103 protein-coding genes, 2 pseudogenes and 1 riboswitch (1 of these 106 running past the window's edge) are annotated in these 115,343 nt (G+C 46.6%); of the genes and pseudogenes, 24 read left to right on the forward strand and 81 right to left on the reverse strand.

Features of this window, described 5'->3' with window-relative positions; translation table 11 throughout:
• Nucleotides 1-156 precede the first annotated feature (156 nt).
• The 3 genes and pseudogenes from AC1TPC_RS18420 to AC1TPC_RS18430 all read right to left on the reverse strand — a co-directional run bounded on the left by AC1TPC_RS18420 (nt 157) and on the right by AC1TPC_RS18430 (nt 3,270).
• Nucleotides 157-1,186: pseudogene (locus AC1TPC_RS18420) on the reverse strand (IS630 family transposase).
• 378 nt (nt 1,187-1,564) lie between these two features.
• Nucleotides 1,565-1,948, reverse strand: a complete 384-nt coding sequence (locus tag AC1TPC_RS18425) for a hypothetical protein (protein ID WP_482068258.1) — start codon at nt 1,946-1,948, stop codon at nt 1,565-1,567.
• Between the two features lie 14 nt (nt 1,949-1,962).
• Complete coding sequence (locus AC1TPC_RS18430) at nt 1,963-3,270, reverse strand: polymorphic toxin-type HINT domain-containing protein (protein ID WP_482068259.1); 1,308 nt, start codon at nt 3,268-3,270, stop codon at nt 1,963-1,965.
• A gap of 384 nt (nt 3,271-3,654) precedes the next feature.
• Here AC1TPC_RS18430 and AC1TPC_RS18435 point away from each other — a divergent pair, with 384 nt between their 5' ends.
• A complete protein-coding gene (locus AC1TPC_RS18435; protein ID WP_482068260.1) occupies nt 3,655-4,605 on the forward strand; it encodes a DUF4358 domain-containing protein in 951 nt (316 codons plus the stop codon).
• A gap of 322 nt (nt 4,606-4,927) precedes the next feature.
• On the opposite strand, the gene AC1TPC_RS18440 is transcribed toward AC1TPC_RS18435, so the two are convergent.
• The 5 genes from AC1TPC_RS18440 to AC1TPC_RS18460 form a co-directional block, all read right to left on the reverse strand.
• Complete coding sequence (locus tag AC1TPC_RS18440; RefSeq protein WP_482068261.1) at nt 4,928-5,803, reverse strand: hypothetical protein; 876 nt, start codon at nt 5,801-5,803, stop codon at nt 4,928-4,930.
• Nucleotides 5,804-5,969: 166 nt separating this feature from the next.
• Nucleotides 5,970-6,404: an L-fucose mutarotase gene (gene fucU, locus AC1TPC_RS18445; protein WP_482068262.1), complete on the reverse strand. Its 435-nt coding sequence runs from the start codon at nt 6,402-6,404 to the stop codon at nt 5,970-5,972.
• Between the two features lie 42 nt (nt 6,405-6,446).
• The gene (locus tag AC1TPC_RS18450; RefSeq protein WP_482068263.1) at nt 6,447-7,952 is read right to left on the reverse strand and encodes a rhamnulokinase; all 1,506 of its coding nucleotides are present in this window, start codon (nt 7,950-7,952) and stop codon (nt 6,447-6,449) included.
• A gap of 50 nt (nt 7,953-8,002) precedes the next feature.
• Nucleotides 8,003-8,662 (reverse strand): class II aldolase/adducin family protein, encoded by a 660-nt coding sequence (locus tag AC1TPC_RS18455; protein ID WP_076266723.1) that lies wholly within the window; start codon nt 8,660-8,662, stop codon nt 8,003-8,005.
• Between the two features lie 15 nt (nt 8,663-8,677).
• On the reverse strand, nt 8,678-10,468 hold the full coding sequence (locus tag AC1TPC_RS18460) for an L-fucose isomerase (RefSeq protein ID WP_482068264.1): 1,791 nt from the start codon (nt 10,466-10,468) through the stop codon (nt 8,678-8,680).
• A 127-nt stretch (nt 10,469-10,595) separates the two neighbouring features.
• On the opposite strand from AC1TPC_RS18460, the gene AC1TPC_RS18465 reads away from it, so the two are divergent.
• Together AC1TPC_RS18465 and AC1TPC_RS18470 are read left to right on the forward strand one after the other, a co-directional pair.
• Complete coding sequence (locus tag AC1TPC_RS18465) at nt 10,596-11,615, forward strand: LacI family DNA-binding transcriptional regulator (protein ID WP_482068265.1); 1,020 nt, start codon at nt 10,596-10,598, stop codon at nt 11,613-11,615.
• Between the two features lie 411 nt (nt 11,616-12,026).
• Nucleotides 12,027-12,176 carry a hypothetical protein gene (locus AC1TPC_RS18470; protein WP_482068266.1) on the forward strand — a complete coding sequence of 50 codons (150 nt, stop codon included), beginning with the start codon at nt 12,027-12,029 and terminating at the stop codon, nt 12,174-12,176.
• Nucleotides 12,177-12,246: 70 nt separating this feature from the next.
• Here AC1TPC_RS18470 and AC1TPC_RS18475 read toward each other — a convergent pair whose 3' ends face one another.
• Nucleotides 12,247-13,185: an NADP-dependent oxidoreductase gene (locus AC1TPC_RS18475; RefSeq protein WP_482068267.1), complete on the reverse strand. Its 939-nt coding sequence runs from the start codon at nt 13,183-13,185 to the stop codon at nt 12,247-12,249.
• Nucleotides 13,186-13,190: 5 nt separating this feature from the next.
• Entirely contained in the window at nt 13,191-13,688 is a 498-nt protein-coding gene (locus tag AC1TPC_RS18480) for a MarR family winged helix-turn-helix transcriptional regulator (RefSeq protein ID WP_482068268.1), read from the reverse strand.
• A gap of 380 nt (nt 13,689-14,068) precedes the next feature.
• Between AC1TPC_RS18480 and AC1TPC_RS18485 the strand changes: the two genes are divergently transcribed.
• Nucleotides 14,069-14,209, forward strand: a complete 141-nt coding sequence (locus tag AC1TPC_RS18485; protein ID WP_482068269.1) for a VOC family protein — start codon at nt 14,069-14,071, stop codon at nt 14,207-14,209.
• Between the two features lie 245 nt (nt 14,210-14,454).
• Here AC1TPC_RS18485 and AC1TPC_RS18490 read toward each other — a convergent pair whose 3' ends face one another.
• The 3 genes from AC1TPC_RS18490 to AC1TPC_RS18500 all read right to left on the reverse strand — a co-directional run bounded on the left by AC1TPC_RS18490 (nt 14,455) and on the right by AC1TPC_RS18500 (nt 17,281).
• The gene (locus tag AC1TPC_RS18490) at nt 14,455-15,063 is read right to left on the reverse strand and encodes a hypothetical protein (RefSeq protein ID WP_482068270.1); all 609 of its coding nucleotides are present in this window, start codon (nt 15,061-15,063) and stop codon (nt 14,455-14,457) included.
• 154 nt (nt 15,064-15,217) lie between these two features.
• Nucleotides 15,218-16,306 carry a tetratricopeptide repeat-containing glycosyltransferase family 2 protein gene (locus tag AC1TPC_RS18495; protein ID WP_482068271.1) on the reverse strand — a complete coding sequence of 363 codons (1,089 nt, stop codon included), beginning with the start codon at nt 16,304-16,306 and terminating at the stop codon, nt 15,218-15,220.
• A 120-nt stretch (nt 16,307-16,426) separates the two neighbouring features.
• Nucleotides 16,427-17,281, reverse strand: coding sequence for an AraC family transcriptional regulator (locus AC1TPC_RS18500; protein WP_482068272.1), 855 nt, complete (start codon nt 17,279-17,281; stop codon nt 16,427-16,429).
• 149 nt (nt 17,282-17,430) lie between these two features.
• Between AC1TPC_RS18500 and melA the strand changes: the two genes are divergently transcribed.
• Nucleotides 17,431-18,729: an alpha-galactosidase gene (gene melA / locus AC1TPC_RS18505; RefSeq protein ID WP_482068273.1), complete on the forward strand. Its 1,299-nt coding sequence runs from the start codon at nt 17,431-17,433 to the stop codon at nt 18,727-18,729.
• A 152-nt stretch (nt 18,730-18,881) separates the two neighbouring features.
• Here the strand turns inward: melA and AC1TPC_RS18510 are convergent, their stop codons facing one another.
• The 3 genes from AC1TPC_RS18510 to AC1TPC_RS18520 form a co-directional block, all read right to left on the reverse strand.
• Nucleotides 18,882-19,157: a DUF6171 family protein gene (locus AC1TPC_RS18510; RefSeq protein ID WP_482068274.1), complete on the reverse strand. Its 276-nt coding sequence runs from the start codon at nt 19,155-19,157 to the stop codon at nt 18,882-18,884.
• Nucleotides 19,158-19,167: 10 nt separating this feature from the next.
• Complete coding sequence (locus AC1TPC_RS18515) at nt 19,168-20,661, reverse strand: alpha-N-arabinofuranosidase (RefSeq protein WP_482068275.1); 1,494 nt, start codon at nt 20,659-20,661, stop codon at nt 19,168-19,170.
• A 225-nt stretch (nt 20,662-20,886) separates the two neighbouring features.
• Nucleotides 20,887-21,663 carry an alpha/beta hydrolase gene (locus tag AC1TPC_RS18520; protein WP_482068276.1) on the reverse strand — a complete coding sequence of 259 codons (777 nt, stop codon included), beginning with the start codon at nt 21,661-21,663 and terminating at the stop codon, nt 20,887-20,889.
• A 263-nt stretch (nt 21,664-21,926) separates the two neighbouring features.
• Here AC1TPC_RS18520 and AC1TPC_RS18525 point away from each other — a divergent pair, with 263 nt between their 5' ends.
• Together AC1TPC_RS18525 and AC1TPC_RS18530 are read left to right on the forward strand one after the other, a co-directional pair.
• Nucleotides 21,927-22,907: an aldo/keto reductase gene (locus AC1TPC_RS18525; protein WP_482068277.1), complete on the forward strand. Its 981-nt coding sequence runs from the start codon at nt 21,927-21,929 to the stop codon at nt 22,905-22,907.
• 170 nt (nt 22,908-23,077) lie between these two features.
• Nucleotides 23,078-23,563 carry a C40 family peptidase gene (locus AC1TPC_RS18530; RefSeq protein WP_482068278.1) on the forward strand — a complete coding sequence of 162 codons (486 nt, stop codon included), beginning with the start codon at nt 23,078-23,080 and terminating at the stop codon, nt 23,561-23,563.
• A gap of 314 nt (nt 23,564-23,877) precedes the next feature.
• Here the strand turns inward: AC1TPC_RS18530 and AC1TPC_RS18535 are convergent, their stop codons facing one another.
• Nucleotides 23,878-24,537 (reverse strand): ATP-dependent DNA ligase, encoded by a 660-nt coding sequence (locus tag AC1TPC_RS18535; RefSeq protein WP_482068279.1) that lies wholly within the window; start codon nt 24,535-24,537, stop codon nt 23,878-23,880.
• A gap of 132 nt (nt 24,538-24,669) precedes the next feature.
• Here AC1TPC_RS18535 and AC1TPC_RS18540 point away from each other — a divergent pair, with 132 nt between their 5' ends.
• Together AC1TPC_RS18540 and fabV are read left to right on the forward strand one after the other, a co-directional pair.
• Nucleotides 24,670-24,879: an alpha/beta-type small acid-soluble spore protein gene (locus tag AC1TPC_RS18540; RefSeq protein WP_482068280.1), complete on the forward strand. Its 210-nt coding sequence runs from the start codon at nt 24,670-24,672 to the stop codon at nt 24,877-24,879.
• 211 nt (nt 24,880-25,090) lie between these two features.
• Nucleotides 25,091-26,281 carry an enoyl-ACP reductase FabV gene (gene fabV / locus AC1TPC_RS18545; protein ID WP_482068281.1) on the forward strand — a complete coding sequence of 397 codons (1,191 nt, stop codon included), beginning with the start codon at nt 25,091-25,093 and terminating at the stop codon, nt 26,279-26,281.
• A gap of 124 nt (nt 26,282-26,405) precedes the next feature.
• Here the strand turns inward: fabV and AC1TPC_RS18550 are convergent, their stop codons facing one another.
• On the reverse strand, nt 26,406-26,606 hold the full coding sequence (locus AC1TPC_RS18550; RefSeq protein WP_053377054.1) for a cold-shock protein: 201 nt from the start codon (nt 26,604-26,606) through the stop codon (nt 26,406-26,408).
• Between the two features lie 291 nt (nt 26,607-26,897).
• Here AC1TPC_RS18550 and AC1TPC_RS18555 point away from each other — a divergent pair, with 291 nt between their 5' ends.
• Complete coding sequence (locus AC1TPC_RS18555) at nt 26,898-27,533, forward strand: CAP domain-containing protein (RefSeq protein ID WP_482068282.1); 636 nt, start codon at nt 26,898-26,900, stop codon at nt 27,531-27,533.
• Between the two features lie 89 nt (nt 27,534-27,622).
• On the opposite strand, the gene hisC is transcribed toward AC1TPC_RS18555, so the two are convergent.
• The 15 genes and pseudogenes from hisC to AC1TPC_RS18630 form a co-directional block, all read right to left on the reverse strand.
• Complete coding sequence (gene hisC / locus AC1TPC_RS18560; RefSeq protein WP_482068283.1) at nt 27,623-28,735, reverse strand: histidinol-phosphate transaminase; 1,113 nt, start codon at nt 28,733-28,735, stop codon at nt 27,623-27,625.
• A gap of 160 nt (nt 28,736-28,895) precedes the next feature.
• The gene (locus AC1TPC_RS18565) at nt 28,896-29,570 is read right to left on the reverse strand and encodes an S-layer homology domain-containing protein (RefSeq protein ID WP_482068284.1); all 675 of its coding nucleotides are present in this window, start codon (nt 29,568-29,570) and stop codon (nt 28,896-28,898) included.
• Nucleotides 29,571-29,756: 186 nt separating this feature from the next.
• Complete coding sequence (locus AC1TPC_RS18570; RefSeq protein WP_482068285.1) at nt 29,757-32,318, reverse strand: beta-mannosidase; 2,562 nt, start codon at nt 32,316-32,318, stop codon at nt 29,757-29,759.
• Nucleotides 32,319-32,396: 78 nt separating this feature from the next.
• Nucleotides 32,397-32,942: pseudogene (locus AC1TPC_RS18575) on the reverse strand (glycosyl hydrolase); the annotation flags it as partial.
• Between the two features lie 138 nt (nt 32,943-33,080).
• Nucleotides 33,081-34,175: an SGNH/GDSL hydrolase family protein gene (locus AC1TPC_RS18580; protein WP_482068286.1), complete on the reverse strand. Its 1,095-nt coding sequence runs from the start codon at nt 34,173-34,175 to the stop codon at nt 33,081-33,083.
• 50 nt (nt 34,176-34,225) lie between these two features.
• Nucleotides 34,226-35,260, reverse strand: coding sequence for a glycosyl hydrolase (locus AC1TPC_RS18585; RefSeq protein WP_482068287.1), 1,035 nt, complete (start codon nt 35,258-35,260; stop codon nt 34,226-34,228).
• A 67-nt stretch (nt 35,261-35,327) separates the two neighbouring features.
• Nucleotides 35,328-36,329 (reverse strand): carbohydrate ABC transporter permease, encoded by a 1,002-nt coding sequence (locus AC1TPC_RS18590; RefSeq protein WP_482068288.1) that lies wholly within the window; start codon nt 36,327-36,329, stop codon nt 35,328-35,330.
• A gap of 26 nt (nt 36,330-36,355) precedes the next feature.
• A complete protein-coding gene (locus tag AC1TPC_RS18595; protein ID WP_482068289.1) occupies nt 36,356-37,255 on the reverse strand; it encodes a carbohydrate ABC transporter permease in 900 nt (299 codons plus the stop codon).
• Entirely contained in the window at nt 37,252-39,828 is a 2,577-nt protein-coding gene (locus AC1TPC_RS18600; protein ID WP_482068290.1) for a DUF5696 domain-containing protein, read from the reverse strand. The genes AC1TPC_RS18595 and AC1TPC_RS18600 overlap by 4 nt, the downstream gene beginning before the upstream one ends.
• A 14-nt stretch (nt 39,829-39,842) precedes the next feature.
• Nucleotides 39,843-40,463, reverse strand: a complete 621-nt coding sequence (locus AC1TPC_RS18605; protein WP_482068291.1) for a Yip1 family protein — start codon at nt 40,461-40,463, stop codon at nt 39,843-39,845.
• Complete coding sequence (locus AC1TPC_RS18610; protein ID WP_482068292.1) at nt 40,460-41,953, reverse strand: gluconolactonase; 1,494 nt, start codon at nt 41,951-41,953, stop codon at nt 40,460-40,462. Before AC1TPC_RS18610 ends, AC1TPC_RS18605 begins: the two co-directional genes overlap by 4 nt.
• Nucleotides 41,954-41,966: 13 nt before the next feature.
• The gene (locus tag AC1TPC_RS18615) at nt 41,967-42,833 is read right to left on the reverse strand and encodes a carbohydrate ABC transporter permease (protein ID WP_169085441.1); all 867 of its coding nucleotides are present in this window, start codon (nt 42,831-42,833) and stop codon (nt 41,967-41,969) included.
• A gap of 4 nt (nt 42,834-42,837) precedes the next feature.
• Nucleotides 42,838-43,743 carry a carbohydrate ABC transporter permease gene (locus AC1TPC_RS18620; protein ID WP_482068293.1) on the reverse strand — a complete coding sequence of 302 codons (906 nt, stop codon included), beginning with the start codon at nt 43,741-43,743 and terminating at the stop codon, nt 42,838-42,840.
• Between the two features lie 16 nt (nt 43,744-43,759).
• Entirely contained in the window at nt 43,760-46,648 is a 2,889-nt protein-coding gene (locus tag AC1TPC_RS18625) for an extracellular solute-binding protein (protein ID WP_482068372.1), read from the reverse strand.
• 177 nt (nt 46,649-46,825) lie between these two features.
• Complete coding sequence (locus tag AC1TPC_RS18630) at nt 46,826-48,187, reverse strand: ABC transporter substrate-binding protein (protein WP_482068294.1); 1,362 nt, start codon at nt 48,185-48,187, stop codon at nt 46,826-46,828.
• A gap of 346 nt (nt 48,188-48,533) precedes the next feature.
• Between AC1TPC_RS18630 and AC1TPC_RS18635 the strand changes: the two genes are divergently transcribed.
• Nucleotides 48,534-49,547, forward strand: coding sequence for a substrate-binding domain-containing protein (locus tag AC1TPC_RS18635; protein ID WP_482068295.1), 1,014 nt, complete (start codon nt 48,534-48,536; stop codon nt 49,545-49,547).
• A 508-nt stretch (nt 49,548-50,055) separates the two neighbouring features.
• Here the strand turns inward: AC1TPC_RS18635 and AC1TPC_RS18640 are convergent.
• The 13 genes from AC1TPC_RS18640 to AC1TPC_RS18700 all read right to left on the reverse strand — a co-directional run bounded on the left by AC1TPC_RS18640 (nt 50,056) and on the right by AC1TPC_RS18700 (nt 63,586).
• The gene (locus AC1TPC_RS18640; RefSeq protein WP_482068296.1) at nt 50,056-50,721 is read right to left on the reverse strand and encodes an HNH endonuclease; all 666 of its coding nucleotides are present in this window, start codon (nt 50,719-50,721) and stop codon (nt 50,056-50,058) included.
• 128 nt (nt 50,722-50,849) lie between these two features.
• A complete protein-coding gene (locus AC1TPC_RS18645; protein WP_169084850.1) occupies nt 50,850-50,990 on the reverse strand; it encodes a hypothetical protein in 141 nt (46 codons plus the stop codon).
• A 24-nt stretch (nt 50,991-51,014) separates the two neighbouring features.
• The gene (locus AC1TPC_RS18650; protein WP_482068297.1) at nt 51,015-51,962 is read right to left on the reverse strand and encodes a carbon-nitrogen hydrolase family protein; all 948 of its coding nucleotides are present in this window, start codon (nt 51,960-51,962) and stop codon (nt 51,015-51,017) included.
• Nucleotides 51,963-52,139: 177 nt separating this feature from the next.
• The gene (locus AC1TPC_RS18655) at nt 52,140-52,826 is read right to left on the reverse strand and encodes an ECF transporter S component (RefSeq protein ID WP_482068298.1); all 687 of its coding nucleotides are present in this window, start codon (nt 52,824-52,826) and stop codon (nt 52,140-52,142) included.
• Nucleotides 52,814-54,466, reverse strand: a complete 1,653-nt coding sequence (locus tag AC1TPC_RS18660) for an ABC transporter ATP-binding protein (RefSeq protein WP_482068299.1) — start codon at nt 54,464-54,466, stop codon at nt 52,814-52,816. Before AC1TPC_RS18660 ends, AC1TPC_RS18655 begins: the two co-directional genes overlap by 13 nt.
• Nucleotides 54,439-55,326 carry an energy-coupling factor transporter transmembrane component T gene (locus tag AC1TPC_RS18665; RefSeq protein WP_482068300.1) on the reverse strand — a complete coding sequence of 296 codons (888 nt, stop codon included), beginning with the start codon at nt 55,324-55,326 and terminating at the stop codon, nt 54,439-54,441. The genes AC1TPC_RS18660 and AC1TPC_RS18665 overlap by 28 nt, the downstream gene beginning before the upstream one ends.
• Complete coding sequence (locus AC1TPC_RS18670) at nt 55,323-56,102, reverse strand: DUF4430 domain-containing protein (protein ID WP_482068301.1); 780 nt, start codon at nt 56,100-56,102, stop codon at nt 55,323-55,325. Before AC1TPC_RS18670 ends, AC1TPC_RS18665 begins: the two co-directional genes overlap by 4 nt.
• Before the next feature lie 183 nt (nt 56,103-56,285).
• Nucleotides 56,286-56,484: riboswitch (cobalamin riboswitch) on the reverse strand.
• A gap of 118 nt (nt 56,485-56,602) precedes the next feature.
• Nucleotides 56,603-58,051, reverse strand: a complete 1,449-nt coding sequence (gene lmr(B) / locus AC1TPC_RS18675) for a lincomycin efflux MFS transporter Lmr(B) (protein WP_482068373.1) — start codon at nt 58,049-58,051, stop codon at nt 56,603-56,605.
• Between the two features lie 57 nt (nt 58,052-58,108).
• The gene (locus tag AC1TPC_RS18680; protein ID WP_482068302.1) at nt 58,109-58,696 is read right to left on the reverse strand and encodes a TetR/AcrR family transcriptional regulator; all 588 of its coding nucleotides are present in this window, start codon (nt 58,694-58,696) and stop codon (nt 58,109-58,111) included.
• A gap of 437 nt (nt 58,697-59,133) precedes the next feature.
• On the reverse strand, nt 59,134-59,760 hold the full coding sequence (locus AC1TPC_RS18685; RefSeq protein WP_482068303.1) for an FMN-dependent NADH-azoreductase: 627 nt from the start codon (nt 59,758-59,760) through the stop codon (nt 59,134-59,136).
• 163 nt (nt 59,761-59,923) lie between these two features.
• Nucleotides 59,924-60,583, reverse strand: coding sequence for a response regulator (locus AC1TPC_RS18690; RefSeq protein WP_482068304.1), 660 nt, complete (start codon nt 60,581-60,583; stop codon nt 59,924-59,926).
• 9 nt (nt 60,584-60,592) lie between these two features.
• Nucleotides 60,593-62,245 carry a sensor histidine kinase gene (locus AC1TPC_RS18695; protein ID WP_482068305.1) on the reverse strand — a complete coding sequence of 551 codons (1,653 nt, stop codon included), beginning with the start codon at nt 62,243-62,245 and terminating at the stop codon, nt 60,593-60,595.
• A gap of 108 nt (nt 62,246-62,353) precedes the next feature.
• On the reverse strand, nt 62,354-63,586 hold the full coding sequence (locus AC1TPC_RS18700) for a multidrug effflux MFS transporter (RefSeq protein ID WP_482068306.1): 1,233 nt from the start codon (nt 63,584-63,586) through the stop codon (nt 62,354-62,356).
• Between the two features lie 164 nt (nt 63,587-63,750).
• Between AC1TPC_RS18700 and AC1TPC_RS18705 the strand changes: the two genes are divergently transcribed.
• On the forward strand, nt 63,751-64,692 hold the full coding sequence (locus AC1TPC_RS18705) for a ribose-phosphate diphosphokinase (RefSeq protein WP_482068307.1): 942 nt from the start codon (nt 63,751-63,753) through the stop codon (nt 64,690-64,692).
• Between the two features lie 511 nt (nt 64,693-65,203).
• Here AC1TPC_RS18705 and AC1TPC_RS18710 read toward each other — a convergent pair.
• From AC1TPC_RS18710 to AC1TPC_RS18720, 3 genes are all read right to left on the reverse strand, one after another.
• Nucleotides 65,204-65,974: a DUF3891 family protein gene (locus tag AC1TPC_RS18710; protein WP_482068308.1), complete on the reverse strand. Its 771-nt coding sequence runs from the start codon at nt 65,972-65,974 to the stop codon at nt 65,204-65,206.
• Between the two features lie 251 nt (nt 65,975-66,225).
• A complete protein-coding gene (locus tag AC1TPC_RS18715; RefSeq protein ID WP_482068309.1) occupies nt 66,226-66,420 on the reverse strand; it encodes a phytanoyl-CoA dioxygenase family protein in 195 nt (64 codons plus the stop codon).
• 25 nt (nt 66,421-66,445) lie between these two features.
• The gene (locus AC1TPC_RS18720) at nt 66,446-66,760 is read right to left on the reverse strand and encodes a hypothetical protein (protein ID WP_482068310.1); all 315 of its coding nucleotides are present in this window, start codon (nt 66,758-66,760) and stop codon (nt 66,446-66,448) included.
• A gap of 193 nt (nt 66,761-66,953) precedes the next feature.
• Here AC1TPC_RS18720 and AC1TPC_RS18725 point away from each other — a divergent pair, with 193 nt between their 5' ends.
• Nucleotides 66,954-67,409 (forward strand): helix-turn-helix transcriptional regulator, encoded by a 456-nt coding sequence (locus tag AC1TPC_RS18725; RefSeq protein WP_482068311.1) that lies wholly within the window; start codon nt 66,954-66,956, stop codon nt 67,407-67,409.
• A 39-nt stretch (nt 67,410-67,448) separates the two neighbouring features.
• Here AC1TPC_RS18725 and AC1TPC_RS18730 read toward each other — a convergent pair whose 3' ends face one another.
• Together AC1TPC_RS18730 and AC1TPC_RS18735 are read right to left on the reverse strand one after the other, a co-directional pair.
• Nucleotides 67,449-68,387: an aldo/keto reductase gene (locus AC1TPC_RS18730; protein ID WP_482068312.1), complete on the reverse strand. Its 939-nt coding sequence runs from the start codon at nt 68,385-68,387 to the stop codon at nt 67,449-67,451.
• A gap of 30 nt (nt 68,388-68,417) precedes the next feature.
• Entirely contained in the window at nt 68,418-69,419 is a 1,002-nt protein-coding gene (locus AC1TPC_RS18735) for a Gfo/Idh/MocA family protein (RefSeq protein ID WP_482068313.1), read from the reverse strand.
• A gap of 218 nt (nt 69,420-69,637) precedes the next feature.
• Here AC1TPC_RS18735 and AC1TPC_RS18740 point away from each other — a divergent pair, with 218 nt between their 5' ends.
• Nucleotides 69,638-70,474, forward strand: coding sequence for a helix-turn-helix transcriptional regulator (locus tag AC1TPC_RS18740; protein ID WP_482068314.1), 837 nt, complete (start codon nt 69,638-69,640; stop codon nt 70,472-70,474).
• Nucleotides 70,475-70,506: 32 nt separating this feature from the next.
• On the opposite strand, the gene AC1TPC_RS18745 is transcribed toward AC1TPC_RS18740, so the two are convergent.
• Nucleotides 70,507-71,517 carry a Gfo/Idh/MocA family protein gene (locus AC1TPC_RS18745; RefSeq protein ID WP_482068315.1) on the reverse strand — a complete coding sequence of 337 codons (1,011 nt, stop codon included), beginning with the start codon at nt 71,515-71,517 and terminating at the stop codon, nt 70,507-70,509.
• A 27-nt stretch (nt 71,518-71,544) separates the two neighbouring features.
• Nucleotides 71,545-72,393: a sugar phosphate isomerase/epimerase family protein gene (locus AC1TPC_RS18750; RefSeq protein ID WP_482068316.1), complete on the reverse strand. Its 849-nt coding sequence runs from the start codon at nt 72,391-72,393 to the stop codon at nt 71,545-71,547.
• Nucleotides 72,394-72,565: 172 nt separating this feature from the next.
• On the opposite strand from AC1TPC_RS18750, the gene AC1TPC_RS18755 reads away from it, so the two are divergent.
• The 3 genes from AC1TPC_RS18755 (at nt 72,566) to AC1TPC_RS18765 (ending at nt 75,556) form a co-directional block, all read left to right on the forward strand.
• Complete coding sequence (locus tag AC1TPC_RS18755; protein ID WP_482068317.1) at nt 72,566-73,471, forward strand: AraC family transcriptional regulator; 906 nt, start codon at nt 72,566-72,568, stop codon at nt 73,469-73,471.
• Between the two features lie 172 nt (nt 73,472-73,643).
• Complete coding sequence (locus tag AC1TPC_RS18760; protein WP_482068318.1) at nt 73,644-74,723, forward strand: Gfo/Idh/MocA family protein; 1,080 nt, start codon at nt 73,644-73,646, stop codon at nt 74,721-74,723.
• Between the two features lie 167 nt (nt 74,724-74,890).
• The gene (locus AC1TPC_RS18765; RefSeq protein ID WP_482068319.1) at nt 74,891-75,556 is read left to right on the forward strand and encodes an SIMPL domain-containing protein; all 666 of its coding nucleotides are present in this window, start codon (nt 74,891-74,893) and stop codon (nt 75,554-75,556) included.
• Nucleotides 75,557-75,623: 67 nt separating this feature from the next.
• Here the strand turns inward: AC1TPC_RS18765 and AC1TPC_RS18770 are convergent, their stop codons facing one another.
• The 4 genes from AC1TPC_RS18770 to AC1TPC_RS18785 all read right to left on the reverse strand — a co-directional run bounded on the left by AC1TPC_RS18770 (nt 75,624) and on the right by AC1TPC_RS18785 (nt 77,709).
• Nucleotides 75,624-75,800: a hypothetical protein gene (locus AC1TPC_RS18770; protein ID WP_482068320.1), complete on the reverse strand. Its 177-nt coding sequence runs from the start codon at nt 75,798-75,800 to the stop codon at nt 75,624-75,626.
• A 145-nt stretch (nt 75,801-75,945) separates the two neighbouring features.
• A complete protein-coding gene (locus AC1TPC_RS18775; protein ID WP_482068321.1) occupies nt 75,946-76,425 on the reverse strand; it encodes a hypothetical protein in 480 nt (159 codons plus the stop codon).
• Between the two features lie 92 nt (nt 76,426-76,517).
• Nucleotides 76,518-77,264: a GTP pyrophosphokinase gene (locus AC1TPC_RS18780; RefSeq protein ID WP_482068322.1), complete on the reverse strand. Its 747-nt coding sequence runs from the start codon at nt 77,262-77,264 to the stop codon at nt 76,518-76,520.
• Nucleotides 77,265-77,292: 28 nt separating this feature from the next.
• Nucleotides 77,293-77,709 (reverse strand): MarR family winged helix-turn-helix transcriptional regulator, encoded by a 417-nt coding sequence (locus AC1TPC_RS18785; RefSeq protein WP_482068323.1) that lies wholly within the window; start codon nt 77,707-77,709, stop codon nt 77,293-77,295.
• 105 nt (nt 77,710-77,814) lie between these two features.
• Here AC1TPC_RS18785 and AC1TPC_RS18790 point away from each other — a divergent pair, with 105 nt between their 5' ends.
• The gene (locus AC1TPC_RS18790; RefSeq protein WP_482068324.1) at nt 77,815-78,276 is read left to right on the forward strand and encodes a MarR family winged helix-turn-helix transcriptional regulator; all 462 of its coding nucleotides are present in this window, start codon (nt 77,815-77,817) and stop codon (nt 78,274-78,276) included.
• Nucleotides 78,277-78,350: 74 nt separating this feature from the next.
• Here AC1TPC_RS18790 and AC1TPC_RS18795 read toward each other — a convergent pair whose 3' ends face one another.
• From AC1TPC_RS18795 to AC1TPC_RS18805, 3 genes are all read right to left on the reverse strand, one after another.
• Nucleotides 78,351-79,973: an MDR family MFS transporter gene (locus AC1TPC_RS18795; protein WP_482068325.1), complete on the reverse strand. Its 1,623-nt coding sequence runs from the start codon at nt 79,971-79,973 to the stop codon at nt 78,351-78,353.
• A 203-nt stretch (nt 79,974-80,176) separates the two neighbouring features.
• Nucleotides 80,177-81,298, reverse strand: a complete 1,122-nt coding sequence (locus AC1TPC_RS18800; RefSeq protein WP_482068326.1) for an NADH-dependent flavin oxidoreductase — start codon at nt 81,296-81,298, stop codon at nt 80,177-80,179.
• Between the two features lie 273 nt (nt 81,299-81,571).
• Entirely contained in the window at nt 81,572-83,842 is a 2,271-nt protein-coding gene (locus tag AC1TPC_RS18805) for a chondroitinase-B domain-containing protein (protein WP_482068327.1), read from the reverse strand.
• Nucleotides 83,843-84,272: 430 nt separating this feature from the next.
• On the opposite strand from AC1TPC_RS18805, the gene AC1TPC_RS18810 reads away from it, so the two are divergent.
• On the forward strand, nt 84,273-85,175 hold the full coding sequence (locus AC1TPC_RS18810; RefSeq protein WP_482068328.1) for a hypothetical protein: 903 nt from the start codon (nt 84,273-84,275) through the stop codon (nt 85,173-85,175).
• Between the two features lie 80 nt (nt 85,176-85,255).
• Here AC1TPC_RS18810 and AC1TPC_RS18815 read toward each other — a convergent pair whose 3' ends face one another.
• Nucleotides 85,256-86,035 carry a squalene/phytoene synthase family protein gene (locus AC1TPC_RS18815; protein WP_482068374.1) on the reverse strand — a complete coding sequence of 260 codons (780 nt, stop codon included), beginning with the start codon at nt 86,033-86,035 and terminating at the stop codon, nt 85,256-85,258.
• 331 nt (nt 86,036-86,366) lie between these two features.
• Entirely contained in the window at nt 86,367-86,831 is a 465-nt protein-coding gene (locus tag AC1TPC_RS18820; protein WP_482068329.1) for an immunity protein YezG family protein, read from the reverse strand.
• A 276-nt stretch (nt 86,832-87,107) separates the two neighbouring features.
• On the opposite strand from AC1TPC_RS18820, the gene AC1TPC_RS18825 reads away from it, so the two are divergent.
• A complete protein-coding gene (locus tag AC1TPC_RS18825; protein WP_482068330.1) occupies nt 87,108-87,710 on the forward strand; it encodes a hypothetical protein in 603 nt (200 codons plus the stop codon).
• A gap of 93 nt (nt 87,711-87,803) precedes the next feature.
• Here AC1TPC_RS18825 and AC1TPC_RS18830 read toward each other — a convergent pair whose 3' ends face one another.
• The 3 genes from AC1TPC_RS18830 to AC1TPC_RS18840 all read right to left on the reverse strand — a co-directional run bounded on the left by AC1TPC_RS18830 (nt 87,804) and on the right by AC1TPC_RS18840 (nt 93,019).
• The gene (locus tag AC1TPC_RS18830; protein WP_482068331.1) at nt 87,804-89,492 is read right to left on the reverse strand and encodes a type 2 periplasmic-binding domain-containing protein; all 1,689 of its coding nucleotides are present in this window, start codon (nt 89,490-89,492) and stop codon (nt 87,804-87,806) included.
• Nucleotides 89,493-89,571: 79 nt separating this feature from the next.
• Nucleotides 89,572-91,206, reverse strand: coding sequence for a response regulator transcription factor (locus AC1TPC_RS18835; protein ID WP_482068332.1), 1,635 nt, complete (start codon nt 91,204-91,206; stop codon nt 89,572-89,574).
• Nucleotide 91,207: 1 nt separating this feature from the next.
• Nucleotides 91,208-93,019, reverse strand: a complete 1,812-nt coding sequence (locus AC1TPC_RS18840) for a sensor histidine kinase (protein ID WP_482068333.1) — start codon at nt 93,017-93,019, stop codon at nt 91,208-91,210.
• 144 nt (nt 93,020-93,163) lie between these two features.
• Here AC1TPC_RS18840 and AC1TPC_RS18845 point away from each other — a divergent pair, with 144 nt between their 5' ends.
• Together AC1TPC_RS18845 and AC1TPC_RS18850 are read left to right on the forward strand one after the other, a co-directional pair.
• On the forward strand, nt 93,164-94,114 hold the full coding sequence (locus AC1TPC_RS18845; protein WP_482068334.1) for an ABC transporter permease: 951 nt from the start codon (nt 93,164-93,166) through the stop codon (nt 94,112-94,114).
• A 15-nt stretch (nt 94,115-94,129) separates the two neighbouring features.
• On the forward strand, nt 94,130-95,002 hold the full coding sequence (locus AC1TPC_RS18850) for a carbohydrate ABC transporter permease (RefSeq protein ID WP_482068335.1): 873 nt from the start codon (nt 94,130-94,132) through the stop codon (nt 95,000-95,002).
• Between the two features lie 64 nt (nt 95,003-95,066).
• On the opposite strand, the gene AC1TPC_RS18855 is transcribed toward AC1TPC_RS18850, so the two are convergent.
• The 13 genes from AC1TPC_RS18855 to AC1TPC_RS18915 all read right to left on the reverse strand — a co-directional run bounded on the left by AC1TPC_RS18855 (nt 95,067) and on the right by AC1TPC_RS18915 (nt 108,792).
• Complete coding sequence (locus AC1TPC_RS18855; RefSeq protein ID WP_482068336.1) at nt 95,067-95,483, reverse strand: VOC family protein; 417 nt, start codon at nt 95,481-95,483, stop codon at nt 95,067-95,069.
• Between the two features lie 12 nt (nt 95,484-95,495).
• Nucleotides 95,496-96,065: a hypothetical protein gene (locus AC1TPC_RS18860; protein WP_482068337.1), complete on the reverse strand. Its 570-nt coding sequence runs from the start codon at nt 96,063-96,065 to the stop codon at nt 95,496-95,498.
• 80 nt (nt 96,066-96,145) lie between these two features.
• Nucleotides 96,146-96,499 (reverse strand): YhfM domain-containing protein, encoded by a 354-nt coding sequence (locus AC1TPC_RS18865; protein ID WP_482068338.1) that lies wholly within the window; start codon nt 96,497-96,499, stop codon nt 96,146-96,148.
• A gap of 139 nt (nt 96,500-96,638) precedes the next feature.
• On the reverse strand, nt 96,639-97,121 hold the full coding sequence (locus AC1TPC_RS18870; protein ID WP_482068339.1) for a tetratricopeptide repeat protein: 483 nt from the start codon (nt 97,119-97,121) through the stop codon (nt 96,639-96,641).
• A gap of 1 nt (nt 97,122) precedes the next feature.
• Nucleotides 97,123-98,436 (reverse strand): ABC transporter substrate-binding protein, encoded by a 1,314-nt coding sequence (locus tag AC1TPC_RS18875; protein WP_482068340.1) that lies wholly within the window; start codon nt 98,434-98,436, stop codon nt 97,123-97,125.
• A 240-nt stretch (nt 98,437-98,676) separates the two neighbouring features.
• A complete protein-coding gene (locus AC1TPC_RS18880) occupies nt 98,677-100,149 on the reverse strand; it encodes a response regulator (protein ID WP_482068341.1) in 1,473 nt (490 codons plus the stop codon).
• Nucleotides 100,127-101,812, reverse strand: a complete 1,686-nt coding sequence (locus AC1TPC_RS18885) for a cache domain-containing sensor histidine kinase (RefSeq protein ID WP_482068375.1) — start codon at nt 101,810-101,812, stop codon at nt 100,127-100,129. Before AC1TPC_RS18885 ends, AC1TPC_RS18880 begins: the two co-directional genes overlap by 23 nt.
• A 268-nt stretch (nt 101,813-102,080) precedes the next feature.
• A complete protein-coding gene (locus tag AC1TPC_RS18890; protein WP_482068342.1) occupies nt 102,081-102,914 on the reverse strand; it encodes a carbohydrate ABC transporter permease in 834 nt (277 codons plus the stop codon).
• 19 nt (nt 102,915-102,933) lie between these two features.
• Complete coding sequence (locus AC1TPC_RS18895; protein ID WP_482068343.1) at nt 102,934-103,824, reverse strand: carbohydrate ABC transporter permease; 891 nt, start codon at nt 103,822-103,824, stop codon at nt 102,934-102,936.
• A gap of 98 nt (nt 103,825-103,922) precedes the next feature.
• Nucleotides 103,923-105,332, reverse strand: coding sequence for an ABC transporter substrate-binding protein (locus AC1TPC_RS18900; RefSeq protein ID WP_482068344.1), 1,410 nt, complete (start codon nt 105,330-105,332; stop codon nt 103,923-103,925).
• A gap of 249 nt (nt 105,333-105,581) precedes the next feature.
• Nucleotides 105,582-106,391 (reverse strand): carbohydrate ABC transporter permease, encoded by an 810-nt coding sequence (locus AC1TPC_RS18905; protein WP_482068345.1) that lies wholly within the window; start codon nt 106,389-106,391, stop codon nt 105,582-105,584.
• Nucleotides 106,388-107,341, reverse strand: coding sequence for a carbohydrate ABC transporter permease (locus AC1TPC_RS18910; RefSeq protein ID WP_482068346.1), 954 nt, complete (start codon nt 107,339-107,341; stop codon nt 106,388-106,390). The genes AC1TPC_RS18905 and AC1TPC_RS18910 overlap by 4 nt, the downstream gene beginning before the upstream one ends.
• A gap of 143 nt (nt 107,342-107,484) precedes the next feature.
• A complete protein-coding gene (locus AC1TPC_RS18915; RefSeq protein WP_482068347.1) occupies nt 107,485-108,792 on the reverse strand; it encodes an ABC transporter substrate-binding protein in 1,308 nt (435 codons plus the stop codon).
• 221 nt (nt 108,793-109,013) lie between these two features.
• Here AC1TPC_RS18915 and AC1TPC_RS18920 point away from each other — a divergent pair, with 221 nt between their 5' ends.
• Nucleotides 109,014-110,756, forward strand: coding sequence for a cache domain-containing sensor histidine kinase (locus tag AC1TPC_RS18920; protein ID WP_482068348.1), 1,743 nt, complete (start codon nt 109,014-109,016; stop codon nt 110,754-110,756).
• Nucleotides 110,753-112,246 (forward strand): response regulator transcription factor, encoded by a 1,494-nt coding sequence (locus AC1TPC_RS18925; RefSeq protein WP_482068349.1) that lies wholly within the window; start codon nt 110,753-110,755, stop codon nt 112,244-112,246. The genes AC1TPC_RS18920 and AC1TPC_RS18925 overlap by 4 nt, the downstream gene beginning before the upstream one ends.
• A gap of 87 nt (nt 112,247-112,333) precedes the next feature.
• Here AC1TPC_RS18925 and AC1TPC_RS18930 read toward each other — a convergent pair whose 3' ends face one another.
• The 3 genes from AC1TPC_RS18930 to AC1TPC_RS18940 all read right to left on the reverse strand — a co-directional run.
• The gene (locus AC1TPC_RS18930; protein WP_482068350.1) at nt 112,334-113,209 is read right to left on the reverse strand and encodes a carbohydrate ABC transporter permease; all 876 of its coding nucleotides are present in this window, start codon (nt 113,207-113,209) and stop codon (nt 112,334-112,336) included.
• A 20-nt stretch (nt 113,210-113,229) separates the two neighbouring features.
• Nucleotides 113,230-113,991: a carbohydrate ABC transporter permease gene (locus AC1TPC_RS18935; protein ID WP_482068351.1), complete on the reverse strand. Its 762-nt coding sequence runs from the start codon at nt 113,989-113,991 to the stop codon at nt 113,230-113,232.
• Between the two features lie 201 nt (nt 113,992-114,192).
• Nucleotides 114,193-115,343, reverse strand: partial view of an ABC transporter substrate-binding protein gene (locus AC1TPC_RS18940; protein ID WP_482068352.1) — the 3' portion only. Its footprint extends 184 nt past the window's final position; only the last 1,151 of its 1,335 coding nucleotides appear in the window; the start codon falls outside the window, past its right edge — the gene reads right to left on this strand; its stop codon occupies nt 114,193-114,195.

Consider the following 115,343-nt stretch of genomic DNA (forward strand, 5'->3'; position numbering starts at 1 on the left):
ATGCTAAAATCTAGCAATACCTGTCGATTCATCATTTCCACTTACATTTTTGGAAGTAGTCCCCTATGACATCGTGTATTAAGGCTCATTACTATGGACTTTCGAAATTCAGGATAAACTTTAACTCTATATAAGTTGAACTATTGAATATCCTGATTAAAACCTAACACAAAGACGGTCGATGATGGTCAAAAGGGTTTTCATTATCTCATCCATGAATTGTTGCACGTTGGCGAATCTCTTCGACTGTGTGGTAAAAAACGTTGTTAATGACATCTGATTTGAGCCATTTCCACAAACCTTCGACAATATTGAGTTTCGGGCTGTATGGAGGCAAGAATACAAGTTCAAGTCGATCTTTCATCTCGTCCGGAATGGTGCGAGTAGCTTTGCATGATGAATTCTAGCATTGTCTAATACGATCACGATTTTGTCTTTGGGATAGGCGGTGATGACTTTAAATCTAAAAAGGTCTCGGCTGTATACTGTTCATCTTCCTGCCACACCAGCTTGCCTGTTGCGTAATCGACGGTTGCAAGAAGCTTTACACCGCGATGTTTGCCTGTGGTTTGGATGATACGCTGCTTGCCGCGGAGAAACCACGTTTTTTGAATCGTTTGGTAATCGCGGATCATGGACTCGTCTTCAAATAGCAAATGGTCGATTTCGTCATTCATGTATCTTTTTTTAAATGCGGAAACGTAGCTTCTGAAAATACCCTTTGTTTTTCTTCATCAGCCGCTGCCAAGGTATAGGTTGGTTTGGTGTAGCTTAGTCCCTGACGGTGCATCATTTTGGAGATGCCACGAAGCGAATACGACTGGCCAAATTCCTGTTTGATATAGGCAGCAATGATCTCCAGTGTCCAATTGTGCCGTGCAGTAAAACCCACATCATGCGGAATGGAGCCCACAATGATCTGCTTCAACTTTTCCTGCTGTTCTTGGGTTAGTCGGACAGGTGCGCCTGGAGAATGGTTCAATTGCAGACCAGGAAGTCCTCCTGTTTTATAAGCCTAGATGTAACCCTTTACCGTTTTTGCATTTCGGTTGATGATAAGGTCAATCTGCTCCACTTCGGTTCCTTGCAGAAACAAATAAAGTGTCTGGTACAGTTCGTACATCCGATGATCCTTTGCTTTTTTCATCGCGGTTTCGATTTCTTGAAATGCAACTGTGTTTTCCATTCTGATTTCCTGCCTGTCTCTTCGACATGCATAAGCCAAATCCTTACCATAGTTTTCCAATATTTAGTTCATCTTATATAGTTCTTCTATGGTAAGGGGATGAATGTTCGTTTGTTTTTCCATACGCTATTTATTCGCATTACGAGCTCTGTATCCTGCTGCCAGAGATGGCCAAATGGCGAACATTTGCTTTAAATGACCGTGTTTGCCTTGACTTGCGGGTGCGCTTGACGCTTGCACACAGGCATGTTAGAGGAATATCATACGGGGGTGATGAGGGTTAAGTTCTTTCAGGCCGTGCCGCCCTATTCTATCGGCACTGGTGGAGTAAAAGAAAGACCTTGAGAATTTGCCGCCTCAAGGTCATTCAAGCAAATATTATTTTGTCAGCTCTAGAAACTTAACCTCCAAACTTCTTGCACCAACTAAACAACCAAAATCTTCCGGATAATCCTCAGGAACAAACTTAAAAATATGATAACCCTGTTCAACTTGAAATTTTCTATTTACTTTGTATACTTCCTCTCCTTCAAGAATAAATAATACATTATTCGATGTATCCGTACGCCATTCTACGGGTGCTGAAACGAAAAACACATCCTTAAAGTGAATTTCTAATTCATGAGGGTACGATAAACTTTTCCCCCCACCAACTAAAAGTTCATTTTGTCCATATTCAATTATTTCAAAATCGAACCACAGTTCTTTTCGAATATGATTATTTATTTTGTCAATTATTAATGAAATTCCATTTTCACTCATAGAATTCACGTCCTTTAAGGTAGTTGAATATGTGTATCAGCCGCTGCTTGTGCATTATAGTTAGGACTCGATGGTTTTAATGTATTAGTATGATGCCATACTCCGTTTTGGTCAATATATTCCCATCCATAACCTTGATCATTTGCATCAGTCCCCTGTTGCCTTCGTGCAATCCTATAAATATTCCCGGTTTTCCCGTAACTAGGGTCTGCCGCATGAACCCTAGCTTCAAAATCATACCCATCTTGAGACCACTTTTGCTTCCATTTCCCTGCAGCTGCAGGTACACTTGATAAATTTTGTTGTTTCAGCGCTTGGTTGAGGTAATACTTGCTATCCAAGCAGTCAATATTATGAACCCAAATTCCCAAGTCACTTACAAAGTAGGTATGGAAATCAGCAACAGTAAAATTGTAAACCTTAACTTTCTCATCGTGTTTAATAATGTTAATTTTATCAATCGTCAAGGTATTTCCATTGCTCTGCTGTAGTTTATCCCCCACCTGCAAGTCTGCCGCTAGTACCCAACCCTTACCTTCAACCCAAAACGGATGATTATCGGTTGTTTCAATAATTTGATCTCCTACTGTAAGTTTATAGGTGATCTTTTTATCATTTCGATACAAATGCGTGACTTCCTTGTAAGCCTGCTCGCCAGTCTCTTCATTCTTGGAAAGAACCTTATCTCCGACTTCAATGTCTTCGATATTTTTCTCCCCTTCGTCTGTTAGCACTTTGGTCCCTGATGTAAAGCAATTACAAGCTGCCGTCTCTTTACCCTTCTCTTTATTATGAAATTTACTCAAAGCTTGGCCGAGCTTAGGGAGCGCCTTCGTCAGAATCTTGATCGCAGCGCTGCTTCCCATTATCATCTGAAGCACATTCCCTAGCTGTTTGCCATATTCGAAGACCCCAGCATCACTAGGTTTGCCAGAAAACACTTCCTTCGAATTCCGTGCCAAATATTCGAATGGACTAACCAATGACGATCCGACAGCGTATGCCAAGTCTCCGAAGTTTACATCTCCGCTTACTATGCCGCGTATCAGCTGGTACAACGCATTTGGTGTCTGCAGGATATCCAGTACCGCATCAACGCCGGATTGTGCAATCACACTCAGCAAATTATCAATTTGCCATAATGCCATATGCCCTGATGGATCAATATACATTACAGGGTTATTGTAAGCATATGTGTACGGATTTAATGACATCGGATTCGTTATTATTCCTTCGAATGTATCCTTACTAATGAAGCGGCCCGAAACTGGATCATAGTATCGAGATTTCAAAAAGTAAAGTCCCGTTTCATCGTCGTGCATCTCTCCCGTATATTTAAACGGGTTCGAAATCTCCTGGAATTAATGTAGGTTGTTCTATCCCAATCCTCTCCTTAATAAAACAATGTATTTATTGAGAATATTGGTAATTCTACTAATGTGGTTATTAGTTTGTTTAAATTTGCTCATCTTGAAACAGCCACCCTTTACCTTCAACCCAGAACTGATGATTATCGGTCGTCTCGATGATTTCTCAACGTACAACTTAATCACGTTGATTACGGAATAAATCTGTTAATTCTTTGTACGCTGTTTACCCATTTGATTCGTTCTCATCCTTGGCAAGAACCATAAGAATATGAATCTAGCAACTTTCCAAACTAAACTAACGTCTAATATACAACGATGATTAAAGGGGCTAACTAGATGTTTCCGATTAAAAATTCCGTGGCGATATTTGCGATCATGATTACCGTCATGGCAGCTGGCTGCAGCAATGGTGCCAATGAAGAGAAAAATAGCGTTAACCAAACCCATACGACGAGCGCAGCCGATGAGCTTACAGCGACAGATCCGGCGGATGAGTCAGCAGCGACAAAAGAGCCTGCTTCGACGATAACGCCAACTGCAACGGAAGAGCCGGCGGCTACGGCAGCTCCTGCGGAGGACGCTTCAACCGAGAAGCCTGCAAGCACATTAGCACCGACGAAGGATGCTTCAACCGAGAAGCCTGCGGAGACAAAAAGACCGATCAAGGACTCGGAATCGAAAAAAACAGAAGTGGCTATGCCGACCAAGAAGCCAGCTTCAACACCAAAGCCGGCACCGACAGAGAAGCCAACTAAACAGCCAGGCGCAGTTATTCCAACACAGAAACCAAGTGTGAAGCCTTCGGCAACGCCAACGCCTTCCACCATTACAATGGCGACGCCATCGCCTACACCTAAGCCAACAACGAAGCCAGATCCGGAAAATCCGTTCGGTGAGGTTACTGTTGCCGACATTGCAGCCAAAATAACAGCAGATGCCGGACTCGGACCGCTAACGGCTGTTGAGGACGATCAAGTGAAGGACGTCTATGGCATAGACATGGAAGCTCAGCTGGTTGACGGCATTTTCTATCAGCCTAAGATGATGATTCAAGCTGGTGAATTCTCCGTCGTCCACCTCAAATCGGAAAAAGACTATGCAGATATCGAGGCAGCATTCGAGAAGCGAGCTGAAGCGATACAAAAAGCGTTCGAAACGTATTTGCCTGACCAGTACGAGCAAGCGCTAAACTACCAAATAATAAGCAACGGGAATTTTGTCCTATTCTCCATTTCTCCGGACCAGGAAAAGACAGCAGAAATCTTTAGCGGCTTTTTCAAAAAATAATCGATAGTTATCATAAATATAAGCTGGGGCAGCTCTTTTAGGTGAAAGCACCTAAGGGCTGCCCCAGCTTATTTGTTATTCCCTAAAGTATTGCTGAATTCGTCCAATCAGCCTTCGCTGAACGATCCAAATAAATCTGCTTAAAACGCTTGTAACTTCCAATAAGGCACCTTCCGGCAGCATTTTCACAAATGGGATCAGTACGAGGACGTCGTTTATTACGGGATTTTGCGCGAGGATTATTTGAAGATAGGCTCTGTCGAATAATAGTTTGTTGAATCATAGACAAACAAAGGGACTTCAAATGTTGAAGTCCTGATCTCTAGTCCCTATAATCATAGCCTACGACCGTTTCGGCTTCTGCATCGATATAAATGCCGATTGGTCCAAGTAATGGATCTAGTTTTGTTTTGAAAATAACCCGAACGATTTGGTTGTCATTCTTTGCTTTTCCATCTCGATTGGAAGGTATATATTCCCATCTAGACGGCGAGACTTCAGCATAATACCAATTCTCAATAACCGTATCTTTCTGTTCCTCCAATAAAGACTTCCAAGCGATTTCGCGCATTTCCATTGCCACATAAGTTGCATTTTCCGGGGCTGGAGTCGTTAGTTCAAATTCCACTTTTTCACTATATCCTGAAAAGCCGCTGCCATTTTTTTGCGTGCCAACAAATTCAGTCCTCAAATTAACCGTTTTGTGGGGAGAGATAGAAATGACTTTAGCATCAAAAACTACTTCAGCAGGTGGTTCGTTGATCAGAGGTCTTATAGACACGCTTTCCGCTTTGCCGTAATTATATACGGTAACCGAGCAACTCGCTAATACAACATTCTCTTCCCCGGTGAATGTACACTTATTATCTTTTAAAGAATAATCCATCTTCTCTACCGAGGATGTATGATATAGAAGTAGAAAGAGGCTTTTCTCCGAAGCAAACGGGAACAACCATACGAGCAAGATGCAGCCGATAATCATTTGATTACGGAATTCTTTACCTTTAGAATGATAGGCTCTGCGCGTTAAAATTACAGCGACGAAAAACAGAGTAATGCCAATGATCCCTGGGAGATAAAAACCGGTATGATCAATGTATGTCCATGGAGATAAACCAAATGTGTTTAACATGTGATCGCCTAGTGATGTCCCCGTATGGTCTTTAAGGATAATGAGTAATGCAACAAAAATGAGCACTGGATACAATCTCTTTTTTTTCAGAGCAAATACCTCCTATTAGTCAACGATAACAAGTATATGTCTCTTATAACGCAAACCAACACCAATATGTTACATATGTGGAAAAAGACTGCCCCGGTTTCATCCGCGAAGCAGTCTTTATCATCATCAGTTTCCTTATTATCTAACTATCCGCAATAACGCCCTTCTTCAAAATAAGATTGGCGTACAGTGCACTCTCACCTGTAGCGATAACAGCGTAAGCCTTCTTTGCCCGCTCGTAGAACGCGAAGCGCTCCACCTGCTCGAAAGGCTCCGAAAGCCCCGTCCGCTGCTCGATGATTGAACGATATTGCTCCCAAATTGGCGTTTCCACCGTATCTCCGGCAACAACCTGCATAAGCGCAGCTGGCTTCTCGACGTATTGGTCGAGCGGGAACAGCCGCAAAATCGCGTCAAGCAGCTCAGGCACATTATGCCCGTCGGCGCGGATAAGGCGCTGCGCATGGCTCGCCCCCGGAAAGTTGCCGTCAGCGAGGACGATTTCGTCGCTATGACCCATTTCACTGAGCACCTTAAGCAGCTCAGGGGAAATAAATTTCGATATGCCAATCAGCATGCTTGCCCCGTCCTTTCTAAATGCTATCGTAATAAATAATCGCTATTTCATTACCTCGGTTAACCGCTCAAACGACTCAAACGCCGTATTCCATTCCATCGTTTGCTCAGGGGCATATTCATCGATAGGAAATGACGCTGCGACAAGCTGGCGCGCGTCCTGCAAATTGGCGCATTCGCCCATTGCTACGAGCTGCATCAACATGTTGCCAATCGCACTCGCTTCCACTGGCCCCGTCCAGACAGGACGGCCAATCGCGTTTGCCGTTAGCCTGCACAGCAGCTCATTTTGAATGCCGCCGCCAACCATATGCAAGCCGCTGAACGACTGCTCCGTTAAAGCTTCCATCTGTGCTAACGCCTGACGGTATCTGAGCGCAAGGCTTTCTAGTATACATCTTGCGATTTCACCTACCGTCTGTGGAACCGGCTGCGACGTTTGGCGGCAATAGGCTTGAATGCGGCCAATCATGCCGGACGGCGCATAGAAGGACGGATCGTCGGGATGAATGAAGCTGCGGAACGGCTCGGCGCGTTCCGCTTGAACTACGATGTCAGCAAACGACCAATCGTTGCCCTGCTCCTCCCATTCCCGCTTGCATTCCTGCAATATCCATAAGCCCATAATGTTCTTGAGCAGTTGGTACGTCCCCCCTACTCCGCCTTCGTTAGAGAAATCGAGCGCCTGTGCCTCAGGCGTAACGAGCGGTTCTGGAAGCTCCGTGCCTAGCAGCGACCAAGTGCCGCAGACGAGATATGCAAACGCGGATTCGCCAGCAGCTGGAACGGCTGCTACTGCTGATTCCGTATCATGCGTGCCAACCGCTACTGCCATAATCGGCGGGACATCAAGCTCAGCGCAAACATCTGGCGTTAACATCCCCACTTTCGTGCCCGGATGAATCGGCTCTATAAATAGATGGCTCGGAATGCCGAGCTCACCCATAACCTCCCTGTTCCACTGCTGCTCCTTTGGCTGATAGAGCTGCGTCGTAGTCGCCATCGTAAACTCGCATACTTTCTCGCCAGTCAGAAAATAAGCAAGCAAATCCGGCGTGAGCAGCAGCGTGCTTGCCGCCGCAAGCTTGGGCGACGCCGCCTTTTTCATCGCATACAGCTGGTTGATCGTATTGAAGGGCATAAACTGCAAGCCGCCTTGCTCATACATGCGGTCTTTGCCAATCAGCTCGTTCAGCTCTTCAATGATTCCCTCTGTTTGCGGATCGCGGTAATGGTAAGGGTTGCCGAGAAGCTCCCCATTGGCATCCAATAAGCCAAAATCGACGCCCCATGTGTCAATGCCGAACGTTTGCGGCGCATAGCCTTCTTGGAAGGCTTTGCGAATAGCAATCTTCAGCTCCTGCAAGAGGCGCAATATATCCCAGTGCAAATGGCCGCCAACGGCGATCGGCTGATTCGGAAAACGATGAATTTCGGTCACCTTCAGCTTCTTTTGCCCGCTTGCCTCATCAGGCAGCAGCTCGCCGATTAACGCCCTGCCGCTGCTTGCGCCTAAATCAAACGCGAGCACGGTCGCAAGCTTCGTCATGCTTAAGAGCCCCCTTTACGTAAAGCCAGCGCCATGATGGCGCCAGCCGCTTACTTCATCTTTTGCAGCAATTCGATGCGGTACGCTTCGCTCTCAAGCGATGCGATCTCTTCAAATTCTTCCTTCGTAAGCACCTTCGGCTCGCGGATCGCTTTGGCAATCAAATAAATTTTTGTGCTTTCCTCCACGACTTCGGTACGGTAATACGCCTCGCGCAAATTGCGTCCCGATGTCACAAGCCCATGGTTGCCGAGCAATACGGAGCTTGCTTCATTCACTTTCGCTACATAAGCGTCAGCGAGCTTATCCGTCGTTGGAAGAACATACGGTACGTAAACGGTTTTGCCGACGAGCGCCGCTTGGTCCGGGAACATGATCGGCAGCTCCTGCTCAACTAATGTAAAAGCAATGCAATATGGCGGATGAGTATGAACGATTGCCCCGATATCTGGGTTTGCGCGATACGCATAAAGATGCATGAGCACCTCAGAGGACGGACGCAGACCGATATCCGTAATTTCTCCCGTCTCGATATCCACCTCGACCCATTGATGCGGTTCTACTTCATCAAGGGCGAAGCCGCTTGGCGAAAGGTACATTTTACCCTCGAATTTAGCGCTGATGTTGCCGCCTGGTCCTACGACCAGCTTGTTCGTTACCGTCTTGCGCGCATATTTGCATAGCTCATTGCGAATATCTGTGCTGCTCATTGTAAAACCTCCAATTTATTTATAAATAGGCCCGAAATTTTGACAAGCACGGTAATCTGCGCTCTCCGCATTGGCTGTTCCGAACAAGCCCCATGCTCTAGGACGGAAAATACGTTCTTCTGGAACATTATGCATATTGACCGGAATCCGAAGCATGGAAGCGAGCGTAATTAAATCAGCGCCGATATGCCCGTAGCTGATCGAGCCGTGATTCGCACCCCAATTGTCCATTACCTCATATACGGAGTGGAAAGCGCCCTCTCCCGTAATGATTGGAGCAAACCAAGTCGTAGGCCAAGTTGGATCTGTACGGTTGTCCAGCGTGTTATGCACATCCTCCGGCAAATCGACCGAATAGCCTTCCGCAATTTGGAGCACAGGACCGATGCCTTTAACCAAGTTGATCCGAGACATCGTCATCGGCATGCCGCCGCGTGTTAAGTAATCAGAAGAGTAGCCGCCGCCGCGGAAATATTCTACGGAAGCTGGGCGCCATGATGTAGCGTTTAAACATTTTTGCGCCTCGTCCTCGGAAATTTCCCAGAAAGGCTTCATAGCCGGTTGGCCGTCTCTTGTCTGTTCGCCAGTACCATCCATCGTTGCCGAGCCCGAGTTGATCAAGTGAAGGAGACCGTTCGCTGCCGCTCCCTCGAGCTTATGTCCAGTTACGCGCTCAACCGATTCAGGGCTCCAGTACGTACGAACATCCGCGAAAATTTGAGCAGTATTCGTAAGCAGGTTGCCAAACAGCATCGCCACGCCGTTCAAGCTGTCATTTTCCGTTGCCACCATATAGGGAGCACGAATTCCGTTCCAATCGTACGAGGAATTAAGCAGCGTTTCCATGAAATCGCCGTTTGGAAAATGATCCGTCCACTGCCGCTGGCCTTGGAAACCTGCTACGATCGCGTTGTGGCCGCCTGCCTCCTCGCCGAAGCCAAGCTCTGCAAGCCTTGGATTGCCGACCATGAGGTCACGGGCAATTTGCGTCATTTTGACAACGGTTTCCCAGTCTGCATCCTTCTGTTCTCTCGAAGTTTGAAGATGGGAGGGATTGTTGTCCTTGCCTTCAATACAGTTTCCCTTCACCCACGTAAGCGCTTTCTCGAATTCCACGCCATCATAAATATTTTCTTCCATGCGGCGTACAAATTCAGTCATGTCAATATATTCGGTACGCATGCCAAGATACTCTTGGAAAAACGCGTCGTTCACGATTGATCCTGCGATGCCCATCGAAACCGAGCCCATGGATAAATATGATTTGCCGCGCATATACGCTACAGCAAGTGCCGCTTTGGCAAAACCAAGCAGCTTGTCTTTCACGTCAAACGGAATGGAAGTGTCGCCTGCATCCTGTACATGCTCGCCATAAATGCCGAACGCCGGAAGCCCTTTTTGCGCATAGCCGGACAATACCGCCGCCAAGTATACTGCGCCTGGACGCTCTGTCCCATTGAAGCCCCATACCGCTTTCGGAATGGAAGGGTCCATATCCATCGTTTCCGTACCGTAGCACCAGCAAGGCGTAACCGTTATCGATACCCCTACACCGGATTTGGCAAATTTATCGGCGCATGCCGCCGCTTCAGACACGCCGCCAATACAGCTGTCCGCAATGACACATTCAACAGGCTCGCCGTTCGGATAGCGCAAATGCTCCGATAACAGCTTCGCAGTCGCGATTGCCATGTTCATCGTTTGCTCCTCTAATGATTCGCGAACCCCTTTCCGTCTGCCGTCAATGGTAGGGCGAATGCCGATTTTTGGAAATCCGCTTTGGAAACGCAAGTTTGAGTCCGTCATGAATAAAACCTCCATTAGGTTAAAATAATGTTATCGATAACCCCAAAATAACAATAAAAAAGGTTGCTGTCAATGACTACTTTTCTGTATGATAGAAACTATGATTTAGCGATAAGGGGACAAAATTATGGTAACGATTTATGATGTAGCGGCCAAGGCTAGCGTATCCGCTATGACCGTCTCCAGAGTTATCAATAACACTGGCAAAATAAGCGAGAAAACAAGAGCAAAGGTGAAACGCGTCATGGAGGAGCTTGGTTATGTGCCCAATCAAACGGCGCGCAGCCTCGTGCTCCAGCAGACGAAGCTGCTCTTTCTGCTCATTACCGATATTATGAACCCGTTCTATACAACGCTCGCTCGCGGAGCCGAGGATGCTGCGAAGCGCTCCGGCTACCGCCTGCTGTTCGGCAACAGCGATGAAAGCTTGGAGAAGGAATCCGATTATATCACGACGATTTTGACAACGCGCGTCGATGGCGTTCTGGTTGCGCCTGCCGGCGACCCTTCGCTGCCTCATCTGGAATCGCTGCGCAAGCATAAAGTGCCGTTCGTGCTGCTTGACCGCGAAGTGCCAGGCATCGATTGCGACATTGTGCTTGGGGACAGCAAGGATGGCGCGAGACGGCTCGTGGAGCATCTTGCCTCGCAGGGTCATCGGACGATTGCGATGGTAAACGGCTCTGCTTCAATCTCCAGCGCGCGCCTGCGGCTGCAGGGCTATCAGGATGGGTTGAAGCTCAATGATTTGGCGTATGACGAGCGTTATGTATTTGAAACGAGCTTTGGGCCATTAAGCGATTTAACGGAAATGGGCCAATGGCTGGATCAGCTGAAGCCTGCTCCTACCGCGATTGTGGCGGGCAACAACGTGCTTGCCGTCGAAATATTAAGGCTGCTGCGCGACCGGGGTTTGCGTGTGCCGGAGGATATGTCGATCGTATGCTTCGATGATCTTGGACCTTATTCGGAGGTCGAGCCCTTCTTGACCGTTGCCGCCCAGCAGGCTTACCAATTCGGCTACATGGGCATGCAAATGCTCGTCGAGCGCATTCAAGAACGCGAAACCGCGCTGCCGTGGAAAAAAATCGTTTTGCCGGCAGATTTGTTGATCCGCAGGTCGGTGAAGGAAATAGCGCAGCTTTAGATGGTGCTGTAGCTTATTGAACATAATGAAAACGAGCCTTTAGAATCGCTTGACCTGTAACCCAGTTAGAAGGACACTTTGAAAAAAGTGCCCCTCTTGCGAGTCACAGTTCAGCTTATAAGGCTCGTTTTGCGTATTGGGAGGGAATCGTATAACGTCTTCCCCTCCCCCTCGCAGCAGAACTGAATTAACAGGAAAATGTCCCTCTAATTTTTTAATATCACAGCGAATAAATCAATTAACTGGAAAACCTCCTGTTAAAATCAGGAATTTCAATCACATTCAATAGAAAACAGAAAATTAGCTGGAGAAATTCCCTCTAATACAGTTTTTCGAACGAATTTGCTTGAAATAACGGGAGTTTTTCCCGTTAATCTTCCCTTCGTGTGTTTTTCATCGGTGGATTTAGTAGTGGTTGTGCTAGAGGTGATACTGGCGGATTTACTGGTGGCTGTGCTAGTGGTGGTGCTGGTGGCTGCGCTGGTGGTGTTGAAAGAAAATAAAGTATTAGACTACCGATGCGTCATTAAACTAACTGACAGTTTAATAAGTAAGAAATAAAAAATGCAGCTGATCCCAGAATCGGCCGCATTTCTTGTTATATATTAAAAAAATGAAATATCTCTGGGTCTCAGAGAGGATTAACGTTTAAAAGTATTCTGCCGCGCCCGTGTCTGGCTTCACTTTTTTCATGCGCCTTTTTTGCTTCACTCAATAAAAAAACGGAGTCAATCTCTGCTCTTAATGTACCGTCAGCGATTAAATTTGCAATGACTGAGAGATCCTCATTTGTTGGAAATTTAGAATTAAATTTAGCCGTTATGCCATATTGCTCAGCTTTTTGTGCGTTGGGGAGCTGTGTTAGAGAAACCAGCTTTCCGCCTCGTTTTAGAACAACCCAAGAACGGTCTTCCGTATCACCACCTACAGCTTCAACAACCAAGTCAACATCGGAAGCCATATCTTCAAATTTTGTTGTTGTATAATCAATAACTTGATCGGCACCCAAAGCTTTTACATATGCCAGATTGGAGGTTGAAGCCGTGCCAATGACCGTTGCACCTTTCCATTTGGCCAGTTGTACTGCAAACTGTCCTACGCCCCCAGCGGCTGCATGAATAAGCACGGTTTGTCCTTCTTCCAGTTCCCCTTCTGTAAACAGTGCCTTCCAGGCCGATTCTGCTCCTCCTTTTATTGTGGCGGCATTCTCGAAGCTTAGGTTTTCAGGCATCATCACTAGATCTGTTTCCCGTGCAATCCCGTATTCCGCATATCCGCCATTTACATTCCCAAATACTTGGTCACCTTGTTGGAAGCGCGTTACTCCTTCACCGACGGAGGCTACAATTCCGGATACAGAGGTACCGGGTGTGTAAGGTAGTTCTTTAATAAAAACATTTCGAAGCCAACCGTTCCGGATTTTCCAATCAAGAGGAATAGCAGCCGCTACGACGATTTTCACCAATACTTCGCCTTTACGAGGCTCCGGTACAGGGATCTCTTCTAACTTCAACACTTCCGGCTCCCCGTATTGGTGAACTTGAATAGCTTTCATTGTCTTTTCACTCATATTTCTCATTCCCCTTTTATAGTATCATCTAGAATTGAATCCAGCTTAGAAGCAATTTTTACCGATAGGCTCTGTAAAACCTTTTTTTCGTGTTCGGACAATTCTTCAGTTGTAACCATTTCAAGTTTATTCCAAGCTTTCCGAACCTTCTCTTCCAATGCTTTTCCTTCATCGGTCAGTGAAACGAGGGTCACTCTGCCATCTTCCGAAGAACGGGTACGGGTTACCAGACCAGCATCTTCCAAACGACGAACCGATTTTGCAATTGTCGAATGATCCAACCTCAATGTTCGACCTAGACTATATTGAGATTGAAGATTTTGTTCCCACAGCTGCATAAGAATGATCTCTTGTCCAGGAAATAGGCCTGTTTCCCGTATCCAATGTGCAGCCAATCCTCGGTGGGATCTTGCCAGTGCAAAGATGGAGAAACTTATCGGAAACTGACTTGCGATACTACCGTCTAGATCCGACAGTGTCTTTTCTTTTTGATGTGATTTCATTACATTTCACCACCTTCGATATATACTGCTCCCCATAAACTTCAGCAAAATGGGGATACTCTGTATTATGTTGCCGGCAACATAAATATAATATAGATTTACGTGGTTGGCAACATATTTTTTCAAAAAAACTTACTACTTCAGCTAAGAATTAACTAAGTCCGGGGAAAAGTAAGGATACAAGAACCCCTTAAGAAATACAGTACTGATTTAGAGGAATGAGCTCTTCTTGAGTTCCTGTACACTAGATTATTTCTTCTAAAAACATTTGTCTATTGAACTAAAGGCAGTATAGTTGAAAAAGGAACTTAAATTAAAATCTCGAATATCTAATGTAATCGGATAGCTAAAAATTTGATGACAGACAGGGGTTAGATACAATGATAAAAGGTTTCGGAGGAATATTTTGGAGAACTAAAAATCTTGAAGCTATAAAAAAATGGTACGAGATTAGTGAATTTGGAAAGTTTATTTGGATTGAAGATCCTGAAGGTCGACTGGTTGAGCTTTGGGAGAAATAACGAGTTGTAATTCATTTGCTAATGATCAAACGGGGAACGATAAAACAACAGCAGTCTAGGACTTTGTTTTCTAGTCCATGGCTGCCGCTTTTTTACAGGTGCTTGTGCTTGAAGCTGTGTTGGTTAATGTATGTTTGCTAGTGTTGGTGGTTAATCGAAAAGAAAAACGAGCCCCTAGTATCTCCACTAGCGCTCGTTTGCGTATCATTATTCATTTATTCGATTCCCCTTGACTCGTTCGCACACTATCTAATTCTAGCTCCTTCAAAACGGGTAGCTAATCCACTTTGAATTTCCACGTTTTTTTCAAGAACAGTAGCAAATACTTCCACTCTATCGCGCGCTTCTAATTCTACTAAACCGCCTGCATCAATAATGCCGCTTGTCGTCGTATAATCTTCTTGATCTGAAATTCGAGGCACGCCATTGACTTTAATCTCTAACTCTAGCGTGTATTGCGTCTCTGTAACGGTTTGAAAAAATACGCTTGCAAAAAGCATGTATACGCCATCTTGTTTAGGGCGAAAAGTCGAGTTAGCCGAATTATATTCATTGCCCAGATCCAATTCTTCCACCTGATACTGAACTTTTGCAGTCACATCATCAAGCAGATTTTGATCAACACCGGACACTGCTCTAAACGCGGAGTTGCGTTTTATTCTTGCCTTGCTGTCACGCTTCTTTCTGACAATTGGCTTACAGATAATCGTCTTGCAGATTCGTTTCTTTGTAATAGCAGGTTTGCTAGCGCGCTTCTTGCTGACGGTTTTCTTGCAAACGATGGTCTTGCTGACACTCTTGCGAACAATCCTCTTGCAGACGCGTTTTTTCGTCCCTATTCTTGATAAAGTCATTGCCTCTCCTCCTAGTAAACTTGTTCTAGCATTATTTATCATATGGTTGGCTGCTTCTAATAGATACGATATTAGCCTGGACAAAATGAAATAGGCTTCCCCTGGCACTGCTGCAAACAACTGATTGCAGATTGCCTGAAAGCCTTTATCATCTTCACTTCAAATAACCTTTTCTGCGCAAATGCTTCTCCAGCACTTGTTTGTTTTCTAAAATAGTTGAATCGTTTGGCGCGAACGAAAGCGCAATTTCATTATGCTTATAGGCTTGCTCCAATTGCCCAAGCTTGCCATAGCATTTCACGAGCTGAAGATGGGGAAACCATGTCCAGGCCATGTTATTGATGCTGCGCAAACGGTCGTTTGGCTTCTCCAGCTTGAGCGCCAATTGGTACCAGTTAACAGCTTTCGCAAAGTCGTTGTTCTCCTGAAAATAGTAGGCGATCCGGCATACATAATCGGCACGCGGAACGTCGTAGTTGAACGTTTTTAACAGCGATTGAAGCTCCTGCTCTTTATGGCCAAGCTCATGATGACAGTGAGCCGTTCGATCACAAGCTAACAATTTATCTTCAAAATAACGATTTGGATCGGCAATAATCGTATCGTAGATTTCGATTGCTTTTTCATAATAACCATGGGCCGTTAGCTCCATTGCATATTGCAGCTGCTGATGATTCGAGAGCGTGACCCCCTGCGCAAGCCTGCTTTCATAAATGCGCAAATTCCGCTCCGACTTCTCATGCACCCGCCCATGACTCACAGCAACGTCAGATAAAATGACTTTTCCCGTAACCGCTAACTGCTCATGCACCGGATCTTGCCATTGAAATTGACGGGAACGCTTCACGAGCCTATTTCTTTTGGTAACGACAGTTGGCTGGCCGAGAGGGTCGAACGCAACGCAGTAATCCATGCAAACAGAGTCGACAGCCGGATCCAGGCTTAGCTTGAGCGCTTTGAACTCCTCTTGATCCTTCTCCTGCAGCAAATCGTCCGCATCCAGCCATAGAATATAGTCCCCGGCAGCATGTCGAAATGAAAAGTTTCTAGCAGCTGAAAAATCATCGATCCACTCAAAATGAAAAATCCGGTTCGTATAGTTAGCGGCAATTTCTCTCGTACGATCGGTAGACCCTGTATCTACGATAATGATTTCATCTACCAGCTCTTTTACGGAATCCAGGCATCTTGCTAGAACCTGCTCTTCGTTTTTGACAATCATGCATAAGCTTATCGTAATCACGGCTTTCACACCTCCATTACCTGTTCCTAGACATTATATGGAGCATGGACTTGACGTGTTTGGACAAAAGAAAAAAGTTATACAGCCTGAAGCCGTACAACTTTGCATAGAGGAGCTAGACTATTCTTTCAGTAGATTTTTCCGAAAATCGGTAGGAGATTGCCCGCTCCATTTATGAAATTGCTTGGTGAAAAAGAGAGGATCGTTGTAGCCGACAGAGGCAGCGATCTGGGCGATCGTAAGCTCTCCCTCCAGCAGCTCCTCGGCCTTCTTCATCCGCACCTTCAATAAATATTGCATGGGCGGCAAGCCAGTCGCCTCTTTAAATAGCCTCGTTAGATGTGCTCGATGGTAGCCGAGCGTACGGGCGATGCTTTCAATGGACAGCTGCTGCCCATACTGTAAGGAAAACAGGCGAATAGCCTGATCGATTTGGCGGTACGAGCGGGGGGCTGGAGAGTCAGCCTCTGTATTTTCCGTTAGCTGCAGCCTGCCGAGCTCATGCAAAATCAGCCTTAGCCAGCCTGAGGACTCCATGTTACCAAGCGCAGGTGCATTCGTTTTCTCCATGCTTTTGCGCATGCTTTTGAACATTTTCTGCATGACGGGCAGCGAGCAATCGCGAATGACTGCTTGGTCTGGCGTAATGCCGATCGAGCTGAGCGACGATTCTACGATGTCGCCCGAGAAAGCGACCCACATATACTGCCAGGGGCTGCTCATGCTTGCCTCGTATTTGACCAAGATGTCTGGGAAGATGACGAAAGCATCGCCAGACTTGCACGAATAAGCCTTTCCTAGCGTTTCGAATAGCCCTTCGCCGCCGAGCACAATATGAATTAAATAATAATCGTGAACCGCCGGCCCGATAAAATGTCCAGCGACCGGCTGCCCCTTCCCGCTAAATAAGACGGACATTTCTCCTTTTAGCGGAGCTGCATTAATGCTTAATGAAATACTATGATGCGTTTCCATCGTCACACCTCCATGCGGGACCGCTCTAGCTATCATACTAAATGATGCAACATTTCTCCATATAATGCTTCGTTCCTTCCATATTCATTTCCCTTTTTCCTCCTTATACTATAGGAGTCAGCAATCATCCACTAGGAGGCTATTGTCTAATGTCTAAAATTACATTTATTGGCGCAGGCAGCTCTGTATTTGCCAAAAATATTCTCGGCGACGTCATGCAAACCCCAGCGCTTCAAGGTTTTGAAATCGCTTTATTCGATATTGACGCCGAGCGTCTACATGATTCCGAGCAAATGCTGCTCAATATCAAGCAAACAAGCGGTTCCACTTGCCAGATTAAAGCCTATACCGACCGTAAAGAAGCACTTCGCGGAGCTAAATATATCGTGAACGCTATCCAAGTAGGCGGCTACGATCCATGCACCATCATCGATTTTGAAATTCCAAAAAAATACGGCCTGCGCCAAACGATCGCCGATACCGTTGGGATCGGAGGCATTTTCCGCAATTTGCGCACGATTCCCGTTATGCTCGATTTCGCTCGCGATATTAACGAGGTATGTCCGGACGCGCTGTTCCTGAACTACACAAATCCGATGGCTGTGCTCACCAACGTGATGAATACGTACGGCGGCGTGCAAACCGTCGGCCTATGCCACAGCGTGCAAGTATGCGTGCCGCATCTGTTCGAGCATTTGGATCTGGATCCAACAGGCGTTAAATACAAAATTGCGGGCATTAACCATATGGCATGGCTGCTTGAAGCAAGCAAGGATGGCGTCGATCTCTATCCGGAAATTAAACGCCGTGCGGCAGAGAAGCAAAAGGAGCAGCACAAAGATATGGTGCGCTACGAGCTGATGCTGAAATTCGGCTATTACATTACCGAATCATCGGAGCATAACGCCGAATACCATCCGTACTTCATCAAGCGCAATTATCCAGAGCTTATCGAAAGGTTCAATATTCCGCTCGATGAGTATCCGCGCCGCTGCGTGAACCAGATCGAGCGCTGGGAGTCGATGCGCGAGTCGCTCGTCAACGATCGCAATCTCGAGCACTGCCGCAGCCATGAGTATGCATCTTACATTCTTGAAGCGATTGAATCGAACAAACCGTTCAAAATCGGCGGCAATGTGATGAATACCGGCTTGATTACGAACTTGCCGAAGGAAGCATGCGTAGAAGTACCCTGCTTGGTCGATGCAAATGGCGTAACGCCAACGTATGTCGGCGACCTGCCGCCGCAGCTTGCAGCGCTGAACCGTACGAATATCAACACGCAGCTGTTGACCATCGAAGCTGCAATTACAGGCAAGCGCGATCATATTTATCACGCTGCCCTGCTCGATCCGCATACATCAGCTGAGCTGTCTATGGATGATATCGTGTCGCTTTGCGACGAGCTCATCGAAGCGCATGGCAGCTGGCTTCCTAGCTACAAATAATGAGAAAAAAAAGGTGACCAGCTGCCAAATGGCTTCTGGTCACCCTTTTTGTTAGGATAGCTCCTGCATTTTGCAAACAAAATGGGTTCCTTATGCAATAAAGCCGCTCTCCCTAATAGCGGAAAGCGGCTGTCTATTGTCTTCACTATTGATTAAGCATGTTTTGCCCAGCGGCTTTCGCCCGGCAATGGACAGGCACGGTCTTTGTATTTGGCGGCAATTCGCACGAAGCAGCCGCAGACGGCGCAAGTTGTGCCATATTGAAACTTCGTGCAGTCGCTGCATTGCCGCAAGCGCTGCTCATACACATCATCCGGCACGCTGATGTCCGATTGAAACATCGGCGCCGCCAAAATACGATCGATCTGCTCATCCGTTACACGGTACTCGTCACGGCAGCCTTTGCACTGATTTTTGCTGCTCATCATAAGGCGTTCCTTATTCCGAAATCAGTTCAAGAACGGTAACGGACATTGGCGATAGCTTCGCGCTGATCGTTGCGCCATCTACCGTAAAGGCTTGATAAGCGGTAGGCACTACGGCGTCAGGCTGCTCGAACGTATTGTGAGCATCCTTGATTGCCGCGGTAAGCTCCGTACCCGACACCTTAAGCGCTGCGCCAGCTAAGCCGCGAAGATCAATTTCAACGTCTGCACCGGACTGATTGTCCAGATTGCACAAGCTGACATGGATGCGCCCTTCCGCATCCTTCGATGACGATACGGATACCTGCGGAATCTTCTGATCGTTATGGGCGTAATCCTGGCTGTCAATCGATGTCGAAAGCAGCGTTGCGTCCTGATGCACCTTGTACATATCAAATACATGATACGTTGGCGTCAGAACCATTTTCTCGCCCTCGGTCAAAATAACCGATTGCAGCACGTTGATGACCTGCGCGATGTTAGCCATTTGTACCCGGTCGCAATGGTCGTGGAAAATGTTCAGCGTAATGCCTGCCACAAGCGCATCGCGAATGGTGTTCTGCTGGTAGAGGAAGCCTGGGTTCGTGCCCGGCTCTACATCGAACCAAGTTCCCCACTCGTCTACGATTAGACCAATTCGTTTACTAGGGTCATACTTGTCCATAATCGTTGAATGACGCTCGATCAGCTCATCCATCCATAGCGCTTTCTTCAGCGTGGAGTACCACTCATCCTCGGAGAAGCCCGTCGCCGCGCCTTTTTGCGACCAGGACTCGCCGGGAAGTGTGTAATAATGAAGCGAAATCGAATCCATCATGCGATGCGCTTCACGCATCAGAACTTCCATCCATTGATAATCGTCAACGTTAGGTCCGCATGCGATTTTGTGGATCTTGTTCTCGCCGTAGTTGCGCACGTAGGTTTGATATCTTCTATACAGATCCGCATAATACTCCGGACGCATGTTGCCGCCGCAGCCCCAGTTCTCGTTGCCGACGCCAAAATATTTGACGTTCCACGGCTTTTCTCTGCCATTCTCTCGGCGCAGTTCCGCCATCGGCGAAACGCCGTCAAACGTCATGTATTCCACCCATTCAGACATTTCCTGAACGGTGCCGCTTCCCACATTGCCTGAGATGTATGGCTCGCACTCCAGCATTTCACACAGCATCAAAAACTCATGGGTGCCAAAATGGTTGTTTTCAACGACGCCGCCCCAGTGTGTATTAATCATCCGCTTGCGCGACTCGCGCGGACCGATGCCGTCCTTCCAATGATATTCATCGGCAAAGCAGCCGCCCGGCCAGCGCAGCACTGGAATTTTCAGCTGCTTAAGCGCGGCAACAACATCATTGCGAATACCGTTCGTATTCGGGATCTTGGAATCCTCGCCCACCCAAATGCCTTCATAAATGCAACGACCCAAATGCTCGGAGAAATGTCCATAAATGTTGCGGTTAATTGTACCTGCTGCCAAATCGGCGTTAATGGTTACGCGGTTTGCCAAATTAGTCGCCCTCGCTTCTGTATGATTAGAATAAATAACGTATTCAAAATGTTGTTGGATTAATATATTTATTTATCCATACGCATAAACATTAATCCTATACAAAGCATAATGGCAGCGGATACATTTTGCAACCCTAAAATAAATAAAAAAGAAAGCTTCCAGCCTCTCCGGCTGAAAGCTTCCCTCTCTCCATCTATTCACTCGTACCCGCACAGCTGCTGTCTACTCGTTATCGGTTGGAAGCCACTTTAAAAAATGCTGGATATGCGTATCCCAATAGCCCCATTCATGACTGCCCGGACCTTCTACGTATGTCAATGGATAATCTGCCTGCTTGCAGGCGTCGCGAAATGCGAGATTATCATTGTACAAGAAATCCTCCGTGCCGCAGCACTGATATAATGCCGGCTTCGGCAAATGAGAAGGAAATTGCGCTGCTAGATGCAATAAATCCTCATTGGAGCCTTTAATCTCTTTATCTCCATAGATAAGGTTGAATAACGGCTTCATATGAGCCGGGTCCTTGATGTGGTTTGCCATATCGAGTGCGCCTGACAAGCTGCCAGCAGCTGCGATTCGATCAGGATGTCTAAGCGCCCATTTGAAAGCGCCGTAGCCGCCCATCGACAAGCCTGCAACATAATTATCCTCGCGTGCGTCTGATAAAGGGAAGAACGATCTGGCGACAGCCGGAAGCTCTTCCGTTAGAAAGGTCCAATATTTATTGCCGTATTCCATATCGGTATAAAAGCTTTGATGCACATTCGGCATGACCACGGCGAGCCCAAGCTCTGCTACATAGCGCTCGATTGACGTTCTTCTTGACCAAATCGTATCGTCGTCGGATAAGCCGTGCAATAAATATAAGGTTTTGTGCAGCTTCTTGCTGCTGCGATTATTCATTCCGATTTGCGAGGATGTCTGCTGCGGCAAAATAACGGTCATAGACGTGCTTAAGCCCAGCGCTTCCGAGAAAAAATTGCAGGTAATATAAGCCAATCGATATTCCTCCCAAACAAGATGTAGTGATGCTAGCCTTCTTCAACTAGCATTCTTTGAACACAGCACGAATCACTAAGTAATGTAGCATCAAAAAGAAGCGCTTGCAACGATAGCTTGCAGCAGGTTAATTTCATATAACAGGTGTGTCTCAAGGTTAGTTAGTGAACTTTTTTTCAGTGCTTATATGTTTCGAAATAGAGCGGTATAATAGAATCCGATTGAAGGCTACATATAAAACGATTGCGGAGGTTGATAAAATAATGAAATTGATGCCATTAGCTCGTCGCGGAATATCAGACAGTAGACTTGTGATAGGCTGCATGGGGCTTGGCGGAAGCTGGGACCTCGCAGATCCGATTACATCCAATCATATCTCTCAAGCGGAGGCTGCAGTTGAAGCAGCCTTGTCAATCGGCATTACGATGTACGATCATGCAGACATTTATACAAGAGGCAAAGCCGAATCCGTATTTGGACAAGTGCTCAAGCAGCAGCCTAAGCTGCGCGAGCAAATTGTCATTCAATCCAAAGTCGGCATTCAAATGGCGGATGGCGTATTGCCAGGACGCTTCAATTTCTCAAAGGAGCATATTTCGACTTCGGTAGACGGCATTTTAGAGCGGCTTGGCACAGAGTACTTGGACGTTCTGCTGCTTCACCGTCCAGACCCGCTCATGGAGCCGGACGAAATCGCTGAAGCCTTTACAAAGCTGAAGCTCGCAGGCAAGGTACGCAACTTTGGCGTTTCTAATATGAGTCCTGGCCAGATCCGTTTCTTGCAGCGTGAATTGCCAGATCCAATTGTCGTGAATCAGCTAGAGATGAGCCTGTTGCGTCATGACTGGGTCGATCATGGCGTTCACGTCAACCAAAAAGCTGGATTAAAAGATAGTTTTCCTGAGGGGCTTATGGAGTTTATGCAAACGGAAAATATTCAAATTCAAGCGTGGGGTCCGCTCGCTCAAGGCAGGTTTTCCGGCAGACCATCGGAGAATGCGAAAGAAGCGGAATTGCAAACAGCCGCTCTCGTTAAGCAACTGGCCGTTGAGAATGATACAACTCCGGAAGCGATCGTGCTTGGCTGGCTGATGAAGCATCCTGCACGTATTCAACCCGTTATCGGCACCGTAAATCCAGAGCGTATTATGGCATGTAAAGATGCTGAAAAACAAGCAGAAAAGATGACAAGAGAGCAATGGTACACCCTTCTCGTAAGCGCTAGAGGCGTAAATATGCCTTAAGTCGCATTATTTGCCGTTTTCCATTAATATTTTTTCATTTATTTCTCATAATTGCTCATAATCCCTATTATTGCAGCCTTTTCGTTCTCATTAGCGAAAATTGCCGTTTTGTAAATGTGTTATATTCATTTTTACACATAATACGAAACGCGGAGGGACATCCTGACAGCATGAGAAAATCAAAACTAATGAAATCAATTGCAAAAGCAGGCATTTGCAGCGCGATCATCATGTCGGCAATCACATTCGGATCTTCTGCGCAGCAAGCGCATGCAGCAACACCTGAAACGATCGATCTTGTTTCCTTAGGCAAAGAATACATTGGAACTCCATATAAGTTTGGTGCACCTGCAGGCGTTACATACGCTTTTGACTGCTCTTCATTCACGCAGTTTCTATTTAAAGGGCTGGATGTTTTCCTTCCGCGAACTACCACCGCACAAGCAACAATAGGCGAGAAAGTTCCAAAGGGCTCCCTCAGCATGGGCGATCTTGTTTTTTTCAAAACAAACGGCAAAGCGATTAGTCATGTTGCTATTTACGCTGGCAACAATAAAATCATTCACAGCTCCACGAGCCATGGCGTTACGGTATCGAGTCTAAATACAAATTATTGGTCCAAGAGCTATGTAACGGCGAGACGCGTATTAAATTAGACGTTAATTTCAATTGTAAGGCTATGTTAGAGGAGTTGTGATCGCTTTCCGCGATTGCAGCTCCTTCTTTCGTGTTTATCCAATCAGACCACTCTAAAGAGCTTCTATAGCTGCTTGTTCCAACGCTCTGACTTGCTTTAAGCTACCTTAATGCCTATGCCGATCCTTTGGCGGTGTTGCTCCTGCAACCTTCTTAACCATATAGATAAGAGTTGAAACATTCGGACATCAGGCTTAGCTTGTGCCAATCTATAATTTGCTCAGAAACGTGAAGCGGCCTCCCCCAAAGTGAATAACAGGGAAGACCGCTCATCTCACCCACAGTCAGTGTTTTTCAATTTGCGGGATTCATCTTTACGCATATCAGCCATGGGCAAAACGCCATATTCATCATTTTTGACCTTTAGCCAGCTTTCTCCGCGCCCTTCCGCATACACACTGTCCTTCCGTTTGCAAGCGACGCCTTCAAGATCAGAGCGCTTGACGAAATCAAATAAAGCTCTGCCTTTTGTGTCTACGAACAGCATCTTCTTATAAAAATCATTATCCTCCAAAATAGCGTCCAGCAGCCTCTTACGCTCAAGCAGCGGAGTGTCCCTCAGATCGACTCCATTATAGAAGAGAATATCGAATACAAAAAATTTCACCGGAGTTGTCCTCCTGGCATCTCGAATACGCGGCTGTTTCTTTAACCGATATCGCTCCTGCAGCGTATCGAACTCTATTGCTCCCGTGTGCGGATTTACATAAGCAACTTCGCCGTCTAATACAACATCGGCTGGCTTTCTCAAAGGAACGTTATGTAGTTCGGGATATTGCTGCGTAATTTCGTTAAAATGTCTCGTGTATAATCTCGCTTTGCTTGCCATAAAGGAAAGCTGCAGCCGATGTCCGTCAATGATCGGTTCAAAAATATAATTTTCATCGTCAAACGGCTTCTCATGTCTCGTCATGAGCATTGGCTTCATAAACATAACGCTGCCTCCCTTCGTCTAACCATTTTAGCACGGACTCATTCTGAAAATAGGCGGTAAATTTAGGTGCAATTAGCGAATAATCTCTGCCAAGGTTTCGCATAATAGGACCAAGAAGGAGGCTGAGAGAAGATGGCAAACCGTACAAATCAACTTCTTATACCTGGGGCGCGCGCTGCGCTCGACCAGCTTAAATTTGAAGTTGCTCAAGAGCTTGGCATTCAACTTCCGCAAGACGGCTATTACGGCAATATGACTACACGCGATATGGGCTCCATCGGCGGTTCAATTACTCGCCGGCTTGTCCAAATGGCTGAGCAGCAGCTCTCAGGTCGTCGTTAACTTTCAAATAAATAAGCGCCGAGTTAGCTAAATGGCTGACTCGGCGCTTATTTATTTGAGTTCGAAACTTTTTTTTGCAAATAGATGCTTTCCCAGTCAATGGGGAACTTCCCTTATGCAGCAAAAGTCGGTAAAATGGGATAGAGTTGTCCCGTTGTACCGCTACATAATGCAAACAAACGAATTCCATAAGAGAAAGGAATATTCCAATATGATTATTCAACCGAAAACGAGAGGTTTTATTTGTACAACTGCACATCCGGAGGGCTGCGCGCAGCAAGTGCAGCGCCAGATCGACTATGTCAATGCACAGCCAGCAATCGAAGGACCCCGCAATGTGCTTGTCATTGGTGCCTCGACGGGCTATGGGCTAGCTTCCCGCATCGTTTCCTCTTTTGCAGCAGGCGCTAACACGATTGGCGTTTACTTTGACAAAGCAGCCGAAGGCGCACGTACGGCATCGGCCGGCTGGTACAACTCCGCTGCATTCGAAGAGGCAGCAGCCGCTGCTGGCCGTAAATCCTACAGCATCGTTGGAGATGCGTTTTCCGACGAAATTAAAGCGAAGACGATCGACCTTATTCGCACAGAGCTTGGCCAGATTGATTTGGTCGTTTATAGCGTCGCTTCCCCGCGCCGCACACATCCAAAAACCGGCGAAACATTCGCTTCCGTTATTAAGCCGCTTGGCGGCACGTATACGAACAAAACCGTTAACTTCCATAGCGGTGAAGTGACGCAAGCGACGATAGAACCGGCTACAGATGACGAACTGCGCCAAACGATTGCGGTTATGGGCGGCGAGGACTGGCAAATGTGGATTGACGAGCTTCAGCAAGCCGGTGCGCTTGCTGAAGGGGCAACTACTGTTGCTTATTCCTATATCGGACCTGAAATTACGCACGCAGTCTACCGCGAAGGTACGATTGGCGCAGCCAAAAACGATCTTGAAGCGACAGCCCAGCGCCTAAACGCACAGCTGAGCTCAAATGGCGGCCGCGCTTTCGTATCCGTCAACAAAGCTTTGGTCACGCAATCCAGCTCAGCTATTCCAGTCGTTCCGCTCTATATCTCCGCACTCTATAAAGTCATGAAGGAAAAAGGCATTCACGAGGGCTGCATTGAGCAAATGTATCGTCTGTTCTCCGAGCGTCTATACAGCAAAGGTGAAACGCTCGTTGACGAAAAAGGGCTTATCCGTGTCGATGATTGGGAGATGAGACCAGAAATCCAAGCCGAGGTTGCAGAAGTCTGGGCTAAGCTCTCTACGGAAAATGTGTATGACCTATCCGATCTTGAAGGCTATCGTCGAGAATTTTTCCAGCTGTTCGGCTTTGAAACAGACGGTATTAATTACGAAGAAGACGTGAATCCAGAAGTAAACATTGCTAATCTCCGTTAAATTGATCTACAAAAGAAGCCACTCCGAGCGATAAACCGTTCGAGGTGGCTTTTTTTCTGCTTCAACGCTCGTTATTGCAATAAAAAAAAGCCCTTAACCGAAGTTAAGGGCTCTTCATTAAATACTACAGTTTTACAACGTTTTCTGCTTGTGGTCCACGGTTGCCTTGAGTTACGTTGAACTCAACGCGTTGACCTTCGTCAAGGGATTTGAAGCCTTCGCCTTGAATTGCGGAGAAATGTACGAATACATCGTTGCCGCCTTCAACTTCGATAAAACCAAAACCTTTCTCTGCGTTAAACCATTTCACTGTACCTTGTTCCATTATAAAAAACCTCCAATAATTTTTTTAACATGTTTTTTCCAGAAAAACTAAAAATCACACATTGAAAAAGATATCATTATACAAATGACAACCTTTTCAATATGTGAATTCAAGGTTAAATTTGTTATTTGTATAGATACTATACCATAGGCATTTGCAATACGCAAGTCTCTTTTCAAAATAGTCTAAATTTTTACCGATCCCCAACTCAGAATCGCATATAAGCAGCCTTTCTAGGCAATCATATAGCTTAATGGCCATTACAATACTAACAATCGAGGAGACTGTACAATGAAAAAGTACATCGCAATTGCTGCATTATTAATGATTACTGGCTGTTCAGCCGATCATAACGTGACAAACAAGCAATCAGCCCTATCTCACTCGCAAAAAAAATCAACGACGATTCATTCGGTTCCAAACGTAACGCAAGCCTCATCCGTGGCAACCCCTCAATCAGACAAGTCGATTACGATCCAAAAACATCGTCATGACGTTCCGAAATGGATTTCGAGCAACCAGGACCCGATTGACTATGCGCCTGAGCAGCCTTCAACCTCGCTTGAGTTTGACCAGCAAGTGCTGCAAATCGTGAATGCCGAGCGTTCAAAAGCGGGCCTCAGCTCCCTTAGCATGGACAGCAATTTGTCAAAAATGGCGATGGTCAAAGCGCAGGATATGATTAATAACCAGTATTTTGACCATAACTCCCCAACCTACGGATCGCCGTTTGATATGATGAGAAAGTTTCAAATTACGTATAACGCCGCAGGCGAAAATATCGCCAAAGGCCAGCCTACTCCCCAGCAGGTTATGAACGATTGGATGAATAGCGAAGGCCACAGAGCGAACATTTTGAGCGGCAGCTTTTCAAAAATCGGCATTGCCTATTTCAAAGGGGCATGGGTTCAAGAGTTTACCGGCTAAGGATGCCATGTTGCTCTCCAATGTTTGAAATATTAATCAAAAAAGATCAGCTAAGCTGGGATTTTCCAGTAAGGCTGATCTTTTTTTCGTTACGCATTTTTTTTCAAAATATCGCTTAATGCAGCGGTCAACAAATCATTTTCTTCTGGAGTCCCTATCGAAATCCGCAAATGCAAGGGCAAGCCCCATGTGTTTGCTAGACGAACGATAATTCCTTTAGCCATTAATTGCTTATAAATAGATTCCGACTGCTCGCCTACCTTCACCAGAACAAAGTTGCTCATGCTCTTTGTATAGCTAAGTCCCAGCTGCTGGAATGCTGCATACAGACGCTCACGCTCCTCAATAACAAGCGTTTGCGAACGCGATACATGCTCATCGTCCCCGATAGCCGCTATTGCAGCTGCTTGCGCCAAAGCGTTTACGTTAAAGGGCTCTTTGACCTGCAGGATGCATTGAATAATCGCTTTCGGGGCTGCCCCGAAGCCAACGCGAATTCCGGCAAGACCGTATATTTTTGAAAAGGTTTTTAAGATGATCAGCGGGTAGCCCGCTCGCACAAATTCGATCCCATCCGAATAATGATCCGCAGTGACGAAATGGCTATAAGCGGCATCGAGCACAATCAGTACCCGTTTCGGAAGGGAATCGAGTATGTACTGCAGCTCCTTTTTGGACAAAATAGTGCCGGTTGGATTATTAGGAGAACATAAATACACCATTTTGGTCCGTTCCGTCACAGCTGCAAGGATAGCATCCGGATCGTATTGAAAATCCTCCTTGAACGGCGCTACAACCGCCTTGGCTCCCATCAGCTGGGCTCCAAATTCATATTCGCTAAAGGTAGGCCCCGGAACAATAATCTCATCGCTCGCATCCAAAAAAGTTTCTGAAATTAGCGTGATAAGCTCATCCCCGCCATTGGTAACAATGACTTGTTCTTCCCCCAGCTCATAATGGCCAGCAATCGCTTGCTTCAATTGAATGGACTGAGCATCTGGATACCGGTGGAGATCTGCTAATGCAGCTTGCATAGCCGCTAAGGCTTTCGGAGAAGGCCCGAGCGGATTCTCATTTGATGCGAGCTTAACAACTCGCTCCAAGCCTAGCTCCTTCTGCACTTCCCATATCGGCTTTCCTGGGGAGTATGGTTTCATATGTTCTAATTCTTTGCGTGCTTGAACCTCAATTTCTCGACTCATAAATGGAATCACCTTCATTTACGTTATTAGAATACTTTAACACAATAATACATTAACTCTCTGTCGCGGTAAAGGATTAATGTGTGATAAATTTTCTGCTTTAAGAAAAAGGAAGGCAGCCTTCACAGGCGCCTCCCTTGTTACTTCATTACTTTTGCTATTATTGCAAAGGTTGATCGGGAGCTGGATGTGCCTCAATATAAGCCAGTGCATTAAAGATTAGCTCTGCTGCATCCGCGCGGGAAATGCTTTGCTGCGGCTTGAAGTTGCCTTCATTATCCAAAGCAGCAATGCCAAGCGCAAGCGCGCGTTGGATAGAGCCGTCATATTCAACCGATAGATCAGCCTGATCGCCAATTTCAACCGGCATTATTTTGATCATCGGCAAGTTGCTGTGCAGCTCAATCGCTAAAATAAGCTGATGCGTAAATTGTTCTTTTGTCCAAGTCTGATTCGGGTCAAGATCTTTGGGCAGATCCATGTTATTGTTCGCAGCGATGATGAGCGTGTCTGCATACCAAGCGGCATTATTCGCTTTTTCAAAATAATCCGTCGCCTTAGGCTCTTTAACAAAGCGGATCAAATCCATATTTAAATCGAGAGCGTTCACAATGAGCTGAATGCCTTGCGCCGCCGTCAGCGTTGTATCCGGGGAAAAACGATAGCTGCTGACGCCTTGCACCAAGCCTCTCTCTTGAAGGGAGGAAATTTTATCTTTAGCTGCTGCATTTGAAAGATCTGTAAACGTTGATGTCGCTGCAAAACTTTGTCCAGCAATCGAAAGGGATAGAACAGCAGTTGCGGTTAATGTAAGCAGTTTAAATTTAGCAGTCATCGTTGTCACCTCATCTAGTTTTTGGAACGTTCCTTCCTCATAGACGAGCCTTAAAAAAATAAGTTGCAGTCTTACTTACTTTTTTTTATAAACTTATCATTCATTCAAAAAAAGCGTCCATTAACCATATAAAAAGACGCAAGACGCTAACTGACCAAAGTATGGTCACTAGCGTCCTATTGCTTGTTATGCCCGCACAACCTTGCTATCAGCCAAAAAATCAATCATTGAGCGCGCTTGGACTTTGCCAGCTGCTGCCGGCTTGCTCACCTTTTCGCCGCTTTCGCGCAAGCGGAACTGTACCGTCTTCGCGACGCCTGGGATGAGATCAAAGAAATTGTCGGAGAACATCCCTGCACCCTCTGCGGTAAGCCACACTTGCTTCGCAAGAACATCCGTTTCCAGCGAGAATGCCGTACCATTGCTGCCCTCAACCTCACTGATGCGAATGGCTCCAGCGGTCAGCTTCTGCTCCTTCGCCTTGACGAAATAATATGCCTTGCTATCCACCAGCTGGCCTTCCTGCTCGAGCTCTGCATACAATACAACGTTGTCTGCCTCATGGCCATCCAGCCACTCCTGCTCAATAATATTGCTGACAACGGCCGCACTATTGCCCGCCACCTCAACCTTAGTCGATAATTGCTTGATCAACGCGCCAGCAAAATCATACAGCGTCAACCGAAGATCCCCGGAAATCGGCGCAAGCAAATCGGTTACGACAAACACGTTAACCTTTCCGTCTTCCGTTTTGTCAAACGAAAGCAGCGTGTCGGCAAAGCTTTTTTTGGCATAATACTGCATCGCCTTCCACTTGCCGTAATAGTCCATGCCTGCCCATGAGGCAACCGGCCAGCAATCGTTCATCTGCCAGTAAAGCGTCCCCATGCAATACGGCATGCTGCGTCTGTGCGCTTCAATCGCCATTTTCATTGCCTCTGCTTGCAGCACTTGGCTCATGTAGAGAAATGAGCTGAAATCCTTCGGCTCGCTCATATAAGTATCCATGTATTCCTTAATGAGACGATTGCCGTCGCCGTTCTTCTGATGCGCCCGCATAACCTTCGAATCCAGCGCCAAATCCTGCTCCGTCGCAAAGGTCATAACCGTATCGTATTCGGGAAACGACTGGAAGCCGTATTCGCTCATGAAACGACCGATTTTGACATTGTAGTTCTCGAATGGCTCAACCGCATGCCATACGCCCCAATAATGAACATCTCCCTCGGTGGAGAGCGAATGCGCATGCTGGTTAATATCTCCCGAAAGCGAGATAAGCGGTGAAGACGGCCAATACTGCGTGCCCGGTGCATGATTGGTAACCGCATCAGCTAAAATGTCATGGAATATCGTCTCATAGTCTGCCCATATAACGGCGCGCTGCTCCTGTGTATATTCCTTCTTCCAGCCCCAGCCGCCTTCCTCGTCATACTCCGCCCAAGCCGAGTCAATTTCGTTATTGCCGCACCACAGCACGATAGAAGGGTGATTGCGCAGACGCTTCACGTTCTCCTCCGCTTCCAGACGAACATTATCGAGAAACGCTTGGTCGCCGGGATACATGCTGCATGCGAACATAAAGTCCTGCCACACCAAAATCCCGTACTCATCGCATAGCTCGTAAAATATCGACTGCTCGTATATGCCTCCGCCCCATACCCGAAGCATATTCATATTGGACTCCGCTGCCGAAACGATTTCATGTCTGTAGCGCTCTTCCGTCACCTCGGTAATGAAGCTGTCATTCGGAATATGGTTGGCGCCCTTCGCAAATACAGGCACACCGTTAAGCTCAAAATAAAAGGTTGCTCCAGCCGCATCCTTGTCTCGTACCAAGCGAACGGAGCGCAAGCCTGTGCGTACGGATTTGGAAGCGATTGACTCCTGCTCTTTAATCAGCTCTGCCGTAAAGGTATACAAATAGGCATCGCCCAGCCCTCTGCTCCACCAGAGCTTCGGCTGCTCGATAACAACTGGCAAATCAACGACATTGACGCCCTCTGCCAAATGAGCCTCTTGCTCCCACGCTTGGCCGTCACTGCTAAGTCTCACCAAGCCGCTCCACGCGTGCTCTGACTCTATTTCTACGCTAACCGTTAGTCTTGCTTCAAGCGCCGATACCTGGTCCTGCTTTACATAGACGTCATTGATCTTGCTGTCAGCCCAGCCCTCAAGCCTAGCTTCGCGCCAAATGCCGCTAGTCACGAACCTCGGACCCCAATCCCAACCGTAATGATAAGGCGCTTTCCTTGCGAAAATGCTAATCTTCTGCGCGCCAAGCCCTCCGAGCTCAGATTGATCATTCGAAGCCGGTAGATTATAGCCCAGCTTCTCGATTTTCGGCAAATCCTCTTGGACGGGCGAGCGGAATTTGATCAGCAAAATATTGTCTTTAGCCGTCACAACCGATTTGACATCCGCCTTCCACGTTCTAAACATATTATCTGCGGACAACACATGCGTACCGTTCACATAAACGTCTGCGTATGTGTCTAGGCCATCGAATACCAGCTCGAGCGAAGAGGCTTTATATAGCTGCTCTTCCACGTCAAAGCGCGCTTCATATTCCCAATCGATTTTGTCGATCCATTGCAGATCATGCTCATTAGTCGCATAGAAAGGATCTTTGATGACGCCATTTCGCAGCAGGTCTGTATGTACGCAGCCCGGAACAATTGCCTCCAACCACTCTTTGTCTTTGCACGCCTTGAATTTCCAATTGCTCAGCACTTGTTTTGTTTCTCTCATGTCGTCCTCCTGAAGGGTTATGTCTTCCTATCGCTTGTCACTCTCTATCTCTGCATCTTTTTTCATTCCGAATAAGTTTGGCAGTTCGTCAAGTGTTATAACGTCTGGATGATTGTATATTTTATTCAAAATCTGCTCGCTGTTATGCTTCCCGTCGGTCAAATATTCACCTTCCCAAGTGACGAACCAGCTCCAATTCGCTCCATAGGCCTTCATTAGATCCGGATCGGGGATTGAACCGTTTTCGGTCCCCACCAGAACCATCCGCCCTCCGCTTCATGCAGCGGCCTGAACAGCACGGGTACCTGCGCATCATTTAATCTTTTGAGCTGCTCCGCAATGACATCGATGTCCGACAGAAGAAGCTTATAATCCTCCAATTCGGGATGGCTTAACGTTTGCTCCAAATCAAAGGTTAAATCCAGTCTACGTTTTCAAGCTCCGTCTGACCCGATAGCATCGACTTCCCATAGTTCTCCACCAAATAATCATTAGCTGCTTCGCTTCCACAGACGCATTTGGATGAACTAATTGATTAGTAACTTTATGCTTTGCTGCCGGCTTCGTTTTTTTCAATTTGATATAGTCGATATCGTAGTAGCCCCAGCCGCGTGTAAGACTAATACGGTTTACGCCCTTGTTTAGGAGCATTTTTCCCGCCTTAAGCTTTATAAAAGATTGGTTAGACTCCAAAGCCAAATCGCCGTGCGGACTATCGTTTAACGAGAGACCCGCCACTAACCATTTGCTTTCTTTTGATGATCAACGAATAATGCCTGCCTTCGCCAATCGAAAATTGGTGCCTGTACAATTGGCGCGATTTCCATGTATTACCTCAAGCTCGAAGCGATGGGAGCCATCCGTCCAATCGTCTCCGAAACAGCTAAGCCGGTACCAGCCGTCCTCCGCCAACCACGATGGACGCTCACGCTCCGAATCCAGCCATTCACCGCCGTCCACTCGGTAGCGGAACTCTGCGGAGCTTCTTCCAAAGTCAAAGCCAAGCGCGAGGCCTCGCCCCTCGAATGAGAACGAAAGACCCGCTCCGACAGCCGATGTCTCCAGCACTTGATCGATCCATTCCAGGTGAGGCCATCTGCGGATGACCCATGGTCCGCACGTTTGCACTTGATCGAAGGAAAGAGCATACACATCTTCCCAGCACTTAGCATCAAGCGGCTCTGGAAGCTTTGCAGCATGACTATCCGTCTCCGTATCCGATTCGAATAATTCCTTTGTCAAATACGCGATGACGCTTTGTCCATAGCTTAAGCTTCCTCTGCTCGTTGGGTGCAATCCGTCAGGCAGCCATTCTTCAAAGCGCAGCCTGCCTTTCTTAACCTCCTCGAAAGCATATAAGCCCATCCATACCGATCCTATCTGATAATATTCAGCAATTCGTTCAAATTCGCTTATCGTATCGGGAACCGCGCCCGATTGCATCGAGTCGTACATATTCTGCGAGTACGTATACACGATAACAATGTCACGCTTACCTGCGGCGAGCAGTTGCCTAATTAAACCTTCTCTCGTCCGATTGCGCTTTATGGTTGGCTCATTCTCGTCATTAACCGCATATTCGATAAACACGAGATCGCAATCCGGATCGATCAAGTCACGCTTGGCACGGAAAGCAGCCAAATCGCTGCCGGTTGCTCCTATAGCTGCGTTCTCAACCATAATAAGAACGTCTGGATATTGCTCCGCAAGCCAGCCGATAACCGGCTCCGGCCAATTGTGGCGCGGCCTGGCATCGGTGATGGAGCCGCCGATAAAGCCGACCGTCAGGCGCCCATCCTTGATTTTTTGCCGCGTACGCTGCAGCTTCTTTCTATGGTTCCAAATCGACAACGTCATGGATCACGCACTCCTCGATAAAGGTTTAGGCATTGCCTTGCAGCTATATGTTACTCTCGCAGCCAATAGCTATGGAGATTAGGCAGCTCATCCTTCGTAATGGAGAAAGGGTGATTGTAAAATTTAATCAGCTGCTCCCTCTCCGTATGCTTCCCAGCATACACTCTGCAGCCATCAATAGTATCAAAGACAAAATCGCCGTACCATGTACAATTCCATGCCCATAGCGCGTTATCCTGTAGCATCAAATCAGGGTCGGGTATCGCACCATTTTCCGACAAGGCGATGATTTTGTTCATTTTCGCATAGGACTTCGCCGCGGCAAACCTCTCCACCTGAGACTCGTAATTATGCTCGGGAGGATAAATATCCTCGCCGATAATATCGACGTACTCGTTACCCGGATACCAATCTGCGTGCTGGCCATTCCACACCCAAATCAAATGATTGAGCTTATGCAAGCTCGTCATTCGGTCATACATCAGCTTCCAAAGCCGAATGCACGGGTCTGCCCCCTTCGCTCCCCACCAAAACCAGCCACCCGACGCTTCATGCAGCGGTCTCCATAACACGGGCACGCCTGCAGCCTGCAGCCGCCCAAGCTCGGCAGCAATCGCGTCGATGTCTCTAATAAGCAGCTGATAATCCTCTGACTCCTCATCGTCCATCGCCTTCTGCACGTCGAAGGTTGTCGCCTTCGTATAGAAGCCGCTGCCCCATGTTCGGTCCGGCGGCAAATCGATCAAATCCTTTGGCGCATTCCAGTGCCAGCAGAAGGTTACAATGCCGCCGCTTTGCCACCAGTCGATGGCAATATCGGTATCGGAGCATGTTGCCCCGCGTTCTGTACGCGATGGTGAGTAGTTCATGAAGTCGAATCCATAAACGGCTGGGTATTTCCCTGTGACCTCAAGTAAAATATCAAGCTCAGGTGTCGACACTACCCCGATTTGCTGACCAGTCAGAATTCTCGTTCCATAGATGTCGCACAAAAACGTCATCAGCCTTTTGGCGTTATCATCGGCATTCGGATTGATCAGCCTCGGCTCCACTTTAAATGCTGGCTGCTGCTCTACATTCCACATTTATCGTTTCTCCCATTCTCGTTACAATCTATTTGTATTTGAAAGACATTTTGAATGAATCAGATTGCTAGCCGATAATGCCGCTGCGCTCGACGCTCTCAACAAAATAACGCTGTACGAGCAAATAAAGCAAAATGAGCGGGATAATGGCGAGCAAAATGCCGGTGTCAATAATCATTGCCACATGGTTCGGATCAGCCTTCACGTTTGCGCCGCTTCCGACGCCAAGCAAGAGCGGAATGAGCTGATTCGCCTGGGCGGATAATGAAGCGACCTTAAGCGGCATCAGCTGCGACTCGCTCATGAACAGCGAGGTGAAGAAGGTGTCGTTATACTGCCAGACGAAACAAAACAATACGACCGTCAGCATTGGCGGTACCGCGTTCGGCAGCATAATGCGCAAAAATGTTTTTACCCCTCCAGCGCCATCAATGAGCGCCGCTTCCTCAATTTCCTTCGGCATCCCTTTAAAGAACTGGCGGAAGATATAGATGAACAAGCCTGCCTTCAACCCAATCGCGGTCGCTGACGTAATGATGGAGGGCCAATACGTATTCAATAGATTGACGCCGTCTTTTCCCGTAAAAAGCTTCACGAGCCCGAGCAGGTCAAAGCTTCTAAAATGAAGGTACATCGGCACCATCAGCGTGCTAGTCGGAATAAGGATGGTCAAGATAACAAGCGCGAACAGCACATTGCTCCCCGGGAAGGTGAAGCGCGCAAACCCGTACCCGGCAAGGGCGCAGGAGGCGGCTGTCAGCACGGTCGTTACGACAACAAAGAGCAGCGTGTTGCCGAGCAGCGGGAAGTAGTTCAAAATCTCCATCGCCATCTTGATGTTATCGAGTGTAAAATGCACGGGCACCATGTAGATCGTCGGATTGTATATATCCTCTTTGGCTTTGAAGGCGACTGAAAATTTCATCAGCAGCGGATAAATAATAAGGAACGATATCCCGATGACAAGCGCATACCGAAAGATCGAATAGAGCAAGTCAACCGTTTTGTTTCTCGCCTTTTGCAGCCGATACTTATTCTCCTCATTGCGCACGGCTTGAGACGCTTCCATAAGCTGTTTCCTCCTTTGCTATTTAATTAGTTGTAATGAACTCTTTTCGATAAAACGACGCCAATCACGACCAAGACAAGGCTGACGATTAGCGTATATACCCAAGACATCGCGGAGCTTAGTCCGAAGTTCTGTGTTTTGAACGCAGTCGTAAAGATCATGTCGGTAACGGCGCTGCCCGTGAAGGAGTCGATAATCGTATAAATGACATTGGTCAAAATGAGCGGACTAACCATCGGAAACGTAATTTTCCAAAAAGATTCATACGCCGTAGCCCCTTCCATCTTCGCAACCTCATACATCGATCCAGGCACGGACTGCAGCGCGGCTAAAAAAATAAGAATTTGCACGCCGGAGCTCGTTATAATTTCATAGATTCGCGTAATCGCTTCAATAATATAATCGATGAAAGAGAGCGGCAAGCCAACCTCGCTGAGCATCATCACCATCGACATAATGTTGTAATCCGAAGATTCGCTGCCCATCTCGTTCACGACGCTCGCGTCGCCAACAAGGTTAATAAGTCCAGCCGATTCGGCTGCCGAAATCGCGTTCGAGGCAAGAATGACAGGCAGGAAAAAGATCGCGCGAGCGATAACTCTGCCTCGGAACTTCTGGTTCAGCAGCGTTGCCGAGAACAGGCTGAAAAATAAAATCATCGGCACATTTAATGCCATTTCCGTTATCGATTGTGTCAATATCCGGTTAAAGTTTGCATCGATAAACAACGCTTCCCTGAAATTGGACAAGCCAACGTACTCGAGCTCATAACCCGCCGGGGCCACCGTCAATTTGCTTAAACTAAATTTGATCGATTGGATCAGCGGCGTTGCAAACATAAACACAAAGCCAAAGAGCCAAGGAGCGACAAATGCGAAGCCAAGCAGCGAGCGCTTGCGGCTTAAGGTCAGCTTATATCCGTTCATGAGCGCTCGCCTCCGATCCGGTAATGCCCGGCTTCGACCGTATTCCCATCAATGGCAACGGGTTTATCCGTATAGTTGACTGTGATCGTTGTCCCATTCGAATACTCCACTTCCACTACGCCCTCTTGATGGCGCGTATGCTTAACCATCCGTTCATTTCTAACAGCCGATAGAACCGTATTCGCCTCCTTGTACATGGACAGCGCTTGATCGTACCAGTCCTTGTAATACGTAGAGTACATGCTATCAAAAGGGGTAAACTTCAGCTTCGAGGACGGCTCAAACGTCCAAGAGAAATAGGGTGCCGCACCAAGCTCAAGCGAGCGAAGCAACTGCTCCTTCAAATCCTGCTCATCGCTCAAATTAACCGCGCTGCCTGCGTAATCCATATAACCATGAACGACCATTTCATAGAACGGCACTTCTTCATCTGTAATATTGAATCCGCTGGAAGCTGTCGGCACATTAACAAGATGGTCTGCGTACGGCCAGGCATACGCATTCGCGCCTGATAGCATCGTTTCCTCAATTCCTTTGTCGATCACCTCAAGCTGCTCCATGGCGATATGCTTTGCCGTCTCCCTCTGAATGACGCGGCTGACCCTATAGTCAGAGCTCAGAACGCTGCCAAGATCTCGAAGGGCTACCCCCCTCATCTCGAATGGCTCATACTTCTTCATAAAGGTATCCACGTAGTAAGGCAGCTTGGCTGGAGACAACAGGTAGTAAGCTCCCAAATACATATCCATCCGGTTCAAGGCCCGGTTATACGGATACAGCTCCGCTTGCTCGCGGGTTACGAACCGTGCCGCATCGGAGGAAGGCGTAAATCCGCCATCATCATGATAGATTTGCTGGAAGGCGACATCAGGGAACAATGTACCGCCGGCTTGCTCCAGCTGCTTTGACAATTTCACCAAATCTGCCTTGCTGCCAAGCACACTGTCCGTTTTTAATTTAACCGGCGTTTTGTGGTTGACGCCTTTGCCGAACCAGCCCTTATAACGCATAAGCAAACGGTTAACGCCGTCCTGCTTCATCTCCGCAGCCAATTGAGCAGCTTCATCAAAGGTCGTCATGGAGATAAGCGAGCGATACGGCACGCCTAAAAATGATTTTTGCTTATCGACAGCCCCAATGATATCAAGGTAGAAAGGAATATCCTCGCCTGCGCTCAGCGGCTCAAGCGCCTTCTCCGCTGCAAGTCTATCGCGGTAAAGCTCTGCCATTCCTGAATAGCTGGCTTTATCAGGAGCCAAGAAGCTGTACCGAATCTTAATATCGCCTTGATAAATCTCATCGTTCAGCAGCTGAATTTCTTGCATGGTAGCACCGGTATAAAGCTCAAGCTCATCCTCGCCGCGCAGAGCAAAGCTGCTGTGCGCGTAGTTATAGGCATTTTTTTTGCCGCTAATGTCGGCCGCTATGCTCGCTATACCGTCTCCTTCCTCAATAACGGCAAACCATGCGGAGCTTCCTGCTTTCATGCCAAATACCGGCATACGGGCGCTTTCGCTCACCTGTCCGCGTCTGAAGCTGTTGTCGTTCGGGTCGAAGCCGTACACCTTCTGCACATATTGCTCTTCCTTCACTTTGCCATTGTTCAAATGAATAAGACTGCCCGAGCCGTCCGGCACGAACATATAGCCTTCTTGCTCCGAACCTGCTGCACCGAAGAAGTTGAGCAGCTCGATGCTCCTAATCTGATAGTTCGCGCTCTCCTTCACCTGCTTTACCGGAATCGAAGCGACTAGCGAGTCCCCATCAAGACGATATTCCAATGGAATAACGAAGTTTGGCTTGGACGATTGGCTTCCTTCCCCCGCCCCGTTCTCCTTGTTGTCGTAGGCGAGGTCCTCCTCGGTATATCCCGCCTTCTGGAAAGCAGCCATCATCTTGTTTAGAACAAGCTGCTTGGAGATTTGCTCATCGAGACGCTCCAAGACATCCGGCTTCGCCACGCTCGGATAATAGCGTACGGATACATATTTCGCAGAGGTTTCATCCAGCTTGGACAGCACCTTCTCTTCCAAACGGGTTTTGCTGATGAACTTCGGCAGCGCATCGATGCCAAGTGACATGTCGCCTATCGTATACGTAATCCGGATGCCGTTCTCAATGCTTTCGGCTGTAAACTGCTTCGCGCTGACGCTTCGGGCAAAGTTCGTAAAATTGTCCAATGTGCCGACAGAGTCCCGGAATAGCACCGTTATTTGCGAGGACAATCCCTCTTTCTCGAACGCCGACGCGATTTTGTCATCGCTCCGATTAACCGGATTGCTGTACCACACCTCGCCATGCCGTTTATCCTTTACGGCTATTTCTGTCGTTTCCGGGCTGTAATAGAGCGATAATTCGGAGTTGTCCGCCACAAGCTTCATGCCTGGCACGCCTTCCGACGAGTCAGACAGCATCTTCAGCTCGCTGCCAGCTTCCATTTCTATGGTCGGTTTCAGATAAGCGGCTGCATCGATTGCCCGCACGCCTCGATTCGTCAGCAGCATGGCGACGGCAAGGATCATGATTGCTGCGGCGCAGGCCAGCACCGCAAACAGCATTTTTCGTTTTCTCACGGTTGCGGCCTCCTCTACGTACGGAAAATAATTTCTCGATAAATGTTAACGATAAACTCATATATTTGCTGCATCATACTCATCACCAGTGTTCCTAGAAAAACAATGATGCCCATCAAGATGACGGTTAGAATCATCGTCATGATCGTCTTGAACGCCGTATACTGATGAACCGTCATCGTACCGACAAAGAGTAGCGCTACAAACCAGATCGAGGAGATCGAAATAACCAAATAATAAAAAGCTGTCTCTTCCTCGACCATAAACCGGCTTGCGATCGTGATCGGCACGTAAAGGAGGACGATAGGAACAAGCGCATAGCCCGTTGCCATGACGATTTCCTTAAACTTTCCTTCCCCATCCATTAAGGTTGTGATCGCCCAGTTGGAAACGCACCACAGAAAGAAAGGAAATACGATCGTAAGGAGCTGCGTAATGCTGTTCAAATAACGAGGATCATTATAGTTGACTAGAAAGCCCGCAAACTGATTTTGCAAAATGATCGAGATCACAACTAGCGCAAGTATAACGAGAGCTACCCGCACTTTGCCTTTGCCGTCATATTTCATATCCCAGAAGCCGTCAAATGGATGGACGATCAGGTGCAGCGGAAACTTAATGAAATCCTGCTTCATGGCGTTTTCTCTCCCTTCAGGCTTTGCGCGGCAAAACCAGGCATCGCCAGCATTCGCTTTTGTCTCCGAGAGCTAACCAGCTTGAATGCGCCCCATGCGGCTGCCAGGATCAATAGTACAGTGAGGAATGTCCCAAAATGCTCCTTCATCACTTCTCTGCGATACCGCTTATAGGCGACGGAATAGCCATCGCGATCCATGCCAAGCTTGAAGTATTCAAGCGCTTCTCCGTTTCGTTTCTCCATTAGCAACGATTTGCCAATACCGATATAAGCAATATCGTAGTTGGCGTTCAGCCGAAGCACTTCCTGCCAGATCGGTACCGCCAGCTTATCCTCGCCGTTATAGTGAAGCGCTGTAGCCTCGTTGACGCTCGAGCCAAATTTCGTTGGCTCAAATATGACGACATTGCTTTTTCCCCGGTCCAGCACAAGCTGATTTTGCCCCGCGCTCTCGATCGCTGCCGGTATTTTGAAGGTACCCGTCTGATTGCCTTTCCCGCCGTACACATAGAGGAGATTGCCTTCGTCATCATACGTGAACACCTTGCCTTGATTGGCATCGAGCACGCTGTACCTGCCATCCCCCTGCACCTTTACGTCGATCAGCTTGGAGGGGCCAACTGCTCTGCGGAACAAAATATCCCCTCTTACATCGAAATATCCGAAGCGCTTCAGTACATCCTCGCCCGAAGGATTAAGTCGTTTAACAGGCTCTGTGGAGTCAGGATCAATATTCGTCGCATAGACGAAGCCTTTGGCGTCAATATCGATATTTGAAAATTCCGTTGGGATAAAAAGCACCATTTGAGCCTTCTGAGCCTTCGTCGAGAGAAAACGCCACAGTAATTCCGTATAGTCGCGTTTCACTTTGTTTGTCCCTACATAGCCGATAAAGCTGCCGTTTTCGTCAAACTGCATGATGCCTTCATATACGCCTTTGGCTACGACGTAAACCCGCTTGGCCTTATCCACCGTCACCTTCAACGGATTAAATTTGAAATCGCTCGCTAAAATATCGGATTGCGGCTTCTCAATCAAGCGGATCAAGGCACCGTCCTTCGACAGGACGACGACACGGCCATTATCCGTATCCGCTACATAAAGATTGCTCTCGTCGTCGATGAACAAGCCAGACGGGTTTTTGAAGCTATCCGCTTTGCCTGCGTTGTCGAACCCCGTAATAACGCTTTGGACTCTCCACTCGTCGTCTACACAGACGATTCGACCGTTTCCGGTGTCCACAATATAGATGAGTCCGCTGCCTGCAACGACCATGTCGGCAGGCTCCAGAAACTCGCCGATGCCAAGTTCCGAACCGGATATCGTTCGACTCGGAACATAGGCCGCCGGAGCGGGCACCGCTTCTTCCCAATAGTTATAGTTGTAGCTCTCATAAGGCGTCGACGATGCGAACGCCGGCACCGGCGCAGCATGTACAAACAATAGGGATGCCACCGCAACCACGAGAAGCCATTTTTTCGCTGCCAAGCGCTATCCCTCCTTAGTCTTTCATTCCTGAAGTTGCCATCGTCTCAATGATTCGGCTTTGCGAGAAAACAAACAAGGTGATCGGAACGCTCATCAGAATTAACGCTACAGCAGCGGCTGCCCCGGCGCGTGCGATACCGCCCTGCACAATTTGATTGGCGGCAAAGTGCAGCGACTTCAACTGCTCGCTATAGATGAACCCGTTCCCATCGCTGCCCCAAAGCATTTGAAACAACAAAATGATGAGCGTAAGCCAAGCCGGCTTCACGTTAGGCATTACGATTGTCCAGAAAATGCGGTACTCGCTCGCGCCGTCGATTTTGGCAGCTTCAAGCAGCACATCGGGAATCTGCTCCATAAATTGCTTCATTAAGTACAAGCCAAGCGAATACGCGAACGCCGGTATGATGACCGCCCAATACGTGTCAATTAAGCCGAGCCAGGACATAATCATGTACGTCGGAATGGCTGTAACCGCAGGCGTGAACATCAAGGATAGAACGACTACCCCGAACATCATGTTTTTGCCGGGAAACTTATGCTTAGCAAGCGGATAGGCTGCAGCTGAGGCGAGCAGCACATGCCCAATAATTCCCATGCCGGTAATAAATACAGTGTTGAAAATATACCTTGAGAACGGCACCCAAGAATTGCCGAGCAAGCCCATCAAATCTACAAAATTGTTCATCGTCGGATTGCGGACAAAAAGCGTCGGCGGAAACATGAAAATTTCATCCAGCGGCTTGAATGCGTTATTGATAGCGTAGATGAGCGGCAAGATCATGAATGCGCCGAACACCGCAAGCAATAGGAATAGAGAGAAGCTGCCCCAGAACGATCGGTTCACCCGTTTCTTGCGGATACGAAACGAGAAGGTCATGATTTCATTCACCCACCTTGCGAAGAAGTTTTTGGACGATCAGATTGGAACCGACCATGATCATGAACAATACGGTAGCGATTGCGGAAGCATAGCCCATTTCGAAACGGGTCGTTCCGAAATCGATCAAATGCGTAACAATCGTTTCTGCTGCGTAGTTGACGCTCGGAAACCCAGCAAGCGCAATCGACACATCCGCTACGGCGAACGCGGTTGTCAGCTGAATGACCGCTCCGAACATAAGCTGCGGCCGCATGGAGGGCAGCGTAATATACCAAAGCTCCTGCCATCTGTTCTTGATTCCGTCCACGGCGCCAGCTTCATACAAGGTGCTGTCGACCGTTTGCAGCCCAGCGATAAAAGCGAGAAAGCCGGTTCCAAGGCTAAGCCATAATTGGACGAGAATGATGATCGGCATAATATAGTCTTCCGTCTTCAACCACTGAAGCGGCTCCAATATAAAGCCCAATTTGAGCAGCAATCCGTTAGCTATGCCGTAACGGTCGCCGGAGAAGATCATGAGCCAAATAAAAAATACGTTTCCGGATATGGAAGGCGCATAGAAAACGAGCGTCATGACCGCTCTAACCTTCGGCGAGAGCTCATTAATAATCCATGCGAATACAAAACAAGCGATATAGCTGATCGGACCGGTAATAACGGCGAACAATATCGTGTTCTTCACCGCAATCAAAAACACGTCGTCCTCTAGAAACAGACGGGTATAGTTTTGCCAGCCGATAAATTTCGGGAATTCCAGCATATTAAAATACGTAAAGCTCAGTACAATCGAAATAATGACCGGCAATATCGTAAAAACGGCGAACAACACCATGTATGGCGCCAGCAAAATATACGAATGCTTATTGGCTTTCACTTCCCGCAACTTCAGGCTCCACCAATTTTGCATGCTTGACCCTCCCCCCTTATTGCGGTAAACCAAATTCTTTTCGTTTCGTCCGAATTTCATCCTGCATGTACTGGACATAGTCCATGATCGATTCGCGCGCTTCCACTTGACCAACTACCGTCTTATAGAAGGCATTAAACAAATGGCGTCCTGTGAAGTAGCCGCCCGGCACCTCTGGCATGCCCTGTACCCATTCAAACTGCGCTTTTAAATTTTCATAATCAGCAACCGGCCAAGGCAGGCTGTCCAGCGCCTTAATGTTCGCGGTCGGATAACGCGCCGCAGCGCCCATCAGCCCTTCCATTTCCCGTCCGAATACCGTTTGCGTAGCATCGCTCGTCCACCATTTCATAAACTGCCAAGCCGCATCCTTATCCTCAGCTTTGTTCAGCATAATGACGGCGCTGCCGCCGCTTGGCACCTCGCGGTTAACGGTTCCGTCCTTCTGCAACGTCCCCGGAATAGGCGCGAAGCCCCACATTCCGCGAATTTCAGGCGCGAACACCGAAAGCTGATTATAGGTCGTATAATCCGCTATGCCGATCGGCATTTGTCCTGTACGGAAACGGTTGGCGAAATCATATTCGCGCTCTAATTTGTAATCCGTATAAAACTCCGTCCACTGCTTAAAGGTCTCAATCCCAACGCGGGAATCCAGATCCGACTCCTTGCCGCCATCGCGATAGAAGGAGCCGCCATTCTGGAAGAGCAGCGCTGCATACATCGAGTTGGGAGGAATGTTCTGCCCCTGCACGGCAGCCTGTGCGACGACTGGCAAACCAAATTGCATATGGTTTTTGCTCAGCACAGCAAGCAGGTTGGAAACATCATCCCATGTTTGCGGCACTTCAAGACCAAGCTCGCTGAGCACATCCTTGCGATAAAAAAGCATATTGAACGTTTGCGTCTCCGGCAGTGCAAATACGCCATCCTCATAGCTGTATGGCACGATTGCGCTAGGGCGGAACTGATCCTTCACCTCTGCAAAATCTGCAAATTGGGTCAAATCAATGGAAGCGTTCCTCATCGCAAAGTTAACGGGGATATCGTTGTCGATCTTCATCGCAACATCAGGCCCTTGGCCGGCTAGCGTTGCAGGAAGGAGCGTTCCCATATTAACCAGCTTCAAATTGACATTGATGCCCGTAACGGAAGTGAAAGTCTCATCGATCATCGCTTTCATCGTGTTCGCCTGGTCCCGCCCGCTGCCAATCCATACGGTAATGGAGCGCTCGGCATCGTCTTCGGCTACATTGCCGATTTGGTTATAATCCGTGAAGAAGGAGGATACAAACGTCGTTGCCTCGTGCTTCAGCTTTGCGCCAAGTCCCATCCCCTTCTTCGGGAATTTCTTATCCGGCGAGGCCACATAGATCGTGTCAATCTCAAGCGGCTGCTGCCTTGCTTGCTGCACCCAAGTTCCGAGCCCGCCTGTATTCGTCTTATAAGCCGTCAGCCTTCTTGGAACGGTGTCAGGTTCCTTTATCATCTCGTCCAATTGCAGCGCCATCGTCTTGAGCAGCGCTTCTTGGTCACTCGATTGGCCGGATAATTTCACCAATTGAGCCGCGATTGCTTTCAGGCGGTCGCTTTCGGCTCCGAACACAGCAAGCAAATCCGGCACTTTTTTATCAAGCTGATAATCGCGGAATTCATCGGGCTTCGTGCCCGTAATCATCAATATTTTGCGGTACATTTCATTCAGGTTATAAAGACTCTCCTCCACTTCCCGAATAAGGGGGGCGAATTCGCCAAGACTGACCGCAAGCCGCAGCGTATGCTTGCCCTGCTCCAGCTTGAACAGGTACGGATCTTTGCCGCCCATTACATCGAGCCGGTAGCCGCTTTTATAACGGAATGGGATCATCTCCATCTCCTTGAAGGGCAATTCGCCATCAATCGTGAGGGTTCGGGTCGAATATATGCCTCTTACAAAATTTTGCTGCGATTTAAAGGCGATTTTGTAAAGCCCCGTCTTTGGAACATCGATCTCCCATTCCATCCACTGGCCGGGCAAGCGCCAGTTGAAGCCGCCGATCGTGTTGATTTTTATTTGCGAAGCGCTGTACGGATATACGGCAGCGCTTGAGCGTTCACTGAGCGGGTATAAGGTTGGTGACGATTTGGCACTCGAGGCTTCCCCTTCAATGGCAATCATCTGACCTTCCGTTTCCTTTATTTCTTCTGCATCATATTGCCTAAGCATTTGTTCATATGGCAATGGCGCAGCCTGCTGGTAAAGCTTGAGCTGCTTGATCACCATCGGTTCCCTAGTAGATTCCAGCGTAATCGTATGAGTGCCGCGTGAAAAATAAAATAGAAAAGGTTCATTCTCATAGCCGTCGGAATCTTGGAAAGCTTTCTCGCTCCAGCGCGGCTTCTCGATTTGCTTTGGCCTTAGATCATTGCCTTGGTTGTCCTGTACGATCTGCTCTTTCTGATTGTCCCAAATCCGGTCAAACTGCAAAAAGGCAGCCTCTCGGAAAGGTCGCTCCCCGTCTATCCATAAAGCGCGCTCAATGGCTGAGCTTTTCCCTTCAATCGGATAATAGAGCAGCGATAGGTTGTACAAGCCTGCTTGCTCAACTTGAAACGTCCAATCCGCCTTGCCTGATTCGCCAGTCAGGAGCGATGTGCCTTCCATGCCCTCATAATGATCGATTTTCTTAAATCCAGCCCCATCCAAACGGCTGTAATCCGCTGCTTCCAGAACAATCTCTTTATCCGGCCTGGCAGCCCCTTCGTGCTCCGTCCTATACTGCGCATATTTGCGTTCATTATATAAAGCGCTCTTATCATTGCCGCTTCCCACATGTTCGTCCGTTGAAGCGCTGCTTGAGGATGAATTTGCCTGAATGTCGGGGCCAAATGGAAGAACAATTAAAAATGCCAAAACGACAGGCATGATTTTCCTAGTTATGTTTGATAGCCGCAAATTGCTTACCACCAGAAGTCCTCCTTACAAGCGGAAATAGTTTCTTTCGTCCATGGCGGGCGGGGAAGCTTAAAGTCACCTATTCAGAAGAGTAGGGGAAGTCGCAAGGACATCCCCTAGCATTCATAACAAGACCATAATGATCAATTACTTGCCCAGCTTGGCGATAGAAGCTTCTGCTTCAGGCTTGTATTTCTCAGCGGTTGCGGTTACCGATTGATTGTTCACAACAATATCTTCAATGAATTTCCCAGTCGGGAAGTCCGGATAAGCATCATCCAGCAAAATTTGCCCTGTACCGTTAATATGATCGCGAGTCATAAGGATATCTTCTTCGTGGTTGTAGAGACTCTCCAGCCATTCTTGGCTTGGGAACTCCTGCGTATTTGGAATATCAAACGTCTCTTCATAAATTTGATAGACGAGCTGCGGGTCTTTCACGCCCTTCGGAATAAACTTAGCTGCTGCGGCATTGTTCGCAAATGTCACTTCTGGGCTGCCTTGAGGACCGTTCGGCATCGGAACGACACCGATATCGAACGTTAAACCGCCTAGATTCCATGCTGCGGATATAAACATGGCCACATCGCCGTCTTTAAACGTATTCGACTCTTCCCAGTTCGTTTTATTTCCTGATTTGACTCTTACAACGTTTTCGACATTGTACATGCGGTTAACGAACTCTGCCGCTTCAATCGTTTTTGGATCTGTGAAGCCTTGTGTACCGTCTGTCTCGTTAACGATAAAACCGCCGTTTGCTGCAGCGAGGTTGCGGAATAAATCATGCGACCAGCCGGAATAGCCGTAAACGTCGATTTTGCCGTCATTGTCTGTATCCTTCGTTGCAAGCTTGGCGATTTCCATAAATTTATCCCAGTTCCATTGACCGCTCGTATACAGCTCTTGCAGATCTGGAAGTCCAAGCTTCTTGAATAGGTCACGGTTATAATGCATCCCCGTGCCGCCCGAACCCGGATCGTCGAACGCATATTCTTGACCTGCAATTGGAGGCGACTTCGCGATTAGATTCGCTTCGCCGTTTATGTTCGAGGCATTAGTCGTGAATTCTCTAAGAGGAAGCAGCTGCCCTTTCAAAATAGCAGGCAATGCCGATTTGTACTCCATCTGCACGATATCGGCGAATGGCTCGCCCGATAGAATTGTCGCTGTAAATTTTGGCATATATTCTTCAAATGGCACGTTTACGAATTCAATCTTGACGTTGTATTTCTTCTCAACCTCTTCGATTTTCGCTAGGCGTGCTTTCTCAGATGTAGTTGTCCCAGCGGGCTTCATGTCCCACCATGCTGCTACTTTAATGACGCGGCCGCCCATATCGACCGGCTCCGGTGTTGCGGCCGCCTCTTCCGGCGCTGCAGTCGCCTCTGTGGCAGCGCTTTCTTTTGGTGCTGCGTTGTTTTCTTTATTTCCGCTATTGCCGCCGCTGCAAGCTGTAAGTATAAGCATTAAACATAATACGAGAACGGATAATCCTTGTATTTTTCTCATGACCAAACCTCCCAATTTTACATTCATCAGTGGATATTGAACAAAAAGCATCCATTAATAAAGCGCTTGCATAAATGAATAAAAAAAGCGACTGCCTTGCTCCCTTTCAAACCACCGCCTTGTTTTTGTTTTGTTATTTGTTATATTTGTTTTGCATAACGAATGTATCACCAAAAACAATTATGGTCAATTGTTTTCTTGTTGTTATTTTAAATAACGGGTGAAAAAATAGCCATAAAGGCCCATCTTTTCTGTTCTGAAGCTTGTTTTTAACCAAAAAAACAGCTATATTTAGTCACATAACAAAATAACAAACTCGAAAACAAAACAATATGAGTAAGGTAGGATGACAGATATGCGGCGTAAAGTAACGATTCAATCAATAGCTGATTTTACTGGTCTGTCGAAGTTTGCTGTATCAAGGGGATTGTCCGGCAAATCTGGAGTCAGCCCACAAACAAGGGAATTGATATTGAGAGCGGCAGGACAGCTTGGTTACTTTAAGGACTCGCAAGCTGCTCCTGCTCCGAGCGAGCTTCTGGACACCGATAAGCGGAACTGGACGGGGACGATTCTCGTGCTCTTTCCGAACGTGCGTTATCAGAACACCGAATCGCTGTATTGGGGGCCGATATTTAACGGCATTTCTGCCAGGCTGAATCAGAAGGGCATTAATATTTTAACGTTAACGGAGCCTACGGATGATTCTATGTTCTCTCTTTTAAATCCTGAAGCCATACTAGGCATCATAACAGTCGGATCCATTTCGACACCTGTTTTGCTGGATATTAAGCGGTTAGGCATTCCTGTCGTTATGGTCGATCATTTCGATCCATGCTTTCATTGCGACTCTATCTTTACCGACAACTTGTCCAGCATGAGAGAAATAATGAACTCGGTTATTACGAAGGGCTACAAGAGCTATCAGTTTTTGGGCAATATTAGAGATGCGCAAAGCTTTTACGAGCGTTATCTTGGCTTCCGCTCTGCGCTTGAGGATCACGACATCGAGCTGAAGCAAATCCCTTCGCTAATGGGACCAGAAATTGAAACCTTTCACGATACGTTTAAGGCTGCTGTCTTGGAGCATGGCTTGCCTGAAGTATTCGTTTGCGCCAACGATATTTTTGCATTATTCGCGCTGGAAACCATGAAGAATACAGGAATGGCTATCCCCGAAACGCTCGTATTTACCGGCTTCGACAATACGCATCCGCAAATCCCTTTCCTTGCCACGGTGAATGTGGATAAGGAGCTGCTGGGCAAGCGTGCAGTCGATAAAATGCTATGGCGTATTCTCAACCCCGGCACAAGCTATGAAAAAACGCTCATTCAAGCTGAGGTTATGATTCGAAATTAAATTTCCCGGTCACAAAAGGGCTGACCCAAAAGAGTTCGCACGGAATGTGAACATCCCAATATTTAAGCGAAAGGACCTCTTAACCCCCACTGCTAGGTGGGGACGAGGTCCTTTTTTTATTCCTATCATTCGCTCCTTAACCTTGCTTTCCACATCGGTTATTTTCGTTTATTCCATCGCTCATTGTTCTAACCCGTTAGTTTGAAATAAAATGCAACCTCAAATCATTTCAGTTGGGTGGATTTACAGGAAAATCTCCATCTATTTTCCTAATGAGACGTCAGTTCGATCATCTAGCTGGAAAAACTCCCGTTAATCGGAGCACTTTCACTGAAATAGAGTCGAAAGCGAAAAATTAACGGGAGAAAATCCATCTAAAGCTTATTTTCGCCCAAAAACACTTGAAATAACGGGAGTTTTTCCCGTTAATGCTGAATCTAGAGGGCGCATCCCCATGGACTTGGAAGCAAGGTATTCCTCCTCATCCCCTTGTTCGCGTCGTTAACCGTTATTCTGGGGTAATCTCTTCGAATTTCATAAACGATTCGATATCCTGATCCGCCTTCGATTGGTTGCAAGCATTGCACGCGCAGACACAATTGACTGGCGTCGTATGCCCTCCCTTGGCACGCGGCAGCATATGATCGATCGTATCTCCGAATTGTCCGCAAAAATAACAGGTATGCTCGTCCCGCTCCAAAATATAGCGCCGAAAATCCTTGTTGCTGAACAATCTTCGAATCGTATGCCGGTTGACAATAACCGCAGCATGCTCCTTCACGAGCGTTATCGCCAGCTCCAGGTCTATTTCTTGATACCACCGCCGACCTTTATCCGTCTTGCCTCTCATCCAAATCGTCCCTTGCCGAGTCGTTTTTAGAGCGGCGGGGTCATTCGGTAATGGGATGGAAGGCCTTGGAGGCGAAGAAGGCTGTGGTTTGGATGCTTGAGCGCTGCGTCGTTTCACTACATTCTCTTTGGCCGCGACAGCTGCCAATGGTGCAGCTGCAGCCAAAGGGGCGACAGCAGCCTTCGCCTTTCTGCAAGCCCGGCATGCGCCGCGGCGCGATCCGGCACTTGAGCGTCTGCCCGTTCGCCGCAAAAATTCGGAGAGCGGCTTCTCTTCCTTGCAGCTGGCGCATTGCTTAGTGACAAGAGGTTCTGTTTCATCCATCAGTTTGTCCGGGGCATCTCTCTTGGTTATGCTCCCGATTTCGTCCCCTCATGTTTTTCTCCTATTGTAGCATTAAATGCAAAGCCATGGGAGCTTCGCTTCAATGACACGAATAAAGCCGCTTCTGGCTAATAGTGTTTGCCTTTCGTCTCGGTATCCTGGTCTTCCCATCTCCGGGAGTATGCCTTATTCGTAATCCAAAATGTAATCCATGCTAAAATAACGACAATAATCGCAGAAGCGATCCATACGCCAACTGGTACTTCCATTTGAGTTCCTCCTCATCAATATAATCAAGTAAAGGTTACAATGCTTTGCTTCGATTCGTTCACGTGAAGCTGAAATATATCCGAACGGTTATAGTGGCCGACAACGTCGAAATCAAAGCGGCTTGCGGTCACAAGCGACATATCCAAATCCGCGTACAAAATCGTCTCTTCCCCATATACCGGCTCGGTTACATAATCACCCAAAGGGCCAACGATTGCACTTCCTCCCCGGCATAGCGTATCCGGGTCCTGCGCAAGCTCCGCATAGCCATTTAGATCCGCTGGATAAGAGTCCTTTGTAACAAACTGGTTGCTCGACAATACGTAGCACCTCCCTTCGCATGCTATATGCTTCAGCGTTGCTTGCCATGTATCTCTTGCATCTGCTGTTGGCGTTACTAAAATATCGATCCCTTTCGCATACAAGGCCGTTCTGGCAAGCGGCATATAGTTCTCCCAGCAAATTAACCCGCCGATTCGGCCAAATGGAGTATCAATTACGGTAAGCGTACTCCCGTCGCCTTGTCCCCAAAGCAACCGTTCCGAGCCGGTCGGCATCAGCTTCCGATGCTTGCCAAGCAACCTGCCGTCCGGTCCGATATAAATAATGCTATTGTAAAGCGTTGAACGGCTATAATCCTGATCCCGCTCCACAACGCCTACGATCAAATAAACGCCAGCTTCCTTCGCGACTTCTCCAAGCAAATCGGTATCCGTTCCGGGAACATCAATCGCGCTTTCCCAATAGCGTGCAAAGTCCTCGCGTCCTTCCATCGTTCTGCTTCCGACCCGGGCGCCGAAGGAGAGCCCTCTTGGATAGCCGGCGATAAATACCTCGGGAAAAAGCAGCAGCTTGGCGCCTTGTGCCTGCGCTTGCTTGGCATAGCCTGCCATTTTGTGAAAGGCGGACCATTTATCGAATAATATCGGAGCTGCCTGAACGACAGCTACCCTTGCGTTTCGTTCGTTCATCTTCGCCGTCTCCTTCTTAAATCCAGCCAATGATATTCAACTCACCTTATAAGACAATCATAAATGGATCTCCCCCACTTGTAACCGTCCAATTGGCGTGTATTTTACCCAACCAATTTAAGCAACAAATAAGACGCCAGCATAATTGCTGGCGCCTGATTTTTTATACAATGAATGTTACGAATCCAATAAGCCATACTTCTTCTTGAACCGAGACAAAATAGCGATCCAGCTGCTGCCAAACACAGCAAGGAAGAACACATTTGACAGCGCATGCGCAAGATCAAAATAAAAGCTTTGAATATAGGCGATAATAATCAAATTCCAGCTCAGCGCATCAGGCAAGCCAATGATATACCATATATTCATGATCCAGCCGAACAGAAAGCCCCACACAAAGCCGAATGTAAGCAAGCCGATCTTCGTTTTGATGAGCCAAGTATGGCGAAGCCAGCCTGCAGTAGCCCCAATCATGCCCCAGCAAAACATTTGCCACGGCGTCCACGGCCCCTGTCCAAGAAAAATATTTGACACTACCGCGGCGATTGCTCCAATAATGAAGCCCGACTCCGCGCCAAACACGATTCCCGCAATAATGATCACGAACGAAGTAGGCTGTACACTTGGCAATGGCGCGAACGGCACGCGGCTAACGGCAGCAATTGCAGCCAGTACAGCTAGAATGACGATTTCGCGGGCTTCAATCGTCCGTCTCTCAAACCTTGCAAAGAAAGGCAGCATCGTTACAAAGAGCAGCACAATGCTCAGCAGCAGGTAATGCTCATCTGTAATGGCTGCCGATAACGCCATGGCTGCAATGAACAGCCCGATGCTAGCGAGAAACCAAAGCTTTAATTTGCCCATCGATCGATCACATCCTTGGTCGTCAAGGCATCCGGAAGCCATTCGCGAACCGTTCGGTTGATGGCCGTCGTATAGAAATAATTGGTTCCAAAAAAAGCTGCCGGAGCTGCTTCCGCTGCTATCGCTCCGTCAAACAGCATCGCACAGCGCGTCGCATGCTCAGCGGCAAATTCAATATCATGCGTAACCATGACAATAGTTTTGCCTAATTGACAAAGCTGCTGCAGCAGCTCCGCTGTTCTCTGCTTCGCAATAGGATCAAGTCCCTTCGTCGGCTCATCGAGGCACAGCACATCAGGATCTCCAAGAAGCACCAGCGCAAGCGCTGCTCGCTGCTGTTCCCCGCCGCTCAAATCATAAGGATGCATCGGCAATATTGCGGCGATCTGGAGTGCGTCTACGACGCTTGCGATCTTGCGCTCACGATCCGCGAGTCCCGCGTAATCGGCCATTCGCTGCAGCTCCTCTTCAACGGTATCGTAGCTGAAGTAGAGGAGCGGATTTTGAGCTAAATAGCCTACCTTGCTATTTTTCTCCCGCTTCACCTTGCCTCGCTGCGGCTGCAAAAGTCCAGCCATCATCTGCAGCATCGTCGTTTTTCCGGCCCCGTTGCCGCCAAGCACCGCCAAAAACTCATGCTTGTACACGTTAAGCGACAGCTTCTTCAGCACCTCTGAACCCGTTTTCTCATACTTGAACGTAATTTCATCACAGGCTAGCAGCCATTGCTTCTCACCTTGCAATTGGTGTTCGCGATTATGTTCATGCTGCGATAAATCCGGCTTTATTCCGCCTTGGCCAGCCAGCCACTGCTTTCCTTCCCGCACCGTAAGCGGAATATCTTGAGCTGCAATAGGCTTGCTTGACGCATGAGCTGACAAAAACAGCTTCGTGACGGAAGGCAAATACGACATATCATTTGTCGCTGCTTCATTTGCTAAGATCGATTGGCATAGCTCCCTCGGGGCAGCGTTGTACTTTACTCTGCCGCCCTCCAGCATAACAATTCGATCTGCAAGCGGGATAACATCCTCCAGCCGGTGCTCGCTAATGATGACTGTCATAGACATTTCCTGATTCAAGCGGTAAAGCAGCTGCAAAAAATCACGCGAAGCAACCGGATCAAGCTGCGAGGTCGGCTCATCCAGCAGAAGCAGCTTCGGCTGCAGCAGCAGGACGGAGGCAAGATTTATCAGTTGCTTCTGGCCTCCCGATATTTCATGCACGGACTTGTAAAGCAGCTCCTCAAGACCGAAGAAATGGCTTATCTCAGCTAGACGCTTGCGCATAACCGCCTGCTCATAACCGACATTTTCCATCGAAAAAGCAAGCTCATGCCACACCTGGTCCATCACGATCTGATTCTCGGGATTTTGGAAGACCATGCCGATATGCTCTGCCGCCTCTATCGCAGGGAGCTCATCCAGCAAAACACCATTATACATAACGGAGCCAGAGCGTTTGCCTACCGGAAGTGTCTCTTTTTTCAAATGCCGAAGCAGCGTCGTTTTCCCACAGCCCGAAGCGCCGCATAAAACGACGAATTCGCCCTGCTTCACATTAAACGATACTTCGTCCAGCGCCGCCCCCTTTGCTTCGGGATAGCGGAACGTCAATTGATTGACTTGAATGACTTCCATGACCTTCTCTCCATTCCTTCGAGTACGACCGGGGTTAGCAGGAAAGCACAGTAGCACCCATATGCAAAACCTTCCCCTCGGTGAAATTGCATCGTTTCGAGCCGCGGATAAATGGTCAGCACGCCAAAGCCCTGTGCCCAGCCCCATAGGCATGCAAGTCCCATCGCAGTTAAAAATAAGAGCGTATATCCGTCTCTTCGATCCATGCGGTATATGACGTACGAGCTCCGCTTAGCCGCGCCATAACCGCGCGCTTTCATGGAATCCGCCGTCTGCAGCGCTTCCTCAAGCGACCAGGTCAATAACACGCGAACGAGCAGCATGCCGTCCTTGCTGCGCTTCCGCAGGCTGCCCTCCATGATCGATACGCCCTTTGTCCGCTGTACGGTTGTAATCTGCTCCAGCCTTCGCAAAAAAAGCGGCACGAAACGAATCGACATTGACGTGAGCAGAGAGGTTCGCGGAAGCACGCGGGAAAACAAATACATCCATTTGTCTGTCGTGACGATATGCTGAAACGATACGAATGCAAGTAAAATCCCTAATAAGGAAAGCATCATCGTCACTCCGTACAAAATCGCTTCCAGCGTAATTGGCTGATCCATGAAATAAAATAAAATATGCCTCCCGCGATGCGAAAAAAGCGGATTGAGAACAGCGACGGAGCCGCCCATCAGCACATAATAAGGAAGCAGCTTAAGCAGCCGCTTCCCTTCGCCGTGAACAATAATAACGAGCATGACCACAGCAAGCGAGGTCAGTAGAAATAAAGGGTGGAAGAGAAGCATGCTAAAAGCGATCGCACCCGCGTAGTAGCTGAAGCTTGTGATCGGATGTACGGAACCGAAGGCGGTATTCATTCATATTCAGCTCCTAGATCCTTGCCGAGATCAATCGTGTACAGCCACTCGATAACATCGCCTTCCTTGAGCGCATAGGCACCAGCGCTTTTGTTGGGAAATTCGCCATTTACTTTGTACATCCAGCCGCTCTTCGCGCCGTGATCGAATTCGTATACGTTATCGATCCCTTCAATATACGCCGCTGCTTTTAAACCTTTGTACTCCATCTGAATTTTATTTTTCCGGGTAATTCTCTTCAACACCTCAAGCACCGTATCGTCCTTTTTGAGCTCGATGGCGGTCGGTTCAAGCACAGTGCCCGTCTCTTCGTCCGCTACAATCGAAATGGTCACGATATTCGCTGGCTGCGGCGTTACGGCAGGCGCAGGCTCATCCGTCTTAACCGGCTTCGCCGTGGCACTTGGAATCGCTGAAGGGGAAGTAATCTGCTCCTTCGCTGCGGGAGCTTTGACCTGGTTAGCGTCAGGCTTTGGCGCAGCTGTTGCCGGCTTATCTCCTGCGGCGTCCGCAGGCTGCTTATTTTCTGTGCTGTCCGTCGAAGTCGACTTTGGCTCAGCTGCCGGGGCAGCCGCCTCGGATTTCACTGCCTCGCTTGTCGCTGAAGGCTGTTCCTTGCTGCCGGCATTCGTTGCTTGATCGCCTTGCGATGCACCGACTTCCTGCGTCTGATTCGCCTGTACATTCACCTCTTGCCCCGGTGCGGCGCAGCCAGCTAACATACCAATAATCAGTACGAGTATGATGCAGCCGGAAAACCATCTTTTACTATTCACAACCATCGTCTTCTCTCTGCTCCCTTTCAACCTAACTAATCAAACAACGCTGTTAAAACAAAAAAAAGATCCCTCTTTGAAAGGGATCTGCATGTCAAATTAAAGATCAGTTCAGCATATAAATAGGATACGATATGTGCTGCGTTTCGATCACGCCTCCTCATTCTTACCCCCGAAGAATAGGAAACAAAATAAGAAAAGGCAGGTCTCCTGGCTCGTGCGTCATCACGCTTCTCTGCCTTCCCATCCTTTGATCGGACAGTGGCTTGTTTAGAGAATCGCTCTTCACTTACAGTGGCGGGACCGCGCCGGCGTTGCACCGGACTTCCCTATTAAGCAAACAAAAAAACGACTTGTCTGCACCTTTTCTTTATCATTATTCGATTGTTTAATCAATCATATCGGGATTGCAGTGGTTTGTCTATAACAGATTGCCTGTTAACGAGCAAGAAGATTCGATCGCATGTGACGGTCGAATCTTCTTGGTTCGTGCCTATCGATTAATGCTGCTTGCTCTTGCCTACATGAACCCGTTTAATGAAGAAAGCGACGATCAAGCCGACAATAGCTACGATCATAGCGAATATAAATGCATCCGAGATGCCCGCTGTCATCGCGAGCGGCGCATTGGCAGGATCGGTTGGATCATCCACGCCCTTCATAAAGCTGTTCATACCTGCAGTCATGATGCTTACGGCAACGGCTGTGCCGATTGCGCCAGCAACCTGCTGGAGGGTGTTCATAATCGCTGTTCCATCCGGGTAAAGCTCAGGCGGGAGCTGATTAAGACCATTAGTCTGAGCAGGCATCCACACCATGGAGATCCCGATCATCAAGCAGGAATGAAGCACAATGATGAGTGCAATCGTGGATGCTGTCGTAATGCCAGAGAAAAACCATAGCACAGCGGCAACGATAACAAGCCCCGGAATAACGAGCCATTTTGGTCCGAATTTATCGAACAAGCTGCCCATAATCGGTGACATAATCCCGTTCAAAAGTCCGCCTGGCAGCATGATAAGTCCTGCCGTTAATGCGCTAAGACCGAGTCCGCTGATCAAATACATGGGCAATACGAGCATCGATGATAAAATAACCATCATGCAAATAAACACCATTAGCGTACCTACAACGAACATCGGATGCTTAAATGCCCGCAAATTCATCATCGGCTGCTTCATCGTCAATTGACGAATAGCGAATATGACAAGCGCCAGAAGACCGACGATCATCGAAGCGATCACTTTTGTGCTGCTCCAGCCGCCTTCTCCTTCGCCCGCGCTGCTGAAGGCAAACACGATGCCGCCAAAGCCAAGCGTTGAGAACACGAGGGACATGACATCAATTTTAGGCTTCGTAATCGTGGATACGTTCTGCATATACATAATCCCGAACAATAAAGCAATAATTAAGACCGGCAGCGATAACCAGAAAATCCAATGCCAGCTCAAATTTTCAATGAGAAGACCTGCAATCGTTGGGCCTACGGCAGGCGCGACCATAATGACGAGCCCGATAACACCCATCGCCGCTCCCCTTTTTTCAGCAGGGAAAATAATGAGTATCGTATTAAACATAAGCGGCAGCAGCAAAGCAGTGCCTACGGCTTGAATGACACGCGCCGCCATTAACACTTCAAAGCTTGGGGCAAGCGCCGCTACAAGCGTACCGAGTATGGAAAAGCTTAGCGCCGCTATAAATAGCTGTCTAGTCGTAAACCATTGAAGCAAGAGTCCCGAGACGGGGACCAAGATCCCAAGCGTAAGCAGGTATCCGGTTGTCAGCCATTGAACGGTCGGCGCCGTTATGTTGAATACGCGTATCAAATCGCTAAGCGCCACGTTTAAAGCCGTTTCACTGAACATACCGACAAAGCCGCTTAATAATAATGAAATCATGATGGGGATGACTTTATATTTCTGTTCCGTTTTTTGATGCGTTGCTGCCATTGTTGCTTGCAAGCTCTCCACTCTCCTACATTCAATCTCTCTTTTATTGATGACCTCTCATAGAGATGGGCATTGATTAATCAAATAGGGCACACACTTCGCCGCAGAAATTAACGGCTGCTTATCTCGCTTCGTCAAAGCGAGGATCAGCGCACCTTCCAGCAACGAGACTAAGACGACACTTACTTCCTCTGCTCTTGCCTCATCCATGCCTGTGAAAATCAACCTGCCTGAGATGACGGCCTCCCAGGAGGCAAACACATCCTGCCCCGCAGATCTCAGCTTATCGCTAATGGCAGAGGTTTCCACAGCCATCCAGAAGCTAAATGGCATGAAGCCTTGAAAATCATATTTTTCGGCATCCTCCCCCATATCGTGAACGAATGCCTGCACCGCATCGGACGGGTCCTCAAATGCTGCAAATTTGGTTTTCCACCGCTCGATAACAAACGCCTTGGTGCACGCGATGCATTCCAGCGCCAGCTCTTCCTTGCCTTTTGGAAAATAATAATACAAGGAGCCTTTTGGACATTTGCTCTCGTTAATAATTTGGCTTAATCCTGTAGCATGATACCCTTTTGTGAAAAAAAGCCTTGATGCTGTATCCAAAATATTTTGGCGGGTATTTGGTTTTTCCGTATTCATTCACCCCTCGATTATAGCGATCGGTCTATATAATAAAAACATTAGCAACGCTGCTAAGTCAACCTTTTTTTGTTGGATACACTCTCATTTGTTAATGTCCAACCCATCTTCCGACCCGTCCAGCCGTCCAAAATATCATGGCTGTACAATTAATTGGAAAATCCCGCTATTCCAATAAAATCTAGGTGAAAATGGAAGTTAGCAGGATTTTCTACCGTTAATTTTCTATTTTTTACCGAATGGGGGGTGAAAGTGTCTAAAAATGATTTAAGGATGTTCGACTAAGAAGAGGTGATCGAAAAAGATTACGGCTTCCTTCCAGCACGAAAAACGCAAAACGAGCCTTAGAAACGATTCTAAAGGCTCGTTGCGCATGATTTGTGGAGTTTATTAGCAGCTTTGACGATAGATCTGCTGCTTATGGTTGTATCTTTTTATTAGAAGCCTACAGCTACTTTCTTAGCTTGCTCAAGACCAGTAGAAACAATCGTTTCTGCTTGATCAGGAAGCTGGTTGTGGCCTTCGATAATGATGCTTTCTACGTTTTGGACACCGAAGAAGCCCATTACAGTACGAATGAAGTTGTAGGACATTTCAACTGATGCCGCTGGACCCTCAGAGTAAATACCGCCGCGAGCGTTAAGCAATGCGACTTTTTTATCAGTAATCAGGCCGACTGGACCTTCAGCTGTGTAAGAAAATGTTTTGCCAGCTTGAGAAAGGTAGTCAATGTAAGTGTGCAATACTGCAGGAACGGTAAAGTTCCAAAGCGGGAATGCGAATACGACTTTGTCTGCTGCAAGAAATTGGTTGATATATTTATCGGATACTTGTACGGCTGCTTGCTCTTCTGCAGTCAGATCGTAGCCGCGCGCTGCTTTAAAGTTTCCGTTGATCATATCAGCGTTCATGTAAGGCAATTCTTCTTTGAACAAATCAAGCTCAACAATTGTGTCTTCTGGGTGGCTGGCTGTGTAGCTGTCCAGAAATGCTTGGTATAGCTTAACGCTTGTTGCCTGCTCGATTCCACGATCGTTTGCTTTAATAAATAGTACAGTACTCATAATTTTTTCCCTCCAAGGCTGAATTGTATTTACTTTTTGTAAGTACCTTTATTGTATTAAGTTTTGATGTCGGCAGCATCGGCAATTAGACCGAAAAATAGTCAAAAAAAAACCGCCTAAGGCGGAGGACTAGTCTTAAGACTATAGTCGTACAACTCTTGCGTTAATCGCTGCCATTCATCAATTGTACCGCATACAACGCAGCTTGCGTGCGATCCGTCAAATTCAATTTGCTCAAAATGCTGCTCACATGCGTCTTAACGGTTTTCTCGGCAACCGTCAGAGCGTGTGCGATATCTTTGTTGCTCATTCCTTTTGTCAGCAGTTGCAGCACCTCAAGCTCCCTTGGCGTCAATATTTCGGCTAACCCGCGGCTAGGAAGCTTCTTAACCTCCTCTGCCTGAGGAGCCATCTGTGCAAGCAGCGCGGCTGAAATGTCCGGATGCAGCTGAACATTGCCTTTATAGGCGCTTCGAATTGCTTCTGCAAGCTGATCCGGCTCCACATCCTTCAGCATATAACCAATTGCCCCGGATTGCAGCGCTGGAACAATATGGCTGCGGTCCGAGAAGCTTGACAGCACCAGCACTTTAATTGCAGGATTGTTTTGGGCAATGAGATTGCTTGCTTCAATGCCGTCCATAATGGGCATATTCAAATCCATCAATACGATATCAGGCAGCAATTCGGCTGCTTTCTTAACCGCTTCCTGTCCGTTATGCGCTTCGCCAACCAGCTCGAAATCAGGCTGCATGCTCAGAAAGAACGAAATACCCTTTAATACGATAAGATGATCATCTACCAGCAAAATTTTTATTTTCACAGCCGCACCTCATTCCTCGTCCCACATTTCCATTTCTTTCGCAACCGGTATCGTAGCCTGAATGACCGTTGGCTGCCCCTTGCCGCTCTTGATCGATAATTCGCCGCCTAGCGTTTCCGCACGCTCCCGCATGGAGAGCATACCCATCGACAGCCTACCTCTCCGCTTCTCAGGTGAGAAGCCTCGCCCTTTATCCATAATTTCCATGCTCGCAACATGCTCCGATTTCACCAAACGAACATATACAGCATTCGTATCCGCATGCTTCTTCACATTATTTAAAGCCTCTTGCCCGATTCGCCAGAAGGCTTCCTCGATCGCTCGCGGCAGCTCCCGTACCCCCTCTACCTGCTCATATACGGTCAAATCCATGCTTTTCCCGTATTGCTTAAGCGCAGTGATCAGCCCATGCTCCAGCCCCGCAGGCCGAAGCTGCCATATGAGTGTCCGCATCTCCTTCAAGGCTTCCTGAGACAGCTGCCTGATTTCTTGAAGGGATCGCTCCACAATCGGTTCCTTGCCTGCAAGCACCGTCTCGGCGCCTTTAGCAAGGAAGGATAGCGAGAATACCTTCTGGATGACCGAATCATGCAAGTCTCTTGCCATCCGGTTCCTCTCCTCCATGCGAGCCAGCTCCCGCCGCTGCTCGTATACGCGTAGATTTTCTACGCTTAGCGTAAAATGATCGCCAAGCGAGTACATGAAATCCTCCAAGTAATCATCGAACTGCTTGCCGAGCTGGCTGCTGATAAACAGCACGCCTATCGGGCGGCTTCTTATCCGGAGGGGAATCGCCACCGCAGACGAGAAGGGAGGTATGCCGATGGTCGATAGACTCGAGCGAGGCACCTCATGGCAATCCGATAGCTTTACGAGACGATTTTCACTGAACGCCGTGCTTACCGGTCCCCCTTGATCGATCGCGAGCGACAGCCACTCTTTTTTGACTTGATTATCCGAATAATGCGCACGAAGCGATAATTGCTGCTGTTCATACATAAATAGCGACACATGCTGCCAATGAAACGTATCGCCGATCTGCCTTACCGCTTGAAGCGGAAGCTGATTAATATCCTGTATCGCGTTGATTTTTTGGATGACATCGCCGAGCTTGGCATAATGCAGCGCGTGCTGCTCCTGCACCTGATACAGCCGGATTCGTTTAATCGCCGTCCCGATCTGGTAAGCTACCGCCTGCAGCAGCGCCAGCTCCTCCTCTGTCAGACGCACTTTCCCCGCATGCGCGACGTTTAACAGACCAAACTGATCTAATCCAGCTTTTAGCGGTACTGTCGCATGATGGGATACGCCCTCCGTGTCTCCAAACCCATGCGTATTGGCGTATGTAATTCTAGAGCATTCTATAATATTAACGGCCTGATGCAGCTTGTGCTGCTTGTAGCTCTCCACGCACCAGCATTCCGAGCCGCACATGACCGCCTGATTATTCGCTTTTAGCCCTTGCGGCAAATTATGTGTTGCAACGCATAGATTATCGCGTCGATTATCGATTACAAATATCCAGCCCGTGGTAAAGCCTGTGACCTGAAGCAGCTTGACGAGCACGTCATTGAGCATTTGATCCATATCGTTCGTACTGTTAAGCATCTCCGCTATTTCCTTCAATGCGACCAGCTCGTAAGCTCTAATCTCTTGCGACATGCTCCCACTCCCTTCTAAGCACACATTATACACCTTGCGCTGCAGCAAAAAAAAGAGCAGTTCAATGAAGCAGCATTCACTGTTTCATCGAACGGCAGCAGCTAGGCGCTAACGCTTCTTGATCGGTTTTTGGATGAGAAAGATATAGCAGGCCACGGCGCCCAGCTCGGAAATGGCGATCCATATGCCCATTGGCAGTGCATTTGCGCTACCGCCGAGACCCACAAGCGGCGCCATAATGCCGCCAAAGGTAAATGACATGAGCCCAAGCAGCGCGGACGCGCTTCCTGCTGCATGGCCATGCTTCTGCATCGCTAGAGAGAAGCCCGTCGTGCTGATCACCCCTACGCTTGATACAACAAAGAACAACGGAATAAGAATCGCAACAAGCGGCGCTTTTGCAATGATCATAAGAAGCAGTGCTGCTCCTGCTATCGCTGCTATAGCGAGGCCAATGACGAATAGCTTCTTCTCTCCAACCTTAGCCGCGAAACGCCCTGTCAGCTGACTGAATAAAATAATGCCTAAACCATTTAGGGCAAATAACAGGCTGAACCCTTCCTGCGTTACGCCGTAAATATTTTGAAGCACAAATGGCGATCCTGCTATGTAAGCGAACATCGCTGCCATTACAAGTCCTTGCGCCAGCGCATAGCCCATAAACGAACGGTCGCGCAGCAAAACACCAAAGATGCATAACGTCTGGCGGAAGCCGCCTGCCATTCGTTTCTCGGGAGGAAGCGTCTCCGGCATGCCAAACCATACCGCTGCAAAAATAATGACTCCCCATGCGCCAAGAACGATAAACACGCCTTCCCATGACGCAACCTTTAGCAGCTGTCCTCCTGCGATAGGTGCAAAGATAGGCGCTGCGCCGTTGACCAGCATCAGCATCGCAAAAAACTTGGTAAGCTCAGGACCCGTATACATATCCCGCACAATAGCCCGCGAAATAACGATTCCTGCCGAGCCGGAAAACCCTTGAATGAATCTTAGTACGATTAGGATGCCAATGGTTGGCGCGAACGCGCAGAGGATGGATGATAGCCCGTATACAGCTAGAAAAATAAGAAGCGGCAGCCTGCGTCCCTTTATATCGCTCCACGTACCGGAAAATAATTGGCCTACGGATAATCCAATCATACAGGCCGTTAAGCTTAATTGTACAAGCGATGAGCTCGTATTGTAATCGCTCGTTAGCTGAGGCAATGCAGGCAAATACATGTCAAGGGACAACGGACCAAATGCAGACAATGAGCCTAGTAAAATGATGAGCCACACTCGCTTTGCCCCTGTAGACTGATTAGCCTTAATTGAAAGTATTTTGCTGTGACCGATCACTTGCGGCATCTCCTTCTCCACTTCATTTTAGATTGTTTTACTTTATCACCTTTCATTATTAGATCCAATACCTTTCAAACTCAGTTAATGATTTGTCCTCCATTGCAATGTTTGTTATGATTGAGCAAACAATGTCGATTCCCGTAGTTTTAAGGAGAGATCTCATGCAAAAAGTTAAAATTTTTTCCGGTACCTCAAACGAGAGGCTAGCCGAGGAGCTCTGCAAGGAACTTGAGGTACCACTTGGGAAAGTAGCGATCTCCAGACATCAGAGCGGAGAAATTCATGTATCCTATCAGGAATCGATCCGTACCTGCGACGTATTTATCGTCCAATCGCTATCCCATCCCGTTAACGAGCATTTAATCGAGACGCTTGTCATGATCGATGCAGCTAAGCGCGCATCAGCCAAAACCATCAATATCGTCATGCCTTATTATGGCTACGCAAGGCAAGAAAGAAAGTCTGCCCCGCGTGAGCCGATTTCGGCAAAGCTAGTGGCGGATGTGCTGACTACCGTCGGCGCCAATCGAATTGTTACGGTCGACTTGCATGCCGATCCGATCCAAGGCTTCTTCGATATTCCAGTCGATCATTTAACGGCGCTTGATTTGATCATCGAATATTTAAGATGCAAAAAAATTAAAAATCCTGTTGTCGTATCCCCGGATGCGGGACGGGCAACAACCGCTGAAAAGCTGGCTGGCTTGCTCGATTGTCCGTTCGCTATCATGATCAAAAATCGTCCAGCGCATAATCAGTCCGAGATTACGCATATTATCGGAGACGTCGAGGACATGACACCGATCATTATCGAAGACTTGATCGATACGGGCAGCACGATCGTGAACGTCGTTGAGGCGCTTAAGAAGAAAGGCGCACATGATTCATACATATGTGCAACACATGGGCTCTTCTCGGAAAATGCGCTTGAGAAGCTTGACCATCCGAACATTCGCGAAGTCGTCATTACCGACACGATTGCGATTGGCAAAGCTCGTTCCGATAAATTTATCGTACTTCCCATGTCGCCGCTTCTTGCTACAGCAATCAAAATTATTACAGAAGGCGGCTCCATTGCAACGCTGTTCAAGGCAGGCACATAAGTGAATTCGGCTTAACCGCTTCGACTAATAGAGTGATACCCCCATGCCAATTGGCATGGGGGTATTTGCTGCCTTGGTGCATAGCTTTGGATATGCATGATCTGTTGTTTCTAACCTTCCCCGTCTTAACCCTATTTTAACGCTGCGTAGGCGATTGATGTGCTGAGAATGGGGCTGCACCCTCTAAAGTCAGCATTAACGGGAATAACTCCCGTTATCTCAAGTATTTTTGGGCGAAAATAAGGTTTAGATGGATTTTCTCCCGTTAATTTCCCGCTTTTGACCCTATTTCGTTGAAAGCATTCCAATTAACGGGCGTTTTTTCAGCTAAATGAACGAACTGACGTCTTGTTAGGAAAATAGATGGATCTTTTCCTGTTAATCCCACCCAACTGAAATGATTTGAGGTTGCATTTTATTTCTAACTTATGAATTAGAATAATGAGCGTCGAAAATGCCTGTGGAAAGCATGGTTAAGGAGCGAATGCATGGGACAGTCGTATTCGAAAGCCTATATGCGCTTTTCTTGAAACAGAAGCTTAAGCTCCTGCAATGGCTCGCGTGCATAAGCCTGCGCAATGCCGTATCTGCTAATATTATCCTTGCTCACTTCCTTGAATAACAAGGACGTCTCCACTGGCCTGCTGAACGGAAACGGCTGCAATTCAATCGTAGACTGATCCGTCCAATCGGCAATCAATGACGTGCCGCCTGTGCGATCGAACCAGTACGTAAAGCCTTCCGAGAACCACTCATATTGCTGACGCGGCGTACCCGGCTTCTCCATGCATGCAAATAGCGACAGCTCATCGCAAAGCAACAGCGCCTTCGCATGATGCTGGAGCAGCTTCACATCCAATTGAAGACGCTCGATAATCGCGCTCTGGCGCGCAAACTCTTTTTCCACGAATGCAATCGTATCCTCGTTTCTGAATTTCTCCGCTAGCGTCGTATATAGAATGCTGCCGAGCAGCGCTGCATACTCGCTCGTTTCCTGAATGTGATCCAGCCCCTTGGAATAGAAGAAAAACCGGATATTGCCTGGAAAATCGCGGAATGAGAAAGGAATATGGCCGGCATCATTCCAAAGCGGAATACGGTCCAAATCAATCCAGCTGCTGTCATGCTCATATGCGGCATAGGCCAATTCTTCTCTACGCTCGGCGCTATGAAATAATTCTCCTTGCCACGCAGACACAAGATCTCCGGAAATGCGTGCATGATCATGCTGCGCTATTAATATGAATGCATCTTCCTTCTCGTACACAATCATCGTTGTCATCCCTTCCCTCATGCCGATATGGTCAATAAGCCTGTTTATATTTGTCCAATCCGATTGTTCTGCTCATAGGTTTGCTCAATTTCCTCTAATCTAGAAGCCTCCATGCGCCTCTCCCTTATTCATCTATTTTCTTTTAATTGTACCATTGCCACAGCTTAATCGGCTATGCGCTGCTAACTATTTGAGCAACAAGATAGTCGCATGTCCAGCCGTTCCTTGCAGTCAGTTATTCATTTTTTGTTCATCATCTTCTAGTGCGGATACGCCGTTTCGAATTCAATTCCACCGTGAATGAGATTTCCGTTAAAAAACAACACGTCGCCATTATCCATAATAACCGGAATCGCCTTCTGATCCTTTGGCGGCTTGACGTAATGCGTCGTGAAGGACTCGGTGGAATCGGCTAATTCCGGGCAGCTAATCTCATGCTCGCTCGTTTTTGGCACGACCAGCAAACCGCCGTTTTCCTCATTAGCCGCATCGATTGCCGTCCATGTACAAATCAGCTAATACAGCCATCACCGGCTCATGCAGCATATATTGTTTGGCTGTGTCATTAAAGCGATGGGGATGCATCACCCGCGGAAATCGCTTTAAAGGATCCTCGCACTCCCTTGACAAATCCGGCTCGAACAAGCCCGGTACTGTCGTATGGCTAATTCCCTCGAATGTATTTTCAATGAGACGAATGTCCTCGTGCGAGAATAGATCCTTTATTACGATATAGCCATCCGCAACAAATTGATTGACCTGCTCACCCGTTAAAACGTTCAATTGCCTTGTCATCGCCTATCTCTCCTTCAATGATATTTCATTGCTCTTGACATAATCATAGAGCTTTCGTTTATTTTTAAGGAAGAATGATTGCTGCTGAAAACTATTGGTATTCTGCTTTTTTTCATTCGGAGAAGGAGACGAATATGGTTTCATATAACAGTGCATAGTCGCAAACGTTCCCGATGGCAATATGCAAAGCAGGGTGCAGCAAACCTTCCATCATATTTTGAATGATTCCCGCGAGCGGACGAGCTTCTGGCATATGCTTTGCAAAAATGGCTTGCGTGAGGTTATATTGCTCTCTGCGCAGCTTTTAGAGCAGCGGCTTGACCCGCGCATCGAGCTCGCGCTGCAATATTTATCCCGCAATAGGCAGCAAGCGATCCGAATCGACGATTTAGCCAAATCAGTTGGCCTATCCGTCTCTAGGCTTTCCCATCTCTTCAAGCAGGAAACGGGTGCAAGCGTGCTGGATCATCTGAACTGGCTTCGGCTGCAGCAAGCCGCATTGCTGATGGAGCACATGGGCCGGACGGCCACGGAAGCCTCGCTCGATGTCGGGTTCTACAACTACAATCACTTTGCTGCTTTATTTCGCAAAACATACGGCATTAGTCCCAGAACGTACAAAAAGGACAAAGCTGCTCAGAAGGAGTAGCTTTGTCCTTTATTTTCTTCTATACCATCATCCGTCTTATTAAACCTTTTGCGTTGCCAGATCGAGCCAGTCCATCTCTTCCTTGGTCAGCTGAATAAGCGAGCCAGCATCGCAGGAATGAAGCTCTTCCGCTGATTGCGCGCCGATTAAGGCACAAGTCGGAAACGGCTGATTAAGCACATAAGCAAGCGCGATTTGGATAGCGCTGACGTTTTTCTCCGCTGCAAGCTGCTTCGCGCGCTCAAGGCGCTCCCAATTTTCATCGCTATAAAATACGCGCACCAGATCGGCGTTGTCGCGTACCTCGGGGGAGAATCGGCCTGTGAAGAAGCCTCTTGCTTGCGACGACCAAGACAGCAGCGGGAATTGCTCCTCCTCATGCCAAGCGCAGGTCTCCGCATCGGCAGACACGCAGCCTGCCCAGAACGGCTCGTTCGCTTTGGCAAGACTAAGGTTCGGACTGCTGAACGAGAATCCTACGAGCCCTTTTGCAGCTGCATATTCATTCGCTTCCTTAATCCGCTGCCAGGTCCAGTTCGATACGCCAATCGCCCTTACAGCGCCTGATTGCACATGCTCATTAAGAATATCGATAACTTCTCCAGCAGGTACGGAAGGATCATCGCGATGCAGCGCATAAAGGTCAATATAATCGGTTTGCAGACGTTTTAGACTATCAGCCAAATCCTGGCGTATCGCTTCTCTGCTCACCCGCGGGCCGTCTTTATTATGATGCGCGCCTTTTGTCAAAATAACGATTTGCTCGCGGTTGCCCCGCTCCTGCATGTAACGTCCAATGACTTCCTCGCTTTGTCCGCCGCAATAAATATGCGCCGTATCGATTGAATTTCCTCCAATCGCTAGAAAAGCATCCAAATTCGTTGACGCTTTCTCGTACGTATCATGATAGAAGTAATCCGAGCCCTTCATTAAGCGCGATACCGGCTTTGGCGATCCTTGTATTTGAATAAATTCCACTAATTCCTACCTCCTTAGATAGTTGCAGCGTTAAAGGATGACACGTGTACGCTCATGAGCTGAAAGCAAGCAAGCGTCAATGACCTTCATATTGCTTATAGCATCAGCGCCGCCGAATTGCAGCTGCGTACCGCTCCGAATAGCCTCAGCGATATGGTCGGCCTGAGCGGTGTATGCGTTCACATGCGGCACCTCGACCTCGCGGCGTTCACCCTTAACACTTACGAAGAAATTGCCGCTGCCCGGCTCCCCGGTTACGAATGCGGATGGAACCTCTATGATGCCCTCGGTGCCAAGCACCTCCAGCGGGTTGCGGAATGCCGCCCACATGCCGCAATCGAACGTCAACGACACAGCTCCTTCGAACTCAATCAATCCAGATGCCATCATATCGACATGATCATGCTCCGGCGAAAATAAAGCCTGCACCGTCACCGCTTCCGGCTCCTTGCCAAGCAGCAGGCGTGCGGCATTGATCGGATAGCAGCCGACATCATAGATCGAGCCGCCGCCCCATTCCTTGCGGTATCTCACATTTTCCTTATGGCCTGCGTTGTTGAAGGTGAATGCGCTGCGAATGCCGCGAACGTCACCGATTTCTCCTGCGTCGATCAGCTTCTTGATCATGTCATACCTTGGATGGTATCTATACATGAAAGCTTCAGACAATAGCACGCCAGCCTTCGCCACAGCTTCCGCCATCTCTGCTGCTTCCTTCTCTGTCAGTGCTAGCGGCTTCTCGCACAAAATATGCTTGCCCGCCTCCGCAGCCCGAATCGTCCATTCCCGGTGCAAATGATTCGGGAGCGGAATGTACACGACATCAATGGAAGGATCAGCCAGCAATTCTTCATAGCTGCCATAGGCTGTCGGTATATCCAGCTCTTCTGCCGTTTTCTTGGCATTGTCCAAGCTGCGGCTCGCAATAGCAGCAACCTCGTTTAATTCAGACCGTTTCAGGCCAGGGATAACCGCTCTTTTGGCAATACCCGCGCAGCCCAAGATGCCCCATTTCAGCTTATCCGTCTTCATCCCAGCTTCACCTCAGCGATTATTTTATTATTATATTGTGATTGTAAGCATAATTACTCATACCGTTTGATTTCATTGCAGGTCATTAAATGCTTCTAAATAAAGTAGAAATGGAACGGTTAACTTATGCTTGCCTCTAGTTTAAAGTAGAACATTCAAAAATAAAATGATATTATTTTGTTATAAGTTATAACAATATTGTCATTGAGGTGAATCCTATGCAAAGGCAAACCCTTCTGCTTACGCTCCCGCAGAATCCGTTCTTTTGTTTCCCGGAATCAGTCGGCCACTACTGGGATCACCCCGAGCATTACTCGATGCGAAAAGCCGGCTCTTTAAACAATTTTAATATTCATTACGTCGTATCCGGCAAAGGGTATGTGGAATGGGACGGCAAGGTGCACACGCTTGAGGCTGGGGAGGCCGTGCTTTATTTTCCGCTGCAGAGGCAGCATTACTATAGCAGCAAGGATGATCCATGGGACATTCGCTGGGTACATTTCTATGGAACAGGCCTGCAGGATTATATGATCGAACGAGGCTTTCACAAAAGCCAGCTTTGGACGATACGCCAGCCTGCCGCATGGGAGCAGGTGCACGAGGAGCTGCTTGCCGAAGCGGAGACGCATAGAATGCTCCATCCGACGAAGCTGTCTGCCCTGACCTACGCGATTCTCGCCGTGTTTGTGGAGCAGGCTGTCCCGATTTCGGGAAGCAAGGCGAGCACATCCGGCAACCGCATCTTGGAGCTGCTTCCGCTCATGCAGCAAGAGGCGACGCAGCCCTTTGTGCTGGAGCACTGGGCCGAGCATGCCGGCGTATCCCCCTATTATTTCTGCAAGCTGTTCCGCAGCGTCATGGAAATGACGCCTATGGATTTTATTACGCGTTGCCGACTTCAAATGGCGAAGCAATGGCTGCTCGAGCGCAAAGAGATCAATATCGGCCAAATTGCCGGCGATGCCGGCTATCCGAGCGTCAGCTACTTCAACAAAAGGTTTATGGAGCATGAGGGCATGACGCCAACCTTATACCGGCAGCTTTACGGGGTATAAAGTAAAAAGCTGCGCCTCTTGGGCGCAGCTACTTATAATTGGACCAATATGCCGCCTTCATCAGCCGAGCGCATCTCCGCTTCAATGATTTCAAGCGTGCCTACCGCGCTTTCCGGCGAACAGATCGATACTGGCTTTCCAGCCTCAACCGATTCGATGAAATATTTGATTTGGCGGTAATAGCCCATTTCCTCCGACAACTCAGCGATAAAGCCCGGAGCGTTATTCGGATTCACCTTCACCTGGCCATTTTCAAATACGAGATTGCCGCCTTCAAAATTAACGCGATACGTCATCGAGAAGCCGAAATCACCCTCTAAAGTCCAGTCCGCTTGCGCATTCAGCACCTTGCCGTCGGGATATATATAATGGGTAGAAACGACGTCATAGCCGCTTCCCGGTATGACGCTGCGAGCAAGCGTCGATACCTTCTCCGGCTTGCCGAACAGCCAGTGCACCATATCCGCATCATGAATATGCATGTCGAGCAGACAGCCACCGCTTTTGTCACCTTCAAGGAACCAGCCCTTCGGCGCACCTGAGCCCCGGAAGAAATAACCGCCGGTGACAGCTCCGAAACGATTATCCTCTACGCTAGCCTTCAAATATTCATAGGCTGGCCAGAATCGCAGGCATTGGCCGATCATCAATGTTTTTCCCGTACGCTTTGCCGTGTTCGCCATCCGCCAGCCGTCCTCTGAACTAGATGCAACCGGCTTCTCGCAAAGGACATGCAGCCCTCTCTCAAGCAGCGAGCAGGCTAGATCAGCATGCAAATAGGTTGGCAAAGTAATATCGACGACATCGAGTTCCTCGTTCTCCAGCATCGCAGCAATACTATCATACAAGTTGTAGGGAGCAAGATCGTAAACATCCTGCTCCGTTGCGATATTGCCGGACGCCTTGCCTTGCTTCAGCTCTTCGATCAGCAGATCGCAGATGGCTACTAGCTGTACCGGCGCTCCCTCAGAAGCAAGACGAACATAATTGTCAAAGTGCATGCGTCCCATAAACCCAAAGCCGATCAATCCAACCTTTAACATCTTATAACCTCCTAGTAGATTTATTAATTATGAGTACTGACGTCCCAGAATCGCGTCCATCGCTTTAGAAGTGTTGAATATGATCTGTTCCGAATGATGATTGTATGGCGGAATCATTTCTCCCGTAACGTAATTGCTGTAGCCAATCGCACGAAGCGCTGTCATAACGGCCGGATAGTCTACGTCTCCTGCCAGCAAATCTACAAAGCCGTGCAAGCCGCCTGCTTGGCGACGATAATCTTTAAAATGCACCTTCTTGATGCGATGGCCCAAAATTCGAATCCACTGCTCCGGATAACCATTCTGCAGCGCATTGCCAACGTCAAAGTAGGAGCCGATATTAGCGGAGCCATGAGCATCAATGAATGAACGCATTTCCAGCGGCGACAGCAAAAATTTGTTCCATACGTTCTCGATGCCGATAGAAACCCCCGCGCTCTCTGCAAAAGGAACCAGCTTCCCAATCGATTCAAGCGCCCGGTCATACGCATATTCATAATCGGCAATCTCGCTGTCTGGTATAAAATCAACGCCAACCGCGCCGGGTATAACGAGGATCGTATCGACGCCAAGCGCCGCAGCCAGCTCCAGCTGCTTCTTGCATACATCAATCGCTTTCTCCCGCGTTGCCGCGTTTTCGCTTGTCATCGGATACGACCAATACAAGCCGGTCGCGAGGCCCGCGATTTCAAGCTCCGCCTCCTCGAGCCGATTTTGAATATCGCGGATTTCATTGTCCGTAGCTGCCAGGCTTAGCTCACCCGTTTCGTTCAACGACAGCTCGATTCCGTCGAAGCCTGCCTTCTTGGCGGTCGTTATGCAATCAGCAATAGTGGAGTCGCTTTTAAACGACCAAATATTAATCCCTTTTTTCATTGGAAAGCCTCCTATGCTTTTTAACTTATTACGTGATATTGAACTGATCGATTGAGCATGTGATAATACGTATATAATAAACGATTTCTAACAAAATATATTTAGCTGTTAAAGCGATTATTTGGACGATTCCGTTCTCTTTTTCAAATATGCACAGGAAGGAGCCTGCAGCTTGGAGAAGCCCGATTCCATCTATCCCAGCATTCGTATGACAACGTTTCGAGAGTGGTCGCCAAGCGTCCATTACGCGCAGTTCCAGCGCATGCCGTCCGGCGTTCTTCCTAGACGCAGACTCTATGATTTCGAGCTGCTGTACGTATGCCAAGGCGAAGCGGCTACAACGATGGCCGGACAGCGCCATAAGATCGAGGCGGGACAGCTTATCTTTTTGCCATCTGGCGTCTATCACCAAAATGAAGTCGTTTCCAGCCCTGACGCTCGATTTCTGGGCATTCATTTTGACTTTTTCGATGAGCTCGACATTCAGACGGAAGCCGACATGGTTGTGAACGAGGCGTCCGTTCAGACTAATAAATTTACGTTTGAGCCTTGCATCGAGGGTTTTGCGCCGTTGTCTAATCATCCGGTATATACGCCCCCTCTCGTATGCGTCCAATTGATGGAGCAGCTCGTCCATGAGTTCACGATGCGCCCGCTCGGATATGAGCTCGTCTGCAAAGCATTGATGCTCCAAATCCTTGCCCATTTGCTTCGATCGCCATTATCGCGCGCCTCCGGGCAAGCCTCCTTGCACGGCGGTAAGCTTGCTGAATTGATGGAACAGATTGAAGCAGAGCCTTCCGCCAACTGGACAAACAAGGCAATCGCCGAAAAAATGAATTTGAGCGTTGACCATACGGCCAAGCTGTTCAAACAAATCGCCGGCATGCCGCCGAGCGAATGTGTGCAGTCCATTCGTCACCGCGAAGCGAGAAGGCTGCTTCGAGAGTCGGATCAATCGATCGAAAACGTCGGCATCCTCATCGGCTATTCCGATATTCACTATTTCAGCCGTATTTTCAGCCGCCATGAGGGAATCTCTCCCCGGGAATACCGGAAGCTGTCGAAGATTTTATAGAGATTCTTCTGCAGCTGCACAGGCTCCTGACCCCACCTCCTAAGCCATAAATGCGATTAATTGGTTTGGCGGCGATGTCATGATTTTGTAGTTGCGATGTCCTTTTATCGCATTTCATGGCTTGTAGAGCTGTGCTAAAGTAAAGGCAATACGATGAAAAGAGGGACATACGATGACGAGAACGATTCGAATTGGAATAATAGGAAGCGGCGGCATTGCTAGAGCCCATGCTTCTGCTTATAAGAAAATGCCCCATGTTGAAATTGTAGCGGTAGCAGACAGCTTGGCGGGAAGAGCGCAAGCCTTCATCGAGCAGGAAGGTCTTGTCCATGCTGCAGCATTCGAGGATCATAAGCAGCTGCTAGAGCTTGATATTGACGGCGTGAGCATCTGTACGCCTAACTTCGCCCACCACGAGACTTCTGTAAACGCATTAAATGCGGGCAAGCATGTGCTTGTCGAGAAGCCGATGTCTGTAACGCTCCAGCAATCCATCGACATGGTTCAAGCGGCTGAGCGCAGCGGCAAAATGCTGACCGTAGGCTTCCAGCCAAGGTACGACCCCAACATGTCGTTAATTCAAGAAATCGTGCAATCAGGCAAGCTTGGCAACGTTTATTTTGTAGAGACAGGCGGCGGCAGACGCCGCGGCATGCCTGGCGGCACCTTCATCCGGCAGGAGCTGGCTGGCGCAGGCGCTATGGCCGATATCGGCTGCTATTCGCTTGATATGGCGCTTAATGCGCTTGGTTATCCGAAGCCGCTTACCGTATCGGCATATACATCCAATCATTTTGGTACAAACCCGAAATACCATAGAGAAGCCGCTAATTTTGACGTGGAGGACTTTGGCGTAGCGATGGTTCGCCTTGAAGGCGACATCGTGCTGAATTACAAAATCAGCTGGGCGATGCATATGGATACGCTTGGAGCGACTATGTTTCTCGGAACAGACGGCGGCCTTAAGGTTACGCCGGCAGGCACCGGCCCTTGGAGCGGCGTATGGGATGGCAGCGTGGGCAGCATGACGCTTTATCATGATGTGGTGGATCAGCATATCGAATCATCCATTCCGGTTATCCAGCACGGCCTTAATTTGTTCGACGAGAAGGTCAAGGACTTTGTCGTTGCTATTGCGGATAATCGCCCTGCCCCAATTCCTGGCGCGGAAATTTTGTATAATCAGGCGATTATTGACGGCGTGCTCCGCTCCGCAGCAAGCAAGCGCGAGGTTTCAATCGATTTGCCTTAAATTACTTATTTCTATTATACTGGCGGCGCAAGAGCTCATTCTTGCCCGCCATTTTTGTATTTTCTGCTAGCTGCTGCCGTATGCAAGAAGAAACAGAGAAGCAAGAATTTTGGAGAGCTTTCCTCCATACATTAGTTTATCTCGCTTTATATGAAAGGAGCTCTGCGATGTACGGTAATCCCATCTATTATCCGGCTTCTCCCGCTCCATGCAAAAGTCTGCCCACCATTGAGGTTTTAGGTGAAGGGACGGTTGCCGCTGCTCCAGATCGAGCCTTGATCATCCTTGGAGCCGTTACAGAAGGAATGGACCTTCAGAAAGTCCAATCGGAAAACGCGCAAATCGTGACGAACATCATCCAGTCCCTTCAAGAATTGAATATGCCTCGTGAAAATATCCAAACGAGCGATTATCGAATTGAAATTCAGTATGATTATCCAGACGGCCAGCAAATTTTCAAGGGCTACAAGGTAACCCATCTGCTGCAAATCACCCTTGACGAGGTAGACCAGATTGGAAATGTTGTGGATACTGCCGTTTCTCATGGGGCCAATACGGTGTCGTCCATTCAATTTTCCATCGTTCAAAAAGAACGTTTTGAAACGCAAGCATTGTCGCTTGCCATCCAAAATGCCCGGCATAAAGCTGTCGCCATATCGCACACTCTCGGAGCCTCTATCTCTCCATTGCCCAGCAAAGTTCAAGAGCTGTCAAGCGGAACCGAACCTATCCCCTTCAGGAGAGCTCTCCAAGCCGATTCTATCGTTACGCCCATCGAGCCCGGGCAATTGACGATCTATGCCGCAGTACGTGTGTGGTATTGGCTTGTATAAAGAGAGAAGGATACAAACAAAAAAAGCCGTTCCGGAAAGGAACGGCTTCATCCCATTGAGCTGCGTATTAGACAGATGATATAATGCCGCGGTTGCTGTTCTTCGCAAAGTTAATAATGGACTCGTACTGTGTCTTAGCGATACGACGGTCAGACATCGGAAGATGAGGGTTTTTGACAATCTCAGCGAGCTTCTTGAGCTCATGCATCTCTTCAGGTGTCACTTTAACCGTTGTTTTCCCCAAGCGCTCCACCCTCCTTTAAACATTTTTTTGGAGTGAAACTTTCATCTTAAACATTCGATTCGTTTGTTAGATAAAAAACTCGCTCCGCAAGGGTTACCTTTTTCATCTATGGTCATTATACGCAGCACTTAAGTAAACTTGCATATTATTTCGACGGTGGTCGCGGATTTTGATCATCCATTTCTTCCGGAAACAAATCTGCGAACTCTTTATTTTGCTTGCTCTTCAAGTAGGATAAGCCAGCATAGCCAGCAAGCAAAGAACTGCTCACAACCGCAAAATTATCCGTTGTATTCGCCATGGAAAGCGCTGTTTTCGCTAGTATTCCAGTCCCAATCGCGATCAGCAAATCGCCTAGAAAACCAAGATCAAAAAATATTTTCTTCTTCGCATTGCTATGGTTCCTGAGGCCGATGACGAATATAACAAAATAGTACGCCCGCTGTATCCATTTCATTAACCAATTCGACGACAGCGTTAATCCAGCCTCATCATATTCTATGACGAGCTTCGGCAATTCGATAATCCCATTTTTCACAAAATGACCAATTAAGCCTCCTATCAAGCTCATGGAGATCGATAAGCCAAACACCTGAATGAATGCTTGAAAGCTGGAAATGACCATCGCCTTATGACCACCCTTCAACAACGCATTTCGTTCGGTAGTATGTAACGCACTACTTTCACTTTATGTCATTGACAAAAGGTTCACGACTATTATTTTAGCTCGCCCTCATCGAATAGATCGAGCAGCATGCCGGGAATCGCAAAGCTCTGATTGTTCATGAGCAGGCGAATCATCTCATCCCCGATATCATCCTCGCGTTCTTCCTTGATCGCTTCGATCTCATTGTGGAGGCGTTCCATCTTCTGATCCAGCGCGGAAGCGGATTCAGCTGCCTCCTTCAGCTCTTCCAACAGCTGCGGCGGAATGGATTGATTATATTTATAATAAATTTTGTGCTCAAGACTAGCCCAAAAATCCATTGCGATCGTCCGAATTTGAACCTCTACACAAATATTCTGAACCCGGTCTGATATGAATACCGGAACCTCAATAATCATGTGGAGGCTTTGATAGCCATTTGGCTTTGGTTTTTTTATATAATCTTTAATTTCGATTATTTTTAGGTCACTTTGATTTTTCAGCATATCTTTAATGCGATAAATATCCGATATGAATGAACAGGTAATGCGCAAGCCTGCAATATCCTTAATGTTGCTGCGAATGCTGGAGAAAGTAAGATCAGATTGCTTTCTGTACAGCTTCTCCAAGATGCTCTTCGGCGATTTCAAGCGTGAGCTAGTATGCTCAATCGGATTATAGGCATGCAATAAATGAAACTCCTCTTTCAAAATCTCTATCTTCGTTTCCAGCTCTTGAAGCGCAAACTTGTACATCATCAAAAATCGTGTAATCTGATGCTTCATTTCTTTCATTTTGTGCATTTGATCCATAACCATCCTGCAATTTTCCCCTTCCATGCATGTGCTAATCATTAAAAAGCGTAAATATCCGTCTCAAATGAGCCAAATCCTCCTGCGAGACACGCTCGCTCATATAACGAATGATGGCCTCGTCGTTTTCTTCAAAGGATTTGATATACTGCTTGCCCTCATCTGTAATTTCCAAATAAACGACACGCCGATCTTCATCACCGCGATATCTTTGAATAAGCCCACGCTCTACAAGCTTGTCCACGATAAGCGTCACGCCGCCAGCTGTAATGAACAGCAGCTCTGCTAGATCCGTTGATTTCATCGGACTTTGACGATCCAAATATTGAATCATTCTCGTCTGGTTAACAGAGAAGCTGCAATCCATGCCTTTGTACCATTCGGCTTTCAGCTTTTTGTAAACACCCTTTAAAAGGGGAAACAGCTCCTTCCATTCCTCATAATCGTGCATCTTGGACCTCATTTCTTTTCTATCATTGACTTATTAACCTCAATCTAACTATAATTGCGTTGGTAACCTAATTAAATGATTAAATAAATTCACTGAGGTGAATCAATGAGCACGGATAAATATGAAAACATTTCGGATTTAATGAATGTTTTCCAACGATTTGGACGAGCAGACTGGCGTAAAAAAACGTGGGGAGGACTTAAGGCCAGTGAAATCCGAATGCTAATATGTGTAAAGCAATGCAACGACAAAGGTAAAGCAAACACTAATGTATCAGAAATAAGCAAAATGCTTCAAGTCACATCGCCTACTGTAACACAAATGCTCAATAGCTTAATTAGCGCTGGCTATGTCCTGCGCTCCGCCGATAAGACTGATCGGAGAATAACGGAAATTACGTTAACCAACAAAGGCGAGCAGCTCGCCCAGAAGGCGTCTGAACGATTTAATACTATTTTCACAGGGATGGTCGATCATTTAGGCAAGGAGCAAAGCGATCAGCTTGTCAGCCTGCTTAATCAGGTTTTTGAATATCTCGAGACTGTAAAAACGAATGATGAGTTTTAAATATAGAAATGGGATTTCGTTGAAAGCATTGCTGCAAACAACGAAATCCCGCCTCTGCGAGCCTCTCTTACTATTTAATTAAGAGCTGGCTCTTTTGTTAATTTATCCCTCTGTTCTACACTCGCTTTAGCTTTCATGTCATTGGAGGTACGAAGCGGAATTTCTTTCAAGAAAAACACAAGAACGAATGCAATGATCAGCAATGCCATGCCGAATAGGAATACGACCGTAAGCGAGTCGCTTAGTACCGAACGCACCATTTCGATAATATGAGTAAATAAAGGCTGAATCTGTTCAGGAAGCGTTGCATGCAATTCCTTCAGCTTAGGCTGATCAAGCAGCATTTGCGGATTGAGGAAGCTCGTCAGCTTCTCAGCTGTAGCAGGATCTACCTTCGAGAGATCCGGGCCTTCTCCTGCTTTTACCGCATCCGAAAGCTTGCTTGTCAACGTCGAGTTCATAACCGTACCCATTACTGCAATTCCGATCGTCCCGCCAAGGTTACGGAATAAGGTAGCCGTAGCGGTAGCTACACCCAGCTCAGAAGGAGCTACAGCGTTTTGAACCGTTAACGTAAATACAGGCATCGAAATACCAAGGCCGATACCAAATACAATCATCGCTGCAACCGCAAAGCCAACATTAGTCATAAAGGCCATCATAAGCATGCCTACTACCATAAATGGCATACCCGCAAGCGCAAAACGTTTGTATTTGCCTGATTTTGAAATCCAGCGACCCGATAACGTACTGAGGATGATCATCGCAATCGACATTGGCATGTTAACGAAGCCTGATGTGGTTGGCGATATGCCAAGCACGCCCTGTACGAAAAACGGCAAATACATCATTGCGCCCATCATTCCGGCATTCATGAGGAAGCCAATGGAATTCGAAATGGTAACAATGCCGTTCTTAAACATCGATAACGGCAGCACGGGACTTTTTGCTTTGCGTTCAACAAGCAGCAAAAGAATTAAGAAAACGACCGCTGCACCAAGCAAACCGATAATTTCGAATGAATCCCAGTCATACTTCGTTCCTGCCCATGAGAAGCCGAGCAGAAGTGAAATAATGGTCAGCGATAGAAATAAGGATCCCAGATAATCGATCGATTCCGTTGTTTTGCGAACTGTTTTCGGGAACATCGACCAAATCATCCCGAAAGCGACTAGACCAAGAGGAAGGAATATCCAGAAAATCCATTTCCACGCGATGTGATCGACCATAAATCCGCCAAGTGTCGGACCAATAACACTAGAGAAGCCAAAAATAGCCATCATTATGCCGGTCCATTTAGCTCTCTCACGCGGTGCGAACAAATCCCCTACCGCTGTGACGGTGGCGGACATGAGAATACCGCCTCCTATGCCTTGAATACCCCGATACGTAATGAGCTGAAAAATGGTCGTTGATGTCCCGCACATAAAGGCACCGATAATAAAAAGTACAATCCCGACGAGCAGGAATGGTTTACGTCCATAAATATCAGACAGCTTCCCTACCAATACAGTGGCAATTGTTGAGGTGAGCATATAGATCGTGATGACCCATGTGTAATACTCTATGCCCCCTAAAATTGCAATAATCCGCGGCATTGCTGTGCTCACGATCGTCTGATTGATAGCGGCGAAGAACATCGCTGCCATCAGAGCAATCATGATTGTAACTTTTTTCTTTTGAGTCAATTGCTCCATTTGCCCTGCACTCCTAAATATTAAATATTTTTATTATTATGGCCTATTGGCAGCAAAACTACTTTTTTTAATTTAGTTAGGTTGCCAACCTATTGTATGATGATACAATAACTTTAGTACTAAAACAACTAGCAAATCATTTTTAGTTTTCAAGCAAGCAAAAAAAACAGGCCAGAGTAATCTCTGGCCTGTTTGCTTCTATATTAATCGCCTAGCGGGAACCAACCTGGTGTATGGACAATAGCCTGCCAGAGTGGCGTCGGCACGACCAAACGATCTTGATCAGCTCTGCTAAGCGTTGTTTTTATTTCCGATTCCCTACCCTCGGCCACCTTCTCGACCCAATCCGGCTCTATGATGAGCTCGCGGCCAATCGCAACGAGCGGAATGCCTATGTCAAGAGCCTTCACCGCATCATCCGGCGTATGAATGGAGCCGACACCGATAATTGGCACCAAATGTCCTACACGCTCTTGTATCCACTCTATGCGAGCTTTCGTCTCATCCGCGCCGCGCCTTGGCAGCGACCAGAAATCCTGCAGCGAAACATGAAGATAGTCCAGCTCCTTCTCAGCAAGCTTATCTATAAGTCTGAAGGTATCCTCCATCGTTATGCCAGGTGTCGTCGCTTCCTCAGGAGAGAACCGGTAGCCGACAAGAAACGGTCCCTTCGCATGCTTAGCTGCGACACGCTTTACTTCATCTACCACCGCTAGCGGGAAGCGCAGTCTATTTTCAACACTGCCGCCCCATTTATCTTCACGCGTATTCGAATGAGCAGAGAAGAATTGCTGCACGAGATAACCGTTGGCGCCATGAATTTCAACGCCATCAAAGCCTGCTTCTATTGCTCTTCTTGTCGTTTCTCCGAAGTCGCGGATAATGTCCTCGATTTCTTCATTCTGCAATGCTCTAGGAACTCCATTTGCATTTTGCTCGGACGCTACAGCACTTGCGCTTACTACATCGCCATTCACTAAACTAGGCGGGCATTCTCTGCCTCCATGAAAAATTTGCAATACAGCCTTTGCGCCTTTTTCTTTGATCGTAGAAGCCAAGCTTCTTAAGCTGTCAATCATTTCGTCGCTATCGCCCGCAAATTCCCCTGGAAATCCTTTGCCGTTTGGTGAAACATAAATGCAGGCCGTAACGACTAGTCCCACGCCGCCTGATCTGCGGCCATAGTATTGAAGCTCAGAATTGGATACCGTTCCGTCTTCATTCGAGGAAAAATTCGTCATTGGCGCCATCACGACGCGATTTTTTAATTCAACACCGGATTTCAAAGCAAAAGTTTCAAACAATGGCTTATAATTTGAGTTCATTTATTTCATCTCTCCCGTTTCTCATTTATCTGCTCGCTTTAACTGTAACTTTTTTCAATACTGTAATATTAGTTTATACAGTTTCTGTTGTCAAGCGGCAAACAAAAAAGCATGTTGAACCGCTAGGCTCATCATGCTTCCTTTGTCTATTCGATTAAACTTGCTTATTAAAAACACAGTTGCATTTTTCGAACCGCTTCATAGCTGCAAGGACATTCTCCGCGCCTAATCGTCAATGCACACGGGGAAGCAGGCAGAGGCGCTTTTTTTGTTTTACTTTTGAAGGAACGCAGTCAATGCCGTCGCATAACCGACTAGCGACTCTTTGGCTTCAGGTGAAACTTGGGCTGCTTGAGCGTTCTTCGCATTTTCGGCAAATTTGTCCAGAAATTTCACAGCTTGTTTATTGGATCCACTCGCATTTGAGAGCTCATAGTGATGCAAGGCTTGCCTCAGACTGTTGGACAACTGATTAACCGACGGTCCGCTGACTGCTCCTGCGCTAATATGCTGCTCAAGCAAGTCTTGCAGCGTCTCGAATGTAGGAGTCACGCTTATATGATATTCAGCTTCGGCAGCATGCCCAGCCGCATCCATAACAGACACCTTAATAACATGCTCGCCCAAACGCCCGGCTAACGGGATAAGCGCCGAAGTCACGTATGCATCGTCATCCCAGCTAAAGCTCTGAGCTGAGATTCCTGATCCGGCATCTTCCGCTTTTAGCTCAAGAGCAAGATTCTCTGTATCGGCGAAGGACGATGCCGCTCCGATAGAGGAGCCATTTCCGAGCAACTGAAAGGTAGGCGCATCGCGATCGATAGCAATGATGAGCTCCTTCTCAGGCTCAGCGATTCCTTCATTAACATAACGGTAGTTAAGCTTATTTTGCCCATCCTCGGTCAGTATAATAGGATTACCCGAGCGTGATTCTAGCCAGGTATTCGAATCATTCACGCGGAATTCAAGTCGGCCTGCGCCTATTTCTGCGTTAACGGCTTCAAGTTTGACGGCAACGTTGGACGTATACCAACCACCTGCAGTTTGTGTTCCTTCGGCCTGTGCTGTCAAATGTGTCCATGCATTCGGACCTACTTCTGCGGTTGTGACCGGCTGTGTGCGAACAGGTCCCAAAGCATATTCATCCGCTCCGATATCACTGGCTGCTCGAGGTTGTCCATCCATGTCGACTTCCAGCGAATAGCTGCCCGTTGCGGCGTCGATAGCCGGACTCTCTGAAGTCAGTCTATACAGTCCATTCTGACTGACAAGAAGAGGATCGACTTCCTGAATCTCGGCCGTGCTTCTCGGAACGTCGCTCAGCACATCGCCAAAGCCGATATTGCCCTCGTATAAGGTATTTGTCGACTTCACATCACTGTACAATGATCCTCCTGTGCCGACGACAATATTATTGGCTACAACACTGTCCACCGGACCGTAAACGTAGCTCTTGCCGACGACGATTCCGAGCGTTCCGTTTACGATCGTATTATGGAAAACTTGTGCCCGATACACGCGCCAGTGCCTGGTCAGCACCGAGGAGTCGTACTGGCTTCCGTCCGGTCCTGCATCATAATTAGCGCCATCGATATGGATGGCATTATTGATGTTATAGAAGTAGTTATTGTAAATTTTGTGATCATTGCCGTAGATGCGGAAGCCGCCGACGTTAGGCTTATCTCCGGTACGGAAGAAGTAATTGCCATAATAGCTGTTGGTATGCCCGTGCCGCGCGGTTACTTGGCCTCTGTTGTCGATGAAGGTATTGAAACGAACGGTGTTGTTCCCGCTCTTGACCGAAATGACCTCTGGATCGCTATTCAGATTGACGAACAAATTGTACTGAATCGTAGCGAAGCCGTTCGACATCGACGAGCCGGACAGGCCGACTCGAATCGTCTCGCCGCCGTTCACTGACTGATGGTCGGCGTCATGGAAGTAATTGTATTCAATGACGTCATATTGCGACATGACCTTGCCTTGGAAAGCGATCATTTGCCCAAGATCAGTGCGAGGTCCGAATTCATTGCGGTCAATCCGGTTATGATGGCTTGCTTCTCCTGTGAATTGCACCCATTTCAAGCCGCTTGGATTGCTCGTCGGCGCAAGCGCAAATGTATTGCGGGTCAGCCTAATATGATGAGAGTTGTTCATGCTGACGGCAGTTGACTCGCCAGTGAACTTCAACCCTCGCAATACGACATGCGAGGAGTTGATCACTGAAAAGCCTGCCCGTCCAGTGATTGTCGCTTGACCTTGATTAGCCGCCATGATGGTAATCGGGCTGCTCTCTTCTCCGTGCTTGTCCTCGATATGAAACGATCCGCTTCGGTTGTAGGTTCCGTCGGCAAGTAAAATCGTCGTACCAGGGGCAGCTTCATTGATAGCGCTTTCAAGTTCATCCGTATTGGATACTTGCACAATTGTTGAGGTTGCGGCTGCATCTTCGTTTCCCCCTGCGCTGACGGATACCGGCAAGCTCCAAGCTAATGCGGCGAGACAAAAGATTTGAATTAGGCAGATCAGTCTGGATACTCTCATTCTTCATCATCATTCCTTTCAATAATTTGGCATTACCCGTGCGGGACTAGACTGAGCTAAGCCTTGCCTACTTTTCGAATCCCCCTTTTATTGTTGATATAACCAAGTATATCTAATCACGCGAATGAGAAGGTTGTGTTTCCTTGCGACCGAAGTGGACTTTCTTACGATGTTGTTCATGATAAATTTCTTCAATTATGACCGCTGTACATTCTCGGGCTCAAAGTTCAAGCTAAGCCGCAGCTTGCTATTGCTGCAAAACGTTTACTCACTGCTGCCTTCTGCTGTAGCTGCCAGTCGGTCGAAGGACTGACAGCTATCGCGACTAATGTCTAAACGAAGACACAGACTTAAGGATGTTTTTTCCATTTCTGTATCGCCGTACAATAAATATATCAAAGTCTTACGGGACAGATAAGGAGAAGCTACAATGGTTGTGGAGAGAATGAGGAGGACAGTTGAAAAGGTAGATCCATCCGTTCGTTTTTTTGAAGGGGAAAAATGGTTAGTGCTTACCGGGTTGCTCGGCTTCCTGCTTGCCGGGATTTGTGCCGTATGGGTAATGCTGTATGGAGGGCCTGTTTCACCTAATGGAAATGTATCCCATGCTTTTTCCTTTAATGCAGCGCTTGGCATATTTCTGCTGTCGACGGCGGCGATCGTTCCGTATTCCGGGATGGGATCAAGAAGCAGAGCTTTCTTCCGATGGTCGTTTATCCTGCTTGCGCTATATTCCTATTTTGCGGAAACGGTGCAAAATTTTCGCGGTGTAAACCCAAGGTTTGTGAATGGCGGTGCGGCATTTGACGTCGCGGTCGGTTCCATTTTCACATTCGTAGCGCTCTTGATCATTCTATACTACTTGTTCTTAGCCATTCATTTTTTCCGCAGAAAAGCATATTTGCTCAGACCGGGGCTGGTCGCCGGCATACGCTATGCTATGATCGCCATCCTTTTCTCGTTTGCTGCAGGCATCTGGATCTCCATCAATCAGGGCCGCGTTGTTGGTGCCGAGGGAAATATTATTGTGCTGCATGGCCTTGGGTTCCACGCGCTGCAAGCCGTACCCTTTGTCGCTTGGCTTACTGAACGAACTTCATTTACCGCTAGAGCTCGCAGCATATGGATCCATATTACGGGGATCACCTTCCTGCTCGGTTTAATTGCAATTGGCTGGCAAACGTATCTTGGTCGAAGCATCGTCGATTGGTCAGCCATTTCGCTTCTCGTCCTCGCGTGCTTCCTGATCTCAATCGTTTCGGGTGGGTATGTTCTTTATAAGACGACTCAAGGTACAAATTTTAATAAAAAGAGAGTAATCAGAAATCAATAACGATGTCATAATGGACACAAATAAAAGCCAAGCCCCTGCTTTCGATCATGGGCTTGGCTTTTAACTATTTGATCTGTTGCTTAATTAATGCTGCCTACAAGCTTCATAACGGCATCCCTTGTAAGCTTGTTGCCGCCTGCAGCAATCAGGTTAACGGTCGCATGCGCAAGCGTAAGCGGGATTTTGCAGAAGTCGAGCGCCGGTCCGCCCTTCAAGTCTACAATATAAGAATCAGCAAGCTTTAGATTGCGCCGCGTGTACTTGATCATTTCCTTCGTGCCCCAGCCATCAGGAAAAAAGTCTACGCCACGTTCCAGATCTTCCTTACGATTGCGTAAAATATTGACAGCCTGCAAGCCTCTGCCGAAAGCAACCGCTTTCTCTTGATCTGATTTTGTACCGTCAAACCAGAACCAGATCTCAGATAACATTTCCCCAACCATGCCTGCAACACTATACGTATAACCGTCCAAATCCTCTTCCGTCCGAATGTTCCAGCTTACATGAACCCAATCTGCCATCTGCTTGGCCATCTTTGAAGTGTTGCGGTATACGACTTCATTTACTGTGGGAGGACATAGCAGCGCCCATTCATGAATTCGCATCGTCACATCGGGCAGTATGTCACGATAGGGGAACAACAGCTTTTGAGATTCGTTAACGACATCCTTTGACTCGAATGCATCATGAATGCCATTCAAAAGCTCCACTTTCACAACGTCCTCAAGCGTCTCATGATCCTCAATTTCATCAATCGCACGCATACACAAATAGGCAGCTGCAACTGCTTCCTTTAATCCTTCTTTTAAACGATTGATGGGAATATAAAAAGTACGGCTCGTTTTCTTTAACATGATCATAGCATCATTCAAAATAAAAACTCCTTCATTATGGCAGCTTTGCTTTTTGCTTGTTTTATCGTTAATAATATAATACCATACATGGATTTAGATGTGCACCTTACTGCGATTTACTGCCTTTAACCACGTCTGATTTGGGAGCATTTGTAATGAGGGCTTGAAAGTCGAAAAATTTGATGTTTGGTTATTTATATTTTACCTATTTTTAAAAACGATTATGTATAAATTTTTTTCATCTATGTAAAATCCGATAAGCTGAATGAAATCTTATACAAAAAACGAGAGGTGCCCCAAGCAGCCATTTGATGGCTTTCGGGACACCTCTGAGAAATTAATCAGTCTTTTGTTTTAAATACTCATCAACAGTTTCTCGTTGAAATTCATCCGTAGGATATATTCCTAAAACTTCGTACTTCCAGATTGTACGTTGTTGAGACGGGGTTAGAAAAACTTCATCATAATTATAATCAATATTAAACTTACCTGATTGATCCAGAAACATAGTCAGACTTGTCCATGGTTGAGGAGAATTTCTACTGGATTCCGCGTTAAGATTAACAAAATATTCTTCTAACTCTATACACAACTGGTCATAAATGCGACTATCTACTCCATAGATATCAGGAATATTATGACAATATATTAAACTGTTTTTTGTGGTGGATTTATAGTCAAAGTAGACTATTCTTGAATCTCGTAATATTTCAGCGTAGAGATAGATTTTATCCCATTCATCAGGAATTATTCCTACTAGCTTATTACCTATAAGCTGATACAATTCTTCAGTTTTTCCCATGGAAATATTAACCTCCAGCTTGAAGATTATCTAGCTCTCTTATACGATCTTGTTTTCCCAATATACCTTGAGCATATTCATTACTTGGAGCTGCTTCCATTTACTCTATAAGTAATAATCACTTTAAGCTCTTTGATTCTACCACTCATCGAAAAATGCTGTACAGCTTGACTAATAACCTTTTGGTTACTAACTCACCTTCAGATCACTACTTTTCCTTCTTTCATTTATCGATTATACTCTATTCATTGATGCATACTTGAGGGGGATAACATAATGAGTCATCTTACTTTAATAGGAACGGATATAGGCAATCCGGTTAAACAGGGGTCAACGGAAAAGTATCCAGATGGATATCTAGTGACTGCAGGAGGCACCGATATTTGGGGTGCATCCGATCAATTCCACTTCGCTTATGCTGCACATACAGGAGATTTTGATTTTTCGGTCCGCTTGGAGTCTCTGAGCAGTGCGGACTTATATACAAAGGCTGGGATCATGGCTCGTGAGACTTTAGAGGCCGACAGCCCGCATATTTACCATATGGTATTTCCAGATAACAGCGCCCGAAATAAGAACAACGGCGGATATGAGCTTCAGTTCCGTGAAAAATCAGGTGGTGAAAGCGCAGCGATCTATCCTTCCGATTACACTTCTGAAACACCGGAGTTTCCCGTGCTTTTTCCCGAAACATCGATTAGGCTGAAGCGATCAGGCGACAGCTTTGAAGCCTTTTGCCGTACGGGAGAGGAAGAATGGAAGGTCTTTGCTGCACAGGTTTTGAAGCTGAACGCTACGATTCAGCTGGGTTTGGCCGTTACTGCCCATCATAAAGACGAAGCCGTTCTAGCTTTCTTTAAAGATCTCACTTTACTGTAATACCTGGTTTCAAAAACCTTGATCCACCATGGCAAGCCTGCAAAAAGACACGCCAGATTTGGCGTGTCCCTTGTTATGAGCAGTTCACATTTATTATTGCGTTACCGACTTGAACCATTCATTTACTTCCTTCGTGATTTGGTCGCCGCCGTTGGACTTCCAGCTGGCAACGAACTCATCGTAAGCATCGATTGGCAATTTGCCATAAATGATCTTGTTAAAGGTCTCCATCTCAGACTGGCGCAGAAGGTTCCATTTCGAAATCATCGTCGGCGTTGCCGCACCTGTAAAGTAATTTTGTTTGCGGATATCCTTTTGGGCCATAACAACCTTCGCAGCATACCAGTTTTCTGGCTTCCGGAATTCAGCAAGCTGCTTCTCGTAAGGCGTTTCCGGTTTATTGCCTTCGGCCAGCTTAACCAGCGTTTGCATGTAAAGGTTTGGAATACGGGCAGGACCAGTAATGTAAGGGAATTCATTAAAGAAGTCTTTGATTTTGTCTTTATTGCTTGTCGGTTCGCCGTCCACGATATCCCAGTCATATCCCTTTGCAAAGCCATATTCAAATTTGCTTCCGACAGCCGGATTCGCTAGGTTATCGAGCAGGAAGTTGTAATAAAGGAAAATCGCTTCAGGATGCTTAGCATCCTTATTGATCATAATACTGCTGTTTACACCGGAATTTTGCCATTTGGTGCCCATCAAGCCATCTGGTCCAGCAGGAACAGGATATGCTTTATATTTTGATCCTGGTACGTTTTTCAACAAATCTGGAGCCGGCCAGTCCGGAACCCAGTTCGCCCCAGGCAAGATGCCTGCTTTTCCTTTTGTCCAGATTTCAGCAGATTTCCCTTCATCCCACAAAGCCGCGTCAGGATGAATATAACCTTTGTTCATCCAATCTTGAAGCTTCGCAAGTGCATTTTTAGCGCCTGGATTAATGGAACCATATTCAAGATTGCCACTCGCATCCTTGTTCCATTGCTCCTCTACCGTGCCATATGCTCCGAACAGCCAATCCAGTGAGCCCATCCAAGTGTTCGTATTGTTTTTCAAAGAAATCGCAAGCGGATATACATCCTTCGCTGCCAATCCGTCGGGATTTTCATTTTTGAATTTGTCCAAAACGACCTCTAGTTCCGCAATCGTCGTTGGCGCTTTCAGGTTCAGCTTCTCCATCCAATCTTCTCGGAACCATAGCAATGTATTGTCATTGTCCGTGTATTCAAGGATCGGGAGATTGTATTTCTTGCCGTCCCGCGTGAACGGATACCACAATTCTGGATTCTGTACCGTATGATCTTTCCAAATTTGGTTGGCATACTTGTCGAACAGCTCATCGATCGCAATGAATTGACCGGAATCGATCAGTTGGTTAGTCAGTACAGCGTCGGTTGGTACAGGTACAAAATCAGGCAGCTTCTCGCCGGACGCGATAGCAAGCTGCAGCTTTTGTTTATATTGATCGCTGCCTGCCGGGTACCAGTTATCTTTATATTTTAATCCAAATTGCTCCAGCATCCAGCGGTCGTGGACATTGTTCTCCTTCGTTTCATCCTTGAGATATTTCTTCGGCATCAATACAGTGCTAATCGCAATAGGCGGATCATATTTACCAAGGTCAAACCCTGTCGCGGCTTCGGTTGGTGCTGCGCTCGTTTCATTCGTAGCGGTATCTCCCCCTTTTGCATTCCCATTGCCCGCATTATTTCCGCTGCAGGCCGTAATCACAACAAGTGCCATAACCACGAGCAGCAGCCATGGTTTTCGAAATGTACTCATTTTTCATTCCCCCCTACGATGTAAGATCACTACAGTGTAACTCTACCAACTAGCCGGGTAGGGGATCTATAGGATTATGTTAGTTTTCATAAGAATCTGTTAGGCTGTTATTTCCGTCCCGATACTCTTGAGGCGTCACGCCAAACTGGCGTTTAAACACTTTAATAAAATAAGCCGGGTCCAAATAGCCAACGACCATGCTGATTTCGTACACCTTTTTTTCAGTTGATCGAAGCAAATGGCAGGCACGATCCATACGGAGAGCGGACACATAATGGCTTATTCCTTCCCCGGTTTCGATCTTATAAATTTTGGACAAATGCGTAGGATGAAGGTTCACATGATCGGCCAGCGTACGCAAGGAAACGTCCAGATGCAGATTTTTCTCCACAAATTGCTGGGTCTTCTTCACATACAGGGAACGGAAATCTTTAATTTCATTCGAAGTCCCCTCCTTCATCTTGCCAAGCACGCCAACGGACCACTTGCGAAGCTTGCTTATCGAACTGAAAGCCTCGCCGCTCTGCAGGGGCTGGATATCCTCACCCAGCAATTTTGTGAGAGTTCGGCCGTTCCGATGTGCAAGATGAGTGAAGGAAGACGCGATTAAAAATCCCGCCTCCATGCAGTGCTCCAAAGATTCGGACCATCGCTCATCCAGCTCTGCGAACACGGTAACCAGCTTTTCCTCGGCTGCGTCCCAGCGTCCGGCTTCCAGCAGGTTGATCAATGTGGGAGGCTGATAGATAGCATCAAGAGCCCCCTGGAAATCGCTCGGTTCCAGGTCGCCGACGCGCATAACAAATTCGCGTTCTTCGCCAACGATTTGCATAAAATATGCGGAAGCCTGCCGGTAACGCTCAGATAGCTGCTCGGGCAGCTTAAACCACTCCGTCATCACAATCGACAGCGAGCCTTTCAGAAATTGCTTGACCTTATACTGAAGCTGAATGGCAAGCTTCTCCAAAATCGTTTCCTTCCCTACATCAGAGCGGCCTTTCTTAAGCTGAACAAGGAAAGCAAGATACCCATGCTCCTCCTTGACGCCCCAAACCTCGGCAAATTCTCCAATGATCTCCTCAGCCATATTGACGATTGCGTATTCCATAAGCTGCTGCCCATTGTTTTTATATTGCTCGAATTCTTCCTCCATTCGAACGAGCAGCAAGGCGCTGTCGCCGCAGCTGAATGGCAAGCCGTAACTCGCAAGCTTCCGGTTCCATTCATCAATGGAAATCCGTTGGCCATGCAGGGCATCCAAAAGAAGCTGGCCGCGAAGCAGCGGCAAATTTTCCCGCAGCGTCGTTTCTGTCCGTTCAAAGGAGCTAATGCTCTCCCATTCTGCCGTCAACTGATCGATTGCCGTCTTCACAGCGCCAAACAATTCGGTATCGGTCGGCGGTTTAAGCAAATAGTCCACCGCTTGGTTTCGGAGCGCTTCCTTCGTAAATTCAAAATCGGAATGACCCGATAAAATGATGCATTTTATTTTTTTATCACGCAAGCGAATTCGCTCTATAAGTTCTATTCCCGTCATCTCAGGCATGATAATATCCGAAATGACAATATCAATTGGATACGTCTCCAAAATCTGAAGCGCCTCGCGGCCAGAATAAGCTTTATGTACCTGCTCAATACCAAGTGTATGCCATGGTTTATGCATGGATAGGTTATCTACCCAGTGTGCTTCATCGTCTACTATGATCATCTGCATGTCACATGTCCCCTTTTATCAATCGTCGTTGAAGTTGCTGTCCAGAGGCCGTCTCCCACTTGATCTCTGTCCGAAAACCGCCTAGAAGTGATTTCGAGAAATAAACATAAGAGTTTTCACCGAATAGATGGATAATACGCTGATTCGTATTCCAAAGGCCGCAGCCCATTTCCTCTTGCAGAGGCTCATGCATTTTTCGATTAAGCGCCTCCTGCGGCTCGGCGTTCATACCTGGACCATCGTCATCGATAAACACCCTGCAAAAGCCGTCTGACATTTCGCCGGTAATTCGAATTTCTCCTGCTGAATAGGATTTTCCTACGCCATGGATGACGGCATTTTCCACGATCGGCTGCAGCATCAAACGGGGAACCTGCTGACTCAGCATCTCCTCGGGTATATCAATCGTGTAATGAATTCTCCCGTTGCGAAGCTTCTGAATTTCCAAATAGTTTATAATAAGTTTAATTTCATCGCTCAGTGTAGCTGTCTGTTTCTCCATTCGAGTGATGTAACGATAATACGAGCTTAAATTATACGCCATCGATACGACTGCTTCCTCATCCTTCATCTGGGCCATATTAATAATATAGCCGAGACAGTTGTATAGGAAATGGGGATTTATTTGTGCTTGCAGCTGTTTTAATGTCGCTTCCTTGACTCGCAGCTTTTCATTGAGTACGTTTTCAATTAGACTTTGTATTTGCCTCGACATGTCATTGAATCGATAAAACAAAAAAGAAAACTCATTGTTGACATTGGACTTAATCTGAACCGAGAAGTCTCCCCGCTGCACGCTTTGCAAGCCCTTAATCAGCTTTCTGATCGGCTGCTGCACGTTTCGGTAAAGCAGCACGGAAGCAGAAATGCCTACGACAAACAGCAGCACCATCGATACATAAAATAAATTGCGGCTGAACGATATCGGCCCCATAATTTGATCAAGCGGAACAATATCGACTAAATACCAATCGAGTTGTGGTGATTTCACAGCACTAACCAAATAATTTTCACCATCCAGCCTCACGACCTGCTGCATCGTGTCTTTAAGCTGATGCCCGTCCAAATACTGAATCAACTCATTCGACAGCCCCTTGGCTGCGCTGCGATTTAGAATCGGAGTCTCACCCTTATGGTAAAATAACGGATCACCCTGTCCGCCCGCTTTATATGTATCCAGCATGTTTTGAATATTTTCATGGCCAAAGCTGGCTTTAACCACTAGATTGCTTCCCCTGAGCGTCCCCTGTTGGCCAAATGAATCGGTATAAAACCAATAAAACGATTTTGGAGTCCCTTCCGGAACGCTTTCACCATCCCCGTAAGTCCATTTTCCTGTCATATTTTTTTTGAGATAGTCCTCATCATAGGAGGCAGGATTATTGTAATTGGAAATAATCTCTTTGTTTTGCTGGGAATATACCGTATACTTGACCGGCCAAATATTCATAACTCCTGACTGCAGCGCCATCTTCTCCTGCACCACATATCTGGTTTGCATCCGATCGTAGCCATCGTCCCAAATATTTAAGCCATTAAACTTCTGCACATTCGGATCCCGGGAGAAAGTAATAATAAAGTCCATCGTTTGGTTGATTCTTGAATCGATTTGACTCGATAAGAAAGAGAGCTGCTTCGTGTTGGAAACTTGAAGCTCTTTGCTGATCACATCTAATGCTATGCGGTTGGAATAAGTAAACATGATAATAATCGGAATGAACAGAATAATAATCAAACCGTTCATTTTGGCAAATAAGCTGAATTTTGCGCCCGTTTTTCTTCGGATATACGATATCCCTTTACTAAGCACCATAACTGACCCCTCCATGAAATATCCCTAACAAAACCCTATCGATCCTAACAAAATCCTATAGTTCGATGGCTGAGCTTGTTGTTACTATATATATCAGGGTTACTCAGAATACACAAATGAGTTTTTAGGGAACAGGAGAGAGATATGGACGCAAACACAACTAAACAAATGAGCCTCAAGAGCACTCGTCGCGAGAAAATCAAAGGCGGATACAAGCAGCCTTGGATGCTTCACTTCATGGTTCTGCCGGCTGTCCTATTGGTTTTCGTCTTTTCTTATCTGCCCATGACGGGGATCGTAATGGCGTTTCAAGATTATAAAGCAGGGCTCGGCATTTCCGGCTCCCCGTGGGTCGGGTTAAAACATGTTCGCTATATGCTGGAAAATGAATATTTTTTGCAAATTACGTGGAACACCCTGTTCTTTGCTTGCAGCAAAATAGTAATGAATTTATTTATTCCGTTTATTTTCGCTTTGTTGTTGAATGAGGTTAGAAATATGGGATTGAAACGGGGCATTCAAACGCTAGTCTACCTGCCTCACTTTCTTTCCTGGGTCACACTAGCAGGAATTCTCATCGATGTGCTAGCCCAAACTGGACTTATCAACCAATTTCTATCGCATGTATTTGGAATTAAGCCGATATTTTTCCTTGGTGACGGCAATTGGTTCCGATTTGTTATTATCTCCAGCGACGTGTGGAAGGAATTTGGATTCAACACGATCATTTTTTTAGCTGCACTTGCAGGCATTAACCCTGCTCTTTACGAAGCCGCGGAGGTTGATGGGGCGACCCGCTGGAAGCAAACGATGCATCTGACTATTCCTTCCCTTATACCGATTGCGATCGTTGTTGCGACTCTGGCGCTAGGCAATGTACTTAATGCAAACTTTGACCAGGTGTTCAACTTGTACAGTCCTCTGATCTATCAGCAGGGTGATATTATCGATACATTCGTATATCGGGAAGGTCTTCTTAGCGGGCAATTCAGCTTCGCTACGGCGGTTGGACTATTCAAATCATTGATCAGCCTTATCTTAATTATCATATCCTACCGACTTGCCTATAAATTGGCCGGCTATCGCATCTTCTAGAAAGGGGGACCACCTATGTATCACAAAACGTTATCCTATCGTATCTTCTCGGTTTTCAACAATGTCTTTCTGGCTGCGGTTTCGGTTCTATGCTTGCTTCCGCTTTATCACCTGCTGATGGTATCCTTAAGCTCAACCGCTCCCGCCAACGCTGGCTTGGTTACGTTTTGGCCGATCGGGTTTACATTTGAAGCTTATGCCAAAACGTTTGACAACGCCAACTTTCTCTCGTCCCTATGGGTTTCCATACAGCGGACCGTAATTGGAACGGCGATGGCGATGTTCGTCAATCTCATAGCGGCATACGCCCTCTCCAAGGATACCCGCGTATTCCGAGCACGCAATATTTATCTTTGGTATTTTGTTATTACGATGCTGTTCAGCGGCGGCTTGATTCCGGGATATATCCTGATCCTGAAACTTGGACTAATGAATTCACTGTTCGCGCTTATTCTTCCAGGCATGGTAGCAGTCTTTAATATCATTTTGCTGCTTAACTTCTTTCGTACCGTACCTAAAGATCTTGAAGAAGCTGCCTTTATGGATGGAGCTGGCCATTTCCGCTCCTTCTTCACCATCTATCTGCCCATCTCCTTGCCAGCCATTGCGACGGTTTCCTTGTTTACAATGGTCGGCCACTGGAATGCTTATTTTGACGGTTTGATCTACATTAAAGAAGCAGAACGGCTGCCGCTCGCCAGCTTCATGCAAACGATTATCGTGCAAGCCGATTTGACGAAGTTTGATCCTGCGATGGTTGCCAATATGTCGCAACGAACGATTCGAGCATCGCAAATTTTTATCGGCGCTCTGCCCATATTGCTCGTTTATCCTTTCCTGCAGCGTTACTTTGTTAAAGGCATAACAATTGGTGCCGTTAAAGAATAGCATGATTTAGGAAAATGCAAAAAAAAACCGCATGTCGCCGTCGAGCAGCATGCGGTTTTGCTATTTAAGATAATCCGCTCGTGTTCTGTAAAACAATTCTCCATCCATCCGGGTCACAGATCGTTATGCCATTTTTATTCCAATACGGATTCTCTGGCGGTACGGCATCATAACCCATTTGCTGCAACCGCGCTGCGATCTCGTCCCTTTGAGCTAGATTCGGTATGTAAAAAACGAGCAGGTTATCTTCGGATGGCGGCGGTACCGGAACAGCAGCCTCATGCTGAGTAAATTCTAGGTGATAGCCAGCCGCAGGAAGTCCAAACATAATTCCGTCATAGCCTTCATGCTTTTCAAAAGAACCAATGATGTTGAGACGCAAGCCTTCATGGTAAAATTCAATTATTTTATGAAGCTGATGAGTTGGTCTTGCTATACGAAATTGAACGACAGGTACTTCCTCTGACCATTGCTTATTCATAACAGCCTCCTACTATTCGTAGCCACCCTCTGATTCAGGCAGCTTTTTATATTCTTCTTTCTCCGCAACGATTTGCTGGATGAAGTTTCGCAATTCCAGCAGCTGCTTTGCATCGCTCGTTGGTTCACAATATTGATCTGACCATGAAAATTGGTTCGTTTCCCCATTTACATGGATTTCCCAGCTGTCCACGCTATATGGAGCTGCCTCGCAACTTATTTTGACGGGCACTAGCTCTTTCATTCCCATTATATTTATTTCTCGCATTTTCTCATAAATGCTGCGCATCTCTTCGACCGTTAATGTTATTTTTACAGAAGCTGTCCCATTCATGACTAAATCCTTTGTGACTGTGCCTTGGAAGGTGTTAACTTCATTTTTATTCACCTCGCCATAACCGAAACGAACCATGAAATTAAAGCTTTCCGGCATGTCTTTAGGCATCTTGTTTGCTTCGCTAGCGTTTTTAACTGTTTGCTGCTCGATGTTCGTGCCGGTATTCACATCTTTTTCTGTGTCCTTCTCGGAACCGCAGCCTATCACCAACAGCAATATAAACAAAGTAGCGAATAATCGCTTCATTATAATGCCTCCCTAACATAGAACTATATTCTAGTTCTATTTCTTTGAATTGATCCCCGAATGCGCATTTTGTGAAGGCATCAGCGCACTTCTAAAATGGAGAGCATCTTCTCGCTATCTGCGCTTGATAATTTCCCATACTTGGACTGTCCTTCAATGATCACTTCTAATATGTCTTTATTTGGTGAAATCCAGATTGCATAGGTTTTTGGTTCATACGAAACGGCTGGGCTTGTGTTAACCGTATCCATTTTATAATCAGGTTGACGAGACATCAATACTTTTGCATTTTCCCAGGACACATTTTTCAAAATATTCATTATGGCTTGAACGGTTTCACGCTCTTCGATTTTCTTATAAATCGAGTAACTTTGCCCTTCCAACCCCCCGCTCCAATATTTAACATAACGATGCAATACTAAATAATGTTGCAATATTACCACTTCTAAACACAAAAAAAAGAGCAGTCGAAAAGGTTGTTACCTCTTCGCGTCTGCCCCCTCATAATGCTTATCCTTCTGACAGCTCCAGCTTCACCAGCAAGTAAGACAGCTTATGCCGCTCCTCCTCGCTTCATTTCCAAATTTGCTCAAGCTTGTCCGCATAAAAATTTATCGCTTTCTTATAGGCTTGTATGCCTTTATCTTCACTCGTATCAGCCAGAAGCTTTAATAATATTTCCATTGCTTGTCCGTAATCCTCCAGGTTGTATAGCGTCATGGCGTAAAAAACCCGAAACTCTCTTTTCTCAGGGTATTCATTTATTGCTTCATCAAATACGCTTATAGCATTTTCATACATGCCTAGAGATCGATAGGTGCTTCCAAGTCCTAACAAGGCCCCTTGCCTCTCTTCCCCTGACAATCCTAACTCTAATGCGATGATATAATAAGATACTGCTCCTTTTTCCAGCGTCAACACATCATGTACCCAAGCAAGCTGATACCATACCGATGGATTACGAGGCTCTTCCCTTGCCAAATCAAACAGTATCGTTTTTGCTTCCTCCAGCTCCCCAGCTTCCCTTAATTTAATCGCTTTCATTAAATCGTCCATTCTAGTCATCCTCTACCCTTAATGTTAATGTTTGCTGGCTTAATTTGTCTTTGTAGCTTTGCGCCATTACTTTTATGCCATCATTAATCGCGCCGGATTGTCCGGCTAATATAGCCGCTCCAGTTGAACATAGATCTTCCCACATTCCGCTAGGAAGGTACTCGCGATCAAAGTAAGAAATCATTTTAGTATTTGCATATTTGATATAGTCTTGCGCAACGGCGCCCTCATCGGATGGAATGCCTGTCAACCCAGCAGGGAGATTGTTGGATGAAGCAATGCTTTCCACATTTTCAGGCCTGGCGATATATTCAAGAAATTTCAGCGCTTCCTTCTCATATTTGGAGCCTTTCCATACGCCAATCGCTGTTTTCTCTCCGACGATCAAGGTCGGAGCATCGATCGCGTCGACAGCTGGAATCGGCATCATGCCAAAGTTTGCATCTGGGTTTAGCGCCATGACTTCCTTTAGGATGTTGTTGCCATGGAACGCAAAGGCTGCCTTGCCTTCTGCCATTGCCCTGGAGGTATCTAGATAATTAGAAGTCAGGCTGTCTTTGTTGATATAACCAGCTTTTTTCCATTTTTGAAGCATAGCAAGAGGCTGCCTCCATAGGTTCCATTCAAAGGTGCCGTCTTTCAATTGTTTACGGTAATTGTTGTTTTCGTTCGTTGTGAAGAAGGAAGGTGCTGTATAATCGAAAAATTGTCCAATAGTCCAGCTATCTTTACCGGCAAAGTGAACGCCAATGTACCCTGCGTCTTTAACCTTTGTCAGCGCATCTTCAAATGCAGTCCATGTAGTAAGCTCATCAATATGAATATTCAGTTCTTTCATCATATCGCGATTGTACACGATGCCTGCCAAATCAACATCTACTGGCAGAACGTAAACTTCACCGTTTTTATCAGTAATAAGAGGTTTAATTGCCGGGTTAATACCAGAAAACCAAGCCTGATCTCTAAGCGATCTCAAATATCCGCTGTATCTTTCAACTGACCAGCCATGCGTAGTAAATAGATCTGGCAGGTTTTTGCTTGCCATTTTTATTTTCATTATTTCTTCGTAGGCTGCACCTGGTGAGACCGTTTCCACTTCGATGCCGGTTTCAGCAGTAAAGGCTTTGCTTATCTTATCAAGAAGCTCAAATTGCACACCGCTGATATTCGTCATAAGGGTGAGCCTTGCGTCAGACTTAGGAGCCGCTGGCGATGAGCTGGTACCCGTTGCGTTTGCTGGTTTTGATGAACAGCCGGATAGAACCGACAAAAGGAGCAATAGGATGGTAATGTTCAAGTTTAGTGGTTTTCTCACTTTGAACCGTCCCTCCTATTTTTTTCTATGTTCACTTCACGCATAATAATTTTAAAGCGTTTTTATTCATCTGGCTATTGATACAAAACTATACTAGCAGAGCTCATTTCTACAGATTTGGAGTGTTTTAGCATTAACTAAGATCGAATTGTCTAATGCTTCAACTAAAAAAAGGCCTGCCGGAAAACCGGCCGCCTCGTATGATTTCCTATAAATTAACCATCCACTTGCATTGCTGTCTTAAAGATTTGGATTTTTTGCAAAATCAGAGGGATAGATTCCTACTTCCTTTAGAAATAACTTGGAAAAATACCGCGTGCTGAAATAGCCTACTCGAGCTGCTACCTCTTTGACTGGCATTTTAGGATTATCGTAAAGCAATCTTTTGGCATGCGCGATACGCACCTCCGTTAAGAAATCGATAAATTTCATGCCCTTCTTCTGATGAAAGATCCGACTCACATAATTGGCAGTCACTTTCAGGTGATCAGCGATTTCCGATATGCTAATTTCATTCATATAGTTTGCGGCAATATAATCGACGATTTGTTCGATTAATTCAAAGGAATCCGCTCTCGTATTTTTGATTTTCCCCCCATAAAGCTCCAGCGTTCTAAGCATGGTGTCTAGTCCTTGATCTGCTTCGAACAGACAGCCTATGGAACAATAAATAAAATCAGCAATCTTGGTCTTAATATCCAGCCTGTCCAAAGAAGTGTTTTCTGCAAATATTTTGCGAATTTCCTTCATATGATCGGAGTAAGAAAGCAAGTGCTCGTCTTTAAAGCTATCACATAGATCTATAACCCTTTTGCAAAGCTTGTCCTTTACAGGATCCTCGGCTATTTGCTCCAAATCGTTCCAGCAAAGCTTATTTTGAAAGCCAGAAAGTACCCTCAAATGCTTATTTGCTTGCAGTTGATCGGATTGCTTGTACAATTCTGCTAAATCCTCCGTTGGCTGAAAGGTCAGCATTGTGATATGGAATTGCGGGTCGTTAAGCTCGTCAAGCTTGCGCAAAACCTCATCTGAAATTTGCTCGGCCAATATCCGTAAGCTTGGATCATAGCTGTATATACAGGCTACATCGCCGTTTGACATCGTAATCATCGCAGTATGGATGGCATGCGGCATCAGCTCGTTATTCAGCCTGGACACCTGGCCAAAAAAATCCGTCAGCACCTCCACCTGCCTTGGTTCACTCCAAGAGCTGTCCTTAATAAGCAAGAAACCTCCGAATTCCCTCCCTTCGAAAGTTTGCTCCAGCTCCCTATCGTAATGATGAATAAAATAATTGGCAATTAAATCCCGCTTAAAGCTTTTATTGGCGGCTTCCATCTCGGCTATAAGCTTCTGCCTGATTTCCATCAGCAGCTCATTTAACCTTTGCGGCTCAATAGGCTTAAGTAAATAAGCATATGCACCAAGCTTGATGGCTTCCTGTGCATATTCAAAATAGGAGAATCCCGTTAAAATAATCCAGTGCGTCGAAGGGGATAGCATTTTCCCCTGATTAATGGCTGAGAGTCCATCAAGCTCAGGCATTTTGATATCAACAAAAGCAATATTCGGTTTATGGAGCGCTGTCAATTCCAGCATCTCATTCCCGTCCTTCGCTTCTCCCACTATAGCAATTCTTGAATCGATCTCCTCCAAGGTGCTCCGGAGAACAACCCTGACCATTCTTTCATCATCCGCTATCAGTACTTTCATATGGATCAACCTCTTTGTAATTGATTTCAATCGTGCACAGCGTTCCTTCGTTTCGTTTACTAACAATTGAAAAATGATAATCTTCAAAAGCGATCGAGAGCCTCTCCTTAATATTGCTTGTTCCAATGTTTGGCTTTACCTTGTCAAAATTATGTTTATCAAAGCCAGCTCCATCATCCTCTACAGTCAAAGTTAAATAAGGAATGTTCTCTTTGTACTCAATTTTAGCTAAAATGTCAATCATGCACGGTCGACTTATAGGCTCAAGACCGTGAATCACCGCGTTCTCTACAAGCGGCTGCAAGAGCAGCTTCGGGATGCGGCAGGCTGCAGTTTCCTCATCGTAAAAGATATGAAACGCCATCCGATCCTCAAACCGATATTTTTGAAGGTTGCAATAGTTGGATATGAACTGCATTTCCTTATCAACAGTGGACCAATTATCATGCTCTAGCGTGTATCTCAGCATCGAGGTAAGACTCAAGATCGAATTTTCCAAGCCTATGCGGTCACCCACCCGGTTCAAGCCCATTAAACCCGTCAGTGTATTATAAAGGAAATGAGGTTGAATTTGCATTTGCAGCGCATGATATTCGGCGTTTCGCTGACCAAGCACCGCCTTGTATTCCCGATCGATCAAGTCTCTTAATGTAAACACCATATGATTCAAAGCGGCGCCAACTTGCGCGATCTCATCCTTGCCAGCAATGCTAAGATGGGCGCCTAGGTCTCCTTTTTCCACCTTTCTAATCGTAACAATAATGCTCTTCAAGGAATTCATCATCCGCTTGGAAGAAGCAAAATATAGCGCAAATGCCGTCAACACACACAAGGCGCTGAACAAGACCGAAACATGGTACAACCGCTTCGACGATAGCTGCATTTCCGTATAGGAGGAGAGAACCACCATCTTCCAGCCTATCCCTGAAATGAGCTGACTGCTCTTGATGTACGTATCATTCCCATTCTTAATTGTCGACTTATTTGCCGTAAGCTGCTCGATGATATTCTCATCCATTGTTTTATTCGCGTAAAGAACTCGATTGTTACGGTCCAGTACGGTTACAATTGCGCGATCGCTAAAATTAATGTTATTCACTATATTTTCAAGCGCCGAGCTTTTGGCATCTGCCATCACGACAGCAAGTATTTTCGACGAATTCGGGTCTTTTACCGCTTTAGCAATCGAGAATGCTTCGGCAGGCATTGATGTTCTGCTGTAATAATCGGTTTCGTGCATATCAATAAGTACCGTTTTGCCTCCGGCTTTGATGGCTTCGTTGTACCATTCTTTCTCGCGATAAGGGTAATTGTCCAGCAGTGTCGTCTTCGAGTCGTATTTATTCGTCGAGAACGTAATTCCGTTGCTGGCAATAATGACGCTTCCTAAAATGTTGTCGTTCGTATATTGCAAGTACGAAGGCAGCAGCTGAAACAACGCCTTATTCGCATTAAATTTGGTCAGCTCATCAAGCAAGTCATAATCTGCTTTTCCAAATAGCTGAAGTGCTTGCATGATGCTTTCATTCATATAGAGGCTGGTCATTAAATTTTCCAGCTCTTCTATGTTTGCCTCTACGTTGTTTGCCATGGCTTGGATCGTATTGCTCGTCAACCGGTCCGTTTCCTTTGCCATTATAACTTGATAATAGTTCGTACTCACAATGGACAAGATCAACGATGGCACCAGTATGCATAGTAAAAAAGAAGCCAACAACTTAAACCTTAACGAATGCCATATCTTCATCTGTTCACACCCTTCCCTTGAAAGGATAGCTTTCCCTAAATATGCCCATAATTATCAAAAAAGATTTGCAGCATTAACAGCCCTCAGCTTAGGAACATGCCTCTTTCCGGACTCCCCAAACAAAAAAAACATGCCCCAGCAGGCATGTTTAATTAATATGAGGTTGTTCAAACCGCTTATTTCATTACCCTTTCGTCCCGCCTTGCAGTCCAAACCCTTTGGACATAAACTGTTGGGAGAGGATATACAGCACGACCGAAGGAATTGCATACAGCACGGAGAATGCTGCTAATTTGCCATATTCCACCATTCCGTATTGACCAAAAAACTGATAAAGCTTCAATGAAGCCGGGAAATTCTCAGGTGTCTGCAATAAAATATACGGAACAAAGAAATTGCCCCAGCTTCCGGAAAATGTGAAAATCGCTACCGTGCAAATGCCCGGAACCATTAATGGCGCAACAACCTTTCGAATGCCAACGAAGACAGACGCCCCGTCGACCCATGCGGCTTCTTCCAAGTCATTTGGCACCGAATCCATGAAGTTTTTCAACATCCAAATGCCATATGGCATCGATGATGCGACATAAAATAAAATGACACCAAAAATATTGTCATACAATTTTAGGCTTAAAAACAGTTGATAAACCGGTACCATAACCGCTGTAATTGGCAAAGAAGTCATAAATAAAATCGTCAGCATAAAAGATTTCTTATATTTCATTTGATATCGAGACAAAGGATAGGCTGCGAGCAAGGCTAATATGACGACGAGTATAGCTTGGCCAACTGACATGATAAGGCCAATGACAAATGCACGCTGGTTGACGCGATTGGTGATCACATCCACATAGTTGCCACCCGTTATTTGATTCGGTAATTTAAGCGATTGCATCGCGTTCGGATCAATGGAGGCCACGAACACCCATAAAAGTGGAAGCAAGAAACAAATTCCGATCAAAGTAAGAATCGTATACGGCAGGACTCGATAAATCAGTTTACGATGTTTCGCATTCATACGAAGTCTCCTTGTACATTTACTCTTTCATCGAGCGGATGTAGAACAAGCTAAGAATAATACCAATTAACAGCAGCAATAAGGATATTGCGGTGCCATAGCCAAGTTGATAATTAACGAAGGCTTGATTATACATAAAGATAGGCAATGTAGTGGTTGAAGTTCCTGGTCCTCCGCCAGTCATCGCATAGATAAGTCCAAACACCCCAAGCGTCTGGAGCGTTACGAGCATCATATTCGTTGTAATCGTATCTTTAATATAAGGAATCGTAATTTTCGTTAAAATCTGCCAGCCTGATGCCCCGTCTACAACTGCCGCTTCTTCTATCTCCGTTGGCACATCATCCAGCGCTGCTTGAAACACAAGCATAGAGAAAGCCGTGCCGTGCCAAATGTTCGCAAGGATGATGGTGACCATAGGAACGGTATACAGCCAGAGGACTTCAGGAAGTCCAAAGGATGTAATAATGGCATTGAGTGTACCTTTATCTCCGAAAAAACTGTAAAGGCATAATGCGCATACAATTTCAGGTGTTACCCAGCCAGCCAGCACAATCGTACCAACGACGCGCCTAAACATCTTATTTTTATGCTTCATTAGAAGTGCAATCAGGAATCCCAGCACTTGCTGGCCGATAACCGCAGAGCCTATTAAGAAAATGAGCGTATTCCATATGCTTACTCTGACTGTCGGGTCTTCAAACATGCGAGCATAGTTGTCGATCCCGACAAATTTCAGCTCCTTGGCCGCTTCTCCGGTCAATGCCAAATTCGTAAAGGAATAAAAGAAGGTCAACAAAATCGGATAAATAAAAAAGACGAGCATGATCGCTATTGATGGAAGCAAAAAATAGAGCCAAGCATATGATTTTCTTTTCCTATAGAGAACATTTCCCGTCAAACTGCTCATGCATCGTTCTCCTCCCGCATGCTGAAAATCAAAAAAAAAGCGGCTGCTCAAGCAAATCCGCTTGCAAGAATCTGCTTGAGCAAGCAAGCTTTTCTCTTTTATTTTTCCGTTACATTGTCTTTGCCAGCAATCCTTGTTACATCCTGCGCGTACTTTTTCAGCGCTTCCGCAGGCGACGTACCTGTAGTCACTGATTCAACCATCGTTTGGATTTGAGTGGACACTTCAGGATATTTATCCTGCGCTGGCCTGAACTCCGCATTTTGCAAATACTCCGTCGCGATTTCATTAAATGGCATTTTTGTATATTCAGGATCCTTAGCCACATCAGCCCGAACCGTAATGTTGCCTGCAGCAATGACAAGCTTTTGGGTGTTTTCTTTGTTTAATGCATATTTGATGAAGTCCCATGCTTCATCTTTATTTTTCGCATTGCTAGGGATGGATAACGCCCAACCGCCAGCCAGTGTAATCGATCCCGGTGCCTGGCCTTTGCTTGTCGGCATTGGTGCAAAGCCTAGAACATCCTTATATTCAGGCCAAGGCGCAGCGCCGCTTTCAAAGTAGTTGCCTGTGATCCAAGAGCCATCTAATGAAATGGCAAGCTTGCCTTGAGGCAAATATTCACGCGAAGAAGTGTTTCCTGCCTGGCCATTCAATACTTTAGACAGCGGCGGTCCAAGCTTCTCCTTGTTAATCGTCTCAATGAAGCTAAGCGCGTCCAATATGCCCTGACTCTTAATAATCCATTTGCCGGAGTCATTATCGTATAATCTATCACCCGTTCCATAGAGCAGCATTTCATAGGTTTGCATGGATGTTGCTTCTCCTGTAGCCTTGCCAAGGTTCATCCATATTGGAACAATATCCTCGCCAGCTTTTTCTTTGATCGTTCTCGCTGTACTTAGGATGTCATCCCATGATTTCGGCTGCCAATCCTCCGGTAAACCTGCTTTTTTGAAGATTTCCTTGTTATACCAGAGACCTCTTGAATCGGTGTTGTAAGGAACGCCATACACTTTTCCGTCGCTCGCTGTGACTCCCTTTTTCATCGCTTCAATAAAGGAACCATTGGTCCAATCTTCCCAACCTTTCAATCTCTCATCCAATGGCTCCAAAAATCCTGCGCTTGCATCCGAATTCAAAATAAAAGTGTCTTCCGTTACAATATCAGGCGCCGTATCCTTAGATTTCAGTGCCAATGCAATTTTGGCAAAATAGTCTCCTTCGGACGCTTGAATAGGAGTCGGCTTGATTTCTACATTTTTGTTCGGGTAACTGGCTGATATTTCCTTAATCCATTTATAAAGCGTTCCTTGCTCGCCAATCCCATCATCTCTATACGTAATTGTGATCGTTTTCTTTGTCGTCTCGGCATTCCCTTCCTCTGTCTTTGTATTACTGGGTTCATTCGTCGTCGTTCCATTATTGCTCGTACAACCGAATAACAATGAAACACAAATGATCGTTGCTGTCATTAGAACAAATTTTCTTCTGCTCGCTTTCACTCTGTTCCCTCCTTCATTTGGTAGCTGCTAGTCGACCCAACAAGTCATTTTTTTGAATGCGCTTACTGGATGTATTGTTTATGCTTATTTAAATAGCCGGAGTTATATTCGAACTTTTCATTTGCTTCAGGACAATCCGTAATATTTGACCTATCGAGCTGTATTCGCCTAAAAACTTATCCAATAAAACAACAAAAACCACTTCCGGGGAAGTGGTTTTTGTTGTTTTGCTAGATGTATGCCGTAACGCTAACCTTTAATTGCGCCATCTGCCATGCCTTTAATAAAATATTTCTGAAAAAACATATAAATGATGGTCATCGGCATCATCGCGATCATACAACCAGCTGCTACCCAGCTGATATTGTTCTGGAACTGCGAGATGAATGATGACAGCGCAACGGGAATCGTACGGTAATCCGCTTTTTGCAGGAAGAAGATCGAGAACTGGTAATCGTTCCATACCTGCATCCCCAGTATGATGACAACCGTTGCAGTAATCGGTTTCATCAATGGGAAAATAATGCGGTAAAAGATCTCAAAATGATTGCAGCCGTCAATTAATGCGGCTTCATCCAATTCCTTTGGAATGCCACCTACAAATCCTGAATATAAGAATATGGTCATTGGAAGAATAAAGGTGACATGAATCAATATAATCGCCCAATGCGTATTGATGCCATTGACATCGACGACCAGCCTATACAGTGGAACCAGAATCGTAAGCGCCGGTACGACCAAGCAGGACACACAAAGCATATACACAACCTGATTCACTTTAGTCTTGAAGCGCGACAATGGATAGGATGCCATCGACCCGATTAAGATTCCAAGTACAATGGTGCAAACGGTAATAATAATATTATTCATAAGCGCTTTATCTAATCCAGCGTGCTTCCAGGCATCAACGAAGTTGCTAAAATTGATGTTGGACGATGGAACCCATTTTGAGCTTAAATCCTTCATTGGCTTAAAGGCCATGTTGACCAGTAAGTAGAAAGGAACAATATGAACGATTACGATTAAAAATGCAGCGATGTATTTCGTCACTTTGCTCATGCCTGAACCTCCTTCCTGCGAAGCAGCCACAGTGCCGTCAAGCTAATGACGCAAATCATTAAGAACATGACAATACCTAATGCGGATGCATAGCCTGCGTCCTGTCTTGCAAACATTAAATTGTACATCATCGTAGAAAGTGACATGGAAGCGTAGCCGGGACCACCGTTAGTCATCGCAATGATGACATCAAACAGCTTCAGGCCGCCGATTATATTGACCACGATATTAACCGTAATCGCAGGCATTAGCAATGGAATCGTAATATTTTTAAACCGGGCAAACCAACGAGCACCGTCGATTTCAGCCGCTTCGTAATAATCCTTGGGAATTGACTGTAATCCAGCCAAATAGATAATCATGGCAATACCCATGTATTGATAAGTATTTACGAATGTAATAATCCATACAGCCATCGGCCCATTAGAGAGCCAATCCTTTGGCGCCATTCCGAACAATGCCGTAATATCATTTAAAGCTCCATTGTTATACTGAAAGATGAAATACCAGATGTAACCCATAATAAGCGGGCTAATAATAACCGGAAGATACACAACGGTACGGATTAATGCCTTAGCCCGGATCTTCTGATCAAGAAACAGCGCATAGGCCAGACCAAACAAGTTTTGAAGCAATGTGCTGCCAAGACCGTAAATCAATGTATTTTTGAAAGTCGTTATCACTTTTTGGTCAGATATCATCATTTTGTATTTCTCAAAGCCGACCCAGATCATATTTTGCGAAAATCCGTTCCAGTTATAGAAGGATACTTGAAAGCCTCTGATAAGCGGATAGAAAATAAAGATGGAGAACAAAATCAAAGCGGGTACATACATCAAATTCAATAGGCCTGGAAAACGAAACAGCTTTTCGAAACGACTCGATTTCCGTTTATTTGTATTGTAAATCACTTGATCTGTCGACTTGACGACAATTTTTCCAGCTGGCATCTCCAAACCTCCTTCCTCATGTACGGCTTTTTTTTTTTTTCAAAAATGAGCCGCGGCCGCATGCGTGATTAGCCGCATTCGGCCGCCGCTATCTTCGTCTGCCGTTTTCTAAGTTGTTCTTTTGTTATCGCTTGTTATTAAAATTATTTGCTTACTGCTCTCAGACGCTCAAATTCCTGCTGCATGTTTTTAGAGAAGTCTTCCACTTTAATGCCGCCTGCCAACAGATCGGCACCGTTTTTGCACATTACATCCCACATTCCGCTCGGCAGGAATACGCGGTCGAAGTAAGGAATGATGCGTGTATCATTATATTTTTCATAGAAGGCTGTCAGGTCACCTGCATCAACTTCAACACCGCTAAGACCTGGAGGAAGCGCAGACGATTTAGCCATTGCTGCGATATTTTCCGGTTGTGCAAAGAATGCTACGTACTTCTTAGCTGCATCAATATTCGCGGAATCCTTCCAAACGCCGAATGTTGTTTTTTCTCCACCTGCAAATGTTGCAGTGTCACCCTCTTTAATAGTAGGAACCGGCATAAATCCGCCTTTGAATTCAGGGTTTAGCTTCTTAGCTTCTTCAATAATGTACGAACCGTAAAACTCGAATGCTGTTTTGCCTTCAGCAAGCGCCTGAGCATCATCGCTGTATTTCGCTGTAAGAACGTTTGTGTTCAAGTAGCCTTTTGTTTTCAGATCCAAGAACATCTGTGCAAGCTGATCCCATTTCTTCCAATCAAATGTGCCATCTACAAACGATGCAGAATCATTTTCTGATGGGCTAATGAAGAGTGGTGTAGCAAAGTAGTTGAAAAATTGCCCAAGCGTCCAGCTGTCCGCACCACCGATATGGAAGGGAACAACTTCGCCTTTGCTTTCCGTTTTGATCTTTTCAGCAGCAGCCATTAGCTCGTCATATGTCTTTGGAATTTCAATGCCATACTTCTCAAGTACATCAGCGTTATACGCCATACCGGATTTGTCTTGATCCATCGGCAGCGCATACACTTTACCGCTTGCATCAATTACCGCAGGCTTGATTGCCTCTTGCAAACGGCTTACCCATTCCTCATCCTTCAAGTCAGCCAAGTAATCGCCGTAACGAATTTGTGACCAGCCATGTGTCGAGAAAACATCCGGAAGCTCATTCGAAGCCATTTTCAGCTTCATAATGTTCTCGTATTCACTGCCTGGAGCAGTAAGCTCAACTTTAATATTCGGGTTTTCAGTCATAAACTTTTCAGTCAGCTCTTGAATCAATGCCGCTTGCTCGCCTACTACGTTCGTTGATGCTGTAATCGTTACTGGCTTCTCTGTGTTAGTGCTAGAATTGTTCGCATTGCCACCATTAGTAGCGCTTTCATTTTCCTTTGAACCTTGTGAGCTGCAGGCCGACAGCAGGAATACCAGGACCAGCGTCAAAAACATCAATCTTTTCGTGTGCTTCATCGTCATCTCTCTCAATCCCCTCAATGTTTGTTGTCTTGTTGACTACGCTTACATGATAGCATGCAAATGTGACACGTCCATATGCTAAAGTTCTACGAAGTTTGCGCTGATTTCTACACCAAATTTTGAAAACGTCTACAAGTTGGTTGACATTCTTGAATGCGATTTCATATGCTATGCATGAGAGTTGGCAACCAATCACATTAAAGGAGGGGCTGCAGTTGAACGGTGTTCATACGCTGCGCTTTAAATTAACGCTCATCTATTCGCTCAGCATCGTAGCTCCATTTATAGTGCTGGCCTTTGTCCTGCCCTACTATTTCCAAGGCCTGCTAACGAAGGATACGCAGCAGCTTACAGCGAATACGCTGGCGGCTGTAGCAGAGAATATTGAAACCTATTTCGACGATTTGGAGAGGTTAACCGCCTCTCCTTATTTAAACGACAATGTTATTCAGGCGCTAAAAATCAAAGCAGGCAATCAGTATGACACGGCCAATGACTATGTTCGACTGCAAACCGACCGTGCTCTGACGAGTACGCTTTCTACTTTCTTCAGCAACACGAGAGAAGATATTATTAGTACAATTGTCATACCTATTACAGGACAAGCTTACTTGAATTCACGCGATCATACGTTGAAGCTCATACATGATTATCCATTCGAGGAAGAAGACTGGTACAAAAAAGCGGAAGCTGCCAACGGAAAAGCAGCTTTTATCAATTCGCATCATCAAGCCTATTTGAACAGTGATTCGCCAGCCCAAGTGTTTTCTGTCGCGCGGCTCCTCAAAGATCCGGAGTCCGGTCAACCGCTTGGCGTTATAATGTCTGACGCGGCAACAAGCGTGCTTCGCAAAATTACGGCCAACATTCATTTTAATGTCAGCTCCAGCGTTGCCATCCTGGATGAGAACAATCAAATCATTTATGCCAATCAGCCTTTATCAGCCAAAATCGTGCAGCAAATGAAAATGAAGCCGGAATCCATTAAAGACGGACAAGCTGAATATGCAGCCGTTTACAATAAGATCGATTCAGCAGGCTGGAGCATCGTCGCTTTACTCGACAAATCGCAGATCAATGAAAAAACAAGCTGGATTTACGAGACAGGGGTTTTGCTATCCTTCGGCGGCTTGCTCGTAACGTTTCTTCTCTTCTTATACTTGTCGCGATGGATTGTTGAACCGTTCAAACGAATGTACCACGTCATGATGGAAGTCAAGCGAGGCAATATGAAGATGCGCTATGAAAGCAAAGGCAGAGATGAGATTGCGCAATTGGGAGGCGCACTAAACAGCATGATCTCTCAGATCAATGAACTCATCAACTTGCAGTACAAAGCAGTACTCGCGCAGAGAGATGCCGAATACCAAGCTTTGCAGGCGCAGATTCAGCCTCACTTTCTATATAATACGCTCAATGGTTTTATAGCCTTGAACAGAAATGGAGATAACAAGAAACTAGAGAATGCGATTTTTTCCTTAAGCGGCATGCTTCGCTATATATTGCGGGATCATGCATTGTCTACCGTGGAGAGAGAATTTGCGTTCCTATCCCAATATTTAGAGCTGCAGCAATTGCGTTTCGAGGATGATTTAACGATATTCATTCATTATGATCATGAGCTTGCGGGCTTCAAGCTGCCGAAGCTGCTGCTGCAGCCGCTCGTTGAGAATGCTATTATCCACGGCACTGAACCTGACGATAAACCAAATGAGGTACGAATCATTGCCCGCACGGTAGTTGGCAAAGGCGGGCAGCTTCTTGCCATTGAGATTTCCGATAACGGAGTAGGCTTTGAAATAAAACCAAATATCGATAAGGAACATATCGGCATTGCCAATGTAAGAAGCCGGCTGCAGCTTGCCCATCCGGATTCCGAGCTAATTATCAACAGCCGCATCGGCCATGGAACCGTAATTAATATTTACATCCCCATAAAGGAGGACCATTACAAATGAATATTATACTAGCAGATGATGAGAAGCTCGCTAGGCATGTTTTAGTGAGCATGCTTAGTGAAATGGACCTCCCTATTCAAATTAAAGGCGAAGCCAAAAATGGAGAGGAATTGTTAAGACTAATCGAGCAGCATCAGCCCGATCTTGTGTTTGTCGATATCCGTATGCCTAAGCTGAATGGGATCGAATCGATTCGAATCGGAAAAAACCTTTCTCCGCATACGAAATGGATTATTATATCGGGCTTTAATGATTTCGCTTATGCGAGAGAAGCACTGCTGCTTGGCATCACTGATTATTTAGTCAAGCCCGTACCTCACTCTGAATTGGAACAAGCTGTGCGGCTGGTTCTTGCGGAGCGTACTGAAATGATGATGCGGTTGAATCGACAGTTCGAATATGATCTGTTGTCGGTGCTTCACAGCTCGAGCGATCTGGATCATTCCAATCTGCGACTGCCTGAGCAGATGAAACGCTACCGATATGCCATCACCTTGCTGAAAGCGTCGTTGAATGGTTCACAGGAGGATGCCGGCCCGCAGCTCGCATTTAATCATCATCAGATCATAAAACCGCTGCTTTCTCGCAGCGATATTCGCTGCTGCTTGATTAAAATGCCGCAAGGCTCGACCATCTCCTTCCTAGGATGGGATCCGCAGAGTGAACGGATCGGCGAATCGCCTCTTGCCATATACAACCGCCAGCTGGCGTTTAACTTCAAAGACTCACGCTCGGATTCATTTTCTATCTATGCCCTGCAAGCGCCAATATGCGAGGAAGTAGGTATAATTCCGGAAACAATTGCACAGCTTCACCTTTTTACGCCTCTGCTTTCACTGCTTCCGACTGGACATCTGCATCAGTGTGACGATTTGAAGCAGCTCGACAATCTTGAAGGTCATTTAAAAATCGGCAATTGGCTAACCCGTGTAACCCAGCTTCATTTGCAGAATGATTATTTGAATTATGCAAAGGCGCTTACTGCATTTGAGAAGGACCTGAAAAGCATTGTCCTAAGAAAACCTGCCGATTGGTCCCATGCTGCTGCTTTTTTGAATCGTCAGCTGCCCTGCTCACTCATTGGGGAAAGCTTGGAGGAGTGGGTGCCAAGTCTGCAAGCTTGCGGAATAAACATGCTTCATGTGATGTCTGATGCCAATCGTGAGCAAGGTGATTTGATCGCAAAGGTAATCGCCTATGTCGACCAGCATTATATGAATGACATCGGAATTGCCCAGCTTGCTGAGGAAGTCGGTATGAGCCCGAACTACTTAAGTGCGATTTTCCACAAAAAATACGGAACCACCTTCACCAAATATTTAATTGAAACCCGGATGCTTAAAGCGAAAGAACTGCTATTGTCACAGCCAAATCTGCAGATTCAGAAAATCGCCGAGCAGGTCGGGTATTACAGCCCGCGCCATTTTACCAAGCTATTCACCCAATATTTTGGCAGTTACCCTTCAGAAATACGTGAGCAGTTCAAATAGTGGGGTAGCCGGTCAGGGTACAATAGACACAAAAACCCCCGCAATGCTTCTTCCATTGCAGGGGGTTTTTGCGTCTCTTATGATCAATCAACCTTTGATAGCACCTTCGGTCAGGCCTTTCTCAATAAATCGCTGAATGAACAAGTATATAATTAATACGGGGATGACCGTAAGGGAAACGGCGCTGGCCATAAGTCCAAAATCGGTTCCGTATTGTGAACTAATCTCATTTAATAGAGCAACGATCGGACGTACATTTTCCTTGTTAACAAAAATTAACGAGGAGAACAAATCGTTATAGGACCATAAAAATACGAAAATACTGGCTGACGCAAATACCGGTCTTGAAATAGGTAAAAATATTTTCGTAAACATAGAAAAACGATTACATCCATCTATAAAAGCCGCTTCCTCTAAATCCTTCGGAATGGTAGCCATGAATCCGGCAATAACTAGCGTAGCAAAGGCTAAATTGCCCGCGGTTTGAGGAAGAATCAGTCCTAAGTAAGTATTAACCAGTTTCCATTTGATAAGTATCTCGTATACCGGTACGATAGTCGCAAACGTAGGAATTAATAGCGTTGCGACAAGCAGGGAGAAAATAACGTTTCTGCCCCGAAAACGGAATCTTGCGATTACATATGCCGCCAAACCGCCAAATACTAATACGAGCAGCACGCCGCTTACGGACATAATCAAGCTGTTCATATAGCTCTGACCCATATTGATTCGATCAAACGCATTTTCATAGTTGATCATAACGGGCTTTGACGCAAAGCCAAACGAGTTGTTCATAACATCTCTGGACACTTTAAACGAATTGTTCACGACCCAGAGCAAAGGATATATGGTCGTTAGAGCCCATAAGCTCAAGCAAAGGTATACAAAAATATCGCTGGCAGCAAAACGTTTTTCCATCGTCGTTTTCTTCACTTTGCGAGTCTCCACATTCATTTGTTGCATTTCCGGTCCCCCTTCCACAGTTAGTAAGTAATTTCTTCTCTTTTGAGCAAACGATTCGTAATCACCGACAGCACTACGCCAAATACAACGATAAAAATCGCCACCGTTGAGCCGTAGCCGAAATTCAAATCAATCAGTGCTTTCTTGTACATGTAGGTTCCTAGCACTTCCGTACCGTTCTGTCCTCTCGCCAAAATCCAAATGAAATCAAATACTTTGAGCGTACCGGTAATCGCAAGTATCAAGACGACCTTAATATCGCTGACAATGAGCGGGATGGTTAAATAAACGGTCTTCTTTATGCCGGAGATTCCTTCCATCTTCGCCGCCTCGTAGAAATCCGAAGGAATCTTGGACATCGCCGTAAGGAACAAGATGAAATAAAAGCCTACGTAATGCCATACGGTTGGAACGGCGATTGCCCGTAGAGCGCCCGTCTCGCTAAGCCACAAGATCTTTTCCAATCCTAGCTTAGCCAAAGCGCTGTTAAGCAGCCCGAACTGGTAGTTGTAAATCAATACGAACATCAAAGAGATCGCTGCGCCGGAAATGACGATTGGGAAAAAAAACACGGTTCGGAAAAATGTTTTTCCCCACTTCAAGCTATCCACCATAACCGCCAATATTAATGCAATGCCTACCTGGAAAATAACAACATAGAGCATAATCTCTAATGTGTTAAGCGTTGCTGCACCTAGCATTTCATCCGAAAAAAGCCGCTTGTAGTTTTCAAATGCAACGAACTTCTTATCAAAAAAACCGTTTGTCCGAAAGAAGCTCAAATATATGCTTTTAAGAAAAGGATAATAAATAAAAATCGACATTAAAACCGCAGCCGGAAACAAAAATAAAAAGATATACTTCCTATCGCCCTTCATACAATCACCTACGGTGTAAGTTTTTTTGATCTTGAAATGATATCGCCGCCCTTGCAAGTAGAGGGGCGGCGGATATCATTAGGAGCATAACGACATTATTTCAGCTTACTTATTCGCATCCTCGATTTTCTTAGCAGCCTCAAGCGCTTCTTTCGGCGTTTTCTCGCCCGTTACGATTGGTTTAATAAATGAACGAATCGTCGTGAAAGTCTCAGGAGACATTTTGCTGTCTACAGGCATGCTGATTGAAGCAGCCTTAGCAGCCATTGCAAATCCGTCAAGAACAACTTGCGGATGACCTGTTACTTCTACGTCAGCTGCTGGCGTTCCGCCATTGGCTTGAGCGATCGTCTGGATGCTCGTTTTCGAAGTAACATGCTTCAACAATGCGATAGCTGCATCTTTTTTCTTCGCATCGTCGAACGTTTTTTGAGCGAGATAGAAGCCAGTTCCAAATCCGCCTACGATATCATTACCGCTTCCTTTACCGCCAGCAACGGCAGGGAACGGAAGTACCGTAGTTTGGGCTTTGCGCTCATCGCTCATGCCGCCAATTGCCCACGAGCCTTCAATCAGCATGGCAGCAAGACCTTCGTAGTAGTAGTTCTGAGCCATTCCAAGATCGATTGTTGCAGCATCCTTAGGGAATCCGCCAAGGTCATATAGTTCTTTCAAGCCCGACAAGCCGAGCTCCCAGTTAGGATCAATTCCGTCTTTTAGACCTTTTGCTTGGCTTTCAGGACCGGCAGCAGCCAGAATCGAATGCTCGATCAGGTAGTGCGATTGGTCAAATGGCGCGGAGATTGGAATGATTCCTTTTTGTGCAAAAACTTTAACAGCCGTTTTCAGCTTTTCCCAATCTGTAGGAAGCTCAACTTTGTTGTCTTCGAACAATTTCTTGTTAACGAACATCCCCTCGTAGAAGCCGGTTACAGGAATGGAGTAGATTTTGCCGTCCGCTTGTTTAGCAAGCTCAAGCGCATCAGGGATAAAGCCGCCTTTCCATTCTGGATCAGCGTCCAGGATGTCATTCAACGGCACGGTTTTGCCAGCGTTTACAAAGCCTTCAGCATCTTTGCCGATGAAGTAGAATAATAGATCCGGCTCGTTGCCGCTGTTCATATCCGTGTTCACTTTTGTTCTGAAACCGTCGTCATTCGCAGACATGATATCATTTTCAACCGTAATGTTAGGATTTGCATCCGTAAATTCTTTCAGAACCTTCTCAAAAGCTACTTTACCAGGGTCCGTACCAC

It is taken from the genome of Paenibacillus sp. Y280 (assembly GCF_056786335.1).

Excerpts from the sequence above, each read along its gene's own strand:
- AC1TPC_RS18750 (WP_482068316.1), bottom strand. The coding sequence starts at position 72,393 with ATGAAAAAAGGGATTAATATTTGGTCGTTTAAAAGCGACTCCACTATT.
- AC1TPC_RS18810 (WP_482068328.1), top strand. The coding sequence starts at position 84,273 with ATGGTTGTGGAGAGAATGAGGAGGACAGTTGAAAAGGTAGATCCATCC.
- AC1TPC_RS18485 (WP_482068269.1), top strand. The coding sequence starts at position 14,069 with ATGATAAAAGGTTTCGGAGGAATATTTTGGAGAACTAAAAATCTTGAA.
- fabV (WP_482068281.1), top strand. The coding sequence starts at position 25,091 with ATGATTATTCAACCGAAAACGAGAGGTTTTATTTGTACAACTGCACAT.
- AC1TPC_RS18830 (WP_482068331.1), bottom strand. The coding sequence starts at position 89,492 with ATGAGTACATTTCGAAAACCATGGCTGCTGCTCGTGGTTATGGCACTT.
- AC1TPC_RS18860 (WP_482068337.1), bottom strand. The coding sequence starts at position 96,065 with ATGAAGCGATTATTCGCTACTTTGTTTATATTGCTGTTGGTGATAGGC.
- AC1TPC_RS18800 (WP_482068326.1), bottom strand. The coding sequence starts at position 81,298 with ATGAACTCAAATTATAAGCCATTGTTTGAAACTTTTGCTTTGAAATCC.
- AC1TPC_RS18500 (WP_482068272.1), bottom strand. The coding sequence starts at position 17,281 with ATGGAAACGCATCATAGTATTTCATTAAGCATTAATGCAGCTCCGCTA.
- AC1TPC_RS18930 (WP_482068350.1), bottom strand. The coding sequence starts at position 113,209 with ATGCAACAAATGAATGTGGAGACTCGCAAAGTGAAGAAAACGACGATG.
- AC1TPC_RS18915 (WP_482068347.1), bottom strand. The coding sequence starts at position 108,792 with ATGAAGCACACGAAAAGATTGATGTTTTTGACGCTGGTCCTGGTATTC.
- AC1TPC_RS18645 (WP_169084850.1), bottom strand. The coding sequence starts at position 50,990 with ATGGAAGTACCAGTTGGCGTATGGATCGCTTCTGCGATTATTGTCGTT.
- AC1TPC_RS18510 (WP_482068274.1), bottom strand. The coding sequence starts at position 19,157 with ATGATGAGCAGCAAAAATCAGTGCAAAGGCTGCCGTGACGAGTACCGT.
- AC1TPC_RS18735 (WP_482068313.1), bottom strand. The coding sequence starts at position 69,419 with ATGAAGACGGATAAGCTGAAATGGGGCATCTTGGGCTGCGCGGGTATT.
- AC1TPC_RS18840 (WP_482068333.1), bottom strand. The coding sequence starts at position 93,019 with ATGGTGCTTAGTAAAGGGATATCGTATATCCGAAGAAAAACGGGCGCA.
- AC1TPC_RS18570 (WP_482068285.1), bottom strand. The coding sequence starts at position 32,318 with ATGAGAGAAACAAAACAAGTGCTGAGCAATTGGAAATTCAAGGCGTGC.
- AC1TPC_RS18870 (WP_482068339.1), bottom strand. The coding sequence starts at position 97,121 with ATGGACGATTTAATGAAAGCGATTAAATTAAGGGAAGCTGGGGAGCTG.
- AC1TPC_RS18855 (WP_482068336.1), bottom strand. The coding sequence starts at position 95,483 with ATGAATAAGCAATGGTCAGAGGAAGTACCTGTCGTTCAATTTCGTATA.
- AC1TPC_RS18780 (WP_482068322.1), bottom strand. The coding sequence starts at position 77,264 with ATGGTTATGGATCAAATGCACAAAATGAAAGAAATGAAGCATCAGATT.
- AC1TPC_RS18835 (WP_482068332.1), bottom strand. The coding sequence starts at position 91,206 with ATGCAGATGATCATAGTAGACGATGAAGCACACTGGGTAGATAACCTA.
- AC1TPC_RS18760 (WP_482068318.1), top strand. The coding sequence starts at position 73,644 with ATGACGAGAACGATTCGAATTGGAATAATAGGAAGCGGCGGCATTGCT.
- AC1TPC_RS18555 (WP_482068282.1), top strand. The coding sequence starts at position 26,898 with ATGAAAAAGTACATCGCAATTGCTGCATTATTAATGATTACTGGCTGT.
- AC1TPC_RS18880 (WP_482068341.1), bottom strand. The coding sequence starts at position 100,149 with ATGAAAGTACTGATAGCGGATGATGAAAGAATGGTCAGGGTTGTTCTC.
- AC1TPC_RS18705 (WP_482068307.1), top strand. The coding sequence starts at position 63,751 with ATGCAAAAAGTTAAAATTTTTTCCGGTACCTCAAACGAGAGGCTAGCC.
- AC1TPC_RS18435 (WP_482068260.1), top strand. The coding sequence starts at position 3,655 with ATGTTTCCGATTAAAAATTCCGTGGCGATATTTGCGATCATGATTACC.
- AC1TPC_RS18605 (WP_482068291.1), bottom strand. The coding sequence starts at position 40,463 with ATGAAGCAGGATTTCATTAAGTTTCCGCTGCACCTGATCGTCCATCCA.
- AC1TPC_RS18625 (WP_482068372.1), bottom strand. The coding sequence starts at position 46,648 with ATGCCTGTCGTTTTGGCATTTTTAATTGTTCTTCCATTTGGCCCCGAC.
- AC1TPC_RS18450 (WP_482068263.1), bottom strand. The coding sequence starts at position 7,952 with ATGACGAAGCTTGCGACCGTGCTCGCGTTTGATTTAGGCGCAAGCAGC.
- AC1TPC_RS18640 (WP_482068296.1), bottom strand. The coding sequence starts at position 50,721 with ATGGATGAAACAGAACCTCTTGTCACTAAGCAATGCGCCAGCTGCAAG.
- AC1TPC_RS18660 (WP_482068299.1), bottom strand. The coding sequence starts at position 54,466 with ATGGAAGTCATTCAAGTCAATCAATTGACGTTCCGCTATCCCGAAGCA.
- fucU (WP_482068262.1), bottom strand. The coding sequence starts at position 6,404 with ATGCTGATTGGCATATCGAAATTTATTTCCCCTGAGCTGCTTAAGGTG.
- AC1TPC_RS18745 (WP_482068315.1), bottom strand. The coding sequence starts at position 71,517 with ATGTTAAAGGTTGGATTGATCGGCTTTGGGTTTATGGGACGCATGCAC.
- AC1TPC_RS18565 (WP_482068284.1), bottom strand. The coding sequence starts at position 29,570 with ATGACTGCTAAATTTAAACTGCTTACATTAACCGCAACTGCTGTTCTA.
- hisC (WP_482068283.1), bottom strand. The coding sequence starts at position 28,735 with ATGAGTCGAGAAATTGAGGTTCAAGCACGCAAAGAATTAGAACATATG.
- AC1TPC_RS18740 (WP_482068314.1), top strand. The coding sequence starts at position 69,638 with ATGCAAAGGCAAACCCTTCTGCTTACGCTCCCGCAGAATCCGTTCTTT.
- AC1TPC_RS18465 (WP_482068265.1), top strand. The coding sequence starts at position 10,596 with ATGGTAACGATTTATGATGTAGCGGCCAAGGCTAGCGTATCCGCTATG.
- AC1TPC_RS18540 (WP_482068280.1), top strand. The coding sequence starts at position 24,670 with ATGGCAAACCGTACAAATCAACTTCTTATACCTGGGGCGCGCGCTGCG.
- AC1TPC_RS18630 (WP_482068294.1), bottom strand. The coding sequence starts at position 48,187 with ATGAGAAAAATACAAGGATTATCCGTTCTCGTATTATGTTTAATGCTT.
- AC1TPC_RS18585 (WP_482068287.1), bottom strand. The coding sequence starts at position 35,260 with ATGTGGAATGTAGAGCAGCAGCCAGCATTTAAAGTGGAGCCGAGGCTG.
- AC1TPC_RS18535 (WP_482068279.1), bottom strand. The coding sequence starts at position 24,537 with ATGTTTATGAAGCCAATGCTCATGACGAGACATGAGAAGCCGTTTGAC.
- AC1TPC_RS18925 (WP_482068349.1), top strand. The coding sequence starts at position 110,753 with ATGAATATTATACTAGCAGATGATGAGAAGCTCGCTAGGCATGTTTTA.
- AC1TPC_RS18890 (WP_482068342.1), bottom strand. The coding sequence starts at position 102,914 with ATGAATGCGAAACATCGTAAACTGATTTATCGAGTCCTGCCGTATACG.
- AC1TPC_RS18775 (WP_482068321.1), bottom strand. The coding sequence starts at position 76,425 with ATGGTCATTTCCAGCTTTCAAGCATTCATTCAGGTGTTTGGCTTATCG.
- AC1TPC_RS18655 (WP_482068298.1), bottom strand. The coding sequence starts at position 52,826 with ATGGGCAAATTAAAGCTTTGGTTTCTCGCTAGCATCGGGCTGTTCATT.
- AC1TPC_RS18425 (WP_482068258.1), bottom strand. The coding sequence starts at position 1,948 with ATGAGTGAAAATGGAATTTCATTAATAATTGACAAAATAAATAATCAT.
- AC1TPC_RS18525 (WP_482068277.1), top strand. The coding sequence starts at position 21,927 with ATGAAATTGATGCCATTAGCTCGTCGCGGAATATCAGACAGTAGACTT.
- melA (WP_482068273.1), top strand. The coding sequence starts at position 17,431 with ATGTCTAAAATTACATTTATTGGCGCAGGCAGCTCTGTATTTGCCAAA.
- AC1TPC_RS18460 (WP_482068264.1), bottom strand. The coding sequence starts at position 10,468 with ATGACGGACTCAAACTTGCGTTTCCAAAGCGGATTTCCAAAAATCGGC.
- AC1TPC_RS18635 (WP_482068295.1), top strand. The coding sequence starts at position 48,534 with ATGACAGATATGCGGCGTAAAGTAACGATTCAATCAATAGCTGATTTT.
- AC1TPC_RS18685 (WP_482068303.1), bottom strand. The coding sequence starts at position 59,760 with ATGAGTACTGTACTATTTATTAAAGCAAACGATCGTGGAATCGAGCAG.
- AC1TPC_RS18825 (WP_482068330.1), top strand. The coding sequence starts at position 87,108 with ATGAGTCATCTTACTTTAATAGGAACGGATATAGGCAATCCGGTTAAA.
- AC1TPC_RS18790 (WP_482068324.1), top strand. The coding sequence starts at position 77,815 with ATGAGCACGGATAAATATGAAAACATTTCGGATTTAATGAATGTTTTC.
- AC1TPC_RS18805 (WP_482068327.1), bottom strand. The coding sequence starts at position 83,842 with ATGAGAGTATCCAGACTGATCTGCCTAATTCAAATCTTTTGTCTCGCC.
- AC1TPC_RS18665 (WP_482068300.1), bottom strand. The coding sequence starts at position 55,326 with ATGAATACCGCCTTCGGTTCCGTACATCCGATCACAAGCTTCAGCTAC.
- AC1TPC_RS18480 (WP_482068268.1), bottom strand. The coding sequence starts at position 13,688 with ATGAAATCACATCAAAAAGAAAAGACACTGTCGGATCTAGACGGTAGT.
- AC1TPC_RS18455 (WP_076266723.1), bottom strand. The coding sequence starts at position 8,662 with ATGAGCAGCACAGATATTCGCAATGAGCTATGCAAATATGCGCGCAAG.
- AC1TPC_RS18595 (WP_482068289.1), bottom strand. The coding sequence starts at position 37,255 with ATGAACGGATATAAGCTGACCTTAAGCCGCAAGCGCTCGCTGCTTGGC.
- AC1TPC_RS18680 (WP_482068302.1), bottom strand. The coding sequence starts at position 58,696 with ATGAATACGGAAAAACCAAATACCCGCCAAAATATTTTGGATACAGCA.
- AC1TPC_RS18720 (WP_482068310.1), bottom strand. The coding sequence starts at position 66,760 with ATGACAAGGCAATTGAACGTTTTAACGGGTGAGCAGGTCAATCAATTT.
- AC1TPC_RS18710 (WP_482068308.1), bottom strand. The coding sequence starts at position 65,974 with ATGACAACGATGATTGTGTACGAGAAGGAAGATGCATTCATATTAATA.
- AC1TPC_RS18910 (WP_482068346.1), bottom strand. The coding sequence starts at position 107,341 with ATGCCAGCTGGAAAAATTGTCGTCAAGTCGACAGATCAAGTGATTTAC.
- AC1TPC_RS18815 (WP_482068374.1), bottom strand. The coding sequence starts at position 86,035 with ATGATCATGTTAAAGAAAACGAGCCGTACTTTTTATATTCCCATCAAT.
- AC1TPC_RS18850 (WP_482068335.1), top strand. The coding sequence starts at position 94,130 with ATGTATCACAAAACGTTATCCTATCGTATCTTCTCGGTTTTCAACAAT.
- AC1TPC_RS18765 (WP_482068319.1), top strand. The coding sequence starts at position 74,891 with ATGTACGGTAATCCCATCTATTATCCGGCTTCTCCCGCTCCATGCAAA.
- AC1TPC_RS18695 (WP_482068305.1), bottom strand. The coding sequence starts at position 62,245 with ATGTCGCAAGAGATTAGAGCTTACGAGCTGGTCGCATTGAAGGAAATA.
- AC1TPC_RS18845 (WP_482068334.1), top strand. The coding sequence starts at position 93,164 with ATGGACGCAAACACAACTAAACAAATGAGCCTCAAGAGCACTCGTCGC.
- AC1TPC_RS18785 (WP_482068323.1), bottom strand. The coding sequence starts at position 77,709 with ATGCACGATTATGAGGAATGGAAGGAGCTGTTTCCCCTTTTAAAGGGT.
- AC1TPC_RS18490 (WP_482068270.1), bottom strand. The coding sequence starts at position 15,063 with ATGACTTTATCAAGAATAGGGACGAAAAAACGCGTCTGCAAGAGGATT.
- AC1TPC_RS18795 (WP_482068325.1), bottom strand. The coding sequence starts at position 79,973 with ATGGAGCAATTGACTCAAAAGAAAAAAGTTACAATCATGATTGCTCTG.
- AC1TPC_RS18475 (WP_482068267.1), bottom strand. The coding sequence starts at position 13,185 with ATGAGTGAAAAGACAATGAAAGCTATTCAAGTTCACCAATACGGGGAG.
- AC1TPC_RS18580 (WP_482068286.1), bottom strand. The coding sequence starts at position 34,175 with ATGACGTTGTCGATTTGGAACCATAGAAAGAAGCTGCAGCGTACGCGG.
- AC1TPC_RS18590 (WP_482068288.1), bottom strand. The coding sequence starts at position 36,329 with ATGGAAGCGTCTCAAGCCGTGCGCAATGAGGAGAATAAGTATCGGCTG.
- AC1TPC_RS18550 (WP_053377054.1), bottom strand. The coding sequence starts at position 26,606 with ATGGAACAAGGTACAGTGAAATGGTTTAACGCAGAGAAAGGTTTTGGT.
- AC1TPC_RS18615 (WP_169085441.1), bottom strand. The coding sequence starts at position 42,833 with ATGACCTTCTCGTTTCGTATCCGCAAGAAACGGGTGAACCGATCGTTC.
- AC1TPC_RS18430 (WP_482068259.1), bottom strand. The coding sequence starts at position 3,270 with ATGCACGACGATGAAACGGGACTTTACTTTTTGAAATCTCGATACTAT.
- AC1TPC_RS18820 (WP_482068329.1), bottom strand. The coding sequence starts at position 86,831 with ATGGGAAAAACTGAAGAATTGTATCAGCTTATAGGTAATAAGCTAGTA.
- AC1TPC_RS18530 (WP_482068278.1), top strand. The coding sequence starts at position 23,078 with ATGAGAAAATCAAAACTAATGAAATCAATTGCAAAAGCAGGCATTTGC.
- AC1TPC_RS18620 (WP_482068293.1), bottom strand. The coding sequence starts at position 43,743 with ATGCAAAATTGGTGGAGCCTGAAGTTGCGGGAAGTGAAAGCCAATAAG.
- AC1TPC_RS18895 (WP_482068343.1), bottom strand. The coding sequence starts at position 103,824 with ATGAGCAGTTTGACGGGAAATGTTCTCTATAGGAAAAGAAAATCATAT.
- AC1TPC_RS18905 (WP_482068345.1), bottom strand. The coding sequence starts at position 106,391 with ATGAGCAAAGTGACGAAATACATCGCTGCATTTTTAATCGTAATCGTT.
- AC1TPC_RS18650 (WP_482068297.1), bottom strand. The coding sequence starts at position 51,962 with ATGAACGAACGAAACGCAAGGGTAGCTGTCGTTCAGGCAGCTCCGATA.